General features: G+C 42.0%; 83 protein-coding genes, 1 tRNA gene and 1 pseudogene (2 of these 85 only partly in view). 51 read left to right on the forward strand and 34 right to left on the reverse strand.

Annotation, left to right across the window (positions count from 1 at the left end; all coding sequences use genetic code 11):
* The 12 genes from DW182_RS01730 to DW182_RS01785 form a co-directional block, all read right to left on the reverse strand.
* A protein-coding gene (locus DW182_RS01730) for a glycoside hydrolase family 28 protein (RefSeq protein ID WP_007663878.1) crosses the window boundary here: on the reverse strand, positions 1 to 1,202 show its 5' portion. The gene continues 202 nt to the left of window position 1, outside the view; 1,202 of the gene's 1,404 nt are visible here — the first part of the coding sequence; its start codon is at positions 1,200 to 1,202; its stop codon lies off the left edge, out of view.
* Positions 1,203 to 1,405: 203 nt separating this feature from the next.
* A complete protein-coding gene (gene rpiB, locus DW182_RS01735; protein WP_007663877.1) occupies positions 1,406 to 1,840 on the reverse strand; it encodes a ribose 5-phosphate isomerase B in 435 nt (144 codons plus the stop codon).
* A gap of 129 nt (positions 1,841 to 1,969) precedes the next feature.
* Positions 1,970 to 3,979 (reverse strand): transketolase, encoded by a 2,010-nt coding sequence (locus DW182_RS01740; protein ID WP_118294434.1) that lies wholly within the window; start codon positions 3,977 to 3,979, stop codon positions 1,970 to 1,972.
* A gap of 175 nt (positions 3,980 to 4,154) precedes the next feature.
* On the reverse strand, positions 4,155 to 5,699 hold the full coding sequence (locus DW182_RS01745) for an alpha-N-arabinofuranosidase (RefSeq protein ID WP_118294435.1): 1,545 nt from the start codon (positions 5,697 to 5,699) through the stop codon (positions 4,155 to 4,157).
* Positions 5,700 to 5,730: 31 nt separating this feature from the next.
* Positions 5,731 to 7,665, reverse strand: coding sequence for a glycoside hydrolase family 97 protein (locus tag DW182_RS01750; RefSeq protein WP_118294436.1), 1,935 nt, complete (start codon positions 7,663 to 7,665; stop codon positions 5,731 to 5,733).
* A 39-nt stretch (positions 7,666 to 7,704) separates the two neighbouring features.
* Positions 7,705 to 10,074, reverse strand: coding sequence for a glycoside hydrolase family 127 protein (locus tag DW182_RS01755; RefSeq protein WP_118294437.1), 2,370 nt, complete (start codon positions 10,072 to 10,074; stop codon positions 7,705 to 7,707).
* A 252-nt stretch (positions 10,075 to 10,326) separates the two neighbouring features.
* Entirely contained in the window at positions 10,327 to 11,925 is a 1,599-nt protein-coding gene (locus DW182_RS01760) for a xylulokinase (RefSeq protein ID WP_117707348.1), read from the reverse strand.
* Positions 11,926 to 11,927: 2 nt separating this feature from the next.
* The gene (gene araA / locus DW182_RS01765) at positions 11,928 to 13,436 is read right to left on the reverse strand and encodes an L-arabinose isomerase (RefSeq protein WP_007663865.1); all 1,509 of its coding nucleotides are present in this window, start codon (positions 13,434 to 13,436) and stop codon (positions 11,928 to 11,930) included.
* A 42-nt stretch (positions 13,437 to 13,478) separates the two neighbouring features.
* A complete protein-coding gene (locus tag DW182_RS01770; protein WP_118294438.1) occupies positions 13,479 to 14,162 on the reverse strand; it encodes an L-ribulose-5-phosphate 4-epimerase in 684 nt (227 codons plus the stop codon).
* A gap of 3 nt (positions 14,163 to 14,165) precedes the next feature.
* Positions 14,166 to 14,846, reverse strand: coding sequence for an NUDIX domain-containing protein (locus tag DW182_RS01775; RefSeq protein WP_007663861.1), 681 nt, complete (start codon positions 14,844 to 14,846; stop codon positions 14,166 to 14,168).
* A gap of 85 nt (positions 14,847 to 14,931) precedes the next feature.
* Complete coding sequence (locus DW182_RS01780) at positions 14,932 to 16,626, reverse strand: sodium:solute symporter (RefSeq protein WP_021967446.1); 1,695 nt, start codon at positions 16,624 to 16,626, stop codon at positions 14,932 to 14,934.
* A gap of 25 nt (positions 16,627 to 16,651) precedes the next feature.
* Complete coding sequence (locus tag DW182_RS01785) at positions 16,652 to 17,791, reverse strand: aldose epimerase family protein (protein ID WP_118294439.1); 1,140 nt, start codon at positions 17,789 to 17,791, stop codon at positions 16,652 to 16,654.
* 406 nt (positions 17,792 to 18,197) lie between these two features.
* On the opposite strand from DW182_RS01785, the pseudogene DW182_RS22750 reads away from it, so the two are divergent.
* Positions 18,198 to 18,296, forward strand: a pseudogene (locus tag DW182_RS22750) (transposase); the annotation flags it as partial.
* A 97-nt stretch (positions 18,297 to 18,393) separates the two neighbouring features.
* Here DW182_RS22750 and DW182_RS01795 read toward each other — a convergent pair.
* On the reverse strand, positions 18,394 to 22,662 hold the full coding sequence (locus DW182_RS01795) for a two-component regulator propeller domain-containing protein (protein WP_118294441.1): 4,269 nt from the start codon (positions 22,660 to 22,662) through the stop codon (positions 18,394 to 18,396).
* A gap of 169 nt (positions 22,663 to 22,831) precedes the next feature.
* On the opposite strand from DW182_RS01795, the gene DW182_RS01800 reads away from it, so the two are divergent.
* Positions 22,832 to 24,319: an arabinan endo-1,5-alpha-L-arabinosidase gene (locus DW182_RS01800; protein ID WP_118294442.1), complete on the forward strand. Its 1,488-nt coding sequence runs from the start codon at positions 22,832 to 22,834 to the stop codon at positions 24,317 to 24,319.
* 26 nt (positions 24,320 to 24,345) lie between these two features.
* Positions 24,346 to 26,328 carry an alpha-L-arabinofuranosidase C-terminal domain-containing protein gene (locus DW182_RS01805; protein ID WP_118294443.1) on the forward strand — a complete coding sequence of 661 codons (1,983 nt, stop codon included), beginning with the start codon at positions 24,346 to 24,348 and terminating at the stop codon, positions 26,326 to 26,328.
* Between the two features lie 115 nt (positions 26,329 to 26,443).
* Here DW182_RS01805 and galK read toward each other — a convergent pair whose 3' ends face one another.
* Genes galK through DW182_RS01820 form a run of 3 tightly spaced genes read right to left on the reverse strand, consistent with a single transcriptional unit; the run spans position 26,444 to position 30,138 of the window.
* Positions 26,444 to 27,598 carry a galactokinase gene (gene galK / locus DW182_RS01810; protein ID WP_021967453.1) on the reverse strand — a complete coding sequence of 385 codons (1,155 nt, stop codon included), beginning with the start codon at positions 27,596 to 27,598 and terminating at the stop codon, positions 26,444 to 26,446.
* Positions 27,599 to 27,652: 54 nt separating this feature from the next.
* Positions 27,653 to 28,996 carry an MFS transporter gene (locus DW182_RS01815; RefSeq protein ID WP_118294444.1) on the reverse strand — a complete coding sequence of 448 codons (1,344 nt, stop codon included), beginning with the start codon at positions 28,994 to 28,996 and terminating at the stop codon, positions 27,653 to 27,655.
* Positions 28,997 to 29,040: 44 nt separating this feature from the next.
* Positions 29,041 to 30,138 carry an aldose epimerase family protein gene (locus DW182_RS01820; RefSeq protein ID WP_044155238.1) on the reverse strand — a complete coding sequence of 366 codons (1,098 nt, stop codon included), beginning with the start codon at positions 30,136 to 30,138 and terminating at the stop codon, positions 29,041 to 29,043.
* 200 nt (positions 30,139 to 30,338) lie between these two features.
* Between DW182_RS01820 and DW182_RS01825 the strand changes: the two genes are divergently transcribed.
* The gene (locus DW182_RS01825) at positions 30,339 to 31,313 is read left to right on the forward strand and encodes a type I phosphomannose isomerase catalytic subunit (protein ID WP_118220602.1); all 975 of its coding nucleotides are present in this window, start codon (positions 30,339 to 30,341) and stop codon (positions 31,311 to 31,313) included.
* A gap of 68 nt (positions 31,314 to 31,381) precedes the next feature.
* Here the strand turns inward: DW182_RS01825 and DW182_RS01830 are convergent, their stop codons facing one another.
* Genes DW182_RS01830 through DW182_RS01840 form a run of 3 tightly spaced genes read right to left on the reverse strand, consistent with a single transcriptional unit; the run spans position 31,382 to position 32,257 of the window.
* A complete protein-coding gene (locus DW182_RS01830; RefSeq protein WP_233564059.1) occupies positions 31,382 to 31,666 on the reverse strand; it encodes a hypothetical protein in 285 nt (94 codons plus the stop codon).
* Positions 31,650 to 32,015: a phage holin family protein gene (locus DW182_RS01835; protein WP_118220601.1), complete on the reverse strand. Its 366-nt coding sequence runs from the start codon at positions 32,013 to 32,015 to the stop codon at positions 31,650 to 31,652. Before DW182_RS01835 ends, DW182_RS01830 begins: the two co-directional genes overlap by 17 nt.
* Before the next feature lie 32 nt (positions 32,016 to 32,047).
* Positions 32,048 to 32,257 carry a YtxH domain-containing protein gene (locus DW182_RS01840; RefSeq protein ID WP_022392514.1) on the reverse strand — a complete coding sequence of 70 codons (210 nt, stop codon included), beginning with the start codon at positions 32,255 to 32,257 and terminating at the stop codon, positions 32,048 to 32,050.
* 622 nt (positions 32,258 to 32,879) lie between these two features.
* Between DW182_RS01840 and DW182_RS01845 the strand changes: the two genes are divergently transcribed.
* The 20 genes from DW182_RS01845 to rplT all read left to right on the forward strand — a co-directional run bounded on the left by DW182_RS01845 (position 32,880) and on the right by rplT (position 52,956).
* Complete coding sequence (locus tag DW182_RS01845) at positions 32,880 to 33,290, forward strand: lipocalin-like domain-containing protein (protein WP_118294446.1); 411 nt, start codon at positions 32,880 to 32,882, stop codon at positions 33,288 to 33,290.
* Between the two features lie 50 nt (positions 33,291 to 33,340).
* On the forward strand, positions 33,341 to 33,847 hold the full coding sequence (locus DW182_RS01850) for an SPOR domain-containing protein (RefSeq protein ID WP_118294538.1): 507 nt from the start codon (positions 33,341 to 33,343) through the stop codon (positions 33,845 to 33,847).
* 218 nt (positions 33,848 to 34,065) lie between these two features.
* A complete protein-coding gene (cysQ, locus tag DW182_RS01855) occupies positions 34,066 to 34,887 on the forward strand; it encodes a 3'(2'),5'-bisphosphate nucleotidase CysQ (RefSeq protein ID WP_118294447.1) in 822 nt (273 codons plus the stop codon).
* An 18-nt stretch (positions 34,888 to 34,905) separates the two neighbouring features.
* Positions 34,906 to 36,459, forward strand: coding sequence for an SLC13 family permease (locus tag DW182_RS01860; protein WP_118294448.1), 1,554 nt, complete (start codon positions 34,906 to 34,908; stop codon positions 36,457 to 36,459).
* Positions 36,460 to 36,467: 8 nt separating this feature from the next.
* Complete coding sequence (gene cysC, locus DW182_RS01865; protein WP_022392498.1) at positions 36,468 to 37,073, forward strand: adenylyl-sulfate kinase; 606 nt, start codon at positions 36,468 to 36,470, stop codon at positions 37,071 to 37,073.
* Positions 37,074 to 37,083: 10 nt separating this feature from the next.
* On the forward strand, positions 37,084 to 37,992 hold the full coding sequence (gene cysD, locus DW182_RS01870; RefSeq protein ID WP_007663801.1) for a sulfate adenylyltransferase subunit CysD: 909 nt from the start codon (positions 37,084 to 37,086) through the stop codon (positions 37,990 to 37,992).
* A 117-nt stretch (positions 37,993 to 38,109) separates the two neighbouring features.
* Positions 38,110 to 39,573: a sulfate adenylyltransferase subunit CysN gene (cysN, locus tag DW182_RS01875; protein WP_007663798.1), complete on the forward strand. Its 1,464-nt coding sequence runs from the start codon at positions 38,110 to 38,112 to the stop codon at positions 39,571 to 39,573.
* Positions 39,574 to 39,612: 39 nt separating this feature from the next.
* Entirely contained in the window at positions 39,613 to 40,719 is a 1,107-nt protein-coding gene (locus DW182_RS01880; protein WP_118294449.1) for a sulfotransferase, read from the forward strand.
* A gap of 83 nt (positions 40,720 to 40,802) precedes the next feature.
* Positions 40,803 to 41,783 (forward strand): PCMD domain-containing protein, encoded by a 981-nt coding sequence (locus tag DW182_RS01885; RefSeq protein ID WP_118294450.1) that lies wholly within the window; start codon positions 40,803 to 40,805, stop codon positions 41,781 to 41,783.
* A gap of 212 nt (positions 41,784 to 41,995) precedes the next feature.
* Positions 41,996 to 43,240: a YjbH domain-containing protein gene (locus DW182_RS01890; RefSeq protein WP_118294539.1), complete on the forward strand. Its 1,245-nt coding sequence runs from the start codon at positions 41,996 to 41,998 to the stop codon at positions 43,238 to 43,240.
* 12 nt (positions 43,241 to 43,252) lie between these two features.
* The gene (locus DW182_RS01895) at positions 43,253 to 44,164 is read left to right on the forward strand and encodes a DUF3869 domain-containing protein (protein ID WP_118294451.1); all 912 of its coding nucleotides are present in this window, start codon (positions 43,253 to 43,255) and stop codon (positions 44,162 to 44,164) included.
* A 49-nt stretch (positions 44,165 to 44,213) separates the two neighbouring features.
* The gene (locus tag DW182_RS01900) at positions 44,214 to 45,371 is read left to right on the forward strand and encodes an OmpA family protein (RefSeq protein ID WP_118294452.1); all 1,158 of its coding nucleotides are present in this window, start codon (positions 44,214 to 44,216) and stop codon (positions 45,369 to 45,371) included.
* Positions 45,372 to 45,455: 84 nt separating this feature from the next.
* Entirely contained in the window at positions 45,456 to 46,202 is a 747-nt protein-coding gene (locus DW182_RS01905) for a YjbH domain-containing protein (protein ID WP_118294453.1), read from the forward strand.
* Positions 46,203 to 46,320: 118 nt separating this feature from the next.
* Positions 46,321 to 46,743, forward strand: coding sequence for a Holliday junction resolvase RuvX (gene ruvX, locus DW182_RS01910; RefSeq protein WP_118294454.1), 423 nt, complete (start codon positions 46,321 to 46,323; stop codon positions 46,741 to 46,743).
* A 55-nt stretch (positions 46,744 to 46,798) separates the two neighbouring features.
* The gene (gene def, locus DW182_RS01915) at positions 46,799 to 47,353 is read left to right on the forward strand and encodes a peptide deformylase (RefSeq protein ID WP_118294455.1); all 555 of its coding nucleotides are present in this window, start codon (positions 46,799 to 46,801) and stop codon (positions 47,351 to 47,353) included.
* A 116-nt stretch (positions 47,354 to 47,469) separates the two neighbouring features.
* The gene (locus DW182_RS01920) at positions 47,470 to 49,506 is read left to right on the forward strand and encodes a tetratricopeptide repeat protein (RefSeq protein WP_118294456.1); all 2,037 of its coding nucleotides are present in this window, start codon (positions 47,470 to 47,472) and stop codon (positions 49,504 to 49,506) included.
* Between the two features lie 78 nt (positions 49,507 to 49,584).
* Entirely contained in the window at positions 49,585 to 51,525 is a 1,941-nt protein-coding gene (gene thrS / locus DW182_RS01925; protein ID WP_007663740.1) for a threonine--tRNA ligase, read from the forward strand.
* 121 nt (positions 51,526 to 51,646) lie between these two features.
* Complete coding sequence (gene infC, locus DW182_RS01930) at positions 51,647 to 52,243, forward strand: translation initiation factor IF-3 (protein ID WP_007663738.1); 597 nt, start codon at positions 51,647 to 51,649, stop codon at positions 52,241 to 52,243.
* Positions 52,244 to 52,310: 67 nt separating this feature from the next.
* Complete coding sequence (gene rpmI, locus DW182_RS01935; RefSeq protein ID WP_007214084.1) at positions 52,311 to 52,508, forward strand: 50S ribosomal protein L35; 198 nt, start codon at positions 52,311 to 52,313, stop codon at positions 52,506 to 52,508.
* Between the two features lie 97 nt (positions 52,509 to 52,605).
* Positions 52,606 to 52,956, forward strand: a complete 351-nt coding sequence (gene rplT, locus DW182_RS01940; RefSeq protein ID WP_007214085.1) for a 50S ribosomal protein L20 — start codon at positions 52,606 to 52,608, stop codon at positions 52,954 to 52,956.
* 902 nt (positions 52,957 to 53,858) lie between these two features.
* Here rplT and DW182_RS01950 read toward each other — a convergent pair.
* From DW182_RS01950 to mltG, 4 genes are all read right to left on the reverse strand, one after another.
* Positions 53,859 to 55,166: a phenylacetate--CoA ligase gene (locus DW182_RS01950; RefSeq protein ID WP_118294457.1), complete on the reverse strand. Its 1,308-nt coding sequence runs from the start codon at positions 55,164 to 55,166 to the stop codon at positions 53,859 to 53,861.
* 22 nt (positions 55,167 to 55,188) lie between these two features.
* The gene (locus DW182_RS01955; protein ID WP_007663722.1) at positions 55,189 to 55,770 is read right to left on the reverse strand and encodes an indolepyruvate oxidoreductase subunit beta; all 582 of its coding nucleotides are present in this window, start codon (positions 55,768 to 55,770) and stop codon (positions 55,189 to 55,191) included.
* A gap of 4 nt (positions 55,771 to 55,774) precedes the next feature.
* A complete protein-coding gene (locus DW182_RS01960; RefSeq protein WP_118294458.1) occupies positions 55,775 to 57,367 on the reverse strand; it encodes a thiamine pyrophosphate-dependent enzyme in 1,593 nt (530 codons plus the stop codon).
* A 98-nt stretch (positions 57,368 to 57,465) separates the two neighbouring features.
* The gene (gene mltG / locus DW182_RS01965) at positions 57,466 to 58,503 is read right to left on the reverse strand and encodes an endolytic transglycosylase MltG (protein WP_118294459.1); all 1,038 of its coding nucleotides are present in this window, start codon (positions 58,501 to 58,503) and stop codon (positions 57,466 to 57,468) included.
* A 78-nt stretch (positions 58,504 to 58,581) separates the two neighbouring features.
* On the opposite strand from mltG, the gene DW182_RS01970 reads away from it, so the two are divergent.
* On the forward strand, positions 58,582 to 58,746 hold the full coding sequence (locus DW182_RS01970) for an HNH endonuclease (protein ID WP_118294460.1): 165 nt from the start codon (positions 58,582 to 58,584) through the stop codon (positions 58,744 to 58,746).
* Positions 58,747 to 59,028: 282 nt separating this feature from the next.
* Here the strand turns inward: DW182_RS01970 and DW182_RS01975 are convergent, their stop codons facing one another.
* From DW182_RS01975 to DW182_RS01985, 3 genes are all read right to left on the reverse strand, one after another.
* On the reverse strand, positions 59,029 to 59,475 hold the full coding sequence (locus DW182_RS01975) for a DUF5053 domain-containing protein (protein WP_118294461.1): 447 nt from the start codon (positions 59,473 to 59,475) through the stop codon (positions 59,029 to 59,031).
* A 330-nt stretch (positions 59,476 to 59,805) separates the two neighbouring features.
* Positions 59,806 to 60,996, reverse strand: a complete 1,191-nt coding sequence (locus DW182_RS01980; RefSeq protein ID WP_118294462.1) for a phage integrase SAM-like domain-containing protein — start codon at positions 60,994 to 60,996, stop codon at positions 59,806 to 59,808.
* Positions 60,997 to 61,180: 184 nt separating this feature from the next.
* Positions 61,181 to 61,253 (reverse strand) — tRNA-Thr (locus DW182_RS01985).
* 200 nt (positions 61,254 to 61,453) lie between these two features.
* Here DW182_RS01985 and DW182_RS01990 point away from each other — a divergent pair.
* The 5 genes from DW182_RS01990 to DW182_RS02010 all read left to right on the forward strand — a co-directional run bounded on the left by DW182_RS01990 (position 61,454) and on the right by DW182_RS02010 (position 67,632).
* Complete coding sequence (locus DW182_RS01990) at positions 61,454 to 63,130, forward strand: polysaccharide biosynthesis protein (RefSeq protein ID WP_118294463.1); 1,677 nt, start codon at positions 61,454 to 61,456, stop codon at positions 63,128 to 63,130.
* A 133-nt stretch (positions 63,131 to 63,263) separates the two neighbouring features.
* Positions 63,264 to 65,726: an SLBB domain-containing protein gene (locus DW182_RS01995; RefSeq protein WP_118294464.1), complete on the forward strand. Its 2,463-nt coding sequence runs from the start codon at positions 63,264 to 63,266 to the stop codon at positions 65,724 to 65,726.
* Positions 65,727 to 65,732: 6 nt separating this feature from the next.
* On the forward strand, positions 65,733 to 66,848 hold the full coding sequence (locus tag DW182_RS02000; RefSeq protein ID WP_118294465.1) for a GNVR domain-containing protein: 1,116 nt from the start codon (positions 65,733 to 65,735) through the stop codon (positions 66,846 to 66,848).
* Positions 66,824 to 67,171, forward strand: coding sequence for a UpxY family transcription antiterminator (locus DW182_RS02005; protein WP_118294466.1), 348 nt, complete (start codon positions 66,824 to 66,826; stop codon positions 67,169 to 67,171). The genes DW182_RS02000 and DW182_RS02005 overlap by 25 nt, the downstream gene beginning before the upstream one ends.
* Before the next feature lie 2 nt (positions 67,172 to 67,173).
* On the forward strand, positions 67,174 to 67,632 hold the full coding sequence (locus tag DW182_RS02010; protein WP_222706573.1) for a WbuC family cupin fold metalloprotein: 459 nt from the start codon (positions 67,174 to 67,176) through the stop codon (positions 67,630 to 67,632).
* Here the strand turns inward: DW182_RS02010 and DW182_RS02015 are convergent.
* Positions 67,629 to 68,840 (reverse strand): ROK family transcriptional regulator, encoded by a 1,212-nt coding sequence (locus tag DW182_RS02015; RefSeq protein WP_118294540.1) that lies wholly within the window; start codon positions 68,838 to 68,840, stop codon positions 67,629 to 67,631. The two genes, DW182_RS02010 and DW182_RS02015, sit on opposite strands and share 4 nt — an antisense overlap.
* A 379-nt stretch (positions 68,841 to 69,219) precedes the next feature.
* On the opposite strand from DW182_RS02015, the gene DW182_RS02020 reads away from it, so the two are divergent.
* From DW182_RS02020 to DW182_RS02100, 17 genes are all read left to right on the forward strand, one after another.
* Positions 69,220 to 70,314, forward strand: a complete 1,095-nt coding sequence (locus DW182_RS02020) for a DUF4434 domain-containing protein (protein WP_118294467.1) — start codon at positions 69,220 to 69,222, stop codon at positions 70,312 to 70,314.
* A gap of 1 nt (position 70,315) precedes the next feature.
* Positions 70,316 to 71,740 carry a calcineurin-like phosphoesterase family protein gene (locus tag DW182_RS02025; RefSeq protein WP_118294468.1) on the forward strand — a complete coding sequence of 475 codons (1,425 nt, stop codon included), beginning with the start codon at positions 70,316 to 70,318 and terminating at the stop codon, positions 71,738 to 71,740.
* Positions 71,741 to 71,747: 7 nt separating this feature from the next.
* Positions 71,748 to 73,151 (forward strand): sugar porter family MFS transporter, encoded by a 1,404-nt coding sequence (locus tag DW182_RS02030; RefSeq protein WP_118294469.1) that lies wholly within the window; start codon positions 71,748 to 71,750, stop codon positions 73,149 to 73,151.
* Between the two features lie 37 nt (positions 73,152 to 73,188).
* Positions 73,189 to 74,364, forward strand: coding sequence for an AGE family epimerase/isomerase (locus DW182_RS02035; RefSeq protein WP_118294470.1), 1,176 nt, complete (start codon positions 73,189 to 73,191; stop codon positions 74,362 to 74,364).
* 13 nt (positions 74,365 to 74,377) lie between these two features.
* A complete protein-coding gene (locus DW182_RS02040) occupies positions 74,378 to 75,442 on the forward strand; it encodes a DUF4434 domain-containing protein (protein ID WP_022393794.1) in 1,065 nt (354 codons plus the stop codon).
* Positions 75,443 to 75,450: 8 nt separating this feature from the next.
* Complete coding sequence (locus DW182_RS02045; RefSeq protein ID WP_118294471.1) at positions 75,451 to 76,857, forward strand: sialate O-acetylesterase; 1,407 nt, start codon at positions 75,451 to 75,453, stop codon at positions 76,855 to 76,857.
* Complete coding sequence (locus DW182_RS02050) at positions 76,854 to 79,040, forward strand: DUF4434 domain-containing protein (protein WP_118294472.1); 2,187 nt, start codon at positions 76,854 to 76,856, stop codon at positions 79,038 to 79,040. Before DW182_RS02045 ends, DW182_RS02050 begins: the two co-directional genes overlap by 4 nt.
* A 23-nt stretch (positions 79,041 to 79,063) precedes the next feature.
* Positions 79,064 to 80,611, forward strand: coding sequence for an ADP-ribosylglycohydrolase family protein (locus tag DW182_RS02055; RefSeq protein ID WP_118294473.1), 1,548 nt, complete (start codon positions 79,064 to 79,066; stop codon positions 80,609 to 80,611).
* A 14-nt stretch (positions 80,612 to 80,625) separates the two neighbouring features.
* Positions 80,626 to 82,176 (forward strand): DUF4434 domain-containing protein, encoded by a 1,551-nt coding sequence (locus tag DW182_RS02060; protein ID WP_118294474.1) that lies wholly within the window; start codon positions 80,626 to 80,628, stop codon positions 82,174 to 82,176.
* 52 nt (positions 82,177 to 82,228) lie between these two features.
* Positions 82,229 to 85,480 (forward strand): TonB-dependent receptor, encoded by a 3,252-nt coding sequence (locus tag DW182_RS02065; RefSeq protein WP_118294475.1) that lies wholly within the window; start codon positions 82,229 to 82,231, stop codon positions 85,478 to 85,480.
* Positions 85,481 to 85,492: 12 nt separating this feature from the next.
* A complete protein-coding gene (locus DW182_RS02070; protein ID WP_118294476.1) occupies positions 85,493 to 87,220 on the forward strand; it encodes a RagB/SusD family nutrient uptake outer membrane protein in 1,728 nt (575 codons plus the stop codon).
* A 31-nt stretch (positions 87,221 to 87,251) separates the two neighbouring features.
* The gene (locus tag DW182_RS02075) at positions 87,252 to 88,394 is read left to right on the forward strand and encodes a glycan-binding surface protein (protein WP_118294477.1); all 1,143 of its coding nucleotides are present in this window, start codon (positions 87,252 to 87,254) and stop codon (positions 88,392 to 88,394) included.
* A gap of 325 nt (positions 88,395 to 88,719) precedes the next feature.
* Entirely contained in the window at positions 88,720 to 90,714 is a 1,995-nt protein-coding gene (locus DW182_RS02080) for an NPCBM/NEW2 domain-containing protein (RefSeq protein ID WP_118294478.1), read from the forward strand.
* Positions 90,715 to 90,736: 22 nt separating this feature from the next.
* Complete coding sequence (locus tag DW182_RS02085) at positions 90,737 to 91,816, forward strand: PHP domain-containing protein (protein ID WP_118294479.1); 1,080 nt, start codon at positions 90,737 to 90,739, stop codon at positions 91,814 to 91,816.
* Between the two features lie 26 nt (positions 91,817 to 91,842).
* Entirely contained in the window at positions 91,843 to 93,051 is a 1,209-nt protein-coding gene (locus DW182_RS02090) for a glycoside hydrolase family 27 protein (RefSeq protein WP_118294480.1), read from the forward strand.
* A 45-nt stretch (positions 93,052 to 93,096) separates the two neighbouring features.
* Positions 93,097 to 95,250: a glycoside hydrolase family 97 protein gene (locus DW182_RS02095; protein WP_370449790.1), complete on the forward strand. Its 2,154-nt coding sequence runs from the start codon at positions 93,097 to 93,099 to the stop codon at positions 95,248 to 95,250.
* 71 nt (positions 95,251 to 95,321) lie between these two features.
* A complete protein-coding gene (locus DW182_RS02100) occupies positions 95,322 to 96,026 on the forward strand; it encodes an SGNH/GDSL hydrolase family protein (RefSeq protein WP_118294482.1) in 705 nt (234 codons plus the stop codon).
* A 93-nt stretch (positions 96,027 to 96,119) separates the two neighbouring features.
* On the opposite strand, the gene DW182_RS02105 is transcribed toward DW182_RS02100, so the two are convergent.
* The 5 genes from DW182_RS02105 to DW182_RS02125 all read right to left on the reverse strand — a co-directional run bounded on the left by DW182_RS02105 (position 96,120) and on the right by DW182_RS02125 (position 105,452).
* A complete protein-coding gene (locus DW182_RS02105; protein ID WP_118294483.1) occupies positions 96,120 to 97,448 on the reverse strand; it encodes a RagB/SusD family nutrient uptake outer membrane protein in 1,329 nt (442 codons plus the stop codon).
* 20 nt (positions 97,449 to 97,468) lie between these two features.
* On the reverse strand, positions 97,469 to 100,735 hold the full coding sequence (locus DW182_RS02110; RefSeq protein ID WP_118294484.1) for a SusC/RagA family TonB-linked outer membrane protein: 3,267 nt from the start codon (positions 100,733 to 100,735) through the stop codon (positions 97,469 to 97,471).
* A gap of 42 nt (positions 100,736 to 100,777) precedes the next feature.
* The gene (locus DW182_RS02115) at positions 100,778 to 103,405 is read right to left on the reverse strand and encodes a zinc-dependent metalloprotease (RefSeq protein ID WP_118294485.1); all 2,628 of its coding nucleotides are present in this window, start codon (positions 103,403 to 103,405) and stop codon (positions 100,778 to 100,780) included.
* Positions 103,406 to 103,627: 222 nt separating this feature from the next.
* Complete coding sequence (gene dnaJ / locus DW182_RS02120; protein ID WP_022393775.1) at positions 103,628 to 104,809, reverse strand: molecular chaperone DnaJ; 1,182 nt, start codon at positions 104,807 to 104,809, stop codon at positions 103,628 to 103,630.
* Positions 104,810 to 104,819: 10 nt separating this feature from the next.
* On the reverse strand, positions 104,820 to 105,452 hold the full coding sequence (locus DW182_RS02125) for a nucleotide exchange factor GrpE (protein ID WP_118294486.1): 633 nt from the start codon (positions 105,450 to 105,452) through the stop codon (positions 104,820 to 104,822).
* Between the two features lie 219 nt (positions 105,453 to 105,671).
* Between DW182_RS02125 and DW182_RS02130 the strand changes: the two genes are divergently transcribed.
* Positions 105,672 to 107,285, forward strand: a complete 1,614-nt coding sequence (locus DW182_RS02130; protein WP_007663656.1) for an ABC-F family ATP-binding cassette domain-containing protein — start codon at positions 105,672 to 105,674, stop codon at positions 107,283 to 107,285.
* 116 nt (positions 107,286 to 107,401) lie between these two features.
* On the opposite strand, the gene DW182_RS02135 is transcribed toward DW182_RS02130, so the two are convergent.
* On the reverse strand, positions 107,402 to 108,463 hold the full coding sequence (locus DW182_RS02135) for a leucine-rich repeat domain-containing protein (RefSeq protein WP_118294487.1): 1,062 nt from the start codon (positions 108,461 to 108,463) through the stop codon (positions 107,402 to 107,404).
* Positions 108,464 to 108,574: 111 nt separating this feature from the next.
* Between DW182_RS02135 and DW182_RS02140 the strand changes: the two genes are divergently transcribed.
* Positions 108,575 to 109,498 (forward strand): CPBP family intramembrane glutamic endopeptidase, encoded by a 924-nt coding sequence (locus tag DW182_RS02140; RefSeq protein WP_233564060.1) that lies wholly within the window; start codon positions 108,575 to 108,577, stop codon positions 109,496 to 109,498.
* Here the strand turns inward: DW182_RS02140 and DW182_RS02145 are convergent.
* Positions 109,416 to 111,542, reverse strand: coding sequence for a Tex family protein (locus DW182_RS02145; RefSeq protein WP_118294489.1), 2,127 nt, complete (start codon positions 111,540 to 111,542; stop codon positions 109,416 to 109,418). The genes DW182_RS02140 and DW182_RS02145 overlap by 83 nt on opposite strands.
* A gap of 503 nt (positions 111,543 to 112,045) precedes the next feature.
* Here DW182_RS02145 and DW182_RS02150 point away from each other — a divergent pair.
* Positions 112,046 to 113,980 (forward strand): HAMP domain-containing sensor histidine kinase, encoded by a 1,935-nt coding sequence (locus DW182_RS02150; protein ID WP_118294490.1) that lies wholly within the window; start codon positions 112,046 to 112,048, stop codon positions 113,978 to 113,980.
* Positions 113,981 to 113,985: 5 nt separating this feature from the next.
* Positions 113,986 to 115,343, forward strand: partial view of a bifunctional UDP-sugar hydrolase/5'-nucleotidase gene (locus DW182_RS02155; protein ID WP_118294491.1) — the 5' portion only. Its footprint extends 388 nt past the window's final position; 1,358 of the gene's 1,746 nt are visible here — the first part of the coding sequence; the start codon lies at positions 113,986 to 113,988; its stop codon lies off the right edge, out of view.

Here is a 115,343-nt window from a genome sequence, read left to right on the forward strand (position 1 = left end):
CGGACAGTAGGAGTGAAACCACGGTTACAGTTCTCACGATTCTCGTATTGAAGGTTGATGCGCAGCACGGCTTCGCGACACTGTCCTACGGTGACATTACGTACGAATACATTTTCAATCAGTCCGCCACGGCAGGTGCTGGTCTTGATGCGGATAACACGGTCGAGGTCTGGACTATCCATCTTGCAGTTTTCTACATACAAGTTGCGATATCCACCGGAGATTTCGCTACCGATGACTACACCTCCATGTCCTTTCTTCATATAACAGCCGCGTACAATGATGTTTTCGCTGGGGATACCCCATTTGCGTCCATCCTGGTTACGTCCGGACTTGATAGCAATACAGTCATCTCCGGTATCGAAAGTACAGTTCTCTATCAATACATTTTTGCAGGATTCAGGGTCGCAGCCATCGCCATTGGGACCGCGATTATAAACGTATACACCGCGTACAGTGAGACTTTCGCAGAATAACGGGTGAATAACCCAGAAAGGAGAATTCAATAAAGTTACATCTTCTATCAGCACTGTATTACATGAGTATAGGTTGATGAGTTGCGGACGTAATCCGTCTTCAGGTGTCATTACGCGTTTATAAATAGGAGTGGAGGTTTCACCGTACATCAACAGGCGTTCCCGCCCTCCGTTGCGTTGTGCCACCATGCCCTCTTTCCAGCCATAGCGGGGAGCGCCACACATAGGCCACCAGGTTTCGTTGGAGCCTTGTCCGTCGATAGTCCCTTTGCCGGTGATGGCGATATTTGTCTCACCGTATGCATAAATCAACGGGTGGGCATTATAGCAGTCTATTCCTTCCCAGCGGGTGATAACTCCGGGGAAGTAGAGGCTCTGATCGGTTGAAAATCTCAATACGGCTCCTTCTTCTACATGAAAGTTGACGTTACTTTTCAGTGTGATGGGACCTGTGTAGAATGTACCTTTGGGAACTACAACCGTGCCACCGCCATTCAGGCAACATGTTACGATAGCCTGGTTGATTGCCTCATGGCAGGGAGCATCCGGGGTGTCGGGTTTGGCACCGAAGTCCGTAATGAGATACGTCTGTTTTGGGAAAGATGTTTTCTTGATTTGTTTTTCAATCTTTGCACTCTCCTTGAAAGCCTTATCGAAATCTATCGAGTTGGCTGTTGCCAATGTGGTCGAGAGAAGCAGGGAAATAATTCCGAGTACTTTTTTCATGCGTTTCCAGTTTTACTTTTAATGGTTATTAGATATGTGGGCAAAAGTACGGAAAGTGACTCTATTAGAGGGAAGAGTTTTTGGCATAAAATGTGTAAAATTTGATGTGTTTATGCTTCTCAGCTCTGAAGAAGGTGTATAAACTAAAAACACTTGCAAGTATCGGTTCCCGCACCTGCAAGTGTAATTTCAAATTGGGATGATTATCTAACCGGTATCTTCTCAATACGTTTCTGATGACGTCCCCCCTCAAACTGTGTGCTGAAGAATTCTCTCATAATCATATCAGCTTCTTCGGTGCTGATGAAGCGTCCCGGCATGACGAGTACGTTGGCATCATTATGCTGGCGAGCCAGATGAGCTATTTCCGCTGTCCAGCAAAGTGCGGCACGGATGCCCTGATGTTTGTTCAGTGTCATGCTGATACCTTCACCACTTCCGCAGATAGCAATACCCGGGTAACACTCTCCGGCTTCAACGGCCAATGCCAGGGGATGAGCAAAATCTGCATAGTCGCAGCTCTCCGTTGTATAGGTTCCGAAGTCTTTGTATTCCCATCCTTTAGTTTCCAACCACCCCTTGACGTATTGTTTCAATTCAAATCCGGCGTGGTCGGAACAAATTCCAATTGTTTTCATTTTCTGTTGTAGTATGATTGATTTACAGGCTCTATAATGGGATATCAGGTGAAAAATATTTCGCCCCTACAAGCCTGTTACAACCTGTAGGGGCGAATAGTCATTCGCCCGGTATGCACCCAGAGCTTTTTATAACATTGCTTTTACTTGCTTATAAACATTCTCAGCAGTAAAACCTAACTTCTGATCCAGTACTTTGTAAGGAGCTGAGAAACCGAAAGATTCCAATCCCCAAACTTTACCGTGAGCACCTACCAAACCTTGCAGGTTTACAGGCAGACCGGCTGTCAGACCGAAGACTTTTGCGTCAGCAGGGATGACACCTTCCTGATATCCCGGAGCCTGGCTGCGGAACAGACCTTCGGAAGGAGCAGATACGATACGTACTTTTACACCGTCTTTGCGCAATAATTCGGTTCCTGCCACCAGTGTAGATACTTCTGAACCTGAAGCTACCAATACTACATCCGGGTTTTCATCAGAACCTGCTACGATGTAAGCACCCTTAGCAGCCTGAGAATAGTCGTTTCCAGCAGGCAACATAGCGATATCTTGGCGAGAGAAGATCAAGCCGGTCGGAGTAGTAGTATTCTCCATAGCCAGTTTCCATGCAATTGTTGTTTCTTCTGCATCTGCCGGACGGAGAACCAACATAGAATTGTGTCCTTTATGGTTTTTCAGTTTTTCCATCAGGCGGATCTGAGCTTCCTGTTCTACCGGTTCATGAGTAGGACCGTCTTCACCTACACGGAATGCATCGTGTGTCCAGATGAACTTCACGGGAACTTCCATCAGTGCAGCCATACGTACGGCAGGTTTCATGTAGTCAGAGAATACGAAGAACGTTCCACAAGCCGGAATCACACCACCATGCAGTGCCATACCGATACAACAGCAAGCCATTGTCAACTCGGCAACGCCAGCCTGGAAGAATGCACCGCTGAAATCACCTTTCTTGAAAGCATGGGTCTTTTTCAGAAAGCCGTCTGTCTTATCTGAGTTTGAAAGGTCAGCGGAAGCAACGATCATGTTTTCTACTTGAGTAGCAAGAGCACCCAATACGGTAGCTGATGCAGCACGTGTAGCAGCACCTGCTTTTTGCTCGATAGCTGCCCAGTTTACTTCAGGAGCCTTACCAGAGAAGAACAGGTCAAGTTTTGCAGCCTTTTCAGGATTAGCCTTTGCCCATTCTGATTTAGCAGCATATTTCTTAGCCATAATTTCCTTCAGTTCGGCAGCACGCTTTGCGTACAGTTCCTTCACTTCGGGGAAGATTACGAATGGATTCGTCGGATCACCACCCAGGTTCTTGATGGTATTTACATAAGCATCACCACCTAGAGGAGCACCGTGAGTCGCACAGTTAGCTTCGTAACTGCTACCATCTGCCTTGCGTGCACCCTTACCCATTACAGTATGACCGATAATCAGGGTCGGACGTTCGTTTTCTGCTTTCGCTTCGTTCAAAGCGCCACGGATAGCGTCGGGATCATTACCGTTGATCTTGATCACCTTCCAGCCCCAAGCTTCGTATTTCTTGGCAGTATCTTCGATGGTTACGTCTTTGGTTTCAGTAGAAAGCTGGATGTCGTTGGCATCATAGAACATGATGAGGTTATCCAGTCCCAGTGCACCTGCGATACGGCCTGCACCCTGAGAAATTTCTTCCTGTACACCACCGTCCGAAATATAAGCGTAGATGGTTTGCTGCATCACTTCTTCGAAACGGGCTTTCATGAATTTAGCTGCGATAGCTGCACCCACTGCAAAAGTATGACCTTGACCGAGCGGGCCGGAAGTGTTTTCAATACCACGCATGATGTCGCGTTCAGGGTGTCCCGGAGTGGGGCTGTCCCATTGGCGGAATTCCTTCAGTTCATCCAGTGTGAATTTGCCTGCCAATGCCAACTGAGAGTAGAGCATCGGTGACATGTGGCCCGGGTCCAGGAAGAAGCGGTCACGACCTTCCCATGCTGGATTTTCGGGATCATACACCAGAAACTCAGAGAAGAGTACATTCACAAAATCGGCACCACCCATGGCACCGCCTGGGTGACCGGAATTAGCTTTCTCAACCATAGAAGCAGCGAGGATACGGATATTATCCGCTGCACGGTTCATAAGTTTGTTGTCGTTCATATTGATATTTATTTGATTTGAATACTATAATAAAGCAGGTTGAAGTGTCACTTGTTAATTTTAACAGCGACAAAGATAACTCTTTATGCGTAATTCGCAACATAGAAAGAGCCTCTTTTTTTGCGGTACTTCCACCTGCTTCTTGTTTAAAATACAATAAGTCTTTTCGACTGATTTACTGTAACTCTATAGTAACAATAGACTTGGCTGGTAGTTTTATCTTCAGTACGCCTTTATTGATTTTTACCTCTTTGAACGGAGCTAATTTTATATTATTAGGGTTCTCAAAAGAGTTGTAATCCGTCAGGTTGGCAGAAGTTAAGATTTCACCAACGGCTTTCTTAGCCTTTACATCCGGCAGGTTGATAGTAACTTCCTGTGCATTGTCGGCATCAATATTAGACATTGAGATATGTATCTTGCCGTCCTTGTCTTTAGAAGCTGTGGCACTTACCATAGGTACTTTGCGATTATCGCGTACATCCATGATCTCGCAGTTCAGATCGAGTGGGAGGTAAGTGGCATCCTGGTGTACATTGTACATCTTGAATACATAATAAGTGGGAGTCAGCACCATATCTTTACCTTTTGTCAGGATCATGGATTGCAATACATTTACTATCTGGGCAATATTTGCCATTTTCAGACGGTCGGTGTATTTGTGGAAGATATCGAAGCTAAGAGAGGCGACGAAAGCGTCACGCAATGTATTTTGCTGGTAAAGATGTCCTGGGATAGTGCCGGGTTCTTCATCCCACCAGGTACCCCACTCATCGAGCATGAGGGCTACGCGCTTTTTAGGATCATATTCGTCCATGATGGCGCAGTGCTTTTTGATAACGTCTTCTATCTCACGGCACTTACCCATTGTCCAGTAATAGTCGTCTTTGTCGAACTTAGTGGCTGCTCCCTTACTTCCGCTCCAGCCGGTTACGGTGTAATAATGGAGAGAGAGTCCGTTCATACGTCCACCTACGCGGTCCATTAGAACTTTAGTCCAGTTATAATCGTAATCGCTGGCACCACTGGCAATCTTAAATAGATGGTTGCCGTCGTAGTTGCGGCAGTAAGTGGAGTAGCGGCGATATAAATCAGCATAATATTCAGGACGCATGCTTCCGCCGCAGCCCCAGCTTTCGTTACCTACACCGAGGTATTTCACTTTCCATGCTTTGTCACGACCGTTCTGGCGGCGAAGTCTTGCCATCGGAGAGTCTCCTTCGGAAGTCATGTATTCTACCCATTTTGCCAGTTCTTCTACAGTGCCACTACCCACGTTTCCACTGATATAAGGTTCAGTACCCAGCATTTCGCAGAGGTTGAGGAACTCATGTGTACCGAAACTGTTGTCTTCAATTGTGCCTCCCCAGTTATTGTTTACCATTTTGGGGCGGTTCTCTTTCGGACCGATACCGTCCATCCAGTGATATTCATCGGCAAAACAGCCACCCGGCCAGCGAAGTACGGGAATCTGGAGTTCTTTCAATGCATTGAATACATCGGTACGATAACCTTTGATATTGGGAATATCCGAATTTTCTCCTACCCAAAGTCCACCATAGATACAGGTACCCAGATGTTCGGCAAACTGGCCATAAATTTCTTTGGGAATAACTTGTGTGCCTTGGTCGGCATGAAGCGTGATCGTTGCATTTTTTTGTGCGGACAGCGATACGGATGCAGCTAAAAGAACGCTGCTGAATAATAGTTTGTTTCTCATAATGGTTATTAGTTATATGATGTTGGTAATGTTATTTAGTATAAATCATGGCTCCACCCATCGGTTGTATTTCGATGGTAAGGATACCTTTTTTGTTGATGGCGCCTTGTGAAAGACTGGCAGTGCGGGCTTCGTTATCATGGATGATGGATACTTGCTGATTCATCAACCACGGTAAAGACAAATTCAGTTTTATGGATTGCTCGGTGGCGTTGGTGGCGGCAATGTACCATTGATTACCGTATCGACGGGCTATAACGCAATATTTGCCGGGATAGCCGTCAATGAAGCGCGTTTCATCCCACACGGTAGGTACTTTCTTCATGAAATCGAGAATAAACTCCGGTTGCTCCGTCAGGTTATTGGGAGTGATGCCGAAGTGCTGGATACCTGACTGGTAGAGAACAGATGTAGCAATCTGGAAGGCATCGGTTGTTTTACGAAGTGTACCGCTGACTCCATCTTTGGAGAAATGTTTGTTGAAAAATACACCGCCGAAGTCCATAGCTGAAACTGCATTGCGGATGAAAGGGTACAATGTGCTTCGTTGAGCTTCTTTGTCGGCATGATATTGCCCGAATACCAGATTCTCAGATACTAATGCCGCTTCACTGCTCATATGATTCGGATACATGCGTTCCCAGCCGCGCGGCAAGGTACAACCGTGGAATACAACAGCGATTCCATATTGGTTGGCATCGGTCAGTATGTCTTCGTAGAGTTTCATGGTGGCTTGTTTATCACCGCCAAAGAAATCTACCTTAATGCCTTTTACACCCAGGGCTTTCATCCAGGCCATTTCTTTCTGGCGGGCTGGTGCACTGTCTAAACGATGTTTTGGACCTTGCGGAGCGTCATTACAGCTTCCGTTGGAGTTGTACCAGAGAAGAACATCCACTCCCTTTGACTGGGCGTAGGCAATGAGCGAGGGCATATTCTCATAACCGATTTGTTTGTCCCATAATGCATCAATAAGGATATATTCGTATCCCATGGCAGCTGCAAGATCAATAAAAGTCTGCTGATCCTTATAATTACAACTGGCATCTTGCCAGAGTATCCAGCTCCAGGTAGAACGACCGGGTTGATATACCTGTGTCGGTTCATAGAATGGGCGTACATTGTCGTAGGCAGAGGTAGTCTCAACAATCGGTTTCAAGGTCTCACCTACGGTAATGGTTTTCCAGGATGTCAGGGAGGGGATAGATGCTGCAATGGTTGCATCACCTACACCACCATTCTCCGCTTTTTCCGGAAAAGCAATGGTGTACAAGCCGTCTTGAGTCCCTTCACTGAGCTTTGTTCCTGCATAATGGCTGCTTACACCGGTCTCGGAAATTAACACCCATCCGTCATTACCTACATGAAAGAGAGCCGGAAATGTATAGCCCAGTTTGTAACGTGAAGGCGTACCAATAGCCTCATCCAGTGTATATTCTTCTTCATAGCTTGGTTTAGTACCCATCCATCCGTCTCCCGCAGGAGCTTGGGGAGTAATGAAAGTTGTGGTGTATGAAGGAAAATCGAATCCGGTTGTTTCTTTCTCAATGATGCAGTGTGTATGCTTGGGAGAGGAAATCCGATAGGCTTGTGCAATATCATTGTTGCTTACCCGGAAGATAACTTGTAAAGTATCCCCCTTTTCATTCAGATAGTTGCACACCAACTCATTGGCTTGGTAGTGTACACGGCTTACCTTTGCATGCGGCATTGTGTAAGTCTCATCAATCGTACGTACCTGATGCCCCAGCTGTTTCAGTCTTGCGGAGAAATCTCCGATGCTGGTTTTCAATCCCAACGGAGAAGGCTCCAGGAATATTTTATTGTTATAATGAACGGAATAAACGGGACTTCCGTCCTTTAACTCCACATTTACTTTTAATGCACCGTCCGGTCCTTGCACTTCCTGTGCTGTTAGGGCACTTGAAATAGCCAGGAGGGCGGAGAGTAAAACAATCTTCTTCATGTTCTTTTGCTTTATGATATGTTTCTGACTGAGCTTATTTTATTTGAGTAAGCGGACTTCATAAATAGCAGGTGTCCACTCTGTTCCGTCGGGGCTGAAGCGTATCGGATAGCTGCCTGCACTTAACTTTTGGGGTAAAGAATAGCAGAGCGTTATAAAACCCTCTTTATCAGGTTTGCTGATCGTAGGGCTAACGGTCAGTTTTTCATTGTTAAGAAGGATGGCTATCTTGTTATGATCCTCTTTCCGTACACTGATCATAAGCTGGGCGGCTTCCTCTTTTACTTTGAGGTTATAGCTAAACCAACCTTTGGCACGCCGGAAGTGACGGTCTTTATTGATTCCAGTTTCTGCCTGTTCATATAGAATACCATGATCCGATTCAGGCTGTTGTTCACCGGGGAAAATGAGATCTACAGTCTGGTTGGCAAGTTCCATTGCTTTACGCTCGCTCAATGCCACTTCTTTGCGGATACTTTCCACTTCAGCTTCGGTTACCTGATGGAAATAAACGGCATAACGGGAATCGTGAAGACGGAAGAAAGGAATTAATTTCAGCGCTTCTTTCTGTGCCGGATAGACGCTACCGGTATAGGTAAATGCAACCAAGTCATCGTTTATCCTGCGGAGTGATTGAGGCAGAGATGCGGCGGAACCTATCAGCATCGGTATTTCTTGCATGGAAATCTGTTTGCCATGGGCAATGTGTCCGCCACGGCTGTCATCTGCATAGAGCCCGTCCATATTCTCTGTCCCTGTGGGGCTGGCAAGTACGATGGGGCCATACATGAACGCATAGAAATTTTCCCGATCCGGTATTTGCTCCAAGGTAACCTGCAGGGGCATATTCAGTGTGATTTCATCTCCGGCTTTCCATTTGCGGTGAATGGTCAAGTACTCTCCCGGTTGGGCATTCGTTTCCTGTACTTTTCCATTAACGGAAACGCTGGCGTCTTTAGCCCAGGAGGGGTAACGGAGTTTGAGGCTGAATGCTTTCTTCTTGCTCTTTTCCACGCGGAAGCGGATTTGCTCTTCGTCGGGGAAACGGGTTTCCTGTACCAGGGTTATCTTTTTCTCTTTCCAGGTCAGACGGGAGGGGATGAAGAGGTTTACATACAGCGTATCCTTTGCATGGGCGTAAATAAACTCTCCGTATTTGGTGTGATTCTCCAATCCGGAACCGACGCAACACCACATGGATGTTTCCGGCTGCGAATAAACGCGGTAGTGTCCCGGACGCATAGGGGTGAAGTAAACAAATCCGCCCTTTTCGGGCTGTTGCGAGGCAAGAATATGGTTATATAAGGCACGTTCGTAATAATCGGCAAAACGAATGTCGGGAGAAGTTTGGTAAAGCATCTTCGTCAGGCGAAGCATGTTGTAAGTATTGCAGGTCTCCGGACCTTGCACATCATTGAGCATGGATGTGAAGTTGTCTGCCGGATGAAAGTGCTCGCGTACACTGTTGCCGCCGATGCAGACGGAACGATGGTTTACCACGGTGTTCCAGAAGAAGCGGGCGGCGTGATCCCATTCGGAAGCATGATTCCAGTCTTTATCATCTTGTGCGAGGTCGGCGATACGTTTGTAGCCGATAACCTTTGGTATCTGTGTGTTGGCATGCATGCCTGTCAGGCGGTCTTCATCCTTCATGAGAGGGTCCAGAATCACTTTATGGGAGAAACGGCGTGCCAGTTCCAGGTATTTCTTGTCACCTGTGATTGCGGCTACATCGGCAAATGTTTCGTTCAGTCCGCCATGTTCGCTGCGGAGCATGTCTTGCATTTGCTGGTCGGTGAGTCCGGCGGTGATGTCTATCATCCAGTCGGTGAGGGCAATTAGCATTTCACGGGCAAGGTCGCTTCCGGCGTAGAGGTAAGCGTCACGAAGTCCGGCATAAGTCTTGTGTATATTGTATAAGGGCACCCATTTGCTGTTGAGGTCAAAACCTCCGGCACGGATGTTCCCTTCTTTAATTTCTTTCCAAAGTTGTAGGCTTCCGGGCGTTCCTCCGATGAAGCCGGTGCCTACTGCTTGCTGTGCACGATGTAGTTCGGCGAGCATATAGTTCAGCCGATTGTATACGGCAGTGTCTCCGGTAGCAGCATACATCATGGAGAGTGCGGAAATGTAATGTCCGCCGATGTGTCCGTCCAGTCCGGTATTTTCCCAGTTGGTATAACTTGGCGCTTTGGGCGTCAGTCCGGCTTCGCGCAGGAAAGGGGCGAGCAGGCGGTCGGGCTCCATGGCCATGATGTAATGCAGGTCAGTCTGTTGAGCTTGCAGGAAGGGGCTTTCCAACAACTTAACGTCTTGCAAAGGGAAATAGGAAACTTTTTGTTGGGTTTGAGCTTTCCCGGTCAGGAGAAAACAAAAAAGGAACAGGTAAGTAATAAGGATCGATTTCATATTATATTATATTTGAGGTATAGGGATTATTTGCTTACTGACGACAATGTTTCGTCAGAGCTGACGATAATGCTTCGTTAGGGCGGGCGATGATGCCTTGCCTGAGCGGGCAACGGTACTTTGTCTGATTCAATGCATTGTCCGAGCTTGTAGAACGAATGTATGGGGAGTTGCTTCGGTGCCAACAGCACCCACGTGGCAGCCGAAGCTTCTCCCTCTACTATTACATTCGTTTATTCCTTGAAGTAGGAATTACTTTTTGAATTTCACTGCCGCTTCTTCGATGGGCAGTGCTGCCTTGTAGTTTTCGATGTATGCGTTAAAACCTGCTACATCCTCGGCTGTAGGCGTTATCTCAACACCTGCATCCCCACCAAACACCTGCTCGTCCAGGAAAGCGTCGAGAGGTTGCTTCTTTTCGTTGTTCACAAGGAATGAGCCCAGCAACGCAATACCCCAGGCACCACCTTCACCGGCCGTTTCCATTACGGAAATGGGTGAGTTCAGTGCTGCTGCAAGTACTCTCTGGCCCACATTTTTAGTCTTGAACAAACCTCCGTGTCCTGTGATTCTGTCAACTTTCACCTTTTCTTCTTTGAAAAGAATGTCATTACCAATCTTGAGGACACCGACAGAAGCGTACAAGTGCGTCCGCATGAAGTTCGCAAGGCTGAACTTGTCATTGGCCGAACGTACAAACATCGGTCTTCCATCTGCAAATCCTGTTACAGGTTCGCCTGAAATGTAATTGAATGAAATGAGACCGCCACAATCCGCATTGCCTGTCAGGGCATGGTTGTAGAGTTTTCCATATACTTCGTTCATATCTACAGGTATACCCAGCAGTTCCTGGTATTCCTTGAACAGGTTGATCCATGCATTGAGGTCGGACGTACAGTTGTTGCAATGTACCATGGCTACGGGACTTCCATCGGGAGTAGTAACCATATCGATCATTTCGTAGGGCTTTGACAGATCTTTCTCCAATACAATCATGGAGAACGAAGAGGTACCTGCCGATACGTTTCCTGTACGCTGCTTCACGGCATTGGTTGCCACCATACCGGTACCGGCATCTCCTTCGGGCGGGCAAACCGGTATTCCGGCTTTCAAATGACCAGACACGTCGAGCATCTTAGCGCCTTCCGGTGTCAGGAAACCTGCATTTTCACCGGCGGGCAATGCTTTGGGAAGAATATCCAGCAACTTCCAGTCGTATCCCTTCGGAGCGATTAACTCGTCGAACTTAGCCACCATTTCAGCGGAGTAGTTCTTGGTAACCGGATCTATAGGGAGCATACCCGATGCATCGCCGATGCCCAATACTTTTTGACCTGTTATCTGCCAATGGATAAAACCTGCAAGTGTTGTCAGATAATCGATATCTTTCACATGTTCTTCGTTGTCCAGAATAGCCTGATACAAGTGAGAAATGCTCCAACGCAGAGGAATATTATAAACGAACAGCTCTGATAAAGCAGCTGCAGCCGCACCCGTATTGGTGTTTCTCCAAGTACGGAAGGGTACGAGAATCTCTTCTTTATCATTGAATGCCATATAGCCATGCATCATGGCGCTGACACCGATTGCCGCCAAGGTTTCTATCTCTATATCATACAGGCTCTTCACGTTTGAACGAAGGTCGGCGTAACAATCTTGCAGTCCATACCAGATGGCCTCAACGCTATATGTCCAAAGTCCGTCCACCAACTGGTTCTCCCAGGTGTGACTTCCTTGAGCGATAGGCTTGTTTTCCTGGTCAATCAAAACAGCCTTGATTCGGGTGGAGCCGAATTCTATGCCAAGAATGGCTTTACCTGCTTCGATGGTTGATTTTGCGTCTGGTTTCATAATTAACAAAGCGCTTTGTTCAACATGTAATATACTTCATTCATGCGCAGTTCTTTCTTGAACTCGCTGATAGTTGTATTTTCATCGATAACTACCATTTCGATACCTGCCATTTCTGCATAATCTTCCCAATATTCTACTGTCAAGTCGTAAGAGAAGCTGGTGTGGTGAGTACCACCTGCCAGAATCCATGCAGCAGCACCTACTTCAAGGTTCGGCATCGGAATCCACAATGCGCTGGCAACGGGAAGTTTGGGCAGCGGTTTGCTCTTGATACATTCCACCTTGTTCACGATGAGGCGGAAACGGTTGCCCAAGTCAACGATAGTAGCGGCTACCCCTTCACCTTGCTTGCTGGTGAATACAAGACGTGCTGTTTCGCTATCGATACCAATGGCAAGACGGTGTACTTCCAGTTTCGGTTTTGCTTCGGCAATCAGCGGGCAAACTTCCAGCATGTGTGCCTGGAGGATAGCGCTCTTTTCACCGTCGAAGTGCAGTGTGTAATCTTCCAGGAAGGAGCAGCCTTTCGGCATACCTTGGCTCATAAACCAAGTGGTACGATACAAAGCGGCAGTTTTCCAGTCACCTTCCGCACCGAAACCATACCCTTCTTCCATCAGACGTTGAGAAGCCAATCCCGGAATCTGATCAAAGTCACCGAGGTCGTTGAAGTTGGTAGTAAATGCTTTTGCACCTGTGTCTTTCAGGATACGACGGAGAGCGATTTCTGCTTTTGCAGAGTTCCAAACTTTGGTATAAGCTTCAGTTCCGGTCTTTTCCAGTTCAGGAGCATGGTCGTATTCTTTGAAGTAAGTATCTACCATTGCCTGTACATCTTTGTCTTCCACTGCATTGTAGTACTTCATCAGATCGTTTACCGGACAGTAGTCTACGTGGTAACCCAAAACTTGTTCAGCGGATACCTTGTCACCATCAGTAACAGCAACGTTGTTCATCTGGTCACCGAAGCGGATAATCAGCATATCCTGAGCGTCAGCCCATCCGGCGCAAACACGCATCCATGTTGCAATCTGGCCTTGTGCTTTTTCATCTTGCCAATGGCCTACCACTACCTTACGGTTTTTACGCATACGGGTTACAATGTGGCCGAATTCACGGTCACCATGAGCAGACTGGTTCAAGTTCATAAAGTCCATATCCATGGTATCCCAAGGAATTTCTTTGTTGAACTGAGTATGGAAGTGCAGCAACGGCTTCTTCAGTTCCTGCAAACCGTGAATCCACATCTTGGCAGGAGAGAAAGTGTGCATCCAAGTGATAACACCGATACATTTCTCATCATTGTTAGCAGCTTTGAAAGCCTCAGTAACTTCTTTAGAAGAGTTTACCGTACCTTTATACACCACCTTTACCGGCAATTTGCCGCTGGCGTTCAATCCGGCTACCATTTCATTACTGTGTGCGTCTACTGCGATAACTGCGTCACCTCCGTACAGGAGCTGTGCTCCGGTTACGAACCATACTTCATATTGATCAAATGCGTTCATAATTCTTTAATTTTTAGTTGTTAATTTTTAATTGTCGATTGTTTACTGTCCATAGTAAGCGTTAGGCCCATGCTTGCGGTTGAAATGCTTTTCTACCAACAGCGGATTCATGGTCAGTTTCGGATTGACGGCATAAGCAATGCTTGCCATCTTGGCCACTTGTTCCATTACCACTGCGTTGTGTACAGCATCGTGCGCATCTTTTCCCCAAGAGAAGGGGCCGTGATTCTTTACCAGTACTCCCGGTGTGTGTACAGGGTTCAGCCCTTCAAAGCGCTTTACGATTACATTTCCGGTTTCCATTTCATACGCTCCTTCCACTTCTTCCTTTGTCATATCTGCCGTGCAAGGTATGGCATCGTGGAAGTAATCTGCGTGTGTCGTTCCGATATTCGGAATGTCACATCCGGCTTGCGCCCAGGCAGTAGCGTAAGTAGAGTGGGTGTGTACCACACCACCGATTTCAGGGAAAGCCTTGTAGAGTACCACGTGCGTCGGTGTGTCTGAAGACGGTTTCAATTGTCCTTCTACAACTTTGCCATCGAGGTCAACCACCACCATATCTTCCGCCTTCATGTCGTCATAATTTACACCACTGGGTTTGATGACTACCAGCCCCGTTTCACGGTCGATAGCCGATACATTTCCCCAGGTGAAGATAACCAGTCCATGCTTCACCAGTTCAAGGTTGGCATGGAATACCTTTTCTTTCAGTTCTTCCAGCATAATTTATAATTTAAAATTCGGTGCCTTGCGGTATGCCTTCTCATTGAATTTGTATAAGGCAGCTCCGCGTTTGGAACCTGTTTTATCAATCTTATCTGTTTTTTCAATGTAGTCCATTTCGGCTATCCGTTTACGGAAGTTACGCTTGTCTATCTGTTCACCGTAAATAGCTTCGTAGAGGCTTTGCAGTTGAGACAGCGTGAATAACTTCGGTAACAGGTTGAAGCCGATAGGCTCTGTGGATGCTTTCTGTTGCATCAATTCCCGTGCCTGTTTCACCATTTGCGGATGGTCGAAGATCAAAGGCGGTAATTCATTGATGTTTACCCAGTAGGCATTATGCTGGTGCACCAGTTCGCGGTCGTACTCGTTGATGTTGATCAGTGCATAGTAGGCAATGGAGATAACACGTTCTCCCGGGTCACGTTCAACTTCACCGAACGACCCAACTTGCTCCATATATACATTTTCCAAACCGGTGAGTTCCGCTAGTACACGTTTGGCAGCATCATCCACACTTTCACCTTGTTGTACGAATCCACCCATCAGAGACCATTCACCCATTGCCGGCTGAAAGTTTCGTTTCAGTAACAGCAGGTTCAGTTCTCCTTCGTTGAAACCGAAGATGATGCAGTCGATACCAACGTAAAAGGTCGGATTTGAACTATAATAGTTGTTTGTCATATATCTTTGAACTACGAGCTACAAGCTACAAGTGGGCTGCGCTATCATGCCGGATGGCACTCGTAGCCCGTAGCTTGTAACTATTTTACCAGAAATAGATATAGAAAGCGGCAGTGATACCCAGGATAATAACCGTATGGATAATATCCCAATGGTTCCAGCTGGCGCGTGTCTCTGCCAATTGTGCCGGAGTAGAGGTACCGAATACCAATCCCCGTATTTTTTCTTCAGTCGGTGCTTCTGTTGCCAAGCTTACTACAATCACTACAATGATGCAGAACAGGAACATCCATCCGCAGAAGAACAACCAGTTCATATCATAGAACAGATATTTGAATGTACCGCCAGCTACATCTCCTGCATTACTGTAATATACTTTTGCTCCCAGACGTGTCAAACCGATTACCATACCGGCGATCAATCCCCACATACCACCTTGTGCAGAAGTACGTTTCCAGCAGATACCCAACAGGAAGGCTGCGGCGATACCCGGTGCCAATACAGACTGTACGTCTTGCAAGTAAGTATAAAGCACATCACCTACGCTACGCATGATAGGTATCCACAAAATACCCAGAATTACAATCACTACAGTTGCCATCTGACCGATAACCACCAGTTTCTTTTCAGAAGTTTTCGGTTTGAAGCGTTTGTAGAAGTCAATTGTAAACAGCATGGCAGATGAGTTGAACAAAGATGCCAACGAACTCATCAAAGCTGCAAGGATACCGCAAACCACCAAACCTTTCACACCAGCCGGTAACAACTTGGCTACCAGTGTCGGGAAAGCTGCATCGGCATTGGCGCTACCATTGGCCAACATCGGCAAGAAACCTTCACCGCCTGCACCGAGGTACTTCTGATGAAGTGCAAAAGCAATCATACCCGGAATCAAGAACAAGAATACAGGTAACAATTTCAGATAAGCTCCGAAGATAGTACCGCGGCGTGCTTCTTTCTGGTTCTTACCTGAAAGCACACGTTGTACGATGAACTGGTCAGTACACCAGTACCAGAAACCGATGATAGCTGATCCGATTAGTGCTCCCAACCAAGGGAAGTTCGGGTCACTGTTACTACGGATTAATTCCGTCATGGTGTTGCCCTGATCATTAACTGTTACCGCACCACAAATTCTCATCATTTCGTCCCATCCACCCAGTTCTTTGAAACCGAGCACAAGGATAATCAGCGAACCTAACAATAAAATCGGTGTCTGCAATACAGAAGTATAAAGTACCGACTTCATACCACCGAAGATCGTATATAATGCAGTGATCAAAACCAGACCGATAGCTGCAATCCAGAAGAAGTCGATTCCCCAGAGTTCTTCAATGCCGAATACCTGTTGGAATACCAAACCACCGGCATATACTGTAACTGCTACCTTAGTCAATACATAACTGATTAAGGAGATTACGGATAATATAGTACGGGATTGCGGGTTATAACGACGTTCCAAGAATTCCGGCATCGTATATACCATACTTCTTGAATAGAAAGGTACGAATACCCATCCTAAAATAAGAATCATCCATCCCTGAATTTCCCAGTGTGCCATAGCCATACCACTGGATGCACCGGCGCCTGCCAGTCCGATCAAGTGTTCCGAACCGATGTTTGATGCAAAAATAGATGCACCAATCGCAATCCATGTAGCGTCACGTCCACCCAGAAAATAATCCGCTGAGTCATTTTGTTTCTGTTTGACAACCCAAACAATAATACCAATCAGAGCTAAAGCAAAGGCTCCAATTACGATCCAATCTAATGCTTCCACAATTCTAATATTTAAAAGTTAACTATTATTTCTCTACTGAGAATTTGAAAATACATTCGCTGTTGTAAGTTTGTCCTGGTTCCAATACCACGCTGGGCCATTCCGGCTTATTAGGACTGTCGGGATAGTGCTGTGTTTCCAGGCATACGGAAGCACGTTGATTATAAGTAATGCCTTTTTTGCCTATTACAGTTCCGTCCAGGAAGTTGCCGGTATAAACTTGTATACCCGGTTCGTTGGTATATACTTCCAGAGTGATGCCGCTTTCAGGTGAAGTCAGTTTTGCAGCTAATTGAGCAATGTCTCCATTCGTATTCAGTACCCAGTTGTGGTCATAGCCATTTCCGTTTTTCAACTGAACGAAATCGAAGTTTGTGATGTCTTGTCCTATTGTTTTAGGAGTAGTAAAGTCCATCGGGGTATCTTTCACAGTTACAATTTCTCCAGTGGTCATGAAAGTACTATCCACTGGAGTGTAGTTGTCTGCATTTACATATAAGATATGATCTGTTGCAGCTTTTGAAGGATTACCGGATAAGTTGAAGTAAGAGTGGTTGGTCATGTTGATGACTGTCTTCTTATCTGTAGTAGCGCTATACTTTATATCTATAGCGTTGTCATCAGTCAGTTTGAAAAGAACTTTAGCTGTTACGTTACCGGGGAAGTTTTCATCTCCGTCCGGTGAAATACGGGTCAGTTCCAGTGTAGTTTCGTCAATCGGGTTGGCTTCATATACTTGGTATTGCCAGCCTTTAGGACCGCCATGCAAGCAATGTCCGAAGTTGTTTTGCGGTAATTGGATAGTGTCTCCGTCCAGTACGATTCTTCCCTGGTTGATGCGGTTTGCATAACGACCGATGGAAGCGCCGAAGTCACTTGGGATATTTACATAATCGGCAATGCTGTCGAAGCCCAGAACAACGTCCTGCATATTCCCGTTTTTGTCGGGAACCATAATAGAAACGATACGTCCTCCGAAGTTAGTGATGCATACTTCCATGCCCGACTTGTTCTTCAAGGTGTAAAGATCTGTTTTGGCATTGTTCACTTCTGTTTGGAAATTCACCGGATTCAGACCGGACAAAGTCAACTCCTGAGCTGGCTTGTTATTGCACGCAGATAACATCAGTGCGGCAATTCCTGCAAGTAGAAAACTGTTTTTCATGGTTCTATTTTTAATGTAAATGAGATAATTATCTGATTTTGGGTGTAAAAGTAACACTTTATTTGAATGTACTTACTACACTTGTATATGTTTTGCAACATAAATGTAAAAAAGTGTGTCGGCAGAAAGGGAGTTGACAAAGGAATGAAGGAAAAGTTGAAGTGGAAACAAAGGTACAAGGTTATGCGGAATAGTTTTTATAGCCCCGTTAACGGAGTCAGAGGTTGTCCGGCTCCTGTTAGATACATATCACAGAGGGATCAACCCCTTAGTTGCTCCGTATCAGCCCCGCATAAAGGTACTTCTAACCGAATTTGGTACGGAGTTGGTACGGACCGGGTATTTTCCATCCTCGGCCTTGATATCTTTCATCCCTCTGTCAGTTTGTCTCTTGATCAACTCATTTGTTTCTCGATTTATTTGCGTGTTTGGGATTGACCCGTATCCACAGGTTATTGACAAACTTTTCAAAAAACTCATTTTATTTACAGCCAAAGCCGCTTAGGATTGGCTAATTTCTAACGAACTATTGATTAGCTTGACAATCAAGTTATTTATATTCTACACTTGTCAAAAGAGATAGAATTGCAGTGCGCAACTCTCTAACTGTTTTTTTCGTGATTCATCAATTCGCTGGGTTTCATGCTAAATTGTTTGCTGAAGCAGCGGGCGAAGTATTTCGGATCATTAAAACCTACTTCATAAGCTATTTCAGAAATACTCATTCGTTTGGTTTCCCTGTTTTTAAGCAGTAGCTCCCTTGCGGTATTCAATCGGTAATTGCGTATGAATTGTCCGGCGGATTGCCCGACGAGGCTTTGAAGTTTTTTATTCAGCAAACTTCTACTGACTCCGACAGCTTCACTGAAATCGTTTATTTCGAAATAGGGGTTTTTATAGTGTTCTTTTATAACCTCCATTACCTGATTGATGAATTTCTTGTCTCTGGAATCTTCTTCTATATTTAGTATCTCTATGTCCATGTCTGTTCTGAATTTCCGTTGATAACGTTTGCGATTCTCCAGAATGTTTGTGATGCGGGTTAGTAAAAGAGTTTCATCAAAGGGTTTTAGTAGGTATTCATCTACGCCTATGCGGTAACTTTCCAGCCGGGTTTCCGATGAGGTTTTTGCGGTTAGCATCAGGAAGGGAATATGTGAGATGGCAAATGTTTCCTTGACCCGGCGTGATAGTTCTATGCCATCCATGACGGGCATCATGAGGTCGCTGATAATAAAATCTACAGGTTGACTGTTTAATACATCAAGGGCTTCTGCGCCGTTTGTGGCTTCAAGCACCTGATAATAGTCACGGAGAATGGAGCGGATATATCCTCTCATGTCCGCGTTATCTTCCACAATGAGAATGGTCAGGCTGCTTTGTTCCTTGTGCGATTCATCCTTTTCTGTGGCAACGGTTGGGGAAATGTTATTTTCAATAACGAGTTGATGGTTTATACCTTCTTCTTTGGAAAGTGGAAGCAGGATTCGGAAAGAGCAACCGGTCGCACGGTTATTGCGAACGCAAATTTTTCCATCATGCATCATCACAATGCGTTTACAGAGATAGAGGCCGATTCCTGTGCCTGTCTGACCGTATACGGGATATTGGGCCTGTTTCCGGGATTGGTAGAAACGGTCGAATATTTGTGTGATATCTTGTTCGGGAATTCCCGTTCCGGTGTCGCTGACACAGAGATAGAGCGACTCTTCTTTATTGTTTTTAGCCGGAAGGGTGGCTATATATAGGGATATGCTTCCGTCATCCGGTGTGAACTTTATGGCATTGCTCAGCAGATTGGTAATGACCTTGTGCATGGCTTCTTTATCGAAAAATATTTCAGGATTTTTCATGTGAAAGTAGTGTCTTATTGTTATATTCCGCTCTTTGGCGAATACTTCAAAAGGAGTAAGTAATGAATATATGAAACTGAGGAAATCACCTTTTGCCTTGACGATATTCAGTTTACCCGATTCTACTTTCCGGAAGTCCATCAATTGGTTGACAAGGGATAGCAGGTACTTGGAATTGCGTTCTACAAAGTTTAATTGTTCTATCACTTGTGGATTATAACTTAACTTCAAGGCACGTTCGATAGGACCTATAATTAAAGTTATCGGTGTTCGGAATTCGTGGGTTATATTGGTGAAAAAGGCTATCTTGTCCAGTGTCAGTTCTTGTATTTTGCGTGCCATGTGGCTTAATTGTGTTTTCTGCCGGGTGATTTTTTCGTTTTGCTGTGTCAGCATCCTGTTTTGTCGGGAGAGTTCTTCTGTTTGATTTTCTAGTAATAGTTTTTGTTGTTCCAGTTGGTAGGTGCGCTCTTCTACAGTGCGGTGCAGTAATTCCCGTTGCTGTTTGAAGTTGCGTATGCGCCATTGGTATATCTGCCATGTGATGAGTACTGCAAAAACTACAAGCAGCAGGATGAATAAAGTGGTTTTATAGAAGTAGGGCAGGATAGTGATTCTTAACTCTGCCATATTTTCTGTTCCATCTTTTCTGTCAGGGGCATATTTTACTTGTAAGGTATAGGTGCCCGGACGTAAGTTGGTATAGCTTGCAAAACGCCTGTTCCCGGTCGTTTGCACCCATTTGTCTTCAAATCCAAGTAGACGGTAACTGTAGGTCGCTGTATTATCAGGTTCAAAATTTAAGGCGGAGAATTCCAGTGAGAAAGATTTCTCTTTCTCATGAATCTTTATTTCTTGGGTAACGGCAATGTCCTTAGGCAGGTATTTATTGCCTGGCAGTATATTTTCATTTCCGATTTTTAACTGTGTAAAACGTATGTTTGCGGGTTGCGCAGGGACGGCAGGCAAGTCTTTTTCGATGGCTGTCAGTCCTGCTACGTTGCCGAAGTAGAGTGTGCCATCTGAAGAACGGCATGAAGCATTCCAGTAGAATTGTGCATCCGGCAGACCGTCTTGTCTGGTGTAATTGATGAAGCGGTTCTCGCTTGGGTGAAAGCAGGAAAGTCCGTTATTGGTTCCGATCCAGATTTTTCCATAGGTGTCTTCTTCTAGGCTTCGTACATTGTTGTTGATTAAACCTTGCTCCATATTATAAGAAGTGAATTTTTCTTTGCCTTGTTCATCAACCGTTCGTTTATATATGCCATATCCGTTGCTGCCTAACCATAATGTTCCGTCTTTGGTTTCGCAGAAACAACTGATTTTCTCTATCAGACCGGATTGAGGATTATCTAGTTTGTAGTTTAAGTGGCGATATTGGAATTCTCCTTTCTCTGATTGGGGAGACCGGGAATTAAGATCTATGATGTATACACCCTCCGTAGAGCCTATCCATAGTTTGTTCTCTTTATCGATAAGGGCACCGAGGCATCCGCGGATGTTTTCCGCCTGTCGGTTGGCGAAGGGAGAGATGAACTTTTGGGTTGCCATGTCATAGAAAAAAAGTCCCCGATTGGCACCTGCCCACATACCGTTATTGACAGGATCATAAATAAGCACTGATATGAAGAACAATGGAAATCCTGTTTCCGGATGAGTGTTTATGACTTGAAGGGGGGAGTTTGCTACTTTAGGATTCACTATGTTGATTCCACCGCCCCAAGTACCTATCCATAATCGGTCTTGGTTGTCGTTGGTCAGACAACTGACTGAGTTGTGGCTTATTTCACCACGTTCATACCTGTAGTGGATAAACTTTCGGGTTCCTTTCTTTTTCAGATTTAGTCCTCCTTCTACGGTACCTACCCAAAGATTGCTTTCTTTGTCTTCATAAATGACATTAACCGGGTTTTCGGACAGGCTTGAAGGATTCTCTTTATCATGCCGGTAATTGTGTATAGTCAGGCGTTTCGGGGTCAATTGATTGATTCCTCCGCTTTCAGTACCGAACCAGATGTGCTGTCCGTATACTCTTATGCAGTTGATAAAGTTACTGTTCAGTGGGTTGCCTCCATTTGAACTATATATAAGGCGTTCGAAGCTGTCGGTGATGGGATTGTAAATATTTACTCCGCGTAAAGTTCCTGCAATCAGCTGTTTGCTGTCGGTTATGGCAAGAGCTGTAAGATAATTCTGCGATAATGAATGGGGGTCGTTTGGAATGTTTTCATACAGTTTTCTTGTGTCGTTGTTTTTGTTATAACGAAACAGGCCTATATGTGTGGCTATCCAAATTTCATTTTCCTTGGCCAACATGTCTTTAAAATATATATCAGGCCAGAAGGTCAATTGTTCTGATATAGTTTTTTTTTCTAACTTCCCTTGGTCAGTCGGGATGATTTTATAAATAGTGCCATTGATGCCCGCCCATATCTTGCCGTCTTCATCAATATCTTTTAATGTAAGGTCCGGTTCGGATAGTTCGGGCAAATCCAGGGTGGATAATGTGTCGATATCTCCCTTTGCATTAAAGGTTATCCGGTGGAGGGCATTGTTACATTGCAACCAGATGTAGCCTTGCGAATCGAGGATGACGGTATGGGCAGGTTGGTTTATCAATCGGGACAGAACTCCCCGGGGGGCAGCAGGCACGACTGATTGCAGGGTGGATAAGTCGATGATATCTGTACCTCCTTCGGATACAATCCAAAGTCGCTGAAAGCTGTCTTCATATACATTGCGGATAAAGTTGCTTTTGAGTTTGCTGTGAGGAGTATTGGTGTTGAAATTAATAAATTCATACCCATCATAGCGTGACAGACCGCCACCGGCAGTGGATATCCATAAAAAGCCATAGGTATCTTTATAGATATCATCTATGAAATTATGTGGTAATCCGTTGTCCATAGTGATGTAAGAGACATTGTACCGATCTGCAAAGTGTTCTTGAGCTTGCAGGGATACTGACATTATTAGACAACTATATATAATAAGGTGTATAAAAGGGTGATTTTTCATACTGTTTTGTGTTATTAGAGCAAAGTTAGAAGATTATCTGTTATTGCTAAAATATAGAATATACTTTTTGTTGAAACTAGTTTATTGTCCACCTGAAATATTCGTTTGTCCACCTTTTACTAGCAGGTAGGGCGTATATTTGCAATATAATTCTTAGTTATTGAATATTATGAAAAACTTGTTGCGAATAGCTGTATTGTTAGTGAACAGCCTGTTTGTTGGCTGCACTCCTCCTGTGTTTACCCCTGCCGCTTCGCCCAATCCGTGGGCAGATGATTACTCTTCACTATCTTCCATGGAGAATTACCGTTCGTGGGGAACTTACAATGTACATGATCCGTCTTGCCGTAAGATAGGCGATTATTATTACATGTATTCCACGGATGCCATTTTCCGTGAAAACCGTAAAGAAGCAAAAGAAAAGGGAGTTCCCTTGGGATTTATACAAATGCGACGTTCCAAAGACCTGGTGAATTGGGAGTTCCTTGGTTGGGCGTTTCCTGAAATTCCGCAGGAAGCGGTAGAGTGGGTGCGTGCCCATGCCGGAGGGCACGGGGCTACAAATATTTGGGCTCCCTATATTGTTCCTTATAATAATAGATATAGATTGTATTATTGCGTATCGGCTTTCGGGCGGAAAACATCCTATATCGGATTGGCTGAATCTGATTCTCCCGAAGGTCCCTGGAAGTTGGCAGGCTGTGTGGTTAAAACAGACGATACGACAGCCATGAATGCCATTGATCCCAGCATCACTGTAGACCCTTCAAGCGGTAAGTGGTGGATGCATTACGGCTCATACTTCGGTGGTCTGTATTGTGTGGAACTGAATCCGGAAACCGGTCTTCCTATGCTGGATGGTGACAGGGGGCATCTGGTAGCCCGTCGCGCCAATTATAAAAAGGATAATCTGGAAGCTCCGGAAATTATCTATAATCCGGATTTGAAAGAATACTATCTGTTTGTATCATACGATCCATTGATGACAACCTATAATGTACGTGTGGGACGTTCAGACAAAGCGGAAGGGCCGTTCATTGATTACTTCGGAAAAGAGCTGAAAGATACGACGAATAACTTTCCTATCCTGACAGCTCCTTACCGTTTCAAGAACCATCCGGGTTGGGCGGGCACAGCGCATTGTGCTGTATTCACTTCAGATGACGGACAATATTTCATGGCTCATCAGGGACGCTTGTCACCGCAAAACCAGATGATGGATCTCCATGTGCGACAAGTCTTTTTTACTAAAGACGGATGGCCTGTCGTATCGCCTGAACGTTATGCTGGTAGTAATCCCCGGGAGTTCTCTGCGGCAGATTTAGTGGGCGAGTGGGAAATTATCCGTGTACAGGAACCTCTGTATGAACGCAAACTGGAAGCCGGACAGATATTGTGGGGTGAAGGTGAACTACAAGATGAAGAATGGAACATGTCCCACCTCTTATATCTGGAGAAAGATGGAAAGTTAGGAGAAGATCAAGGAACCTGGGATTTTGCCAAAGAAGACCAATCCTTACAACTGACACTCAATGGAGAAGTGGTGAAGAACCTGATTGTGTTTGCAGGGCACGACTGGGAGAATGAAACGGAAACTGTCCTCTTTACCGGTCTGGATAGTCGTGGGCGCTCCGTATGGGGAAAAAGAACTAAATAACCAATTATAATTTTTATTTTGAAACCATGAAAAGATACACTGGATTATTAGCGGCGCTGACCCTTACCGCAGGTATGGCGCTTCAGGCACAAACCAATGAGTTTGTGATACAAACCAAGAAACTGGGCGCAGAGATTCAGCCTACTATGTATGGGTTGTTCTTTGAGGATATCAACTATGCCGCTGACGGCGGACTTTATGCCGAGTTAGTGAAGAACCGTTCGTTTGAGTTTCCACAACATCTGATGGGATGGAAAACCTTTGGTAATGTAACGCTTCAAGATGACGGTCCTTTTGAAAGGAATCCGCACTATGTCCGTTTGGCTGACCCGGGGCATCCGCATAAGCATACGGGATTGGATAATGAAGGTTTCTTCGGTATCGGTGTAAAAGCAGGAGAGGAGTACCGCTTCTCTGTATGGGCACGTTTGCCCCAAGGCAGAACATCCGAAAAAATCCGTATTGAACTTGTAGATACTAAATCTATGGGTGAACACCATGCTTTTGCTACTGAGACATTGACGATTGATTCAAAAGAATGGAAAAAGTATCAGGTTATCCTAAAACCGGGTGTAACTGATCCGAAGGCGACTCTTCGTATTTTCCTGGCATCAAAGGGTACGGTTGATTTGGAACATGTCTCTCTTTTCCCGGTCGATACCTGGAAAGGACATGAGAATGGTTTGCGTAAAGACCTTGCGCAAGCTTTGGCTGATATCAAGCCGGGTGTGTTCCGCTTCCCCGGTGGATGTATTGTAGAAGGAACAGATTTAGCTACACGCTATGACTGGAAGAAGTCTGTAGGTCCGGTAGAGAACCGTCCGTTGAATGAGAACCGTTGGGAATATACTTTCCCGCATCGTTTCTATCCCGATTATTTCCAAAGCTACGGATTGGGATTCTTTGAATTCTTCCAGCTTTCGGAGGAAATAGGAGCAGAGCCGCTTCCTGTGTTGAGTTGTGGTCTGTCTTGCCAGTTCCAGAATTCTGATGCAGAGGCACATGTGGCTGTTTGCGATTTGGATAGCTATGTGCAGGATGCTCTTGATCTGATTGAATTTGCCAATGGTGATGTGACAACAAAGTGGGGAAAACTTCGTGCAGATATGGGACACCCTGCACCGTTCAACCTGAAGTTCATTGGTATTGGTAACGAACAATGGGGACCGGAATATCCTGAACATCTCGAACCATTTATTAAAGCTATCCGTAAAGCTTATCCCGATATCAAGATTATCGGAAGTTCGGGGCCTGATTCTGAAGGAAAGCAGTTTGAATATTTGTGGCCGGAAATGAAGCGTTTGAAAGTGGATCTGGTGGATGAACATTTCTATCGTCCTGAGAACTGGTTCCTGAATCAGGGAACACGTTATGATAACTATGACCGTAAAGGTCCGAAAGTATTCGCCGGTGAATATGCTTGTCATGGTAAAGGTAAGAAGTGGAACCATTTCAATGCTGCCTTGCTTGAAGCTGCTTTTATGACGGGATTGGAACGTAATGCCGATATTGTACACATGGCTACTTATGCTCCTCTGTTTGCTCATGTAGAAGGATGGCAATGGCGTCCAGATATGATCTGGTTTGATAATCTGAACTCGGTACGTACTGTAAGTTACTATGTTCAGCAACTCTACGGGCACCATAAAGGCACCAACGTACTTTCCCTTACTATGGATAAAAAGCCTGTAGCAGGTACTGAGGGACAGAATGGCTTGTTTGCAAGTGCTGTTTATGATAAGGATAAAAAAGAGATTATAGTGAAAGTGGCCAATACTTCCGATAAAGCTCAGCCCTTATCATTGAAGTTTGAAGGATTGAAGAAGCAAGATGTATTGTTTGACGGTCGTTGTATAAAGCTTCGTTCAGCTGATCCCAATAAAGATAATACGATTGAACAGCCATCTGCTATTCAGCCCCAGGAAATTCCGGTTTCTATTGACGGACAGGTACTGGAGGTAGAGCTCGAACCCAATACATTTGCTGTCTACATTTTTAAGAAAGGATGAAATTAATGAATAAAGTTAGGTTAGGCTAGTTAATTAGCTTATTTGAAAAAGGCTGAAAAGAGAAGGGCGTCTCCCCGTAATGGGAAGACGCCCTTTTAAATTGAGTTGGATGTTTTTAAACTAATCTGCGAGCACCATCGCTGATGACTACATCATAAACTTTAGGGCTTCTGCCGAATTTTTCTTTAAACTTATCCTTGGCATTCTGGATGAATGTATCATACAACTCCTCTTTCACCAGGTTGATAGTACAACCACCGAAGCCACCGCCCATAACGCGTGAACCTGTTACACCACAGTCGAATGCAAGATCATTCAGGAAGTCGAGCTCTTCGCAGCTAACTTCGTAAAGTTTGCTCATACCATGATGTGTCTCATACATTTTCTGACCTACCGTTTCGTAATCACCTTTTTCCAAAGCATCACAAACATCGAGTACGCGTTGGATTTCTTCGATTACATACTCTGCACGCATGAAGTCTTCTTCGCTGATTTCAGCTTTTGACTCTTGCAACATCTCCATTGTACAGTCGCGCAGGAATTCTACGTGCGGATGTTTTTTCTGGATAGCAGCAACGGCAGCTTCGCAACTCTGACGACGCTTGTTGTATGCAGAAGAAGCCAATTCGTGTTTAACTACAGAGTCTACCAATACCAGACGATAGCCTTTCGGATCGAATGGGAAGTATTGATACTCCAGTGAACGGCAGTCCAGACGGATAAGGCTGCCTTGCTTGCCAAATACGGAAGCGAACTGGTCCATAATACCACAGTTTACACCGCAATAGTTATGCTCAGTTGCCTGACCTACTTTAGCCAGTTCAAACTTGTCTATCTTGTTGTCACCGAACAGATCGTTCAATGCATACGCATACGTACTCTCCAAAGCGGCAGAGGAAGACATACCTGCACCCAAAGGCACATCACCGGAGAAAGCTGTATTGAAGCCCTTTACATCAACGCCACGCTTAATCATCTCACGACATACACCGAAGATATATCTTGCCCAGCTTGCACGGGGAGCGTCTTCTTCTTTCAAACCGAATTCCACATAATCCTTCAGATCGATGGAATAAGCTTTTACAATGTCTGTGCCATTCGGTTTAATTTCAGCAATCATGCCTTTATCGATTGCTCCGGGGAATACAAAACCACCGTTATAGTCTGTATGCTCACCAATGAGGTTGATGCGTCCCGGAGAAGCATAAACTGCTCCTGTTGTTCCGTCAAAATGCTTGATGAAACGGCTTCTTACGTGTTCTATATCCATAATCTTTTCAAATTTATGAGTGAATAAATTAATTACCTATACCTTTTAATTGCGTTAATCCTCTACTGGGATATCTTTATTTACATTTTTGCAACCTACCAAGCCGTAGAACAGCAGATAAGCAAGAGCTGCGATAATCAACCAGTAGCTGGCCATATAACCTACAGAGTCAGAGATGCTTTGTTGGATCAAAGGCAATACACCACCGCCAACAACCATCATCATAAAGATACCGGATGCTTGTGCTGTATATTTTCCTAATCCTTCTACTGCAAGGTTGAAGATACCACCCCACATTACAGAAGTACAAAGACCACAAAGTACAAGGAACAATGCGCTGACAGGTACTTGTGCCATCATAAATCCTTCACCTACAGTGTAACCGGGCATTGAAACTGTTACATCTTTCGGAGTGAAGATAGCAATCAATACAAAAACAATAGCGGTAGCAGATACAACGATTAACTGTGTACGGCTGGAAACTTTACCACTGATGGCGCTACTTGCAGTACGTCCTACAAGCATTAACAACCAATAAATGGCAGCAATAGCACCACCGATAGCGGCACCGTTCGTCAGAATTCCGGCACCCTTATCACTTGCATCGGCAAGATAGAAGTTCAGTGTACCTGGGATACCGATTTCGATACCTACATAAATGAAGATACCAACTACACCCAGTACAGTGTGGCGGAAGCTCCATGGACTGTGAGAGAATTTTTCTTTCTTAGCTCCACCTTTCTGAAGGTGTGGTTCGGGGATAGCAACAAAAGAGATGATGATAAATGCAGCTACGAAAACACCCATGGCAACGAAGAGGAGAGGAGCAACATCGGACATGGCTGTCTTGGAAGTTACCGTACCAATCAAAGCACCAACGAAAAGAGGAGTCAATGTACCGGACAGAGAATTAAGAGCTCCGCCTGTTTGAATCAACTGGTTACCTTTGTTACCGCCACCACCAAGAAGGTTCAGCATCGGGTTCACCACTGTGTTAAGCATACAAACGCAGAAACCGCAGATGAATGCACCCAGCAGATAGATGACGAAGTTTAACTTGATGACATATTCACCGGAGGCGAATACTTCGACATTTGCTCCGAATAAACTGGAAAGGTATTGTGTGAACAAACCGAGGAATCCCACTGCCATTGCAATCAATGCAGTCTTTTTGTAACCGATCTTAACGAGCATGTTACCGGCAGGAATTCCCATAAACAGATATGCCAGGAAGTTCATCATATTTCCCATCATACCTAAAGTGTTAGAACCTGCATACTCATTTCTCCATATTGTACCGAATGGCGCAGCAAGGTTCGTAACAAAGGAAATCATCGCAAAAATAAAGAACATGGTAATGATAGCGACAAGATTACCGTTCTGTTTTTGTTGTGTCATGGTTTTTAATAAATTATTAGTTTATAAAATTAGGTTAGTTATATTCATTCTTGTACACCGAACTTGTAAATAGTTACTTGTTGGTATTCGTCGCCCGGAAGCAATACTGCCGACGGGAAATGTGGTTTGTTAGGAGTATCGGGGAAACATTGTGCTTCAAAGCAAACGGCACTTCGTGCAGGGAAAGTAGCTCCATGTGCGCCGGTAAAGCCGCCCAGCCAGTTTCCTGTGTAGAGTTGCACACCGTTTTCTGTGGTGTATACCTCCATGGTACGTCCGCTCTCCGGTTCTGTATAAGTAGCGGCAAGGCTCAATTCGCCACTCTCAGTTTTATTCAGTACATAGCAATGGTCATAACCTGCACCATTCACTAATTGCTGGAATTTGTCATCAATACGCTCACCTATTGTATGCGGTGTGCGGAAATCCATAGGAGTACCTTCTACCTTCAGGATTTCTCCTGTCGGAATGGACACTTCGTCAATGGGAATATAATGATCAGCGTTGATAGTTATGGTGTGGTTCAGAACCGTAGGGGTGGGATTGGCAATACCTGCCAGATTGAAGAAGCCGTGGTTGGTGAGGTTGACAACAGTTGCCTTGTCTGTGGTAGCTCGGTATTCAATAACCAGTGCATTGGTTTCATCTTCCAGACGATAGGTCATTTCTACTTCCAGATTACCGGGAAAACCCTCTTCGCCATCTGCGGATGTATAGTTGAATACAACAGTCGTCGGATCCGGTTGGACTGCATCCCACACTCTGGCGTGGAAACCTGTAGGTCCACCATGTAGAGAATTCGGTCCATTGTTGATTGTCAGATTGTGCTCTTCACCATAAAGAGTGAATTTTCCTTTGGCTATACGGTTTCCGTAGCGTCCAATAGTAGTGTTGAGGAAAGGTTCGGGGCTGTTGACTACATGGTCTATACTGTCATGTCCCAGAATTACGTTAGCATACTTCCCGTTTTTGTCGGGGACCATAATGGAAAGGATAGCGCATCCGTAGTTAGTTACTGCAACTTCCATTCCCTGAGCATTTTTAAGAATAAATAAATCAGTCTTCTTGTTATTTATATCTTTTTGAAAGTCTTCCTTGTTCAAACCAGACAAGTTACTTTCCGTTGACACGGTGTTTATCATATCCATGGTATAAAATTAAATTTCTTGCAAATAAAAAGAAATTCTTTCGTACTCCCAAGGGTTTATCTTGAAATGTGAAGAACATTTTAGGAAAGTTTAGCGTTTAACATTTACGAGGCGAATTGATATTTTTTGTAAGTTTGTCGCGTTAATCTAAAAAAATGTAACATTTTTATTTAAAGCTCTAACAAAAACTACGAATGTATCCTTTGAAATTTGAGCCTATTCTGAAGCAAACGCTTTGGGGAGGCGACAAGATTATTGCTTTTAAGCAATTGAATGAAACGCTATCCGGAGTAGGCGAAAGCTGGGAAATCTCAGCTGTAGAAGACAATGAGTCTGTTGTTGCCAATGGCCCTGACAAAGGCCTTACACTCCCGGAGATGGTAGGAAAATACCGTCATGAACTTGTCGGTGAAGTGAATTACTCTCGTTTTGGCACAAAGTTTCCCTTGTTAATAAAGTTCATAGATGCCAGATTGGACTTGTCTATTCAGGTACATCCGGGAGATGAACTGGCTAGAAAACGCCATAATTCTTTTGGTAAGAATGAAATGTGGTATGTGGTGTCTGCAGATAAGGGGGCAAAGTTGATTTCCGGTTTCTCTGAGCAGATTACTGCGAAAGAATACAAGGAAAGAGTTTATAACGGAACTTTTGCTGAAGTGCTGCAAACGTGTGATGTAAAACCAGGGGATGTATTCTATGTGCCTGCCGGTCGTGTACATGGTATTGGTGCCGGTGCTTTTGTGGCTGAAATTCAGCAGACTTCGGATATCACTTATCGTATTTTCGATTACAACCGGAAAGACGCAGAAGGTAAATCTCGTGAGTTACACACTACTCAGGCTATCGAAGCCATTAATTTTGCCGATGTGCAGGATGATTTCCGTACCGAATACGATCACTTGAAGAACGAACCGGTAGAATTGGTTGCCAGTCCTTACTTCACTACTTCCATCTATGATATGACGGAGGAAATTACGTGTGACTATTCTGAATTGGATTCATTTGTAATTTTCATTTGTGTAGAAGGTGCATGCCACATTACAGACGACAGTCAGAATGAAATTGCTGTCCGTGCAGGTGAAACGGTGTTGCTGCCTGCAGTTGTACAGGAAGTGACAATTGTTCCGGAAGAAGGTGGCGTGAAGTTGCTTGAAACGTATCTGTAATCTTAGAATTGAATTAAAACAAAAAAGCTGCACTTTGTAAAGTGCAGCTTTTTTGTTTTAATATCTGTTTATCTTTTGGCAGAGAACATCCTCCTGGCTTTTCTCATTAGTTTTACTCCTAGCATCAATCCGTCGAAAACAGCCATGCCTGTATTAAAGGCACGCATGATAGCATTACCTTTATCAGCGGCGGGTGCAAGCGGAGCAAATAATTCTCTTGCCGTATCCGTCATGATTTCTTTCTGTGCATGTAATTTCTTCCGTAATTCTTTTTTTCGTAGTGCAATACTTTCCAGAGTCATGGAAGAAGTATCAGGCATATTATTCATGATGGTATCATTTTTCATTATCATTATCAAAAAACAATCCGGCAATAAAATTCACCATCGGGTTGACGATGAGTTTTTTGCGGAAAGTAATTACTAATAGAACCAGCAGAAGGTGGAAACAGGCGATAATGCTGAAGCTTACCATGAGTCCGCCTACGAGTGGATCTAAAATATAAGCCAGCGCAAACGACAAATAAAACAGTGCCACCATGCCTAAAATAATAACCACTGATAATAATATCAGGGCAGAAAGCAGGATTGAGAGTTTCTCAGTTATTTCCAGTTTAGTATATTCTTTTTGTAGGTTCAGATATTTCTTGAACTCAATGAATAGCTGCTGGAGGTTGTCAATACTTCTATCGTCTGCAAACATCATAGTGGCTCTGTTTTTTTGTAGATTTTGTTTTATTCGGCTGCTTCGCCTTTAATTTCTGCTGCAATCTCGTCTACCAGATTTTCCATTTCGCTACGGTTCAGGCGAATTCCCTTTTTACGGAGGATTTCTGCAATTTTGTGACGAGTGTCTTCTCCTTTTTCGGGAGCAAATAAAATACCGACGGCTGCGCCTACTGCTGCACCGCCCAGAAAAGCTACAAGTACATTTAATCCTTTCATAATGTTCTCCTTTCTATTTTAAAGAGGTTAATACTACAAAACTAACACTTTTCTTTGAATAGTTGTTCACGTAACTTCTTTTTTTTCACCAATCATAAAAAAAACTCCGTCAATTCATATTGGTAGAGCTTTCATTTATTTTATTCCTCATTCTTTTTCCATTCACCCGATAATTCCGGGGTATATAGTTGACGCGAAAGCGGAAAGCGGATTGAAAATCCTGCTACTCGGGAGACGGCGGATGACACATCCGCGTTCGGTATTAAAGTTGAAGAAGGACGATGCGGATTAAACGGCAACCGCGTACTTTCTTGCAAACTTGCAAACTTGCAGGGGGCTCTCACACCCACACACACGTATATGCGTACTTATATAAATATGCGCGATTTTATTGTACGTGCGTACGTGTGTGGGTGTGAGAGCCCCTGCAAGTTTGCAAGTTTTGCAAGTTTTGAGAGCCCCTGTTTTTTTTCCCTATTGGGAAAAAATATTTTTCCAATAGGGAAGTTATTTTCTGTCTTCTGACGAGCGTTACCAGCGTTTAATCTAATTTAACTATAAGAGTAATGTTCGGATTGATTGTTCCGCGTACATTTGTCCTGTTATTCGGAATATTGGCTACATGAAGATACGGAAAAGAAAGATGTTTCTGGCTGTCGGGCTGGTGATGCTTGTACTGGCAGCTTGCAGTAACGTTGACGGTGATTTGGATGCTAAGTGGCAACTTAGGCAATATCAATATGCCGATGGTTCCATGAAACGGCAGGATAGCATTTTCTATAATTTTCAGAAAGGCAGCTTTTCTGCCATCTGTTTGTTGAAAAATGGTAGCTATCAAACGTTTTTTGGGAATTATTCTTTGAAAGGAGATAAAATTTCTATTATTTTGCTGCCTGAAAGTATGGATGACGAAAATTATGCGTTCTATATAGGGTGGGAAAATGGAGAACGGACGTTTACAATGGAAGAACTGACTTCTTCATCTCTGTGCTTGGAATGTGGGGGCACTCGTTATTTATTCCGTAAATATTGAATATAATTTAAGATATTGAGATGGAAATTATTAATAAAAACAATATGATTATGAAAAAATTAGCAATTTTAGGAATGGGATTGTGTATTGCATTGGCATTCTCTTCTTGTAAATCGAGTGAAAGCGCTTATAAAAAAGCATATGAAAAGGCAAAACAACAGGAACTGGCAGAAACCCAGACTACTGAACCTGTGGAAGTCGCTCCGACAGTTACTGCTCCGGTAGAAGCAAGAGTAGTGGAAAGTACTCCGGTTGCAACTGCAGGTGTACGTCAGGAAAAAGTAGAAGTAATATCCGGTGTAGGTGGTTTGAAAGATTACAGTGTGGTTTGTGGTAGTTTTGGTGTGAAAGCTAATGCTGAAAACCTGAAAAACTTCCTGGATAATGAAGGTTACAATGCTGTTGTTGCCTTTAATCCTGATGCAGCTATGTATCGTGTAATTGTCAGTACTTTTAATGACAGAGCTTCTGCTGCCGATGCACGTGATGCTTTCAAGGCTAAATACTCAAACCGTAAGGATTTCCAAAGTTCCTGGTTGTTGTATCGCCTTAAATAATTTGAATTCTTTTTGGTAATTAATAGAAAGGGAAACTCCTCTTTCGAAAACGGGGCAGCAACTGTGAAGTTACTGCCCCTGTTTATTCGTGTCGATTGTGAAAAGTGCTTATAAATATATCATGTAGTTTAAAAGAAGTTATAAAACAGTTAATGGAAACTTTTTAAGATGGAAAAGTTTTTAATTTTGCATCTTACATCTAAGTATAGATACCATATATGGAACAACGATATATTTTAAGTGCGATAGATGCAGCTTTGCAGGCCGGGGCGGACATACTTTCCATCTATAACGATCCGGCATCTGACTTTAAAATAGAGAGAAAAGCGGATAACTCTCCTTTAACAATAGCCGACCGTAAGGCGCATGAGACCATTATCGGTTTTCTATGTCATACTCCTTTTCCTGTTCTGAGTGAAGAAGGCAAACATTTGCCTTATGCGGAACGTTCCGCATGGGATGCTTTGTGGATTGTAGACCCGCTGGACGGTACTAAGGAGTTTATCAAGCGGAACGGGGAGTTTACTGTGAATATAGCATGGGTTCATCATTCTGTACCTGTAGCGGGGGTTATCTATCTCCCGGTGAAACAGGAACTTTATTTTGCGGAAGAACGGCTCGGTGCATATAAGTTGTCCGGTATAACTTCACGTGAAGGCGCTCCGTTGGATGAATTGATGTCAGCTGCCACCCGTCTGCCGGTGATGTCTGAAAGAGACCGGTTTGTGATGGTTGCTTCACGTTCTCATCTGACACCGGAAACAGAAGCTTACATTGAAGAAATGAAACGCTTGCATTCGGATGTGGAGCTCGTGTCCAGTGGCAGTTCCATCAAAATCTGCCTTGTAGCCGAGGGGAAAGCTGATGTGTATCCCCGGTTTGCGCCTACAATGGAATGGGATACGGCAGCAGGACATGCCATTGCACGTGCCGCCGGAATGGAAATTTATCAGGCAGGAAAAGAAGAACCGCTGCGTTACAATAAAGAAGATTTATTGAATCCTTGGTTTGTGGTTGAACCCGGACGAATGAAAATTTAATAAGATACAGTATAATATATGACATTTGAGATAATATTCGTACTTTTAGGACTTTTGGGTATGGTTGTTGCATTAGTTTTGGACAAAATGCGTCCAGGAATGGTGTTGTTTTCCGTTGTAGTCTTGTTCTTGTGTGCAGGTATTCTGAGCCCTAAAGAAATGCTGGAGGGGTTTAGTAATAAAGGAATGATTACCGTAGCCATGTTGTTTTTGGTTAGCGAAGGTATTCGTCAGTCCGGAGCATTGGGACAAGTAATCAAAAAGCTGCTTCCTGTGGGGAAAACAACTGTGTTTAAGGCCCAGTTGCGCATGCTGCCCACTATCTCTTTTATATCTGCTTTTCTTAATAATACTCCTGTTGTTGTAATCTTTGCCCCGATTATCAAACGTTGGGCAGAATCGGTAAAACTACCTGCTACCAAGTTTTTGATCCCTCTTTCGTATGTGACTATTTTGGGCGGTATCTGTACCCTAATAGGAACTTCTACTAATCTGGTAGTACATGGTATGATATTAGAGGCTGGTTATGAAGGCTTCACCATGTTTGAGTTGGGCAAAGTCGGTATCTTCATAGCTATTGCAGGTATTATTTATTTGTTTTTGTTCTCTTCCAAACTTTTGCCTGATGTTCGTACGGATGCGGTAAAATTGGATGACGACCAGGAGGAGGATAGTAGCTTGCATCGGGTTGAAGCAGTGCTTGGCCCCCGTTTTCCGGGTATCAACAAGAAATTGGGTGAATTTAATTTTAAACGTCACTATGGTGCTGCTGTTAAGGAAATCAAGCGAAGCGGGCAGAGCATTACGGAGAATCTGGATAATGAAGTCCTGCGCGATGGCGATACGCTGGTGGTGATGGCAGATGATTCTTTCGTTCAGACTTGGGGAGAATCCTCAGTGTTCGTTCTGTTGGCTAATGGCAAAGACAACGAGCCGGTTCCCGGAAAAGGGAAACGTTGGTTTGCTCTTATTTTGCTGATATTAATGATTGCCGGAGCTACAGTAGGAGAGTTGCCGGTTGTGAAAGAAGCATTTCCGGATATTAAGCTGGATATGTTCTTCTTTGTTTCTGTGACTACTATTATTATGGCATGGACAAAAATCTTCCCGGCGCGTAAATATACCAAATACATTTCTTGGGATATTCTGATAACCATTGCCTGTGCTTTTGCCATTAGTAAGGCGATGGTGAATTCCGGTGTGGCAGATGTGGTGGCAAGTTATATCATCGGCCTGACTGAACATTACGGACCGCAGGTGTTATTAGCTGCCGTGTTTATTATCACGAACTTATTTACTGAGTTAATCACAAATAATGCAGCAGCAGCATTGGCTTTCCCGTTGGCACTTTCCATTTCTTCGCAGATGGGCGTTAGCCCTATGCCTTTCTTTGTGGTAATTTGTATGGCTGCATCTGCCAGTTTCTCCACGCCGATCGGATACCAGACAAATCTGATCGTGCAAGGTATAGGAAACTATAAGTTTACCGATTTCGTTCGCATTGGTTTGCCGTTGAATATTATAGCATTCTTGATATCCATATTCCTGATACCATTAATTTGGCCCTTTTAATTTAGATTATGACAGATAATAATATATATCCGATTTTTGATCGGATGTTGTCGAGACAAGATAAAGAAGAGCTCCTTGGACAACATAGTATGATGATATGGTTTACCGGATTGAGTGGTTCCGGTAAGAGTACAATAGCTATTGCTTTGGAACGTGAATTGCACAAACGCGGATTGCTGTGCCGTATTCTGGACGGGGACAATATCCGTAGCGGCATTAATAATAATTTGGGCTTTACCGAAGCCGACCGTGTAGAGAATATCCGTCGTATAGCGGAAGTCTCTAAACTTTTTATTGATACAGGCATTATTACTATTGCTGCGTTTATAAGTCCTAACAATGATATTCGCGAAATGGCTGCCAATATCATTGGTCAGGAAAATTTTCTTGAAGTCTATGTTAGTACTCCTCTGGCCGAGTGTGAGCGCAGGGACGTGAAAGGCTTGTATGCCAAGGCACGCCGGGGAGAGATTCAAAATTTTACAGGTATTTCTGCTCCGTTTGAGGCTCCTGCCCATCCGGCTTTGACTTTAGACACTTCAGTGCTCAGCCTGGAAGAGTCAGTCAACAAGTTGCTTGACCTTGTTTTATCAAAGATACAGATTAAAAAGTGATTATATAAAAATGGAAGAATATAAATTAAGCCATCTGAAAGAGCTCGAAGCAGAGTCTATTCATATTATCCGTGAAGTGGCTGCGGAATTTGAAAACCCAGTGATGCTTTATAGTATCGGAAAAGACTCTTCGGTGATGGTTCGCCTTGCTGAAAAGGCTTTTTATCCTGGCAAAGTCCCTTTCCCGTTGATGCATATCGATTCAAAATGGAAATTTAAAGAGATGATTCAATTCCGTGACGAATATGCAAAGAAGTATGGGTGGAATTTGATTGTAGAGAGTAATATGGAAGCTTTCCATGCAGGAGTGGGACCATTTACGCATGGCAGTAAAGTACATACGGACCTGATGAAGACAAAAGCTCTGCTGAGTGCTTTGGACAAGTATAAGTTTGATGCAGCTTTTGGCGGTGCACGGCGTGATGAAGAGAAGTCACGTGCAAAGGAGCGTATCTTCTCTTTCCGTGATAAGTTCCACCAGTGGGACCCCAAAAATCAACGTCCTGAATTGTGGGATATTTATAACGCCCGGGTACATAAGGGAGAAAGTATTCGTGTGTTCCCTTTGAGCAATTGGACTGAGCTGGACATTTGGCAATATATCCGTTTGGAAAATATTCCTATTGTTCCGTTGTATTATGCGAAGGAACGTCCTTGTGTTACGATTGATGGTAATCTGATTATGGCGGATGATGATCGTTTGCCTGAAAAGTATCGGGATCAGATAGAAATGAAAATGGTCCGTTTCCGTACGTTAGGCTGTTGGCCGCTGACAGGTGCAGTGGAAAGCAATGCCGATACAATTGAAACGATTGTAGAAGAGATGATGACCACTACCAAGAGCGAGCGTACTACCCGTGTAATCGACTTCGATCAGGAGGCCAGCATGGAGCAGAAAAAACGCGAGGGATACTTTTAGGAATTAAAAATTAAGAATTAAAAATTAAAACCTGAGGATTGGAATCTTAAACCTGGCCTTTAGAACTTTAATGCTTAGGTTTACGAAGATAAAGGTGATAATTAAAAAATAGAAGTGATGGAGAATAACTCTAAACTAAATATCAAGGAGTTTCTGGATAAAGATGAACAGAAAGACTTGCTCCGTTTTCTGACTGCCGGTTCGGTAGATGATGGAAAATCAACGCTGATCGGACGTTTGTTGTTTGATAGTAAGAAATTGTACGAGGACCAGTTGGATGCATTGGAACGCGATAGCAAACGAATGGGAAATGCCGGCGATCATATTGACTATGCGCTGTTGTTGGATGGCCTGAAAGCAGAACGCGAACAGGGTATTACGATTGATGTGGCTTATCGTTATTTCTCTACCAACAACCGTAAATTTATCATTGCCGATACTCCGGGACATGAACAATATACACGTAATATGATTACGGGCGGTTCCACGGCTAATCTGGCTATTATTTTGGTAGATGCCCGTACAGGGGTGATTACACAAACACGTCGTCACTCTTTCCTGGTTTCTTTGTTAGGTATCAAGCATGTGGTGCTTGCTGTCAACAAGATGGACCTGGTAGATTTTTCAGAGGACCGCTTCAATGAAATAGTTAAGGAATATAAGGAATTTATTGCTCCGTTGAACATTCCGGATGTAACTTGTATTCCGCTATCAGCCTTGGATGGTGATAATGTAGTCGTTAAGTCTGAGCGTACTCCGTGGTATGCCGGTATATCCTTGCTCGATTTTCTTGAAACAGTCCATATTGATAATGATCATAATCTGGCAGACTTCCGCTTCCCGGTACAATATGTGTTGCGGCCTAACCTCGATTTTCGTGGCTTCTGTGGTAAAGTAGCTTCAGGAATTGTGCGTAAAGGTGATGAAGTAGTTGCATTGCCTTCCGGTAAGAAATCACGTATTAAGAGCATTGTTACTTATGATGGTGAACTGGATTATGCTTTTCCGCCTCAGTCTGTGACTTTAACGCTGGAAGATGAGATAGACGTATCAAGAGGAGAAATGCTGGTACATCCTGATAACTTGCCGGTTGTCGATCGTAATTTCGAGGCTATGTTGGTATGGATGGATGAAGAACCGATGGATCTTAATAAATCATTTTTTATTAAGCAAACCACTAATCTGAGCCGTTCACGTATCAGTAATATCAAGTATAAGGTAGATGTCAATACGATGGAACAACTGTCGGTCGAGAATGGACAATTAACTACTGATAGCTTGCCCATGCAGTTGAATCAGATAGCGCGTGTTGTGCTGACTACGGCAAAAGAATTATTCTTTGACCCTTATCAAAAGAATAAAGCAACAGGAGCCTTCATTCTGATTGATCCGATAACTAACAATACCAGTGCTGTCGGTATGATTATCGATAGGGTAGAGGATAAAGACATGCATATTTCGGAAGATCTTCCTGTCTTGAATTTACCGAAGCTTGGCATTGCCCCCGAACACTATGAAATCATAGAGAAAGTAGTGAAAGACTTGGAGCGTCAGGGTATTGAAGTGAAAATCATTAAATAATTTACCATTTGTATCGTAAATTGTAAAATTGTAAATGATATGGGTTTACTCGAATTTAATAAACTTCCTATAAATACATTGATTGGAGCCGATTGGAAGACATTTAATGCTATTACGAAAGGACGTGAGATAGATGCAGCATACAAAGGCAAGTATCGCTTGACTAAAGCCGTATGCCGCTTGCTTTCTACTCTGGCTCCTTTACAGAATGGACGTTATGAGAAGCGACTGGCATCTCAACCTTTGGAACATGATCCGGTATTCATCCTTGGCCATTGGCGTAGTGGAACGACCTTTGTGCATAATGTCTTTTCATGCGATAAACATTTTGGTTATAATACTACTTATCAGACCGTATTTCCACATCTGATGATGTGGGGACAGCCTTTCTTTAAAAAGAATATGAGTTGGCTGATGCCCGATAAGCGCCCTACGGATAATATGGAACTTGCTGTAGACCTGCCGCAGGAGGAAGAGTTTGCACTGGCCAATATGATGCCCTATACTTATTATAATTTCTGGTTCCTTCCTAAATATCAGCAGGAATATGCGGATAAATATCTGTTGTTTAATGATATAACAGAGGAGGAATTGAAAGTGTTTGAAGAGGTATTTGTCAAGTTGATTAAGATATCATTGTGGAATACACGTGGAACGCAGTTCTTGAGTAAGAATCCGCCGCATACAGGGCGTGTGAAGGAGCTTGTTAAGATGTTCCCCAATGCGAAGTTTGTTTATCTGATGCGTAATCCTTATACGGTATTTGAAAGTACCCGTAGTTTCTTTACGAATACGATTCAGCCGTTAAAGTTGCAAGACATCAGTAACGAGGAACTGGAAAATAATATCCTTTCTATTTATGCTAAGTTATACCATAAATACGAGGCGGATAAATCGTGCATCCCTGCCGGGAATCTGATTGAAGTTAAATTCGAAGATTTTGAGGCTGATGCTATGGGAATGACCGAAAAGATTTATCATGATTTGTCTATTCCCGGATTTGCAGAGGCACGCAGTGACATCGAGAAGTATGTAGGTGGAAAGAAAGGATATAAGAAGAATAAATATAAATACGATGATCGTACTGTGCAATTGGTACAGGATAACTGGAATTTTGCACTGGATCAGTGGAACTACGATATATAACAATTCACAATTGACAATTGACAATTAAATACCGGATAATCCGAATTGTCAATTGTTAATTGTCAATTATCAATTTTAAAAAGATGATGCAGAAGAAAATTCGTATGTATGGTATGCTATCCGCTTTTTTATATTGCGGGATGGTATCTGCACAGCAGCAACAACAACAGCATACTGTGGAGATGATTCCATTCGGCAATATGGACCAGTGGGTAGATCGCCAGATTAAAGAGTCGGGTATTATCGGTGGCGCATTGAAGAATGTGTATGCTATCGGGCCGACTGCAACTATTCGTGAGAATAAGGCTTATAAGAATATGGGTGGATCACCGTGGGCAACTTCCAATGTGATGGCACGTGTGGCCGGTATTACTAAGACAAATACCTCTGTGTTTCCTGAAAAACGTGATAAAGGTTACTGCGCACGTATGGATACCCGTATGGAGAGTGTAAAGGTATTAGGAATCGTAGATATTACGGTGCTGGCTGCAGGTTCTATGTTTTTGGGTGAAGTACACGAGCCGATTAAGGGAACGAAGAATCCGCAGAAGATGTTGAATTCCGGCATTCCTTTCACGAAGAAGCCGATCGCGGTTCAGTTTGACTATAAAGTTAAGATGTCTGACAGAGAGAAGCGTATCCGCGCTACAGGTTTCAGCCGTATTACGGATGTAGACGGCAAAGATTTTCCGGAAGTGAATTTATTCCTGCAGAAACGCTGGGAAGACAAGGATGGAAATATCTTTGCGAAGCGCATAGGTACAATGGTGGTACGTTATTATAATACCACCGATGACTGGCGTAATAATGTTACTTATTCAATCATGTATGGAGATATAACAGGTGATCCTGCATATAAACCTCATATGATGCGTTTGCAAGTAGAGGAGCGTTATGCTATCAACAGTAAGGGAGAGAGTGTTCCCATCAAGGAAGTAGCATGGGGAACGGAAGAAGATGTTCCGACTCACCTGTTACTACAATTCACTTCCAGTCACGGAGGTGCCTATATCGGTTCTCCTGGTAATTCACTTTGGATTGACAATGTAAAGCTAGTATATTGATACTACATGATGTAATAAATGCTAACAATATTTATTCTCTTGTCAAAGCCTTTTATGCACTTTGTATTAACAACTCTGGGCTCTTTTAAGGAGTTATGAAGGAAAAGCTGTATTATTTCGTATTTTCTAAAAAAAAACTTTGATATTATTAAAAATGTGTCTATTTTTGCAGCATATTTTGTATCGCATGGATACAAAAAAGGTTGAAAATGATGAGGTGTAAAAACTCTAACATGAGAAAGTGTCTAACTACTAAAACAATAGCACAATGTGCGGCGCTCTTTTTATTCTGTTTGATCCCTTTAAGGGGATTTTGTCAAACGGGGGAAAGTACTGTAAATGTTTTAGTGGAAATGGGATTTGAAAATGTGGGGTGGACGGAAGATGACAATGAGCGTGTTTATGTCTTGCAGAATTCTGCATATCGTTTGCAGGGTGTCGGTATAAGCAAAGCGGTGGATGTCATTCAAAAAGTAGGATTACCGGATCAAAAAACATGCCGGATAATCGTTTTAGATAATAATATACCTCAAATTTCTCTTTATTATCACTCTGTGAAGGGGGATACTGTGGCTCAGGCTGAACGCAAGGATTGGAAAGTTACCTATGAACTGGGTGAAGCGTGGCGGGAGGCACGGAAAATAAAGATGAAAAATAGCTCTTTGTTTAAGGTGGATGTGTTGGTATATCCTCAGTTGGCTTTCAGGAATTTGCTTCTTACGCAGATCTATCAGGTGTTGTTTGACCTTAGTCCGGCGGTGGAAGTATCGTTGTGGAAAGGAATGAAGCTGACAGGGCAGTTGAAGATTCCTGTTTATAACGATGGGTATGGAAGCTATGAGGATAAGATTCATCCGGGGCATTTGACAATATCCCAGCGCTTTCGCTTGCCGTATAATGTGTTCGGTAAAGTGACAATGGGATATTTTAATGCTGACCGATATGGCGTGGATGCTGAATTCTTTCATCCTTTTGCGGATGAAAGATTTTCTGTTATGGCGCGGATGGGATGTACAGCTATTGGCTATTGGGATGGCTTTAGATTTCATTATGATCCCAAAATGGGATTGACTTGGACGATAGGTGGAAATTTTTATTGGCCACAGTATAACACATCGTTCAACTTAAAGGTTGAGCAATACTTGAAAGAGGACCGGGGAGTTAAGTTTGAAATGATCCGTCATTTCCGATATTGTTCCATCGGCTTTTATGCAATGAAAGCAAAATGGGCGAAAGCCAACGGGGGATTCCGGTTTCAAGTGGCATTGCCGCCTTATAAGTATAAACGTTATAAAAAATGGCCAAGGATAAATACTTCTGCTAATATGGGACTTGTTTATAATGCTGGTAATGAACGGTATTATTATAAGGAATATAAAGCGGAAGCCAGTGACAATATAATGGAAAAAAATAGTTTTAACCCATATTTTATTAAGTCAGAATTGTTAAATTTTTAATTTATTATTGAGATGAAAAAGATTAAATTCTTAAACGGCATTGGTAGTATGTTTGCTTTTGCCGTAGTCGCTTTAGTAGGCTCTCTTCTTTTTACGTCGTGTGAAAAGGAAGATTTGAACGCGACATTTACAACAGAACCAGCAAAAGCTACCATTAATGTGAATGTAGTAGAATTTCCAAGTGGAGCAGCTGTGTCTGGTGTAACTATCAGTGCAGATAAAGGAGAGGTAAGTGGAATGGTAGTTACATTGAAAGCCGGTGCTGATGGTAGCATTCCTGCTCAGGATGTGGTTATTAGTGCTACTGCTCCTGCCGGTTATGAGGCTATTCAGTCTGTTAAAGTTCACGTGAATGCGTTGAATGCTGGTGGCGTGGCTACATACAATGCTACATTGGTAGCTGTGAAGACTGCTACACCGGAGGAACCTGATCAAATTGTGATTGAAGGTGTGAGAGAAGTAGGTGCTCCTCGCGTAAGCGAATTGCTTAATGCTACCCACAACCATGCTGGTAAGTCTTGGTGGGAAAATGCAAACGATTATATTTTGATTACTAAGATAAGCTATAAGTTGTATAATGAGCAGAAAGCTGCAGCTGCAGGTGAAGTGAAAGATGTTGTTGATGTTACAGAATTCATCAAGAGCTTGAACTATAACGATACAAAAGATTCTGTACTTGAAATGAAGATTTCTGCATGGAGTATCTATCGTGCGTGGTTTGAGGTTTATCCGGTTACCACTACTTATACGATTTCTTATAAAAACAGCAAAGAAGTTTTAGGTACAATCAAGGCTGATGCTCTGAATGGTACTGCTGCACAGTATGAAGAAATGGCTCATCCCAGCCATGCACACGCTTATCAGCATGGTCACGGACATGGCGCAAGTGAAAATGCCGGTGGTGGTATTGTTTTGCCCGATTAATAGAGTGTGTAGGTACGTTTAAATAAGAACAATAAAAAAATATATAAAAATGAAAGCTAAATTCTTAACCTTGTCCATCTTATTGGCTGGTTCTTGTGTATTGGCTAATGCACAAGAAAAGAAAAATTATTATACGAAGAAGGCTTCAGACAACATCTTTGTGGGTGTTGGTATTGGAGGCATGTCTGTTCTGAATGGCGGCTTGAATACTCCGACCATGAACTTCAATCTCCAGATTGGTAAATATATTACTCCGACTTGGGGTGTACGTGGTGAAGTGAGCGGTTTGTGGCAGAGTCTTGACGATCAGGATAATACTTACTTCGATAAGAGTGCAAACAGCGAGTATCACAAATATTGTAAAAAGTTTGGTGAAATCAACTTGGATGCTATGCTCAACCTGACAACTCTGTTCGGTGGTTATAACCCCAATCGTGTGGTAGATTTCTATTTGTTTGCCGGTCCTACAATGAACCTTGCTTCCAAAGGTACGGAATTTACAGGCGGTATGGTAGGTGATGCTTATCAGCTGGCTGAAAATGATGATATTAAGGCTCGCTTTGGCGCAACTGCTGGTTTGGGTTTGGGCTTCAACCTGAACAAAAAACTGGCTTTGAACGTGGAAGGCCGTTTTGGCGTAACTCCATCTATCTTTGGCGATGCAAGCGACTGTCGTAAGGCTGAAGCTACTGCCCGCGTAAATGTAGGTTTGACTTATACATTTGGTGGTAAGAAGTTTGTGAAGGTTTCTGATATTGACGAAGATGCTATCAATGCTGAAATCAACCGCTACAGAAGCGAGTTGGCTCAAGCTCAGGCTGATTTGGCTAATTGCAAGAATTCATTGGCTAACATGAAGCCGGAAGTTAAGGAAGTTGTCAAGGAGATCCAGACAGCCGGTCCTCGTGCTATCTTCTTCAAAATCGGTAGTGCCCGTTTGGATGATTATGGTAAGGTTAATATTCAGTTGGCTGCTAAGATTCTGAAGGCTAATCCTGATAAGAAATACAAAGTTGCAGGTTACTGTGATAAGGCTACAGGTAGTGCAGCATACAACCAGAAACTCTCTGAAAAACGTGCTCAGGTTGTTTACGATGCTTTGATTGCCGAAGGTGTAGACAAAGATCAACTTGAATTCGTCGGATTTGGTGGTACTGAAAATATGTTCAGTAAGAACTATTTGAACCGCGTAGTGATCCTTGAATAATATACTTTGTTAAAACGAGATTCTGAAGAAGGCGCCTGATTTTCCAGACGCCTTCTTTTTAATCTCTGATTGAATTTATCTGCAATGGTGAAGTTTAAGTTGTGCTTTGTTGCTCTGCTTTGTTGTATGTCCTTTTCTGTTTCTGCCCAACTTACGTATGGCACGACGGGATTGTTGCACGCACCTTCTGCTGAAATGCAGCGTGACAAGACGCTTATGATCGGCGGTAATTTCTTGAACAAAGAATTAACTCCCCCCACTTGGTATTATCATACGTACAATTACTTTCTTAATGTAACGATATTTCCCTGGATGGAAGTGGCATATACATGTACGCTTTTCAAAGCGGAAGCATTGGGATTAGGGCCTTATGGTTATAGCGGATTCACCAATCAAGACAGATATTTCTCGCTTCGGCTGAGGGTTTTAAAGGAGGGATGGCTTTGGAAATACATGCCTGCTGTGGTGGTGGGTACTTCTGATCCTTTTACTTCGACAAACAGCGAAATGGCTCCCACGGAAGGCAATGGCTATTACAGCCGTTTCTACGTTGCAGCTACTAAACATATTCCTTTGGGAAAGGAAGAAATAGGAGTGCATCTTTCTTACCTTTACAACAAACGTAAGGATTATAAGTTGAACGGAGTGGCGGCGGGTATCACCTACAATCCCTCTTTTCATCCCCAATTGCGGTTGATTGCGGAGTACGATTCCAAAGATTTTGCTTTTGGCGCCACTTATCAATTGTTCAATTGCCTGCACTTTCAGGTGGAAATGCAGAAGATGCGATACTTCAGTGGCGGAGTGACCGTTAATATTCATCTGAAGTGAACGGAGTATAAAAAAGTATGAAAGGGATGTTTGATGTTATCAAGCCTCCCTTTTTCTGTATTATATATGCAAGATTAACGGTGGATTTCAAATTTTAATCGTAATTTTGTAGCCCATTATGAGTAGAATATTAGCTATTGATTACGGTAGAAAGCGTACGGGAATAGCTGTCAGCGATACATTGCAAATGATTGCTAACGGGCTGACCACTGTGCCTACGCATGAGTTGCTGGCATTCATCCTTGATTATGTAGGAAAAGAACCGGTGGAACGTATTCTTGTAGGCTTGCCTAAACAAATGAATAATGAGGCTTCGGAAAATATGAAACGTATAGAACCTTTCGTTCGTTTGTTGAAGAAAAAGTTACCGGAAATGCCTGTTGAGTATGTTGACGAGCGCTTTACATCCGTTTTGGCACATCGCACTATGCGGGAAGCCGGGCTGAAGAAGAAAGACCGCCAGAATAAAGCTTTGGTGGACGAGATCAGTGCGACTATTATTCTGCAAAGCTATTTGGAAAATAAACGTTTTATATTATAATTAAGGTATATATACTTATATATATTGATTTAGTAATTTGTAACTTAGAGAAAGAATGATTTTACCCATTTATGTATACGGTCAGCCCGTACTGAGGAAAGTGGCGGAAGATGTTGCTCCCGACTATCCAGATTTGAGAGAGTTGATTGCAAATATGTTTGAAACGATGGATAATGCCGAAGGGGTAGGGCTTGCGGCGCCGCAAGTAGGATTGCCCGTTCGCGTTGTAGTAATTGATCTGGATGTATTATCAGAAGACTATCCTGAGTATAAAGGTTTCCGGAAAGCATATATCAACCCCCATATCCTGGAGGTATCTGGTGAAGAGGTATCTATGGAAGAAGGATGCCTGAGCCTTCCGGGCATTCATGAAGCAGTGAAACGTGGTAATAAAATCCATGTAACGTATATGGATGAGGATATGGTGGAGCATGATGAAATTGTCGAGGGCTACCTGGCGCGTGTGATGCAACATGAATTTGACCATTTGGAAGGAAAGATGTTCATTGATCATTTGTCTCCCTTGCGCAAGCAAATGATTAAGGGGAAACTGAATGCGATGCTGAAAGGAAAGGCTCATTGTACGTATAAAGTCAGGACTGTGAAATAAGCTAATCTTATAATAAGGTATAAAAGGCTCAAAAAATATAAAAAGTCTTCCGTTAATCCCGCCAAGTAAATGAAAAGCATTAAATTTGTTTCGTTTACAAGCATTTATAAGACAAGATGATAAAAAAGATACTGACGGCTTTCCTGTTGCTTCCTACGTTGCTGTGTGCGCAGATCAATACGGAGCGAGTGATGACAATCGCACGCAACGCGTTGTATTTTGAAGACTATGTGCTTTCTATCCAGTATTTTAACCAGGTAATTAACGCTAAGCCTTATTTATATGAGCCTTACTTCTTTCGCGGTTTGGCAAAAATCAATTTGGATGATTTTCAAGGTGCGGAAGCGGATTGCGATGCGGCTATCGATCGTAATCCTTTTGTAGTGGGTGCCTATCAGATACGTGGATTGGCCCGTATCCGGCAGAATAATTATAACGGTGCTATTGAAGATTATCAGACAGCTCTGAAATATGATCCGGAGAATCTTGTTCTGTGGCATAATCTTTCTCTTTGCCATATGCAGAAAGAGGATTATGATGCGGCCAAAGAAGATTTGGGGAAACTATTGAAGATAGCTCCCAGGTACACGCGTGCTTATCTGATGCGTGGCGAAGTGTCGTTGAAGCAAAAGGATACAATACAGGCTCTGAATGACTTTGAAACGGCAATCGATATGGACCGTTATGATCCCGATGGATGGAGCGCACGTGCTATTGTTCGTTTGCAACAGGGCAAGTATACAGATGCCGAAAGTGACTTGGATCAGGCCATTCATCTGAGTGCGAAGAATGCCGGTAATTATATCAATCGTGCATTGGCGCGTTTCCATCAGAATAATCTGAGAGGTGCCATGAGTGATTATGACCTGGCATTGGACATCGATCCCAATAACTTCCTGGGGCATTATAACCGTGGTTTGCTTCGTGCACAGGTAGGTGACGATAACCGGGCACTTGAAGACTTTGATTTTGTCCTGAAGGTGGAACCGGATAATATGATGGCAACTTTCAACCGTGGCTTGCTGCGTGCACAGACGGGTGATTATCGTGGTGCTATCAGTGACTATTCGAAGGTGATTGGCGAATATCCTAATTTTATGGCCGGATACTATCAGCGTGCCGAAGCCCGTAAGAAGATCGGTGACCGTAAGGGTGCCGAAGAGGATGAATTCAAAATCATGAAGATGCAGATAGACAAACGTAACGGGGTTACGACAAGTGATAAGGACGTTGCAGACAATAATCAGGATAACGAGGATACGAGCAAGACGCGTAAGAAATCCGATAAGAATATGGAGAATTACCGGAAAATCGTGATTGCTGATGACTCGGAAGAAGACCAGAAATATAAGAGCGACTACCGCGGTCGTGTTCAAGACCGGAACGTAGCCGTTAAGATGGAACCGATGTATGCATTGACATATTATGAGAAATCGAGTGAAGTGAAGCGCATTGTTCATTTCCATAAATATATTGAGGAGTTGAATCATGAGAAACTGTTCCCGAAACCATTGCGTATTACTAATATGGAAGCTCCGTTGACGGAAGAACAGGTGAAATTCCATTTTGCTCTGATCGATACCCATACTTCGGATATCGTATCCAATGATAGGGATGCAAAGAAACGTTTCCTGCGCGGACTTGATTTCTATCTGGTTCAGGACTTCGCCAGTTCTATAGATGACTTTACGCAGTCTATTTTGCTGGATGATAAATTCTTCCCGGCTTACTTCATGCGTTCGTTGGTGCGTTATAAGCAATTGGAATATAAGAAGGCGGAAGCCGGTCTGACCGAAGGTGTTCCCGGAGCTGCTGTTGATAGTAAGAATCAAGCGGAAGTAACTGCCTTGGATTATGATATTGTGAGAAAAGATTTGGATCATGTCATCCAATTGGCACCTGATTTTGTTTATGGGTATTATAATCGTGCCAATGTGCTGTCTCTGTTGAAAGATTACCGTGGAGCATTGGTAGATTATGACAAGGCAATCGAACTGAATAAAGACTTTGCCGAAGCTTATTTCAACCGTGGGCTGACTCATATCTTCCTGGGCAATAACAAGCAGGGTATTACAGACCTGAGTAAAGCAGGAGAATTGGGTATTGTTTCTGCTTACAATATTATTAAGCGGTTTACCAATACTCGTGAATAACATTTTTTTGCTAAAAAATAAAATATCAAAAAGAATTAGCTATTTTTGCGTTCTGAAAATTGAAATATACACAACATTATGATAAAGATTACATTTCCAGACGGCTCCGTACGCGAATATAATGATGGAGTAACGGGACTGCAAATTGCAGAAAGTATCAGCTCTCGCCTGGCACAGGAAGTGCTGGCATGTGGCGTGAACGGTGAGATTTATGATTTGGGGCGTCCTATCAACGAGGATGCTGAGTTTGTTCTCTATAAATGGGAAGACGAGCAAGGTAAGCATGCATTCTGGCATACCAGTGCTCACTTGCTGGCGGAAGCCTTACAGGAATTATATCCGGGCATTCAGTTCGGTATTGGTCCTGCCATTGAAAACGGTTTCTACTATGATGTGGATCCGGGTGAGGCCACTATTAAAGAATCTGACCTTCCGGCTATTGAGGCTAAAATGGCAGAACTGGTAGCAAAGAAAGAAGCTGTTGTGAGAGAAAGTATTTCAAAAGCGGATGCATTGACAAAATTCGGTGATCGTGGAGAAACTTATAAATGTGAATTGATCTCTGAATTGGAGGATGGTCACATTACTACTTATACGCAAGGTGCTTTTACGGATTTGTGCCGTGGCCCGCACTTGATGACTACTGCGCCGATTAAGGCTATCAAATTGATGTCGGTAGCCGGTGCTTACTGGCGTGGACATGAAGACCGCAAGATGATGACGCGTATTTACGGTATCACTTTCCCAAAGAAAAAGATGCTGGATGAATATCTGGTTGTTCTGGAAGAAGCCAAGAAACGTGACCATCGCAAGATCGGTAGGGAAATGGATTTGTTCATGTTCTCTGATACGGTAGGTAAAGGTTTGCCTATGTGGTTGCCGAAAGGTACTGCATTGCGTCTGCGTTTGCAAGAATTCCTGCGCCGTATTCAGGCACGTTACGATTATCAGGAGGTTATTACTCCGCCGATTGGTAACAAGCTGCTGTATATAACTTCCGGTCACTATGCTAAATATGGTAAGGATTCATTCCAGCCTATTCATACACCCGAAGAAGGAGAGGAGTACTTCCTGAAACCGATGAACTGTCCTCACCACTGTATGATTTATAAAAATTCTCCGCGTTCATATAAGGATCTGCCTTTGCGCTTGGCTGAATTCGGTACGGTTTGCCGTTATGAGCAAAGTGGTGAATTGCACGGATTGACACGTGTACGTAGCTTTACACAGGATGATGCACATATTTTCTGCCGTCCCGACCAGGTGAAAGATGAATTCCTGCGCGTGATGGACATTATTTCTATTGTGTTCCGTTCTATGGAATTTGCCAATGTGGAAGCTCAGATTTCCTTGCGTGACAAAGTGAACCGTGAGAAGTACATCGGTAGCGATGAAAACTGGGAAAGAGCTGAGCAGGCTATCATCGAGGCTTGTGAGGAAAAAGGCTTGACTGCCAGAATTGAATATGGTGAGGCTGCTTTCTATGGTCCGAAGTTGGACTTCATGGTAAAAGATGCTATCGGTCGCCGTTGGCAGTTGGGTACCATTCAGGTGGATTATAACTTGCCGGAACGATTTGATCTGGAATATACCGGTGCTGATAACCAAAAACATCGTCCGGTGATGATACACCGTGCACCATTCGGTTCAATGGAGCGTTTCGTAGCTGTGCTTATCGAGCATACGGCAGGTAAGTTCCCATTGTGGCTGACACCTGAGCAGGTGGCTATTTTGCCTATCAGTGAGAAGTTTAATGATTATGCACAGGAAGTGAAAAAGTTCCTGAAGCAATATGATATCCGTGCAATTGTGGATGAACGCAATGAGAAGATAGGACGCAAGATTCGTGATAATGAATTGAAGCGTATTCCTTACATGCTGATTGTGGGTGAAAAAGAAGCAGAAAACAGAGAAGTTTCTGTCCGCAAGCAAGGGGAAGGCGATAAAGGCACTATGAAATTTGAAGAATTTGCTAAAATATTGAACGAAGAAGTTCAGAATATGATAAATAAATGGTAACTTTGCGCCCACTTGTGAAAGCATAGCATAAATAATGTTCTAAAGATAGCTTTTACCTAATATAAAAAATAATAATTTGGGAGTAGTAAATAAGAAACAAACTGGAAATAGAGGTTATTTAATGAAAAATGACAGCTTAAAAGGGCAATACCGGATTAATGAACAAATCCGCGCCAAAGAAGTCCGCATAGTGGGCGATGAAGTAGAACCTAACGTATATCCGATAGCCCAGGCATTGAAGCTTGCCGAAGAGCGTGAGGTGGATCTCGTGGAAATCTCTCCAAACGCACAACCCCCTGTTTGTCGTGTCATCGATTACTCTAAATTTCTTTATCAGTTAAAGAAGCGTCAGAAAGAACAGAAGGCGAAACAGGTGAAGGTAAATGTGAAGGAGATTCGTTTCGGTCCTCAGACTGATGATCACGATTACAACTTCAAGTTGAAGCATGCTAAAGGTTTTTTGGAAGAAGGTGATAAGGTAAAGGCTTATGTGTTCTTTAAAGGTCGTTCCATCTTGTTTAAGGAGCAAGGAGAAGTGTTGCTGCTTCGTTTTGCCAATGACTTGGAAGACTATGCAAAAGTAGATCAGATGCCAGTACTGGAAGGAAAGAGAATGACTATTCAGCTTTCCCCGAAGAAGAAAGAGACGCCAAAGAAGCCTGCTGCACCGAAATCTGCAGATGCTCCGAAAGCAGCTCCGGCTGAATCAGAAGAATAAAAGAAATGAGTAACGCCACAGGTATAGTGCGTTGCCATATAATTTAAATAATTTAAAAATAAGTAAGATGCCAAAGATGAAGACTAACTCCGGTTCTAAAAAGAGATTTACTCTTACCGGAACAGGTAAAATCAAAAGAAAGCACGCTTTTCACAGTCACATTTTGACTAAGAAAACTAAGAAGCAAAAAAGAAACTTGTGCCATTCAACTACAGTTGACGTGACGAACGTAAGCCAAGTTAAGGAACTCTTAGCAATGAAGTAAAAAAGCGTACAAAGTATTTTAAAGTATTAACCGAATGCATTAGCTTTAAGTCCGTTGCGTGAAGTAATGGCGCTAACATTCAAAAATTAGTAAAACTATGCCAAGATCAGTAAATCACGTTGCTTCAAGAGCAAGAAGAAAGAAAATTTTGAAATTAACCAGAGGTTACTTTGGTGCAAGAAAGAACGTATGGACCGTTGCCAAGAATACTTGGGAGAAAGGTTTGACTTATGCGTTCCGCGACCGTAAGAACAAGAAAAGAAACTTCCGCGCTTTGTGGATTCAGCGTATCAACGCTGCAGCTCGTTTGGAAGGTATGTCTTATTCTAAGCTGATGGGTGCTTTGCACAAAGCAGGTATCGAAATCAACCGTAAAGTTTTGGCTGATTTAGCGATGAACCATCCGGAAGCTTTCAAGGCTATCGTAGCTAAAGCAAAGGCTGCTTAAGTTTATTTAGCAAATAGTTTACAAAGTGCTGATTACGAACGAGTAATCGGCACTTTTTGCTTATAGCGAGGAGGATATAATATAAAATGTCCTGTATGGAGGAAACAAAATCATGTTTTTCCTTGTTTCTTTGACAGAAACTTACTACATTTGTTGTAGAAAATATAGCCGCATTGATTGGATCGGGAAACTCATCAAACTATTATGAAATACCGAGACAAGCTTCGCTTCTCGATGGCGGGCCACGCCCTTCGGGGTAACTTTGAGTCGGTGGATTACAAAGAGGACGAGCGCTCAAATCATGTCATTCGGAGTTTCATCACATCATCGGTGCGGCTTTTTTATAAAGGGGAACGGTAATCTTGGTTGGTTACCGTTCCTTTTTCTTTGTACTTTCTACAATCCAAAGATTTCCACTTAGCCTCTATAAAGTGGTGTCGTAACTCAAATATTGTCAATAGCAAATTTATATATTATTAATGAAAGTCGGTTAGGAGACTGCTTTGGGGTAATGATATGCAATAAAAGAACTTTCGTTTCTTTTGCCAGTGTTTGTTGAGTCAAATGCTACATCTCAGTGCTCCCAATGCTACAGCTTAACAGGACAAATGCCACAGGTTGCAGGCTGCGAAGTGTGGAGTTAGAGATGGCGGACTGTGGCATTACGCTTGTATAAGTGTGGGCTTACGGTTGTGCAAGTGTAAGCTGACGGTTATATAAGCGTAAGCTTTTGGAGCCTGCTGCATGAGGGGCTAAAAAACGGAGAAGCAAAAGCTTCCCCGTTTCTATATGGTGCGAAATATAATTCAGTGAAATAGTATCTATAAATGGATAGTACAAAGATACTGTATCAAAAAGGCGATGTCAAGTATTCCACTGATTATTTTGAAAAAAGGCTATTTTTATTGGTTTTGCCGCAGATCTTTCACTCTGACGGCTTTTCCTTCGCTTTGAGGTAATGAACCTTTCTTCACGAGTTTCAATCTGGGAGTAACAAGTATTTCGTCTTTCAGTTGACGGGTAATATCTTTACGTACCTTCTCCAGTTCAATGTAATTATCAGTAGAAAGATCGCTGAGTTCTACCTCTACAATCATTTCGTCCTGGTTGTTTACGGTCTTTAAGGTAATAAGATAGTTGCTACCTAATTGTGGGAACTGTACCAATACTTTTTCAACTTGCATTGGGAAGATATTTACTCCCTTAATGATAAACATATCATCGCTGCGTCCCTTGATACGGTCGATGCGGAGGTGTGTACGGCCGCAAGGACATTTTCCGGGAAGAATACGGGTAAGGTCGCGGGTACGATAACGTATAAGCGGCATCATTTCGCGATCAAGAGTGGTCAATACCAACTCGCCGATTTCTCCATCCGGAACGGGTTCTCCTGTTTCAGGATCAATTATTTCGACAAGGTAGCAATCTTCCCAGAAATGCATGCCGTTTTGTTCCTGACATTCAAAAGCAACGCCGGGGCCATTCATTTCTGTCATACCGAAGCTGTTATAGGCTTTAACACCTAACATGCGTTCGATTTTCTTGCGCTGTTCGTCTGTATGGGGTTCTGCTCCGATAACAAGTGTTTTTAAACTGGTACTTGTCGGATCGATTCCTTCTTCCTGAATAACTTCTGCCAGGCGAATGGCATAACTTGGGATGGCATGGAGTGCGGTAGTCTTGAAATCTGTGATAAACTTGATCTGGCGCTTACTGTTTCCGGCTGCTGCAGGAACAGTCAGCGCGCCCAAGCGTTCAGCACCGTATTGGAAGCCTAATCCTCCGGTAAACATGCCATAGCCCGAACTGTTCTGGAAAACATCTGTTTTGCGTATACCTACAGTGTACAAGCAGCGTGCTACCAGATTGGCCCAAGAATCCAAGTCGTGTTGCGAGTGGACGATGACGGTAGGAGTACCGGTGGTTCCGCTTGATGAATGAATACGCACACCATCTTCTTGCATATTACCTGATACCATGCCGAATGGATAGCAGGCACGCATATCGGATTTCGTGGTAAAAGGTATTTTCCGTATATCATCCAGATTTTGGATGTCGTCAGCTGTGATGTTATGTTCTTGAAATACTTTTTTATAGTACGGTGAGTTAGCCGCAATCTTTATCGTTTTTTTGAGTCGTTGAAGTTGCAATTCTTGCAACTTCTCACGACTCATGGTTTCTATTTCTTCTTCCCAGTATTTGTTATTCATGGCGGTGTATTTTTGAGGGATCTTACATTAATTTCTCAGCAATTTCCTTTCCGGCTGCGAGTGCTTTAAGATTCATTTCCACTATAGCTTCACCTTTACGTTCGAAGATTTCGCAGATACTGGTCTGTATTTTCTCATAATCGATGCCGAGGAATGGAGTGGTGGCTCCCAGTAAAACAATATTTGCTACACGGATGGAACCTATTTCTTTGGCTACTTTGTCTACATTAAGAATGATCTTGTGAGGTAGTTTATCTAATTCCGCTCTTACGTCAGCTTCTGCCGGATAGTTGGGGATATTAATAAACGGTGTTTCGTTGGTCACCAGCCAGCCCTCAGGACTTAAGAAAGGAAGATAACGTAATCCTTCCATCGGTTCAAGTGAAATAATCAGATCGCATTTACCGGAAGGAATAAGATCGGAAGCGATAGGCTGATCGCTTATGCGCAAATTGGATTGTACATCGCCGCCACGTTGGCTCATGCCATGTACTTCCGCCTGTTTCATATATAGTCCGTCTTTAAGGGCGGCTTTACCGATTACAGTGGCGATAGAGAGGATACCTTGTCCGCCTACGCCGGAAAGTATAATATCTTTTTTCATGGTTTTACTTGTTTCGTTTTTTACGTGCTAAGGTTTGAATACATTCTCTGCGTGGAATGATAACGGATACACCGTGATATTCGATTTCTTCACGGATAATCTGCTTCATCTCTTCATAATTCTTTTTCAAGGGAACTACTACACGGATATGTTCGGGGGCTACGCCAATGCCGGCACAGATAGCCTCAATACGTCCTGTTCCGGCCGAATCCTGGCCGCCTGTCATTGCAGTCGTTTCATTGTCTGAAATGACAATGGTAACATTTGCATTCTCATTGACGCAATCCAAAAGTCCTGTCATGCCGGAATGTGTGAAGGTGGAGTCGCCAATCACTGCTACTGCCGGATGAAGTCCGCCATCCGAGGCTCCTTTAGCCATGGTAATAGATGCACCCATATCTACACATGAATTGATAGCATTAAATGGTGCATTGGCTCCTAAAGTATAACAGCCGATATCGCTGAATACTTTATGTGTCGGATATTCTTCTTTCAGAACCTGGGTGAGTGTAGTGTACATATCACGATGGCCACAACCTTCACATAGTGCGGGTGGACGCATTTCTACGAGCGAAGGAATACCAAACTCTGACTTGTTCTCTTTTCCTACAGCACGTGCCACCTTATCCGGATTTAATTCACCGTCTTGTGACAATGTGCCGTCTAAGCGTCCTTTTACTTTTATGCCGATACCAAGATAGCCTTTAAGTTGTTTTTCTACGAAAGGTTGTCCGTCTTCCAATACCAGAATTTCATCACAGGTCTCTACCAATTGCAGGAGCTGTTTCTTAGGCAATGGGTATTGGCCAATTTTCAATACGGGGTATTCGCAACCATCAGGATAGTTTTCCATCAGATAGTTGTAACCGATTCCACATGCTATGATACCTAACTTTTTATTAGGACCATCAGTATACTTATTATAAGAAGAGTTCTCAGATGCTTCAATAAATTCGGCTTGACGTTCTAATAAAAACTTATAGCGCTTGCGGGCGTTACCTGGCAACAAGATGAACTGGCGAGGGTCTTCACTGAATGACATTTGGTTTTGGGGCTGTTGCGTTTTTTGTTCTACACCGGAACGGGAGTGTGCCAGACGGGTGACCATACGCATCAATACCGGTTCGCCAATCTTTTCAGAAAATGCGAATCCATTATAAACCATATCATATGCTTCCTGCTGATTGCTTGGTTCGTACATGGGTATCAATGAGAAATCACCATAAAAACGGCTATCTTGTTCATTCTGTGAGGAATGCATGCTGGGGTCATCCGCAGCTACTACAATTAATCCACCTTTTATACCTGTAACAGCTGAATTGATAAAACAGTCGGCAGCTACGTTCATACCTACATGTTTCATGCAGACTAATGCCCGTTTACCGACAAATGACATACCTAATGCAGCTTCCATGGCTGTCTTCTCATTGGAGGCCCAACGGCTATGGATATTCTGTTCAGCCGTAATAGGCGCCATTTGAATGTATTCTGTAATTTCTGTGGAAGGAGTACCGGGATAGGCGTAAACACCTGAGAGTCCGGCATCTAATGCAGCTTGTGCAATGGCTTCATCGCCAAGTAAGAGTTGCTTGCTCATATCTGATTATTTTAATGTTAGTCATGATTATTAAAAAAGGAAATAATTTGCGTCTTTCACTCGCAAATATAGGCTTTTGCTTTTATTTTATCATGATTTTACTTGAAAATCTTTCTTTCGTTTAAAGCATTCCAATATTTTCTGGCATTTTTCATGTGATCAGCATAATTGGAAGCAAAATTGTGAGTACCTGAGAAATCTTCTTTAGCACACATGTAAATGTAGTCGTGTTTGGCATAGTTCAGTACTGCATCGATACCTATAGGTGAAGGTATACGTATGGGACCCGGAGGCAGGCCTGCATTTAAGTATGTATTGTAGGGTGAGCTGACATTCAAATGTTCATTGGTTATTCTTCTTAAACCAAAGTTTTGGAGGGCAAACTTTATTGTTGGATCTGCCTGTAATGGCATACCTTTGTGTAAACGGTTAATATAGAGTCCGGCAACCATTGGTTTTTCCTCGTTGTTATTGGTTTCCTCTTCAACAATAGAGGCCAGGGTAGAAACTTCTTCCGGCGTCATTCCGATAGATTCAGCTTTAGCCAATCGTTGCTGATTCCAGAATTTCTCATGCTCTTTCTGCATACGCTTGAAAAATTCGTCTACACTCATATCCCAGTAAACTTGGTATGTTTCCGGAATGAATAGGCTGGACATTGTTTCTTTTTTATATCCCATCCGCTTCTGGAATATAGTGTCATTCATTACAGTAGCAATTTCTGTAGAATCGATCATTAACTGCTTGCCAATACTGCGGGCAAGTCTGTCTAAAGTGCGTACGTTGCTAATAGTTAGATTGATAGGTTCCTGATATCCCCGGTATAAACGACTGAAGACATGATACACATTTTCTCCCGGGCGAATGGCATATCGTCCGGTGTGGATAGCCGAATCATAATTGCGCCATCGGGTCATCCAGAGAAAACCTGTGAAACTTTTCGGGTGTCCTTGTATTTTTACTTTATTATATATGGAGTCTATTGTATCGTCTTTGTCGATATAAATATAAGTAGTCTTTTGGGGATGAAATTGTGGGTAGAATATATAATAATAGAATGTTCCGGCACAAGCTACGCCCATAAGGAACAGGATTACCAAGCCTCCTATGAGAATTTTTTTTGTCTTCTTTTTCATCTGTTTCTGAAGTTATTTTAGTCTGGCAAAGGTAAGAAGAATCTATGAAATAAAAAAAGAGATGCATAAGCATCTCTCTTGAAAGAAAATAAAACAGTACCGGCTGAAGACATTCATCATATCATTTCATTTATGAGTAGGGATGACCCGCAGCAACGGTTATTCCTTGCCTATGATTATGACAACCTGATGAGCCTTTGTAAGCAATGCCATCAAGCAGTACATAATAAAAAAGGGGAATAGATAACTATTCCCCAAACCTTTGTACGGTTCAAGACAAAGGCGGTGTCAGATAACATTCAGTATTAACTTACTGAAAGAGAACCGATTTTAGGGACTATCCGTGTGGAATGTATGCGGGTATTGGATTTACCTACAACCTTTTCCAGTTTTAGTTGTTATATAGCATGTAGAAGTAATACTTATTTTTGATAAGTTTGTGCCTCGACTCGTAAGGGTCGGGGCTTTTTCTTTAAATGAAAACCCCGTAGCGGCTCAACTACGGGGCGGTGTCAAACAAAGTCCTTAACTGAGTTTAAGCGATGTTTGGTTAATCATTACGCTAATGTCTTTCAAAGCGTTTTGAAACGTTTGAAATTCGTTCTCAGTAAAGCGAGCCTTTTTCCCGTTAACGGTATAACCGTTTATTCGCTGATACAACCAATTACGGCTTTTACCGAAATACTTTTTTGCAATATAGCTGAAAGAAATAACTTCCGGCAATTCTCCAAGCCTTTCTCGCAAAAGAATTTCATCAACGCGGTCACACCATTTGTTTGTTTCTGTAATAGTGTTATCTATTCCGTTTTTTATTTGGCTGATATACTTCTCCTGTTCGCTTGGAGACATACCGTCTATTCGCTTCTGGCGTTCTTCTTGAAATTGCTTTCTTTCATTTGGCGACATCTTTTTAAAGCGCTCAAATTCTTCTTTCATTTCCGAAGTTGGTAAACAAGCATCAAAATCTATCATATATCTTTTTTTTAAGTCCTCCCCGTAGGGAGGGCGGTTAATTACTCTTTTTCCAGTCTCTTTTTGATTTCATTAACTCTATCGAGTATTTCATTGACATGTTCGTCGTACTCTTTAGAGTTTTGAATCACTTTTAAACCTGTATGGAACTCAAATAACAGTTTGAGATTTTCTAGTTCCTTATTCTAACTCTTCTCTTTCTTCATTTTCCATCATTTAAACATTAAAATTAAGAACTCTTGTTTGACACTATAAATATAATATGCTTTTGCTTATTATGCAAGATTTGGGGGATTACTTTTTCTTTTAGACCTTAATTATATATGCAATTTACATCATCATCATTTGCATTTGATTTCGCAGATTTATAAAGTCTTCAAATATTTTCGGCTGTTTAGTGTATTCTATGACTCGTTGTATAGCTGCATCTGCTTGCGATTGTTTAACTTTCACATAAGAGTTAATAGTTATGTTTGTCTTAATTGAATGCCCTAGACAATACTCTATAATGGGGTAGGGTATTGCGATTTCAGATGCAAACTGTGCAAATGTCTTGCGAGCAGAGTAGAATGTGAGATTACTTTTAATATTTAACTCTTTAGCCAACAGCTTTAGGCAGCTATTGATATAACAACACATGTTTGTATAGGTATAATTATAGCCTAAATCTAAACGTCCGTTTTTCCCTATATACTTATCTATAATATATCTTGCTTCTGGCTGAATGGTTATTCTGGTTATACGGTCTTTTCTCTTATGTGCACCGCTTTTCTGTCTGATATAGTTTATTTCTTTTTGACTAAAGTCTATCTGTACGATGTCGGCAAGGTTAATCCCTCCCAAATAGAATGACAGCAAAAACATATCTTTCGCAAGGGTTAGCCGTTTGCTTTGGCTTGTATCGGCTTTGATTATTTTGCCGAAGTCTGTGATATTCACATCTAAATCTTTAGGTTCGCTGGTGGATAATTTGGTGTATGCGAATGGGTGCTTTTCGCATTTGATAAGACCGTATTTTATTGCTTCGTTCACCCTTGCTTTGATATGGCATAACCGTATCTGTCTATTCCCGTCGCTATATCCTTTTCTTTTCATATATGTGTCAAAGTGTTCTACCGTGATGTTATTCATTATAACGAAGGGAACTTCACCCTCTGCAAGTAGAAAGATGCGCAATGTTTCCTTGTGCATCTTAGCATAGTTTATTCTACCTTCTTTTTCAAACTCTGATATGCGTTTTCTGAAAAATGCAGTAAATGTCGTCGCATCCTGCGTTATCTTATCTTGTTGCGTTAGTATCTGCTTTAATTGCGTTGCTGTGTAGACATCGTAGTTATCTATCTCTCGCATACGTTCATTATACTTTTTGAGTTCAAATAATATGCGTTTGTTCATCATTACCGTATCGCTACGAGCTACGATTTTACCGTCATACCATTGGCATAGGTCGGGTATCTCATAACCTGTTTTGATATACGCCTTTTCTTTCTTTGCTGCAATGCGCACAAAGATAGGGTACATTCCATTTGCAGTTTTTTTGCTGCCAGTACTGTTAATGATAAACTATTAAGTTTTGCGACACCCTTTTAGGACACCCTTTTTGCTTCATGGGTGAAAACAGTGTCGTTTTTTTTTAATAGCATGAGACTATTTGAAGAGAAGAAAAAAGACTGATATTCAGTAAGTTAAATATCAGTCTTCTGAGAGCCGCTAGCCAGACTTGAACTGGCGACCTACGCGTTACGAATGCGTTGCTCTACCAACTGAGCTATAGCGGCAACGGCTTTTTGTTTTACGGGGTGCAAATTTACAGCTTTCTTCGAAACTATGAAATGAAAAGAAGATTTTTTTGAGAAAATTTTTCCTGAAGTTGCTTTCGGGGGTTGTTCTGCCATTTTCCTTTTAAAAAAATTGTTTTATCAATATAAAAAATCCATCTTTGCAGAAACGTATACCAACTTAAGATCTGACAATAATTATGAACCTAAAAATATATTATAGAAATCTTTCATCCCATATTGCATCTAAATGGACGATTCTGGCTGTTGATACCTGTTTGGTTGTGATTTCTATGCTTTTAGCATGCATACTTCAATTGGGAATTTCTTCCATAATATATAAGGTATCATTATATATATGGATGATTCTATTTTCCCTCTTTTGTAATCTGTGTTTTTTTTCTGTTTTCCATACCTATGTTGGAGTTATTCGTTTTTCCTCGTTTGTGGATATTTATAGGGTGTTTATATCTCTTACAATAAGCTATGGCTTATTAGGTATTGGTAATTTTTGTTGGTCGGCTTTTGAATTTGGAGAAACATTACCGAATGGGGTTGTCTTTATAGCATATATTCTCAATTTTACTTTTATGGTATGTCTGCGCATTTTGGTTAAAATGCTGCATGAGGCTTTGTCTTTCGATGATCGGCACTGCGTGAATGTATTTATTTACGGTTTTCGTGGAACGGGAGTTAATATAGCTAAATCTATGCGGGTAAGTAGAAACAATCATTATCGTATATGCGGTTTTATTTCAGATGAACCTTGGATGATAGGTAAGCATACGATGGGATGCAGGGTTTATGCCAATGATAATAGATTGTTTGAGCATTTGAAAAGAAAGAATGTGCAAACGGTTGTTGTGACACCGGATAAGCTGGCGGATTTAGAATCATCCGGTGTAATGGAGCGAATGTTGGCTCAAAATATTCATGTAATGACAGTGCCGCCTTTGAGTAATTGCCTGAATGATGGGGTTATAAAAGATATTCAGATAGAGGACTGGCTTCGTCGTGAACCTATTCAGGCTGATATTCGCAAGATCGCTGCCTATATTGAAGGACATCGGATATTGGTGACAGGGGCTGCCGGTGCAGTAGGACGTGAGATAATTCGCCAGTTAGCAGCATTGAATCCCTACCAGTTGATATTGGTTGATCAGGCTGAATCTCCTTTATATGATGTTCAATTAGAATTATCAGATCACTGGAAAAATCTTGAAGTGAAGGTGCTGGTGGCAGATGTAGCGAATTATAGTCGGATGGAAGCTATATTCAAACAGTATATGCCACAGTTAGTATTCCATACTGCTGCTTATAAAAATATTTCTATGCTAGAAGATTATGTTACCGAGGCGCTGCAGGTTAATGTTTTGGGAACTAAGAATATAGCGGATTTATCGGTTAAATACAAAGCATATAAATGTATGTTAATTTCTACGGATTATGCTCTATCTCCGGTACATGTAATGGGATATAGCAAACGTTTAGCTGAAATTTATATGCAAGGACTTTCACAAAGAATCAGGAGGAAGAAACTTCCTGCTAAATTATGTATTGTTCGTTTTGCAGATGTATATCCGGAGGCTCCCCGTAGCCTGATGACTTTGTCGGAAGCTTGCATGCTGATATTGGAGGTTGGAAATCTCGGAGAGAATGGAGGAATATATGTATTTGAAAAAGAATCGGCATGCGAAACCGAAGCTACATGTTATGAAAGAGTGAGAAAGAGTAAGGAGGATATTGTAGGGGCTGATATGGCATGTAAACAGATTAATTCTTTAGTTGAAAAATGTGAATCATATGAACCACTGACAATAATTAACGAAATGAAAAAAATAATTTCATGTATTGTTGAACATTCGGTAGATGCCTGAACCATTGATAGTAACCGTTTTAATTTCTTTTTCCAAAATTTAGATGTAAAATAAATGAGCGTTATGAAATAATATGCTACCTTTGTGCCCGATTATATTAATTATAGAAATTCTAAAGATTAATCAAATATTTATGCGCAGATTAATAACACTATTCTTTTTAATTTTTATCCTTTCTGGGGTGGCTATGGCACAGCAGATGTCGGATGATCAGGTTATTCAGTACGTAAAGGAAGCACATAAAAGTGGAAGAAGCCAGAAGCAGATAACTACTGATTTGTTGCGTAGAGGAGTGACCAAAGAGCAAGTCAGCAGGATACAACAGAAAATTTCAGAAGATGACGGTGTAAGTAATAAATCCAATGAAATACATTCTCAAACTCGTCAACGCGCTTTAGCCGATGATAAGAGAAGACCGGCTGATGATGATAAGGGAGAGTTGAGGAGAACTACCGATTATTTGGAAGCGGGAATCTCTGATAGAACTTTAGATACGAGGATGGATGGTAATTCTCCTGTAGACAAAACTTCTCAGATATTTGGTCATGATGTATTTACGAATCGAAATTTAACGTTTGAACCGAGCATAAATCTAGCTACTCCGATAGACTATCGTTTAGGACCCGGTGATGAGGTCATTATTGATGTTTGGGGGGCTTCAGAGAATACGATTCGCCAAAGCATTTCACCTGAAGGTACTATTCAGGTGAGTGGTTTGGGGCCTGTTCAGTTAAGTGGAATGACAGTGAAAGGTGCTAATGAATATTTACAACGTGAATTCTCAAAAATATATTCAGGAATATCAGGGAATGAACCTACTTCCCAAATAAAATTGACTTTGGGAGATATCCGGACTATCCAGATTAATATAATGGGTGAAGTTGCCGTTCCGGGCACTTATACGCTATCTTCTTTCTCTTCTGTTTTCCATGCTTTATATCGTGCCGGTGGTATCAATAATATTGGTAGTCTTCGTGGCATTAAGGTGGTACGAAATGGTAAAACTATTGCTGATCTGGATGTTTATGATTACCTTATGAAAGGTAAGATGAAGGACGATATTCGTCTTCAGGAAGGAGATGTGATTATTGTTAATCCTTATGAATCTCTGGTAAAGATAGCAGGTAAGGTAAAACGTCCGATGTTTTATGAAATGAAGCCGACTGAAACAGTGGCTACTATTTTGAGTTATGCCGGTGGCTTTACCGGAGATGCTTACAAGAAAGCGGTACGTATTATTCGTAAAAGTGGTCGGGAACATCAGGTCTATAATGTAGATGAGATGGACTATTCTGTTTTTCGATTGGACGATGGGGATTCTATTTCTATAGATGCGGTTCTGAATCGTTTTGAAAATCGTGTGGAGATTCGTGGGGCTGTTTATCGTTCTGGTTTGTATGAATTGAACGGAACTGTAAATACTGTAAAACAGTTGATAAAGAAGGCTGAAGGTTTAAGAGGCGATGCTTTTTTGAATCGTGTGCTTTTGGATCGTGAGAATGAAGATTTGTCTCATGAAGTAATTGCAATTGATTTAAGTGGTTTACTAAAAGGAACAGCAGCAGATATTCCTTTGCAGAAAAATGATGTTCTATATGTGCCAAGTATTCATGATTTGAAAGAAGAAGAAACTATATCTATTCATGGTGAAGTTGCAAATCCGGGTACATTTCTTTTCTCGAATAAGATGACTATAGAAGATTTATTGATTCAGGCTGGTGGTTTATTGGAAGCTGCTGCAACGATAAAGGTGGATGTTACTCGCCGTATTAAAGATCCTAAGAGCACTTCTTTTAGTAGTGTTTTGGGAAAAACCTATTCATTTGATGTTAAAGATGGTTTAGTTGTAGGTGGGGAAGATAATTTCTATTTGGAACCCTTTGATGAAGTATATGTCCGTAAAAGCCCTGCATATCGTAAGCAACAGAATGTAGTTGTTGCTGGTGAAGTGCTTTTTGGCGGTAATTATGCCTTGGTGAAAAAGAATGAACGTTTATCTGACTTGGTTTCAAAAGCGGGTGGAATAACTCCTGATGCTTATGTAAAAGGAGCACGCCTAATTCGTAAAATGACGGAAGAAGAACGGCGTCGTCAGGCTGACGCTGTTAAGATGGCTCAAATGGGAGAAGGAAAGGACTCTATTTCTGTTGAAAAATTGAATATTTCGGATACTTATACTGTTGGTATCGATTTAGAAAAAGCTATATCTAATCCCGGTAGTGATTTTGATTTGGTTTTGCGTGAGGGAGATGTTCTGTTTATTCCTGAATATATTAATACGGTAAAAATAAGTGGGGCAGTTATGTATCCCAATACTATATTATATAAGCGTGGTGAGAATTTGCGTTATTACATCAACCAGGCAGGTGGTTATGGTAATCTGGCTAAGAAGAAAAAGGCCTATGTTGTATATATGAATGGTACAGTATCTCGTCTGAAGTCTCGCGATAAGAAGGCTATAGAACCGGGGTGTGAGATTATTGTTCCCAGTAGGGAAGAGAGGAAGCGGATGAGTGCTGCTGAAATTTTGGGTATGGGTAGCACGACAGCTTCTATCGCTGCTATGATTGCAACTATGGTTAACCTCTTTAAGTAATAAGCTATGAGCGAAGAAAATAAACTGAATGCCCCCAAAATACAGCCGGAAGAACAGGAAATAGATTTGATTGAGCTTGCTGGAAAGGTGTGGGCAAGTAGAAAATTGGTTTTTAAAGCATGTGGGTGTGCTGTGCTGGTGGGGCTGATTGTGGCATTCAGTATTCCGAAAGAATACTCTACAAGTGTGACACTGGCACCGGAAACAGGTGGTAAATCCGGTGGAAGCAGTATGGGAGCATTGGCAGCTATGGCAGGTATCAATTTGGGGGCTTCTAGTGGTGAAGATGCTCTTTCACCGGAACTTTATCCTGATATTGTAAATTCCACCCCCTTTCTGATTGAACTTTTTGATGTAAAGGTGAAGGATCAGGAAGGCAAGATTGATACGACGCTTTATGCCTACTTGGAAAAGCATCAGCGTGGACCTTGGTGGGGAGCTATTACTTCGGCCCCTTTTAGAGCATTAGGTTGGGTGGTGTCCTTATTTAAAGATAAAGAAGAGGAAAGAGGCGAAACAGCTAAAACCGATCCTTTCAGACTGACTAGGGGAGAAGCTGCAATTGCAGGTGCGTTAAGCGGACGTATTGCAGTATCTGTGGAAAAGAAAACGGGTGTTACGACTTTGTCGGTTACCATGCAAGACCCTTTGATTTCAGCTTCATTGACAGATACGGTAATGCGTTGTCTGCAGAACTATATTACAGATTATCGAACCAATAAGGCACGTCATGATTTGGCTTTTACCGAGAAACTATATAAAGAGGCTAAAGATAATTATACGTCTGCACAATCAAAGTATGCATCTTTTGTTGATGCCAATCAGAATATAATTCTATTAAGTTTTCGTGCTGAGCAGGAGCGTTTGCAGAATGAAATGAATTTGGCATATAATATATATACTCAGGTTGCTCAACAATTACAGATGGCTAAGGCTAAGGTGCAAGAAATTACTCCGGTATATACAGTTGTACAGCCGGCAACGGTGCCTTTACGGCCGGCTAAACCCAATAAAATGATGATTCTCATAGGCTTTGTGTTCTTAGCAGGAGTAGGCAGTGTAGGTTGGATCTTATTTGTGAAGGATTTATTAAAAGGATGGAAAAAGCAAACAACAATATGATGATGGATGAAAATGCGCGTTGCTGGTATATCTTGTATACAGCCCCAAGATTGGAGCGTAAATTGATGCAGCTTTTAACTGTTGCAGGGTTTAAGACTTATTGTCCTATGCAAACAATATATATTAACTGGAATGGGAAAATGAAGGAATTTGTAGTTCCTTTTTTCTCAGGTTGTGTTTTTGTAGAAGGAGATTTGAAGGATATAGCTCCTGTTGTAGCATCTCAGAAAGCCGCTTTTTTAGTGGATACTGATGGCAAAGAACTTTCTATTGTATCAAATAAAGCAAACCTTTTAAGTAAGTTTGCTCAATTGTTGAAGTAATGATGAAGCTGATTTCAGAAGAATTATTGGACGGGGTAACTCATGATGCTCAGGAGAATTCTCGTTTACGAATGAATTATAATTTTCATGAGTCTTTAGATGCACCTATTCACCGTCTTCTTAATGCCATGGAGCCGGGAACTTATCTCCCTCCTCACCGTCATGTAGATAAGGAAGAAACTTATATTGTTCTGCGCGGAAGTCTGATAGCGTTTTTCTATGATGATATGGGCAATGTGACGGAAAAAGTTAATCTGAATCCATCAGCTGGAATGTATGGAGTGGAAATTCCTTCCGGTACCTGGCATAGTATTGTAGTTTTAGAGTCTGGTACTGTTATCTTTGAAATAAAAAGTGGCCCTTATAAGCCACTTCCACCAGAAGATGTTGCGCCATGGGCACCTGCACCTTCCGATGTGGAAGGCGCGGCTATATTTATGAAACGAATGTTGGAGGTCTAGTTTGTACCTTCAAACATTCGACTTCGTGCCAACATGCATGCCCCAACAATACCCGCCTTGTCTTTTAACTTAGAGGCTGTAATGACTGAGTCTTTATTGACGAGGTTTAGAGAATACTTTCGTACTGCTGTTCTGATGGGTTGGGTAATGTAATCTTCAGTCAGAGATAATGTTCCTCCGATTATTACTAATTCGGGATTGAAGATATTTATAAGTCCTGCTATTTGTTTACCTAATTTTTGCCCTATCTCTTCTACAATTTCAATACATAAGAGGTCTTCTTTATTCACCGCAGCTATAATTTCATCCAGTGTTATTGGAGTTTCCATATTTACCCGGTTGGATAAAATAGAATTTTCTCCTTTTAGTATCCGTTCCAGCAGAGTACGATGTAATGCAGATCCGGAAGCTTCTGTTTCCAAACAACCTTTTTTGCCACAATGGCAAATAATCTCATTGTCAAATGTATTCACATGTCCAAACTCTCCGGAAAATCCTGACTTTCCTTTATAAATTTTTCCGTCTATAATGATTCCGATTCCTAATCCCCAGCTGATATTAACAAAAATAATATCTTTCTCTCCTTTTACACATCCTTGCATATATTCTCCGTATGTCATGGCTCGTGTATCATTATCAATCGTTACAGGATAACCGAGTCTTTCACTTAATACATCTGCGAGGGGACGTTCTTCAAAATTAAATTGGCTGAAGCTATATCCTGATTCGGGATTTACTCTTCCCGATACGTTTACATTAATATTCAATATCTTTTCCGTATCTATCGGGAGTTTTTTTATGAAATTGAGAATCAGATTGCAAAGTTCGTTCATTCCCTCTAAGGAGTTTTCAAAATTATAAGGTATATCCATTTTAAGTTCTACCATATCGCCTTTGAAATTTATTAATCCGATATTGATAGAGAATTTCTTTATGTCTACTCCTATGAAATAGCCTGATTTGGGGTTTAGTCCATATAAATTAGGATGTCTTCCTCCGCTTGTTTCCAGTTTGCCATAATCGTTTATGTATCCTTCGTCATACATTTCTCCAATTAGCTTAGTAACTGTAGGAACACTTAAATCTAGTTCTTTTGAAAGATCAGGAATTGTCGAACTACCATTATATATATAATAGGTAATAATCCTTTTTTTAATAAGGGCATTCTTAGACCCTATTTCTATTTCTTTTAAAAACTGCTGATACATATATCTTGTTAATTTCATTATTTACCACAAAGATAATTAATATTTTTATTAACCTCAATCTTTTATAATGGAAAAGAAAGCATTTGTTCTTTTATGATTCAATTCATGCTTAGTATATTAAGCTTTATTCCACCTCATTTTTTATATTTAGTTCGTATTCATTTCTCTTTTTTCTTTATTAAGAGTTAAAAATAAGGCCTTATTTAATTAAATACTAATGAAAATGAGATTTTAATAATAAAATAATTTATTATCTATTGTTTATTTAATAAATATATCTATATTTGCATCGTATTATAAAGAAGAAACGTTTTATAATAATAAAGCTTAAACACAGGATTCAATAGGTTAACATATATAATATACAGAAAGGAATACTATGAAAACAAGTAACCGCAGAGAATTTTTAAAGAAAGTCGCCTTAACAGGAGCTTCCGCTTGGGTAGCTCCTGGACTGCTGGCCACTGAAGCAATGGAGAGCACTTCATTTGCTTCAATACAGAAAAGCGATGTTGATCAGCTTATTATTCCTAAAGAGAATGGTTTAAAGATTACCGGGACTTTTTTGGATGAAATATCACATGATATTCCTCATCAAAATTGGGGCGAAAAAGAATGGAATCAAGATTTCCAGCACATGAGAAATATAGGAATTGATACTGTTATCATGATCCGTTCCGGCTATCGTAAGTTTGTCACCTATCCTTCTAAATATTTATTGGGTAGAGGATGTTATATGCCCTCTGTTGATTTAGTAGACATGTACCTTCGCTTAGCGGAGAAATATCAGATGAAGTTTTATTTGGGTCTGTATGATTCCGGAAAATACTGGGATACGGGTGATTTGTCATGGGAGATTGAAGATAACAAGTATGTGATCGATGAAGTCTGGAAGCAATATGGTGAAAAATATAAGAGTTTTGGTGGCTGGTATATAAGTGGCGAGATCAGTCGTAAAACCAAAGGGGCTATTGATGCTTTTCGTGCAATGGGAAAACAATGTAAGGATGTGTCTGGTGGTTTACCTACTTTTATTTCTCCTTGGATTGATGGAAAGAAGGCTGTGATGGGGACTGATAAGTTAACTAAGGAAGATGCTGTTTCAGTTCAGGAACACGAAAGAGAATGGAATGAAATATTTGATGGAATCCATGAAGTGGTTGATGCATGTGCTTTTCAAGATGGGCACATTGATTATGATGAATTAGATGCTTTCTTTACAGTAAATAAAAAGCTGGCAGATAAATATGGAATGAAATGCTGGACAAATGCGGAGACGTTCGATCGTGATATGCCTATAAATTTCTTGCCGATCAAGTTTGATAAGCTTAGAATGAAATTAGAAGCTGCAAAGAGAGCCGGCTATGATAAAGCCATTACGTTTGAGTTCTCACATTTCATGAGTCCTCAGTCTGCTTATTTACAAGCTGGACATTTATATGATAGGTATAAGGAATACTTTAATATCAAATAATATGAAACGTTTATTGAAATATCTATTTGTTTGTTGCATCTGTATCCTGAATATGAGTGCCATGGCTCAATCTGCTTCTGGCATTAAGGGAAAGGTTATGTGCCAAGGTAAAGGAATATCCAATGTTGTGGTGACGAATGGTTTCGACTGTGTGTTGACAGACACGAAAGGAATGTATAGTTTACCATATCATCGGGATGCACGTTTTGTTTATGTGACGACTCCGGCCGGATATCTACCTCAAAGAGAAGCGAGTCTTCCTCACTATTACAAAAGAATAGACAGTGAAGTGGAAAACTATGATTTTACCTTGATTAAGAATCCTAGGAATGACGATAAACATATCTGTCTGGTACAGTCTGATGTACAAGCTGCCAAAACTAGTGACATTGAGGGGTATATGAAATATTTGAAAGATGTTCGTCAATTTGTAGGTGAACGGCGAAACAGCGATATTTTTGTTTTGGATTGTGGTGATATTGTGGGTAATGCACCGGCTATATTTCCTTCTTATATCCAAGCTTCTAATCTCCTGGAACTTCCTTTCTATCGTGCTGTAGGCAATCATGATATGGAATATGGAGTACGCTCTTATGAACATTCTTACAAGACTTTTGAAGAATATTTCGGACCGATCTATTACTCTTTCAATCGAGGTAAGGCACATTATATTGTATTGAATAACTGCTTCTATATTAATCGTCATTATCGCTATATAGGTTATATTGATGAGCGAACGCTGCAATGGATAGAGAAGGATTTATCTTTCGTACCGAAAGACCATCTGGTTTTTGTTACAATGCATATTCCAAGCAGCTCTACAAAAGAGCTACAGTTTAATGCATTACTTCCTGATGAAACCAGCAATGCCTCCAGCTTATATAATCTTTTAGCCGGATATGATGCGCACATATTCTCCGGACACTCCCATTACAATTGGAACGTTGTGTTTAATGATAAACTCATGGAACATAATACAGCGGCTGTTTGCGGTACTTTCTGGAAAGCCGATATCTGTACAGATGGTACCCCCAGCGGTTACGGAATTTATGAAGTAAATGGTAATAAGGTTACTTGGGGCTATAAGAGTGCGGGATTTCCTATTGATCACCAATTCAGAGGGTATCCGGTCGGTTCTTCAGAAGAATACCCCCAGGATATTATTGCCAATGTTTGGAATTGGGATGAGTTGTGGAAAGTTGAGTGGTATGAGAATGGCAAGTGCATGGGTGAGATGCAACGTTTCGAAGGGTATGATCCTGAAGCAAAGATTATCTGTTCGGATAAAGAACGGGTAGAATATGATTGGATTATGCCTATAAAAACAGAGCATTTATTTAAAGCGACTCCTCATAATAAGAATGCAGTTATCGAGATAGTAGTAACGGATCGTTTCGGACATATATATAAGCAAAATATTAAATAACAATTCTATGAAATCTACAATTAATATAGGGTACCTTGTTTTCCTGTCGATTGTTGCTGCCTTAGGTGGTTTCCTCTTTGGATATGATACAGCTGTCATTTCCGGAACTATTGCTCAGGTGACAGAGTTGTTTAAACTTGATGCCTTACAGCAGGGATGGTATGTAGGATGTGCATTGATAGGCTCCATAGTCGGAGTACTTTTTGCCGGAGTCCTGAGTGATAAATTCGGTCGTAAACTGACTATGGTTATCTCAGCGGTTTTATTTTCTACATCAGCCATTGGATGCGCTTTATGTGCTGATTTTAACCAGTTGGTTGTTTACCGTATAATTGGTGGCATTGGTATTGGTGTTGTTTCTATAATATCTCCACTTTATATTTCAGAGCTTTCTGTTGCCCAGTACAGAGGACGATTGGTTTCTTTATATCAATTGGCCGTGACTGTTGGTTTTTTAGGTGCATATTTAGTGAATTACCAACTACTGGCTTATGCTGAAAGTTGTACTAATCCGGGAACTGGCTGGTTTGATTTAATTTTTGTAACTGAGGTGTGGAGAGGAATGTTAGGAATGGAGACTCTTCCAGCTATACTGTTCTTTATCATCATTTTCTTTATACCGGAAAGTCCCCGCTGGTTGATTTTGAAAGGACAGGATGCCAAGGCTACAAATATTTTGAAGAGAATTTATGTTTCTGCTAAAGATGTAGCATTTCAGGTGAATGAAACGAAATCGGTTTTATCTTCCGAATTAAAATCTGAATGGTCTTTATTGTTGCAACCAGGAATTCTGAAAGCTGTCATCATTGGTGTTTGTATTGCTATATTAGGCCAGTTTATGGGAGTAAATGCTGTTTTGTATTACGGCCCTTCTATCTTCGAGAATGCAGGTTTGTCAGGTGGTGATTCTCTTTTCTATCAGGTTTTGGTAGGATTGGTTAATACTTTAACTACGGTTCTGGCATTAGTCATTATTGATAAAGTCGGCCGTAAAAAGTTAGTTTATTATGGAGTTTCGGGTATGGTCGTTACTTTGTTACTAATAGGATTCTATTTCTTGTTTGGTGAATCCTTAGGTATTTCAAGCATATTCCTGCTTATATTCTTTTTGTCTTATGTATTTTGCTGTGCTGTCTCCATATGTGCAGTGGTATTTGTCCTTCTTTCTGAAATGTATCCTACCAAAGTTCGCGGATTAGCTATGTCTATCGCAGGATTTTCTTTATGGATCGGAACGTATCTTATCGGCCAATTAACCCCCTGGATGCTCCAGAATCTTACCCCCGCCGGAACATTCTTTTTATTTGCCGTCATGTGCGTTCCTTATATGCTTATTGTTTGGAAACTCGTTCCTGAGACTACCGGCAAGTCGCTGGAAGAGATTGAGCGTTACTGGACCAGTTCCAAATAGAAATCGACCTTAATATACATATATAATATAGAGAATTATGGATTTTAAAAAATTAGCTGCTCTTTATAAGGACGAACTGATGGATAATGTTCTTCCTTTCTGGCTAGAACATTCTCAGGATCACGAGTTCGGCGGGTACTTCACTTGCCTGGACCGTCAAGGTAATGTTTTCGATACAGATAAGTTTGTTTGGTTGCAAGGCCGTGAGGTATGGTTGTTTTCAATGCTCTACAATAAGGTAGAGAAACGTCAGGAATGGTTGGATTGTGCCATTCAAGGCGGGGAGTTCTTGAAAAAGTACGGCCACGATGGAAATTACAATTGGTATTTCTCTCTTGACCGTACGGGACGCCCGCTGGTGGATCCTTATAACATTTTCTCATACACTTTTGCAACCATGGCTTTCGGACAACTCAGTCTTGCTACCGGAAATCAGGAATATGCTGATATTGCTAAGAAGACTTTTGAGATCATCCTGTCTAAAGTGGATAATCCGAAGGGTAAGTGGAATAAACTGCATCCCGGTACGCGAGATTTGAAAAACTTCGCTCTCCCGATGATTCTATGTAATCTGGCTTTGGAAATCGAACATTTACTTGATGCTGATTATTTAGAGAAAACCATGGAGGTATGCATCCGTGAAGTTATGGAGGTTTTCTATCGTCCAGAACTGGGAGGTATCATCATTGAAAATGTACAGATTAACGGTGAGCTTTCTGATTCTTTTGAGGGACGCCAGGTGACTCCGGGACATGATATTGAAGCTATGTGGTTTATTATGGATCTTGGAAAACGTCTGCATCGTCCTGAACTGATAGAAAAAGCTAAGAATGTTACCTTGACAATGTTGGAGTATGGCTGGGATAAAGAGTTCGGTGGTATATATTACTTTATGGACCGTAAAGGATATCCTCCTCAACAATTGGAATGGGACCAAAAACTTTGGTGGGTACATATTGAAACATTGATTTCTTTATTGAAAGCTTATCAGCTTACAGGCGATAAGAAATGTTTGGAATGGTTCGAGAAAGTGCATGATTATACCTGGAATCATTTTAAAGATCCGGAATATGCTGAATGGTACGGCTATCTGAATAGGAGAGGAGAAGTGCTGCTACCATTAAAAGGCGGGAAATGGAAAGGATGTTTCCATGTGCCCAGGGGACTGTATCAATGCTGGACAGTTCTGGAAGAAATTATAAAATCAGAATGAAAAATCTAATACTATGAATCGACGAAATTTTCTAACTACTTTAGGCTTGGGGGCTGCTGGTATCATTTTACCGGGAGTCTCGCAAGCAAAGGTTCTACAGGAAGCCATTCAAAATCCAAATATCAAGCCGATATCCGGTTCCTGGTTTGAATTCCAACACCCAGGCGGAAAAGAAGGTGTGTATTGGGATAAAGATTTGAGAAACTTTACTGCAACCCAGTGGCGGGAAAAGATACGTGAAATCCGTGAAACAGGCATGGAATACTTAGTCATGATGAATGTAGCTTCTCATGGTTTTGCATTTTATGATACGGACTTGGCTCCTAAGTTTAAAATGGGATGTGAAGATCCCATAGAAACAGTGCTTTCGGCAGCAGATGAGTTTGGTGTTAAGTTCTTTGTAAGCAATGACTATTGGGCATTGGATCTGGATGCTGTAAAGATGATGACCGACAAAGAGTTGGGCAGGAAGAGAGCCAAATGCATGGAAGAAATTTATGCAAGATATGGACATCATAAAAGTTTCTATGGTTGGTATTTCCCCAATGAATCATGGTTGGATCCTTATTTTGGTGAGTATGTAATTCCATATGTGAATGAATGTGCGCAGATAGCCAAGTCTCTGAATGCGAATTGTGTAAATATCATTGCGCCTTATAATATTAAGGCCGAAAAGTGTGATGACACATTCATTAAACAATTAGAGCAACTCAATGTAGAGATCGTAGCTTATCAAGATGGCGTGGGAGTGGGTGTCACTACATTTAGTCAATCAGCTCGTGCTTTTGAAAATTTAGCTAAAGCGCATCAAAAAGCCGGTCGTTCAAGAATATGGGCCGACATGGAGCTTTTCTACTTTGAACAGACTACTCATGGTAGTTTAATCTCGGCTGATTTTGATAAGAGAATTATTCATCAGATGGAGGCTATATCTCCATTTGTAGATAAGATTCTGGTATATCAATATCTTGGTATAATGAATAAACCCGGTTCGCTGGCTCATGCCGGACTACGTGATGAGTCAGTCAGACTATACAATCAGTACATGGATTGGTATAGAAAGCAGAACTTTAAATAATAACTACTATGAAACGATTAGTTACTATAATAACATTTATACTGGTATTTGCCAATATCTCAGCACAGAACCCGGAATTTGCTCTTCCATCTATCATTAGTGATCATGCGGTGATGCAACGGAATTCTGAAGTGAAGCTTTGGGGATGGTGTCCCAGTGTATGGGACCTGAAGATTGTATGCAGTTGGGCTCCCACAGATACGGTACATGTAAAGTCGGATATGCATTGCGCTTGGGAAGCTTATATACGTACTCCGGAAGCTGCAGGACCTCATAGTATTCGTTTTTACGGTTGGGAGAACAAACTGGAGAGAGAAATAAAAGATATCCTGATGGGTGAAACATGGTTGTGTTCCGGCCAGTCCAATATGGAATATATTATGAGCTATCCGGTTCGTGATGCCGGGGATATCACAAAAGCTTTGGAAAATAAGCAAGTTCGTTTTTTCAAGATATCTAAAGCAACGTCTAAGTATCCGGTAGAACGTATTCAGGGACAATGGGAAATTTGTTCTCCGGAAACTTACAAAGATTTCAGCGCTGTGGCCTTCTTCTTTGGTCAACATTTGAATGAAGCACTGAATGTGCCAGTCGGACTGATTGGATCTTATTGGGGAGGAACAGCAGTAGAACCTTGGATCGATGAATTTACTTTCAGCCATGAAAAGGAGTTGTTTGAGTTATCACAAAAACAACAAGTAGCAGGTTGGTCTCCTACTGCCAACTCATCCATTTACAATGCAATGATTCATCCTATCAAGAATTATACTATTGCAGGCGTCATCTGGTACCAGGGAGAAGCTAATAATGAACGGGCTGCTGACTATGGTCCTCTGTTTGATGGAATGATAAGAGGTTGGAGAAATGAATTTCACCGTTTTTTGCCCTTTTATTTTGTGCAGATTGCTCCATGGAATGGATATGCAGACAGAAATGCTGCTTATTTACGGGAACAGCAGGCAGATGTTGCTGCAACATTACATAACACCGGAATGGTCGTAATCAGCGATCTGGTGAATGATATCTCTGATATCCATCCGGGTCTGAAAAAACAGGTAGGTGTCCGTTTGGCCAATATGGCATTGAAGAAAACTTACCATAGGGAAGAAGTGGAGCCTTGTTCTCCAATGTTAAAGTCTATCCGTATAGAAGGACGCAAAGTTATGGTGGCTACTACTGCTATTAAATTAACGTGTAATGACAAGACCATCCAAAACTTTGAGATAGTGGACCAGGCAGGAAATGTATATCCGGCAGATGCCAAACTAATGAAGAATGGTGAGATTAGCGTTTCTTCCGTAAAAGTAAAAACTCCGGTTGCAGTACGCTATTGTTTTACCAATGATGCGGTTCCCAATTTATTTGATAGTAACGGGTTGCCTTTGGCGCCATTTAGAACAGATAGAAAGAAATGAAAAAATATTTATTGATCCTATTTAGTTCACTATTGTGTCTTTCCTGTTTAGCCCAGACTTCTGATTTGAAGTTTCGTGATGGAAAGTTCAAGATTGTGCAGTTCACTGATCTGCACTGGGTGGAAAGCGATTCTTATAAACAAAAGAATGACAGTACTTATAACTTGATGCGTGAAATTATTCGCTCAGAACGTCCTGATCTTGTGATCCTGACAGGTGATATAGTGGTTTCCTGGAATGCTCTTCGTGGTTGGAAAAGATTGGCTGGCTTGTTCGAGGAAGAAAAAATGCCATTTGCTGTTACGTTCGGGAATCATGATGAAGAAACAGATATGAATAATGCCCAGATTCTTGAATTTTTGCGTACGGTACCCTATAACCTGACTTATGATGCCGAAAATGGAAAATTGTCCGGTTCCGGTAATTGTGTACTTCCTATCCTTTCATCTGATGGAAATTCTGAAAAATGGGTTTTGTATTTGTTCGATTCGCATAATCTTACCCAAGATCGTTCTTTCGGATATTATGACTGGATTAAGCATGATCAGATAGATTGGTATCGTAAGGCAAGTGATCAGTTTACAGTACGTAATAAACACAGATTGCCATCGATGGCGTTTTTCCATATTCCTCTACCCGAACATGAAACGGCCAGATGGGCTTGTCGTGAATTCGGTGAGAAGCAGGAAGGTGTTTGTGCGTCCAACATAAATTCAGGCTTATTGTCCTCTTTTATAGAGAAAAAAGATGTAATAGGAGTATTTGTCGGGCATGATCATAACAATGACTATATGGTTGACTGGAACGGTAATATAGCATTAGCTTATGGACGTAAAACAGGCTATCCGTCTGCTTATAATGAAGTTCTGAGCCGAGGTGCCCGTATCATTAATCTGCATGAAGATGAGGCCAGCTTTGATTCATATATTATTGACCTGAAAGGTACATATTTCCATTACATGTTCGAACAGAAAAATCAAGGAACCAATGTCCCTCGTTTCAGTGGTTCTTTTATACAAGAATATTTAGTTGCTAATTGGGATGATGCACGTTGGGATCGGGAAATGGAAATGTTTAAAGAGGCAGGTATGAAGTATCTGATTTATGCACCTGCACTTCTGACAGATGAGAAAGGAAGAACAACTACTAACTATCCCTCTTCGCTGACAAAGAAAAAACAGCAGAACAAGACACTTGAAAAGTGTTTGCGCAGTGCTCAGAAGAATGGAATAAAAATCTTTATTGGACTGAATTTTAACGATAGATGGTGGAAAGTAGATTATGATGCAGATTGGTTGGTTGGCCAAATGGAAATCGGCAATAAAGTGGCAGATGAACTGGTTGCCTTGTACAAGGAAAAATATCCGAATGCAATGTACGGATGGTATTGGGTTTGGGAAGTTGACAATCTGAACTGTATGACAGCTGAACGGCAGGCTATTCTGGCGAGAGCCTTAAATACAAATTTGGATCATCTTTCAAAGCTCACTCCAGGAATGCCGTTCATGCTTTCTCCATTTATGAATCATAAAGTAGGTGGAAATGCAGAAGAATATGGAAAAATGTGGGAGAATGTTTTTGCACAAACTCACTTCCGATTTGGAGATATTTTTGCTCCGCAAGACTGTGTTGGTGCCGGTGGATTGAATTTAGATAATTTATCGGACTGGTTCTCTAAATTGAAACAAGCTGTCAATACTAAACCGGGATTGAAATTCTGGGGAAATGTTGAAACGTTCGATCAACAATTCTGGGTGAGTGCTCCTCTGACAAGGATAAAGAAGCAGCTGGATATAGTTAATGGTTATGTAAGTAATCTTATCTGTTTTGCTTATAGTCATTATAATAGTCCGTTTGTAGTGAATAAGGGCTATCATCAAGCCTACCTGCAATACTGTAAAGAAGGTAAACTTCCTCAAATAGCTACTCCGCAGGAAGTTATAAGTGCCAGTATGGTAAAGGTAGCTAATGGCATAGAAATTAAGTGGATTCCGGGTAGTCTGGAGTCGGTTGCCGGTTTCAATATTTACAAGAATGGCACGCTCTTAAAGAAACTTCAGATACATGGAAATGACTTCCTGACTTCCTTCATTGATAAGGAAGGTAATGAAGATAATGTATATGAGATATCTACCTATAATGCTATGGATAAAGAATCAGCTAAGCTGAAAGTTGCAAAGTAAAATATAGTTTAATGTAAAGAACCATGAAGAATATAGCCTTTATTGTTTATGTTTTTATAGTTGTTGTGTGGTGTGTAGGATGTACTTCCTCTTCCTTCCAAACAACAGTTCCGTCTGAGGTAACGATGACGCAGGATGAATTGGCTGATAAAATAAGAGGTGGCTGGGCGGCTAAGACCATTGGTTGTACCTATGGTGGACCCGTGGAGTTTCTGCACAACGGTACAATGATTCAAGACTATACCCCTATAAAATGGTCCAAGGACAGAGTCAAGTTCTACTTTGATACTTTTCCCGGTTTATATGATGATTTGTATGTAGACATCATCTTCGTTAATGTGTTCGAACGTTTAGGTCTGGAAGCTCCGGCTGATTCGTTTGCAATCAGCTTTGCTAATGCAGGTTTTCCATTATGGCATGCCAACCAGGTTGCCAAGTATAATATCAAACAAGGTATTATGCCGCCTATGTCCGGTCATTGGTTGAATAATCCCCATGCTGACGATATAGATTATCAGATTGAAGCAGATTTCGCAGGTTTGATGGCACCGGGTATGCCCAATACTGCTTCTGAAATATCTGATAGAGTAGGACATATCTTCACTTACGGTGATGGTTGGTACGGAGGCGTATATGTTGGTGCGTTGTATTCTATGGCTTTTGTTTCCGATGATGTGGAAGTTGTTGTTTCGGAGGCGCTGAAAACAATTCCCGAACAGAGTGATTTCTACCGTTGCATGAAAGATGTGATAGACTGGTATAAGCAGTATCCGAATGACTGGAAACAAACCTGGTTCGAGTGCCAGAAAAGGTGGACATCAGAGGTCGGTTGCCCTGACGGTGTTTTTGCTCCGTTTGATATTGATGCAAAGATTAACAGTGCCTATGTCATAATGGGATTATTGTATGGACAGAAAGATTTCTTTTCCACAATTGACATAGCTGCCCGTTGCGGACAGGATTCGGATTGCAATGCAGCTACAGCTGCCGGTATTTTGGGTACGATGATAGGATATTCTAATATTCCGGAGAATTGGAAAGAGAGTCTTTGTGAAATAGAAGACATACCTTTTGCCTATACAGATGTATCTCTTAATAAACTATCGGAACTGGGCTTGAAACATGCTTTGCAGGTAATAGAAAGAGAAGGTGGTAAAGTAGATAATGGGCAGGTGACTATTAAAGTTCAAAAACCTGTTGCTGTAAAATATGAAAAAGCATTTGAAGGCCATTATCCGGTGGATAAATTGGCTGTCAATACTACTTTACAGGATAATACCGGCTTTGTTTTTGATGGTATAGGTTTCGTTTTGAAAGGATATGTGAAATGTACAGATGAAAACTATGTGGCTCAGGTTGAAATGTGTATTGACGGTAATATGATTGAAACGGCAAATCTGCCGGTTGCCAAAGCATCTTCCATTGATGATAGAAGGGTAGATCTTTTCCATAGATATCAGCTGCAAAATGCAAAACATGAGATCAGTTTTAAATGGTTGAATCCTCATAAAGATGCACACATTTATTTAGGTGAAGCAGTAATCTATTCAGATAAGCAGAATTTTAATTAATAAATATAGAAACAATGAGACAGAACATTCGAGTAATACTATTTGGCCTATTGGCAATGCTGGTTGCGATGCCGGCAGTAACTGCATGTGCTGCTAATGACACTTCCGGTAAGCAAGAAAAAACTGGAAAACCAGTCACAGGTGTAAAGCCTATTACCGGCACATGGATCAATCTGGCATATAAAGATGTGCGTAATAAATATACCAATCCTCAAAACTTTGATAATACAGACCCGAAGTTGTGGGCGGCTAAGGTTCGTGAATTAGCGGCTATGGACATTGAATATTTGGTATTCATGGAGGTAGCTAATGAAGGTAAGGCATATTATCCTTCTAAAATCATGCCTTGGCTGTATGATAAGGGCATGAAAAGTCCTGTAGATGCTATCCTTGATGAAGCAGCAAAACATAACGTAAAAGTATTTATGAGTACCGGTTGGGCAAAAGATCAGGATGATAATCTGCTGGATCCGGCAATCAAAGAACGTCAGTTACAGATTATGGAAGAATTGACCTCTCTTTACAAAAATCATAAGGCTTTTTATGGTTGGTATTTGCCAGTAGAAGATTGTATCTGTCCGATTTTTGCCGAACATGCCGTACAATCGGTTAATACATTGGCTGAAAAGGCACAAACTCTGACGCCAGGCAAGAAAACTTTGATATCTCCTTATGGAATTGGTTTGTCGGAGTTTGATAATCCGGATTTTGAGAAACAGATGGCAAAATTGAAGGTCGATATTATAGCTTATCAGGACGAAGTGGGTTGCGTGCGTGATAAGTTCACACTTCCCCGTTTGAAAAAGAACTGGCAAAGAATGCGTGATATTCACAATCGATTGAATATTGAGATGTGGGCAAATTGCGAAACATTTACGTGGGAAGAAGGTACGAATGACCGTCAGTCCGCTTTGATTCCGGCTGCCTATTCTCGTTTACTGTCTCAGCAGGTAGCTGCATCTGCAGCAGGGGTAGACCGCATTATTTCGTTCATGTTTGGTGGCATCATTGAAGATCCGAAATCTCCTTATCAGTTGGGGCAACCGGTTTGGTCTAATGATATATGCAACAAATATATAGCGTGGAGAAACGGCGATGCTTACTGGAAAATGTTTGAAGCAACTCTATTGGAAAAACTGATGAATACAGCTACTCCTGACATGATTAGTAAATCGGATATGCAAGCCCTGCTGGATGGCAAAGTAGCTGAAGAGAACAGTGAGGACAACCGTTGGGTGAAGTTTGACCAGGGACACCATGAAATAGTGGTGGATTTGCAAAAGAAAACTCCGGTCAAGAATATCATGGTGCGTACATTGAACTATAATCCGGAAGGAATCAATACCCCGCTGAAAGTCTATGTATATACTTCGGAAGATGGAGAAACTTATAGTCTGGCTTCTATCAAAGATGCCCCATATTTTCCGAATAATAAGCATGATGCTTGGATAGACGGGATATTATTTGAAAAGTTGAATGAAAATGCAAGGTATATAAAGGTTGCTTTTGATGCTTCTCAGAAAGTATATATGGATGAATTATTTATTAATCCTACTATCAAATAACAACTAAACAGAGAGTGATAAAGTTTAATTTAATTAATCCAAAAATGAGTCTATGAAAAGATTGCACAAATCGATGAATGGAATTATTGGTGTGCTTTTAATGGCACTAATGTTAGTTCCGAATGGTTTGAAGGCTGAAACTACAGAAATGCTTCAAACGTCTAAAATTACGGGCATTGTAACCGATGATTCGGGTGAACCTGTGATTGGGGTTACAGTTCGTGTGAAAAATGCAACGACGGGAGCTATTACAGATGTAAACGGACGTTACTCGGTAAATGCTTCCAGTAATGCTACTTTAGTTTTTTCTTTTGTGGGTTACAAAACTCAGGAAGTAGCAGTGAAAGGTAAAGCTACTGTAAATGTTACATTACAGGAAGATAGCCACATGTTGGAAGAAACAGTGGTTATCGGTTACGGTAGTGTGCCTAAAAAGGATCTTACGGGATCAATCTCTTCTTTGAAAAGTGATGATTTACTGAAAACGAATCCGACGAGTATTAATCAAGGTTTGCAGGGTAAAATGGCAGGTGTACAAGTTTCACAAGCTGATGGTGCTCCTGGTGCGGGTGTAACTATCCAGATACGTGGTGCCAATTCATTTACTACCAATACAGAACCATTGTATATTTTGGACGGCGTGCCTTTCACGGCAGGTGAAGCTCCCTCGACTGACTTCGGAACGAAATCCAATAATAACCCTCTGAGCTTAATTAGCCCGCAGGATATAGAGTCTATTCAGGTATTGAAGGATGCTTCTGCCACAGCTATCTATGGTTCGCGTGCTGCTAATGGTGTGGTTATTATTACGACTAAGAGTGGTGCTCAGGGTAAGGCAAGAGTTCAGTTCAGTGCTAATTTCAGCATGTCCAAACCTGTAAAACTGATTGATGTTTTAAGTGCGGGCGATTATGCACAGTTCAAGAACGAATGTACTATTTTCGGTTATATGTATGATGGCAAGAATTATGTTGCCGATGAAAGCCTTCCTTATCCTATACCCGGCCATTGGTCAATTAAGAAGGGTACCGATCCTGTGACTGGTGAAGAGATCATTCTTGAGAGAAAATATCTGCCTAGTCCTGATGATTTCCGTAATGGTTTTGACTTGCGTGAAGATGGGAATTTGTTCTATGGCACTAACTGGCAGAAGGAAATTTTCCGTGATGCGTTTAGTCAGGAGTATAGTTTGAATATTTCCGGTGGTGACCAGAAAGGATCTTATATGTATTCTGGCGGTTATCTTGATCAGCAGGGTGTTATTGTGAACTCTTATTATAAGCGCTACAATGTCCGTGCAAATAATAATCGTAAAATCAATGATTATGTGGAGATAGGCAGTAACCTGACTTTCACGAAATCTGAGAATCGTCTGGCACGTACCAATACGGAAAACTATGGTGTGATTGAGTCCGCAATCGCATTTAATCCGACTCGTCCGGTGTTTGACCCGGATGCAGACTCTAAATTCTCAGAAGACTTTGCTTCTGGTTTGGCAAATCCATATCTGAGTGCTCATACAGAGAAGAATGTGCTTGACACTTATGGTATTTATGCTTCTGGTTTTGGCGAAATAACATTTGTGGATTGGCTGAAGTTCCGTCAGAACGTCGGTTATGGTTATACCTATAACGAACGTAGCCAATATTACAATCGCTACACCGGTTCAGGACAAAATCCTACCAATGGTTATGGAAGAAAAGATGATAATGCATACGAAGGTTTTACTTTAGAGTCTTTGCTTACTTTTGAAAAGAAGTTTGGTGTACATGCTTTCAATGTTGTTGCCGGTATGACTTATGAAAAGTCGATGGGAAGAAGCAAATACATGCTTGCCAAGAACTTCCCGAATGACATAACGGAGGATAACGACATGAATGCGGCAGTGGGTGAGAAAGAAATCGGAAGCGGCAGATGGCGTTCACAGTTGATGTCTTATCTGGCTCGTGCCAATTACAATTTGCTGGACCGTTATTTATTCACGGCATCGTTCCGTCGTGATGGTTCCAGCCGTTTCAATCCTCTGAATCGCTGGTCTAACTTCTATTCCGGTGCTATTGCATGGCGTATGTCTGATGAGGCATTTATTAAGAATCTTAATTTCTTTGATAACCTGAAATTGCGTTTCAGTGCCGGTCAGACTGGTAACCAGGGTATTAGTGCCTATGCAACCCGTTCTCGCTTCGAAGCCCAGAATTATCCGTTCGATGGAACGATGAATCCTGGTGCCGGTGAAGATCGTTGGGGAGGACCTGCTGCCGCTAATTTGAAGTGGGAGACAACGAATCAGTTTAACCTTGGTTTGGATGCAGCTTTCTTCAATAATCGTGTAAATCTGGTTGTTGATTTGTATTACAAGAAAACAACGGACTTATTACAGTATCGTTATATTGATATGAGTTCTGGTTTCAATCAAATAGCTTGTAATTATGGCAATGTAACCAATAAAGGTCTTGAAATAACAGCACATGTCATTCCGGTGAAAACCCGCGACTGGATGTGGACATTAGATGCCAATATCTCTTTCAACCGTAATGAAATTGGTGGTTTGAATGCCGATCAGTTCTCTGATGTAGCTTGGGGTATTGAAAGTATGTTCCTGAGAAGAAATGGTCATCCTATTGGTACTTTGTACGGATATGTGGAAGATGGATTCTATGATAATGAGGCTGAAGTACGTGCTGATCCGTATTACAGAGATGCAACTCCTTCTAAAGTAAAATCTATGGTTGGGCAGGTGAAGTATAAGAATCTGGATGACGATCCGGTAATCGATGATCGTGATAAGACGATTATTGGTGATACGAATCCCGATTATCAATATGGTATTACCAGTACATTGAACTGGAAGAAATGGACATTCAGCTTCTTCCTGCAAGGTACACAAGGAAATGATATTTTGAATGTGAACTTGAAGCAGTTTGATGTAGCGGTAGGTTCGGGTAATATGCCTTATTTCGTATTCAATAACCGTTGGACACCGGAAAACAGAGCTGCAGCTAAATGGCCGCGTGCCGATGGCACCTTTACCCGTGCTATGAAAGCTTCCGACCGTTATATTGTAGATGGTTCTTATCTGCGCTGTAAGAATATTAGTTTAAGCTATAATTGGGCTCATCCGGTGAAATTTGTAGAGTCCATTAACATCGTAGCAAGTATAACTAACCTGTTTACTATTTCCGGTTATGAATGGTATGACCCGGATGTAAACGCGTTCGGTAGTGACCCGACTCGTAGAGGTGTGGATATGTCATCATATCCGAGTGCCCGTACATTTAACTTAGGTATTCAATTAGCATTCTAAAAAAGTAAGAATATGAAACTGTTAAAAATATTAAGTTTATGCGCTGCAGGTTTGTTTCTGACCACTTCATGTGACTTGGAAGAGGAAACATTTACCTTTGTTGCAGGTGAAGATGTTGCTGCCGAAGGTTCGTATGATCAGTTGGTGGCAGGTGCTTATCATACTTTGCATTGGCCTTTCACATGGGGTAATTATCATAGTGTGGTGAACTTCGATTGTGATTATCAAACAGGGCCGAGCTGGGCTTTTGGTGATGAAGGTGCCGGTAACTTTTATGATAAAAACTCGACAAAAAACTTCTATCAATATTATTGTACTACTATCCACAGAGCCAATTATCACTATTACTTAGTACAGAAGATAACAGGCGTTACTGAAAAAGAAAAGAATAATGCATTAGGTGAGCTCCGTTTCCTGAAGGCATGGTCTCAGTTCCAGTTAGTTCAGTTCTTTGGTCCTATACCTTTGTATACATATTCCATTGCAGAGGGTAATTCTACCGAATTGCCGCGGTCTTCTGTAAAAGAAGTGTATGAGCATATTATTGAAACACTGAAAGAAGCCGAAGCATTGCTGCTTCCGCGCACCGATGAGGCATTTAAGAAAGGTCACGTATGCCGTGCCACTGCCAAGGCTTTGTTGGCTAAGGTGTATGCTACTATTGGTTCAGCTTCTATGAAGAGCGGACAAGTTACAGTAAAAGGTGGTCCGGGAAGTAAAGTAAATCCTGATGGAACAACCTCCCGTTTGATGCCTGTAGCCATTACTCACAGCAAGAATGTAGTAGCCGGGTATGAAGAGTTTGATTCTCAGGAATATTATCGTCTGGCAAAAGAAAAGGCCGGAGAAGTAATTAATAGTGGCGAGGTTTCATTGGCAAGTAGCCAGAAAGAATTGTGGAGTCCGGCTTATAAGAATGGACCTGAGTTGCTTTTTTGCTTGCAGACAATGGTTGGACAGGGCGACGATTATTACAACTATGTTAGTAAGGATTATTACGGATGGCCCGATCCGGCATACAATGGCGAATGGACTTCCGGTTACTACGTTCAAAGAGACCATTGGTTGCAGACTTTTGACGACTGGGATGATGAGCGTATCACTTGGGGAGTAAAACACCGTGTTCCGTATAACTGGAATAAAACTTATGAAAAAATGGAGTGGTATTTCTACCCCGAACGCGATAGTGTAAAAGTACGTCAGGGCTTACCTCCATACGAAGGATGTCCATATAAGTACGAAACTACGGATGTTGTACGAAACGGTGCCCATGAGTATGGTGCCAAACTTGAAAAATTTACAGCTATAACTGCTGATAATAATGGTAACCGTACAGACTGGAACTGGCCGTATTTGCGTTACGCCGATCTCATTCTCATTTATTGTGAAGCAGAAAATGAGTTGAATGGTCCTACAACGGATGCTTTTGCTAAAATGGAAATGCTGAACAAGCGTAATAACAGTACATTGGTAAGCAAACGTCATGAGAAGAATCCGTTTACAAAAGAGTCGTTCCGTTCATTCGTTCTTGAAGAACGTGCCAAAGAGTTTGCAGCCGAAGGTATCCGCCGCTATGATTTGCTTCGTTGGGGTATTTATCTGCAAGTAATGAATGCCATCGGTACTGTGGATGAAAATGAGATTGTAAAACGTCGTGAAGAGAAGCATTTGTTATTACCGTTCCCGCCCGATGTTGTCAATACGAATCCTTATATCGACAGGAATAATCCAGGGTGGTAATTTTATTTATTAATAACTAATAGATAATGCAATGAAAAATATAATGAACTTCAGAAATATATGTTTGGGTGGAGCGCTGTTATTGGGTTTGTCATTTACGGCTTGTTCGGATGATGACTATAATCCAATGCCTATACAGCTTACCAATGTGACCACCCTTGATGATATGAATACTCCGATTACGGAGGCAGCTATGGGCGATTTTATTGCAATACATGGCACAGGGCTCGATGTACGCAATATTGATTCGATTTTGATTAATGATGTAGCATTGGATATGCTGGAAGTATATACGGAAAGTGATATTCTGTTCCTGAAAATTCCAGTGAAATTACCTAAAGAAGAGACCAACAATATTTATATTTATAATTCTACAGGTCGTCAGGAAATCCCCTTTAAGGCCAATGCGCCAAAACTCCGTCTGGACCGTATGTTTAATGAATATACCAGCCCGGGTGATACCATTATGATTTATGGCGACTTCTTTGAACTCTATGAGATAGATTCTCTCAATGCAGTAGTCGATTTTAATGGTAAAATTTCGAAGGTAATCAGCAGTGGTAATAACTACCTGACTGCCCAAGTGCCTAAGACAGTTGATAAAAACATCAAGGTAAAGGTGAAAGGTACAAAATGGGATGTGGAAGCTACATGTCCGGGACGTTACTATGACCGTGAATTTATAATAATGGACTTTGATGAATTCCTACCCACCAGTATGGCCAATGTGGTTACTGATGAGAAAGATCCTCAACGTTTGAGCGGTAACTTCTTGCGCATTGATGATAAATCTGAATATTCCGGTTGGTGGTATATTGCAGAGAGAGGCGGCATTGCTTATACTGCTGATATGCTGGGGCTTGAAAGCAGCAAAAACTATGTAGTGAAATGTGAGTTCCGTACAGCTAATCAGTTTGTACAGGATAAGATTAAGTTCTGTAATTATCTTTATTGGGCAGCTCCAACCTGCGATTGGGTTGCAACGGATTTCAATGTCCAGAACTTTAATCGTTGGGAAACTATTACATTGCCGTTTACTGTTATTCAGTCCACCGATTATCCGGATAATTACCCGGGATCTTATACCAGCTTCAATATGCGTCTTGAGATAGATCAGAATATTGCCCGCAATTTTGCTTTTGACAATATCCGTATCTATAAAAAAGGTGATTGATGCCGACTGAATGCTATAATCTTCCCAGGAGTATAGTATATCCAGAAGTGAAAATCGTTTTAGGTTCATCCGGTTTAGGTGGTTTTGATATTCTGTTTACCCTACACGGTAACTCCATTTACATGCCGAAGTAAAGGCCGTTACATACTGAGGTAAAGAGCGTTACAATAAGGGGTAAAGGCCGTTACATGCGGCAGTAAATGCTTTTACATCGATATGAAAATGTCGGTAAATGCAATGTCTTGATAAATAGAATCATAGATAAACTACATCTTTGTCGGATGAACCATATTTTGAAATGTAATTTATTAGAATTGAGAAAAACATGAAGATGAAAAAGTGCGCGGCATTCTTAGCCGTGATGTTGATAGGAGCCTGGAGTTTACAGTCTTGTGACAACGGACCTACTAAAGAAGTCTGGTTAGACGAATTCGGACAAGACTCTTGCTATGTTCAGGATTGGGGAATGGTAGAAATTAATCGTTCTGTAGTGCATACACCGCTTACGGTGAATGGAGTGGTTTATGAACGTGGACTTGGTTCCCATTCCATTAGTCGTTTGCTATACGATCTTGGTGGTAAAGCAGTATCAATTTCCGGTTTGGCTGGTGCTGACGACAAGAACTTGTTTGCCGGTAAACTTCAATTCAAGATTCTCGGTGACAAGAAAGAACTCTGGAAGAGTGGTGTCATGAAGAAAGGAGATCCTGTAAAGGAATTCAATGTGAATCTGAAAGGGATCGACAAAGTTTTGCTATTGGTAGAAGAGTGTGGAGATGGTATCATGTACGACCATGCAGACTGGTTGAACGTGAAGATCATTACCCGTGGAGATGTAAAACCGATTCCTGCATGGGCTAAACCGGTTGACAAGGAAAAGTATATCCTGACACCGCCGGCTCCTGAGACACCGGTCATTAATAACCCGTTAGTTTTTGGTGCACGTCCGGGAAATCCGTTCTTGTGGTCGATAATGGCTACTGGTAATCGTCCGATGACGTTTGAAGCTACGGGACTTCCCGAAGGTGTGAAATTGAATCCGGCTAATGGACATATCACAGGTAAAGCTACAACGAAAGGTGAATACAAGGTACAATTGAAGGCTACCAATGATAAAGGTACAGCAGTGAAAGAAGTGACAATCAAAATCGGTGATGAGATTGCTTTAACCCCTTCAATGGGTTGGAATAGCTGGAATTGCTGGGGACTTTCTGTAAACGATAAAAAAGTACGTGATGCTGCCCGTATGATGAATGAAAAACTGCACTCTTACGGTTGGGAATACGTGAATATTGATGATGGATGGGAAGCTGCGGAACGCACTAAACAAGGTGAACTTCTTCCTAATGAAAAATTCCCCAGCTTTAAAGAATTGACAGACTATATTCATGGCTTGGGTCTGAAATTCGGTATTTATTCCTCTCCGGGTGCTACTACTTGTGGTGGTCACTTAGGTAGTTATCAGCATGAAGAAATTGATGCTAAAACCTGGGCCGGTTGGGGTGTAGATTACCTGAAATATGACTATTGCGGTTATTTGGAAATAGAAAAGGATTCTGAAGAAAAAACAATTCAGGAACCGTATATCGTAATGCGTAAAGCATTGGATAAAGTAAATCGTGACATCGTTTATTGTGTAGGTTACGGAGCTCCCAACGTATGGAATTGGGCTGTGGAAGCCGGTGGTAATCAATGGCGTACTACTCGTGATATTACGGATGAATGGAATGTGGTAACAGCTATCGGTACTTTTCAGGATGTGTGTGCTGAATCTACAGCTCCGGGACGGAATAGTGATCCTGATATGTTGGTAGTTGGCAGATTGGGACAAGCCTGGGGTACTAAAGTGCATGATTCTTACCTGACCGCAGATGAACAATATTCTCATATTTCTTTATGGTGTCTTCTTTCTGCTCCTTTGCTGATAGGTTGTGATATGGCGAATATTGATGATTTTACGCTGAATCTGCTCACTAATAATGAAGTGATCTCTGTTAGCCAGGACCCGATGGTGGCTCCTGCTAAGAAAAGGATAGTAGAGAATGGACAAATCTGGTCTAAGAAGTTGCATGATGGTTCCTATGCAGTAGGTTTCTTTCATGTAGATCCTTACTTTATCCTTTGGGATCAGGATGATGCTGAAGCTATGCAAATGCGTGAGTATGACTTTAATTTTGATTTGAAACAGCTCGGTATTGATGGTAAAGCAATGGTTCGCGATTTGTGGAGACAGAAAGATCTGGGAGAAGTTAATGGTAGTTTCCAGACAAAAGTACCTTATCATGGGGTTACTTTCGTGAAGATTACTCCGGCGAAGTAAAAATCTGCAAAATAACAAAAGCATGAAAAAGTTATATCTATCCTTAGCTTTTTTATCGGCTTTCACTTTCCAGGTCTCTGCACAACTGCAGGGCCTGGATGTAGTGAAGGTTCCGGAGGCACAACAGCCTTATTCGGGAGAATATGTCTATATCCCTGATGTAGACGGTTATAAAGCTTTGAAGTGTGATTTTCATACTCATACCATTTTTTCAGATGGAGATGTGAAGCCGGAAAATCGGGTATGGGAGGGCGCTATTCGTGGACTGGATGTGATTGCTATAACGGATCACATTGAATATCGTCCGAACAAATTCATTACGGCTGACCATAATGAGTCTTATAGACGGGCGAAGACAGTAGAGGAGAGTTCTAATCTGGTCGTGATATCGGGTGCTGAAATAACCCGTTCCAAGCCATTGGGACATATCAATGCTCTTTTTTTGAAGGATGCAAATGCTTTGGATGTAGAAGATCCGTTGGTAGCAATTGATAATGCTTTGGAACAAGGTGCTTTCATCATGTGGAATCATCCCGGATGGCCGAATGACACGAGTACTATTTATAAGGTTCATAAAGACCTGATTAAGCAGAAGAAAATACATGGTGTGGAGTTGGTGAATGGCTTTGAGTATTATCCGAAAGCTTTCAACTATTGTAAGGAATATAACCTGACGTATATGGGTAATACTGATATTCATGGTGTATATAAACAGACCTATCGTACTGATAAGCAATATGGTCCGATGACTATAATCTTCGCCAAGGAACGTTCCCATGAAGGGGTGAAAGAAGCATTATTTGCCGGACGCTCTGTGGTGAAATTTGGGGATATTCTGATTGGAGCTGAAAAGAATCTGACTGCTTTGGTAAAGGCTTGCCTGGCATATGAGGTGAAGGAAGTGAATGGTAATCAGGCATTAGTTAAAGTAGTGAATAAATCGACACTGAACTTTGAAATCTTACTGGATAATAAAGCGGGTACTATTTTAGGAAATGCTACAGTTGAATTTAAGGTTCGTTTAAACGACAAAATAAAGTTTACTAATACTTATATTACGGATAATAGTCAGTTGGTGATTAATGTGGCATCTTTGAAATAGTGTATTTTAATGAAAATCGGAATATTATGAAGAAAAGGATTTTGTGTTTTTTGTTTCTTGTGTGTACGTTCATTATTGTTTGTGCTGATGGTGCCGATTCACTGGCCTTGACTCCTCCTATGGGATGGAATAGCTGGAACTGTTTTAGTTGCGATGTCAATGAACAGCAGATACGGGATATGGCAGATCTGATTGTTGCGAATGGTATGAGAGATGCAGGCTATACCTATGTAAACGTTGATGACTGCTGGCAAGTGGGTCGCGATGCGGATGGGAATATTGTGGTTGATTCAGTACGTTTTCCTTCCGGCATAAAGGCATTGGCAGATTATATACATTCCAAAGGATTGAAGTTTGGTATTTATTCTTGTGCAGGATCATTGACTTGTGCCGGACGTCCTGGAAGTCGTGGCTATCAGTTTCAGGATGCCCGTACCTATGCTGAGTGGGGAGTGGATTTCCTGAAGTATGACTGGTGTTTTGATGAGGCTCAAAGTCCTCAGGGAGCTTATCGTACTATGCGTGATGCTTTGAAAGCCAGCGGCCGTCCCATCGTATTCTCTATTTGTGAGTGGGGAAGTAGCAAACCGTGGACATGGGCAAAAGGAGTAGGACATTTGTGGAGAACTACGGGGGATATTATCAATGCTTTTAAAGGTACGGTACACTGGGGAGGATGTAGTGTAGTGGATATTATTGATAAGAATGCAGACTTATATCCTTATGCCGGTCCGGGACATTGGAATGATCCTGATATGCTGCAAGTAGGTAATGGAGTACTCACCCCCGAAGAGAATCGTTCACATTTTACCATGTGGTGTATGTTGGCGGCTCCACTGTTGGCTGGGAATGATTTGCGGACCATGGATAAAGAAACACAGGCTATTCTGATGAATAAAGACGTGATAGCTGTGAATCAGGATAAGTTGGGTATACAAGGACGTCGTTACATGAAAATAGAACAACATGAAATCTGGGTAAAACAGTTGTCTAATGGAGAAGCTGCTGTATGCTTTTTCAATCGTGATGAGCAACCATGGACATTTGAGTATAAGTTTGGAAAAGACAAATCTCACCTTCACTTTGCAGATATCAGACTCTGGGAATTGGAATATGATGTATACGATATCTGGAACAAGAATAAATATCTTGGAACTTCCAGCGATAATTTAAGCTTCAAGGTTCCTGCACATGGCGTTGTATTGGTAAAGTTGGCTCCTAAAAATGAAAAATGAATATAGATATAAATTGATTGATTTTACTTTAAATCTATGAATAGCATGAGTTTTGTATCAAAAAGTTTTTTTAGTTTCTTATTGTTTGTATGGGTGTGTGGAGCAATGATGGCTGAAAGTATTACTTCACCGAATGGAAATCTTCATTTAGATTTTACTGTAAATGCGCAGGGAGAACCGGTATATCAGCTTTTCTATAAAGGCAAGGCTGTAGTGAAACCTTCAAAATTGGGCTTGGAATTGAAAGATGATCCCGGACTGATGAGTAATTTTACATTAACCGGCACTGAGACTTCAACTTTTGATGAAACCTGGAAACCGGTGTGGGGAGAAGTTGCGCAGATTCGTAATCACTATAATGAACTGGCTGTGACTCTGGAACAGAAAGCTCAGAATCGTAATATGATTATTCGTTTCCGGCTTTACAATGATGGTTTAGGATTCCGGTATGAATTTCCATTGCAAAAGAATCTGAACTATTTTATAGTGAAAGAAGAACATACCCAGTTTGCCATGACTGGCGATCATCTTGTCTTTTGGATACCGGGTGACTATGATACACAGGAGTATGACTATACTGAGTCTAAATTATCGGAAATACGTGGTTTAATGGAAAGTGCCGTAACGGTAAATGCTTCACAATTCGTATTTTCTCCTACAGGGGTTCAAACCTCCTTACAGATGAAGACGGATGATGGCATCTATATCAATTTGCATGAAGCTGCTTTGGTCGATTACTCCTGTATGCACCTAAACTTGGACGATAATAATCTGATATTTGAGTCATGGTTGACACCTGATGTCTTGGGTAACAAAGCTTATATGCAAGCTCCTTCTAAAACTCCTTGGCGTACTATTATAGTCAGTGATGATGCACGGGATATTCTGGCTTCAAAACTGACTTTGAATCTAAATGAACCTTGTGCTTATAAGGATGTCTCTTGGATTAAGCCGGTGAAGTATATCGGTGTCTGGTGGGAGATGATTACAGGCATGAAGTCATGGAGCTATACAGATGAGTTGCTTGCTATGAGATTCGGTGAAAACGATTATACAAAGATCAAGCCAAACGGTCGTCATGCTGCCAATAATGAGAATGTGAAAAGATATATCGATTTTGCAGCCGAACATGACATGGATCAGGTCTTGGTGGAAGGTTGGAATGAAGGTTGGGAAAGTTGGGGAGGAAGTTCCAGAGATTTTGTCTTTGACTTTGTTACTCCGTATCCTGATTTTGATGTAAAAATGTTGAATGATTATGCCCGGAGTAAAGGAGTAAGATTGATGATGCATCATGAAACATCGGCTTCCGTTCGTAACTATGAACGTCATTTGGATAAAGCTTATCAATTTATGGCAGATCATGGCTATAATTCCGTGAAAAGTGGATATGTTGGTGATATCATTCCTCGTGGTGAGCATCATTACGGGCAATGGATGAATAATCATTATCTATATGCAGTGAAGAAAGCTGCTGAGTATAAAATCTGTGTAAATGCCCATGAGGCAGTACGTCCTACCGGCTTGTGCCGTACTTATCCGAATCTGATAGGTAATGAATCTGCTCGTGGTACTGAGTTTGAACCTTACGATGGGAATAAACCCTTTCATACTACATTGCTTCCTTTTACCCGTTTAATAGGTGGCCCGATGGATTATACTCCCGGTATTTTTGATATCTGCCTGACATTCCTGAATCGTGAGAATCATGGTCAGATTCATACGACTCTGGCTAAGCAACTGGCTTTGTATGTCACTCTTTACAGTCCGTTGCAGATGGCGGCTGACCTGCCGGAAAGTTACGAACGTCATTTGGATGCTTTCCAATTCATTAAAGATGTTGCTGTTGATTGGGATGACAGTAAATATCTTGAAGCTGAACCGGGCGATTATATAACCGTAGCTCGTAAAGCTAAGGGTACAGGCAATTGGTTTGTGGGTGGCATTACAGATGAAAATGCCCGTGTCTCTACTTTTACCCTTGACTTTCTGGAACCGGGAAAAGAGTATGTAGCAACGCTGTATACTGATGCTAAAGATGCTGATTATGAAAAGAATCCTACTGCCTATCAGATAAAGAAAGGTATTGTAACCAATAAAACTAAAATATCTGTAAAGATGGCACGTAGTGGTGGATTTGCTTTGAGCTTGATTGAGGCTATGGCAGTAGATAAAAAGGCTGTGAAGAAATGGAAGTAAAGTGATGAAAGAAACAATTTCTTTGCAGGAATCTTTTTATCTTTGCATATCCTAATAATTAATATCTAAGTATGAAAATGAAAAGATTAAAACAATGTTTGTTGCTAATTACTATTCTGGGAGGATTATCAATCAGTGAGGCATGTGCTCAAAAGAACAATTTTGCCAATTTAGCTCGTTATGCAAAAGAAAACGCTGCACTTCCCAAGCCCGTAAAGAAAGAGAAAAGAGTTGTCTTCATGGGGAATTCCATTACGGAAGGGTGGGTGAGAACTCATCCGGATTTCTTTAAAACAAATGGCTATATAGGCCGCGGTATCAGTGGACAAACCTCTTACCAATTCTTATTGCGTTTCCGTGAGGATGTTATTAATCTTTCTCCGGCTTTAGTAGTCATAAATGCCGGAACTAATGATGTTGCTGAAAATGTAGGTCCCTACAATGAAGAGTATACATTTGGAAATATTGTTTCTATGGTAGAGTTGGCTAAAGCAAATAAGATAAAAGTGATTTTAACTTCTGTGCTACCGGCAGCAACCTTTAAATGGAGACCGGAAATAAAAGACGTTCCTCAGAAAATTCAATCATTAAATGCCCGTGTAGCAGCGTATGCAAAAGCAAACAAGATTCCTTACGTGAATTATTACCAGGCGATGGTGTTGGATGAAAATGGAGCATTAAATCCTCAATATACGAAAGATGGAGTACATCCGACAAGTGAAGGGTATGATATAATGGAACCAATTATCAAAAAGGCTATCGAAGATATGCTTTAAAAGGATAGATAACTCACAATAAAAACCTCCTTTCTCAATTACCATAACAGGATGAGAAAGGAGGTTTTCTTATTTATCAATTCTACTTATTTATCAGTTCGACAACTCCGGATTAGCAGCTATCGCTTCTCTTGGAATTTGAATTGTATAACGCGAATCATCCTGTTCCAATACATAGGTTCCTCCCTTGAGCACTTTTTCAATACGAGGGCGGGTGGTACGGCGTAAGTCGAACCAGCGATGTCCTTCAAAAGCTAATTCACGTGCACGTTCATCCAGAATCTCCTGTATCAGGGCTTCTTTGGTCATTGCGTTCACGGCAGTTGCTTTTACTGTATATGCTTCCGGCGTATAGCGCTTCTGCATTAACTCCAGCAATCGGGTGCGTGCTTGGGGCAATTTATCCGATTGTGCGGCTGCTTCTGCCGAATTCAGGTACATTTCTCCCACCCGGAAAGAACAACGGAAATCATCTTTTCCGCTCTTTTGGCTGAAGCGATAACCATTCTTGTCGGCAGCTTTAAAATAAGCGTCCAGACGTAAATCGCCTTCTTTGTATAAAGAAGCTAAAGCTTCTGATAGAACAGCAGCCTGTGTGTAGTTAGAAGACATACCGCGTTCTAAGGCAGTAATATTTTCTACAGACTGATAGTTGTTGGGCAGGGTATAAGTTTCTGCATTGAAATCTTCCAATGTATTCTTTTCAGCAAGTATCGCTTCGGCTGCCTGATATGCATTGTCCCATTGTCCCATATATAAATATACACGGGCACGGAGGGCTTTTACAGATAAGGTTGTGAAACGATAAGAAAATTTCTGTTCCCAAGATTCTTTATTAATCAGTTTTTCAGCCTCGTTGATATCTGCAATAACCGCTTCATAAATTTGTGCAACGGTATTCTTCTTCAGAATTTCATTGATATCGCTATTCAGCTTAAGCGGCACGGCTGTCGTCTCTAATGCTCCCGGACGGGTATAGGGCTGACCGTAAAGATTTACCAACAGGAAATGCATGTAAGCACGGAGCAGATAACATTCACCAATCAATTGGTCGATGTCCTCTTCGCTCCCTTCGTTGATGGATTCCCACTCTTCTATGGTATAGTTGACAGTGAACATGATGCTATAGAAGTTCTTCCACTCAAAAGCAGTGGTTTGTCCCGGTGCGCTGAAGTCATCCCAACACTCGATTTTTCCGTAACGATCCTGTTCCCAACTATCGTCTTTCACATACAGTTCATCCGAACGAAAACAGGCGAGTCCTCTGGCATCGGGAACGGTCTTATAAGCTGTGGCAATCAGCGCTCTGTACTCAGCTAAAGTCTGGGGGATCACCTTTCCCGTAGGTTGAATGTCAAGCATATCACAAGCAGTCAGTAATACTACGCTGCTCATCAATAACATTATATATATCTTTCTCATTGTTTTAACTCTCTATAAAATTAAAAATTCAGGTTCAGGCTTAGGGTAACAGACTTCGGAGCCGGGGTTGCATACGCGTTGGACATCGTTTCCGGATCAAGATAATTCTTGTAACTTGAACCGAATACTAATAAGTTACGTCCTTCGATGGCAATTGTAGCGGAAGTCATACCCAATTTGCGGCTAAAATTAGCGGGCAATGTATACCCTAAACGGATGTTTTGCAGTCGCACGTAGTTTAGGTCTCTGATCCAGATATCCAGGTTACGGTATATTTCATTCTGGTTTGAATACCACATGTATTCGTCCAGACGTTCATTCTGGCTCAGCAGAACAGGAAAGATTGTTTCCGTGTTTTCCGGAGTCCATCGGTTCAGGATATCGCGGTTCGTATTACGTCCTTTATCAAAGTCAACGATAGAGTAGGTGGGTTGGCTGCGCACCTTTCCACCGAAGTCGAAACTGAAGTTGACACCCAGTTCAAATGCCTTGTATGTGAAGGTATTATTGAAACCACCGGTATAAGGGCAGTCGGCTGTACCTACATAAGTGTAAAGTTCACGGCGTTCGCGGGCTGTCAGGTCAGTTGCTCCGAATCCCCATTCCTGCAATTTGAAGAATTCCATAGCCGATACGGCTTTTCCGTCTTTATCCTCAAACATCGGATAACCTTCTTCATCCAATCCGGCTGTTTTCAGGGCAAACAAGGCTCCTACAGGATATCCTTCGCGTCCCGGTTCCAAGGCATCTTCGCGCAGTGCTTCTTTCAGTATTTTATTGTTGTTGTATGCGAAGTTGAAGTTGGTGGTCCACATGAAATTCTTGGTGTGGATATTGCGTGTGCTAAGAGCAACCTCAACACCCTGGTTCTGCATACTGGCCCAGTTGACGGTCAACATTTCAAAACCTGTTTCCAGTGGGAGCATTTGGGTTCCAATTAAGTCTACGCCCTTACGATAGTAATAGTCTACGCTCAGATTGATAGCCTGATTCAATACTGCAAAGTCGAATCCGGCGTTTACTGAGTGGGTTTTCTCCCAACGCAGTTTCTTGTTTGGTGCACCGGAAACGTCAATCATATCTTCCGACCCTCCCGGCAGGATATTTTCAATTCTGTAGTTACCCAGCAGGAAAGGAGAGGTGTTTTTGTCAATGTTTCCCTGCAAACCGTAGGATGCACGGACTACCAGATTGTCTATCCATTTGGCATTTGCCATAAAAGGTTCTTGAGAGATACGCCACAAACCACTGACTGAATATAATGGCAGATAACGGTATTTCTTGTCTACACCGAACAGGTCGGAACCGTCAAAACGGATACTTCCGCCCAATGTATAGCGGTTTAGCAAAGAATAAGACAGGGTTGAGAAAGCGGATACGTATGCATTCTCCACATGAGCTTTCTCGTGTAACTTGAAAGCCTGGCTTTCTTCCGGGAAGATAATTGGCTTTGTAGTCAGTGTCTTCCGGTCAAATCCATAACCGGCGCTATACAGCTTTTCCTCCCATGTCTTGCGGATTTCTGTTCCCACCATTACTTCAAATTCATGGATGTCATTGTAGGTATCGCGATATTCTCCCATCGCTTTCCAGGTGAGCTGGGACAGTGAGTTTTCGTTAGCCTTATGGAATCCTCCTTCCGGCAGGTAAGTTACGCCATTATTACGATGATTCTTCTTCTCTGTACGCATCACATAACTTTCTTCTTCAGCGATTTTTTCGATAGAAGTTTTATCCAGTTGCAAACCGAGTTGAGTGGTAATCTTAAAACGGTCGTCAAATCGCAGTTCAGCGTCGAAGATGGATGAAAGGCCGTTAATGCTAGTTTCGTTACTCGTATTTTTCCGTTCTTCGAAGAGGTTAAGACCAAAATCCATATCCGTATCATCTTCTACATCCACATCGTAATTATAGTTGCCATTGGCGTCATAAGGAGTGAAATAAGGATTTGCCAGACGTGAATAATAGATCGGGTTCGTCAGTCCCCGGTCATCCGGCAAATAAGTAGAGTTCTTACGGCGGTTGGCAAACATGGAAGCACCGACTTTCAATATGCTGTTCACCTTATAGCTGGTCTTCATCACTAAATTCAAACGTTCGGCAGAGACATTGGGAATATTACCGTTTTCCTTCATATATCCGAAAGAAGTGTAATAAGTTGCCTTTTCGCTACCACCGGAAAGAGACAAGTTATACTCCTGTGTAAATGCATCACGGAAGAGGATATCACTCCAGTCTGTGTTAGTTGCCTTGAGTCTATTGATTGCACCTTGAGCATTGGAGGACAAAGCGTTCCAACCTCCGTCTTTGAAGTTCTGTAGTTCTCCCAATCCGGAGATAATGCGATATACCTCACCTTTGGTTTCTCTGTAAGGATAGCCGGATTCCAGCAAGTCAAGTTCCAGACCCACTTTTTCTTCCGAATTCAATAGATTCAAGCGGTCTATATTCAACTTAGGAGAATATGTCAGCTTGGAAGAGAAGTTAATAACCGGTTTTCCGACTTTACCTTTCTTTGTGGTAATCACAATCACACCGTTAGCTGCGCGGGCACCATAGATGGCAGTTGCGGCAGCATCTTTCAAAACGGTGATATTATCGATATCGGCAGGATTCAGACCGGCAATGGCGGTTTGTCCTACGTTATCGATATCTTTCAGTACTTCCATACTGGGGATGTTCGTTCCTTCCAATGGAATACCGTCCAATACCCACAAAGGGTCTTGGGTACCGTTCAGCGAAGAGGTACCGCGGATACGGATTTTAGCAGGAGCGCCCGGGGCACCGGATATATTGCTTACGGAAAGTCCGGCAATTTGTCCGGTCAATGCCTGGTCTATGCTCTTGGCTGCACCTACCATCTGGTCCGAGATATCGATTTTTGACACGGCAGCCGTCAGTTTACGGCGTTCCACAGTCTGGTATCCCGTTACAACTACCGCATCAAGCATATGAGCAGAAGGTTGAAGAGTGATATCATATTGTTTTTTGCCCGGAATGAGTTTTATTTCCACTACATCATAGCCAACGTAGCTACAATAAAACCGGGTAATGCCATCCGGAATTGAAATAGAGAATTTACCGTCGATATCCGTAATGACACCAATAGTCGATTGATTGTTCCCGTTTTTCTTCAGATCCTCAGCCGTCACATAGACAGAAGCACCTATGAGAGGCAATTTATCCTCAGAAGAAATTACTACACCCTCTACTTGTCGCTCTGCGGCAAGGGCGTAAGTGAGTGTTCCTATCAGGAATAGGAACACGACAGATAAGCGTCTTTTCATCCGTTAAAATAATAAAATTAATACTTAAATTGAAAACTGGTTTTAAAGTCCCAATGCTGTGTTGATACGAAGAATCATATCTTTATAATGATATTTGGTTGCCACATCCGATGTTCCTAAGCGACTCTGGAGTAAATCCTTGATACGAAGCAATTCTCCTCGTTTCACGGAGATGGCATCTGAGATGCGATTTAGCTGGGAACCGTAAAAATTCAATTCACGGCGGGCACCCATACGATCTGAATCCAGTGTACGATGAGCATGCTCGTCACAACTGCAAAGGGGGATTTGGTTATCCAGCAGGAAGTGGTTATCCATTAATTTTTTGTTGATTTTGACTCCTTCGCTTTCGGCAGCAGCTGTAATCAAGGCATCTACAAAGTTTTTCTGTAAGGCACGTGTCATGACATCAGGTAGTGCGCCTCGCTCCGTGGTTGCGAAGATACTGCGGTGTAAACCGTCCATCAACTCTACGGCTGTGAAAGCCTTTTTGCCATTCACTGCTTCGTTTTCGAGCATACGTACCAAGCGGTTATTGGATAAGAGGTCCCAAAGAATATAAGATTGGGCATTCTTCAATACTTGTGTCGGTGCATTTTCTACTATGCCCAGCGGAGTGTTGCGAAGCAAATAGGTATATTCACCCACTTCTGCGTCGAATAACCACTTCGGGTAAGTCAATACTTCATCAAGTAAGAATTTCAAAGCGGCCTGCTGCTTCTCCTTCTCTACAAAAGTGTAAGTTTTCTGACCGTCACCTACCACTGTATTTTCCATATATATACCCCCTATGTTGGCAAGTACATGGTACAGATAATTATTCCATTGGTTGATCACTGCATAATATAGACGTGAAGCTTCTTCATACGTTTGTCCCTTCTCCCCAGTAGTTGTCCATTTGATAATTTCGGGAACAATCCGTTTCAGGTTTGCAATGCCATATTGGGAAGAACGTACGGCATCATCGCCCAGGTCTTCATTCTGTGCACGGGGATCTACGGCATCACGTACATCCTGCGCCTCACTGTATTTATAAAGACGGTCTGTATGGCGGCTCAGGAAATCATAAAGCAAATCCTTTTCTTCCTCCGGAGTTTCCTTACCATACCAGCGATAACCGTATTCGATGGCAAAAAGATCGTAAGGACCGATATGCGGTGAGAGTGCAGTTATTCCGTCACCGGGTTGTGCCACATAGTTGAAACGGGCATAATCCATGATGGAAGAAGAGGTAGAGTTCATCCGGTCGGTAAATGACTTGGAACGGAGTGAATCCGTGGGAAATGCCCATGACCCCATCATGTTATGACGCAATCCTAAAGAGTGGCCTACTTCATGACAGGCTACAAAACGCATGGCGTCACCCATCAGTTCATCGGATAACTTAATGCCGCGTGCTTCCGGGCGTACAGTACCTGTCTGTACGGTAATCCATTCCTGAAGCATATTCAGTACATTGTGCCACCACATGATGTCCGCTTCCAGAATTTCTCCTGAACGGGGATCCAGAATAGAAGGACCCATAGCATTTGCCTTGGTTGAGGCTGCATAAGTCAGTACGGAATAGTTCACGTCGTCCATGTCTACCGTCATGCTGTCCGTAATATCTTTGGCGATGATGGCGTTCTTGAAACCAGCACGTTCAAAAGCAACCTGCCAGTCTTCGATACCTTGTTTGATATATTTGCGCCAACGATATGGGGTGGAATTCTCTATGTAGAATACAATCGGTTTAGCAGGTTCCACCAACTCACCACGCAGATAGCGCTCGCGATCTTCCGGTTTCGGTTCCAGGCGCCAGCGAGTGATGAACTGTTGTTTGCTAACCCGTTGTTGTCCGTCGCTATAACTAAGCAAAGGATTGGTGAAGTAGCCTACGCGGGCATTATCCAGGCGACCGGTCATCGGGGTTTCCGGCAGTAACATCAGTGACGAACTTACTTCGACAGTTACATAGATGGAAGTCGTTCCTTCAGTCACTTTCGTGGTCAGTTCGGACGTAGCCACCACATTATTCTCGAATGACTTGATTGAGAGGATGCGTGACAAATTCTTGATGGAAGAGGTTCCCAGATTTATATTGGTAAATACATTATTGATGCTTGTCTCTGTACCATCATAAATATCATTCACTTTGATAACCATGGTGGTAGAGTCATTGTTGAATGCCTCGATCTTGAAGCCGGCTATCAATGGAGAAATATAATTATCACGTACCGACTGGCTGATGGCATCTTCGGCAGGAGCGAGAGGAAGAGGGCGGCTTTGACGAATCAGCAATTTGTTTGTTGCCTTATCCAGTTCGAAGCGCACCATCTGGTTTTCATAATTGGTACCGCGGTTCACTCCGGCCTCATTCAGTTCGGAAGGGACACGTTGGAGCTTGTTCACTACCAGCATGTCTCTGCCCAGCAGATTCGTCGGTACCTCAAAATAGTAATCGTTCTTTTTCTGGTACACATTGAACATACCACGGCGAATGGTGCTACCGTCTCCGGTCAGTTTCTCGTACTCGTTTTTTGATTTAACACTGTCGTTAGGTTCACTTTTCTTTTTCTTTCGGAACCATCCCATAGAATTGGGCGTAGAATTTACAGCATGCACTATGACAGGCTCACACATGAAAGCGCCTGTAGCCACTGTAGTCAGCAAAATTGTTTTAAGTTTCATCAGTTATTATCAATTATCATCATGCTCCCCTTTCTACTCATAGAATAGGGGACGGCAAAGATAGTAAAACTATCTATATGAACAGATAGCTGCAATTAGTTTTGACGTTTTTTCTTTTATAACTCAAAGAGTCTTTCAATTATAAAAAAACAGTATCAGTTAGAGTTTATGCTCATTCTTTAACTGATACTGCTAAAAATCTATTTTCAGTTTAAAGTCGGCTTAGTCAAATAAACTCTTGAACTTCTTGAAAATCTTTTCTTTAATAGAAGTATTCGGTTTAAAATTGTCTGAGCCTTCCATTTCTTCAAGTGCTTTTTTCTCATCTTTGTTAAGAGCTTCCGGTACATATACGCTAACATTTACTAATAAATCTCCCGTACCGTATCCGTTCACACTTGGCAGTCCTTTTCCGCGAAGCCGGAGTACTTTACCCGGTTGGGTGCCCGACTCAATCTTTACTTTCACCTTGCCGTCGATGGTGGGTATTTCTACCGCGCCACCTAAAGCAGCTGTCGGGAAGCTGAGAAGCAGGTTGTAAATCAAGTCGTTTTCGTCGCGGATCAGTTCTTTATCCTGTTCTTCCTCTACAAGAATCAACAGGTCACCCGGAACACCATTATGCTTACCGGCATTTCCTTTACCGTTCATAGAAAGCTGCATACCCTCCATTACACCTTTAGGTATATTCACACTTACTACTTCTTCACCGTAAACGATACCTTCTCCGGCACATACCTTACATTTGTTCTTGATGATTTTTCCTTCGCCACCACAAGTAGGGCAGGTAGTACGAGTCTGCATCGTACCGAGGATTGTCTGCTGGTTGCGAATCACCGATCCGCTACCTTTACAGGTCGGACAAGTTTCCGAACCACCGTCACCTTCAGCACCCGAACCATGACAATGGTCGCATGGAACATATTTTTTCAGTTTGAATTTCTTTTCTACACCAGTGGAAATTTCTTTCAGATTCAGTTTCACCTTTACACGTAAGTCCGAACCGCGAAAACGCGCACGTTGCGAACTTCCTCCTCCGAATCCTCCTCCGAAACCGCTGAAACCTCCTCCGAAGCCACCGCTATGTCCACCAAAGATATCTCCGAACATAGAGAAGATATCATCCATAGACATGCCGCCACTGAAGCCACCGAACGGACCACCGTTTCCGGCAGCACCACTCATTCCTGCATGACCGAATTGATCATAACGGGCACGCTTGTCCGCATTGCTTAGTACGTCGTATGCTTCTGCCGCTTCTTTGAATTTTTCTTCCGCCACTTTGTCACCCGGATTCTTGTCAGGATGATATTGAATGGCTTTTTTGCGATAGGCTTTCTTTATTTCCTCTACCGTTGCTGTCTTTTCGACTTCCAGTACTTCGTAGTAATCTCTTTTTTCCATATATATTATGTTATTCTCCTACCACCACTTTGGCATGGCGGATTACTTTGTCGTTTAGCATGTATCCGGTCTGTACACAGTCTAGAATCTTGCCCTTCAAAGCTTTATCCGGTGCGGGAATGACGGCGACTGCTTCGTGGTAATCAGTGTCGAGAGGTTGTTCTTTAGTCTCGATTACTTTTACGCCGTCCTGTGCCAATACAGACATGAACTTGTTATAAATCAATTCCACTCCTTCCTTCACGGCTGCTACGTCTGTGGCAGTTTCCATGTTTTTCAGAGCGCGTTCAAAGTCATCCACGATTGGAAGTATACTGCTGATGGTCTTTTTGCCACCGTTCAGGATCAGCTCAGCTTTTTCTTTCATCGTGCGTTTACGGTAGTTGTCAAACTCGGCAGAAAGGCGCAGATACTTATCTTTCTGGTCCTCTATCACTTTGTTTGCTTCTTCCAGCTCTTTGGCAAGCTTTTCCTCTTCTGTCAGGACAGTTTCGTCCTGTACATCTTCCGTTTGGGATTCTTCATTTTCCGCAGCTTCCTTCTGGGCAGCTTCGGACATTAACTCTTCTTCGTTGATGTTTTCTTTTTCTTTCGGGTCCATATTTCTATTCTTATTATTCTTGTAAAAAGGATTTGTTTTCATTGCTGTCAAGGGTTTAAGTTAGTATAATCGCTGTACCAACAAAAACTTTGCCAAATAGGCAGCTTTGGTCTAAAACGCCGCAAAGGTAATACTTTTATGTCAGATTGACAGCGCATTTCTACGAGTATTCATAGAAAAATGTCTATCTTTGCACCCGCAAAATACAGAGTAATAGGTATTAGGTAGTAAATTGTAAATCGATAAATAGTAAATAAATCAATGATTACAGTCTCGAACGTTTCCGTACAGTTTGGAAAAAGGGTGTTGTTTAATGATGTAAACCTGAAGTTTACAAGTGGTAACTGTTATGGTATTATCGGTGCTAACGGTGCCGGAAAATCTACTTTCCTGCGTGCCATATCCGGTGACTTGGATCCTACAACCGGTTCTATTATGTTGGGTCCGGGCGAACGCCTCTCCGTTTTAAGTCAGGACCACTTCAAGTGGGATGCGCTTACGGTAATGGATACCGTAATGATGGGGCATACCGTTTTGTGGGATATCATGAAGCAACGTGAAGTGCTTTATGCTAAAGAAGATTTCACGGATGAAGATGGCTTGAAAGTTTCTGAATTGGAAGAGAAATTTGCGGAACTGGATGGTTGGAATGCGGAAAGTGATGCTGCCGCTTTGCTGAGTGGGCTGGGCATTAAGGAAGATAAGCATTATTTGTTGATGGGTGATTTGAGTGGTAAGGAGAAAGTACGTGTCATGCTGGCACAGGCACTTTTCGGTAATCCGGATAACTTGTTGCTGGATGAGCCTACCAATGACCTCGATATGGAGACAGTGATGTGGCTGGAAGATTATTTGGCTAACTTTGAACATACGGTGTTGGTTGTAAGTCACGACCGTCACTTCCTCGATTCTGTTTGTACGCATACGGTCGATATCGATTATGGTAAGATCAATCTCTTTGCCGGTAACTATAGTTTCTGGTATGAATCAAGTCAGTTGGCTTTGCGTCAGCAACAGAACCAGAAGGCTAAGGCAGAGGAGAAGAAGAAAGAACTGGAAGAGTTTATCCGCCGCTTTAGTGCCAATGTGGCAAAGAGCAAGCAGACTACCAGCCGTAAGAAGATGTTGGAAAAACTGAATGTAGAAGAAATCAAACCTTCTTCACGTAAATATCCGGGTATTATCTTTACTCCCGAGCGTGAACCGGGTAATCAGATACTGGAGGTTTCCGGACTGACCAAGACACTGGAAGATGGTACAATACTTTTCCGTGATGTTAATTTCAACGTTGAGAAGGGAGACAAGATTGTATTCCTTTCCCGTGATCCCCGTGCCATGACTTCATTCTTCGAAATTATCAATGAAGAAGCGAAACCGGATGCCGGAACTTTCAACTGGGGCGTCACTATTACTACTGCATACCTGCCGTTGGATAATACTAAATATTTCAATACGGACCTGAACTTGGTGGACTGGTTGAGCCAGTTTGGCGAGGGTAATGAAGTGTATATGAAGAGCTTCCTGGGACGTATGCTGTTCTCCGGTGAAGAGGTGCTGAAAAAAGCAAGTGTATTATCGGGAGGTGAAAAGATGCGTTGTATGATTGCCCGTATGCAGTTGCGCAATGCCAACTGTCTGATTCTGGATACTCCTACCAATCACCTTGACTTGGAATCTATCCAGGCATTCAATAATAACCTGAAAACTTATAGAGGTAATATCCTGTTCTCCTCACATGACCATGAGTTTATCCAAACGGTTGCCAACCGTATCATCGAACTGACTCCGAACGGTATTATTGATAAGATGATGGAATATGATGAATATATTACTTCGGATCATATCAAGGAGCTGAGAGCAAAAATGTATAGCTAAGCGAATGAGCAACAAGCTACAAAAAGCTACAAGCGACGAGTGGCGGTGCTATATATCACCCAGAAGGTCTCGTCGCTTGTAGCTTTTTGTAACTTGTTGCTTGTTATATATTGTAACTACTTATAAATCAATTTGTTCTTTCCTTCTCCAAACAGGTTGTCTCCTAAAGTCGTAATCTTGTTCCCTGTAGCTACTACATAACGTAGGTTATCACATCCCATAAATGCGCCGTATTCAATAGCCGTCACTCCGGCAGGTAATTCCAATGTACCACATAAACGTCCGCAGCCGCTGAAAGCACGTTGACCGATACTTTTCAAACCTTTGGGAAGCTGAATACGCAGTAAGTATTTCTTCTGGGTGAATGTATATTCGGGAATAGCTGTGGCGCTACATTTACTAAGATCTGCAGTAACGAGATTAGGCATATAATCCCGGATCAGGATAAAATCAGCTTCATCCAGTTTGCCTTCCACAGTCAGGAAGTTTACATCCTTAGGCTGCAAACCGGCTTCTACCAATTCACTGGCAAGGCTTCCCATCAACCCTATCTGTACAGATACTTCTACAGGCTCACCTTCTATCACGGCAAAGGTGTCCCAATGTTTCTTGCCACGGTAAGAGTCACTGCTACCCAGAGGTACAAAAATAGCCGTAATACTATCTGCCAAGGCTTCAGACATCAGATTGGGAGCAGTCTTTTTTCGTAATTGGCATACTTGCAGATTCGTACACCCCTTGAATGCAGCATCTTCTATATTCTTGATTTTCTCTGAAAGAATAATTTTCCGGAGCGTTGATTTTCCGGTAAAGGTACTGTCATTGGTTTGCTGGCAGAATGCATAAGCAGGTACACAATTTGGTGGATATATATAGAAACGGTCAGGAAAAGTGCCGCTTTTCCCGGCATAAGTATTGATTGACGCATTGGAGATATCCAGTACCTGCAAATTTTTGAATTCATCCCGCAGGTGTTTGAAATCAATAGCGTTCAGTTTTCCGGTCAATGTAAGATGAGTGATGCTGTTGGCTTCATCTTCTGTGAGCATGGATACTAAAGTACCGGGCTTGGCAACGAAAAATGTTTTGTTATTGGCTGGGTTGCCTGTATTTTGTGCAACTGCTACATAAGTACATGCAGCCAGCATTATAGTGGCGAATATTCGTTTTATCTTCATGGCTGTTACATATATGTTTAGACAAATATACGGTTTTTACAGCAAATAGCTTTCTATTTTTAATTTTATAGGTATTTTTGCCGGGGTATTAACATAAAGAAACGAGAGGATATGGAATCAATGAATGAAGATGCAAATACTGTAAAGGAACCGTCAAAACTCGTCACTTATCTGGTTGTTGCAGCAAAGATTATCGTTTATATACTTTTGATGCTGGGATTTACCGGAATGTTGGCAGCTGTTTGCATAAAACCGATCTCTTTTTTTAAGATAAGTGGAATTTTGGAAGAAGTTGTGATGCAGAGTACTTTTCTGGCCGGGAGTTTTTTGGCGGCTTGGACTCTGCTGAAGAATTGGGATCACCTTCCGATTGCGGATTTGGGATTATCCCTGAAAGGGCGTGCTAAAGACATCTTCTGGGGTACATTCGTTGCCCTGGCAATCTATGCTGTCGGATTTGGAATATTATATGCGATGGGAGAAGTTGAAATTGCTGCCGTGCACTTTAGCGCGTACGAATTGCTGCTGTCCTGGATATTAATGTTGCTGGTTGCCCTTACAGAAGAGATTGCATTTCGCGGTTTTGTTCTGAGGCATTTACTGATTGCAGGTGCCAATCGCTTTGTGGCATTGTTTCTTTCTTCTGCATTATTTTCCCTGATGCATATTTTTAATCCCAACTTTTCCCTGATCGCTTTTCTGAATATATTGTTGGCGGGAATTTTAATAGGTTCTACCTATATATATACGCGTAATTTATGGTTTGCCATCGCTCTTCATCTTTTCTGGAATTGGCTGCAAGGTCCGATTCTCGGTTTCGAAGTAAGTGGAGGAAGATTGGGCGGTACTTTATTGTCTTTAGAATTACCGGAAGAGAATATCATCAACGGCGGTACATTCGGTTTCGAAGGCTCCATCCTGTGCACCGCGTTGATGATTATTGCTATTGTGATTACTCTGAGATCAGCTTCAAAGCGATCCGTTTGCGATCCGTGTCCACACTCAATACCCGAACCCGGACATGCTGGTGAATAGATACAATCTCATTCGGATCAGAAACAAAACGGTCGGCAAGTTGTGAAAGATGAACCAAGCCGTTTTCTTTAATGCCTATATCCACGAAAGCGCCGAAGTTGGTTATATTACCTACAATGCCGGGAAGCTCCATACCCTCACGCAAGTCATTGATTGTACGCACATTCTTGTCAAATTCAAAAATCTTGATCGGACCTCGCGGGTCACGTCCCGGTTTGTCCAATTCTTGTAGAATATCCTTCAAAGTAGGCATGCCCACGGTAGGGGTAAGGTACTTTTCAGGTTGGATTTTCAGGCGCAGTTCCTTGCTGGTAATAAGCTCTGCCACGCTGCATCCCAAGTCTTTGGCCATTTGTTCTACTATACAATAGCTCTCCGGGTGGACGGCTGTGTTATCCAAAGGATTTTTGGCTTGCGGGATACGAAGGAAACCGGCACATTGCTCAAAAGCTTTGGCTCCCATACGCGGCACTTTCATCAGTTGTTTACGCGAAGTGAATGCACCATTTTCAGCACGGTAATTTACTATGTTCTGTGCCAGTTGAGGCCCTAAACCCGAAATGTAAGTCAGCAGGTGACTGCTTGCCGTATTTAGGTTTACTCCCACTAGGTTTACACAACTTTCTACGGTCAGGTCCAGTGATTTCTTTAATTTCGTCTGGTCTACATCATGCTGGTATTGACCTACACCGATGGATTTCGGATCGATTTTAACTAATTCAGCCAATGGGTCCATCAGTCGGCGGGCGATGGATACAGCCCCGCGCACTGTGACGTCGTATTCCGGAAATTCATCACGGGCAATCTTGGATGCAGAGTAAATGGAAGCCCCTTGCTCGCTTACAACAAATACCTGAATTTCCTGCCTGAAGGTCTGGTGTTTCAGAAACTCTTCTGTTTCACGACTTGCCGTTCCGTTTCCTACCGCTATGGCTTCTATCTGGTAAGCTTCTACCATCTTTTGTATTTTAGACACAGCCTCTGCGGTTTTGTGTACCGGAGCATGCGGGTAGATGTTCTCATTGTGCAGCAAATTGCCTTGCGCATCCAGACATACCACCTTGCAACCTGTACGGAATCCCGGATCGATGCCCATTACCCGCTTTTGTCCCAATGGAGAAGCAAGTAATAATTGGCGCAGGTTCTGAACGAATACCCGGATGGCTTCTTCATCCGCCTGCTCTTTACTTTGTGCGGCAAATTCCGTTTCGATAGAAGATTTCAGTAAACGCTTATAGGCATCCTGTACGGCTTCCGCTACTTGTTCTCCGCAAGCATTGTTGCTGCGGACGAAACGACGTTCCAGACGTTCCACACACTCTTCATCATCAGGGCTTATGCTGACTTTCAATAGCCCTTCGGCTTCGGCACGGCGAATAGCCAGCAATTGGTGTGAGGTGCATTTTTTCAGGGGTTTACTGAATTCAAAGTAATCCCGGTATTTATCAGCTTCACTCTCTTTTCCTTTCACCACTTTAGCCGTGATGACAGCTTGCCGGGAGAAGGCGAAGCGTACGGTGTTACGTGCCTGTTCGTCTTCACTGACCTGTTCTGCAATGATATCCCGTGCTCCTTTCAATGCATCTTCCGCATCTTTCACTTCTCCTTTGACGTATGCTTCTGCACGCTTCTCCGGATTCGGTTCCCGCTGTAACATCAGTAGAGTTGCCAAGGGTTCCAGACCTTTCTGGCGGGCTACTTCTGCACGCGTACGACGCTTGGGTTTGTAGGGTAGGTAGATATCTTCAAGAATGGTGCTGTCCCATGTTTCATCAATGCGCTTTTGTAGTTCAGGATTCATTTTCCCCTGTTCGTTGATAGTGCTGACGATGGTTTCTTTTCGTTTAGCCAGTTCATTCAGCTTCTCATATTGGGTTTTGATTGCTTCAATTTGCACTTCATCCAATCCTCCGGTAGCTTCTTTACGGTAGCGGCTGATGAAAGGAATAGTAGCTCCGTCTGCCAATAAATCGAGCGTATGGCCGATTTGTTTCTCAGAAATATTGAGGGCGGCAGAGATCATCCGGTGAAATAACTGTATCATGTTGAATCGTTTTTTTGAATAATGGGCGTCAAAGGTACGAAAGAATTATGCTTTTGCAAAGCATTGATCTGGTGTTTCTGCAATAAATATTTTTCTTTTGAAACAAAAAGTCAAGAGATCGTAAGCAAGAAGTTAATGCCTTGTTCCTTGGTGGAATCGATGTTCTCTTCTTTGTTCCCAAAAGGGACCAAGTCCGGGTTTCGGAAGTACCTCGGCCGTACCAACTCCGTATCAAATTCGGTTAGAGGTATCTCTATATGGGGATGATACGGAGCAAATATGGGCTTGAACCCTTTTTACTACGTCTCAGACAGAGTTCTGCTACCAACGAGATTCCTTGTAATTTCCAGATATCTTTGTGTTTCCGTGTCTCTGTGTCCGGAAAGATGAATTTTAAATTGATTTTTACTGCCCGCTGTATTATTATAGTTTAAATTCTGCAACTATTTTTCTGTTCTTATAACTTTATTGTATATTTGCCGAAACAATTCTATATTCACTGAATGGGCTTATTTAGGAAAATAATATATAGCTTTCTGCTTTTCTTACTGATATCCCACATTGGGTTTTCATCAGCCTTTGCGGTGACTGGAGAACACCCGGTATTGATTATCAGTTCATATAATCCGGACGCACGACAAACTTCTGGAAATATTTACGATTTTATGGAAGAATTTGAGCGGCTGGGAGGGGAGGCTCCGATATCTCTGGAAAATATGAACTGCAAAAGTTTCTCCGAAGCTCCTTTATGGAAAAGTAAAATGGAGGAACTTCTTGCTAAATACCAGGGAAAACGTTCGCCTGTACTACTTGTGCTGATTGGTCAGGAGGCTTGGACAGCTTATTTATCACAAGAAGATTCCATACGTGGAAATGTGCCGGTGCTGGCTGCACTGGCAAGCCGTAATGCCATTATTCTTCCGAATGATTCAGTCGATCTGAAAACATGGATGCCTGATGCAGTGGATTTCTTTAATGACTTTCCTAATTCTTTAGTGAAAGCCGGATTCGTTTATGAATATGATGTAGAAGCCAATATTAATCTGATAAAGAAGCTGTATCCGGAAACCAGGAATATTGCTTTTGTTTCCGATAATAGTTATGGTGGTGTTTCTTTGCAAGCACATGTGGTGGAAGAGATGAAAAAACACCCGGAACTGAACCTTATTCTGCTGGACGGACGAACGAATACGATTTATACCATAAGCGATAAATTACATGAATTGCCTCCCAACACAGCATTGTTACTGGGTACCTGGCGCGTAGATATGTATGACGGATACTTTATGCGCAATGCGACTTATACGATGATGGAGGCTGCTGGTGATGTTCCTACTTTTTCTATAACTTCTGTAGGTATAGGCTATTGGGCGGTAGGTGGAGTGATCCCCTCTTACCGGGCATTGGGTAAGGATATGGCGCATCAGGCAGTTCGTTTGTTGCAGGGACCGGACAGCAACCGGGTAGAAGTAGAGGTAATTCCGAATAAGATACAGATGGATAGCAAGATTGTGAAAGATAAGCGTTTGGATCTGTCTTCCATTCATCAGCCTATAGAAATGGTCAATGAAACTCCATCATTTTACGAACAATATAAATATCATATCTGGACTGTTGGTACGGTCTTGGTCGTATTGCTGAGTGGATTGTTTGTTTCTCTGTACTTCTACTATCATACCAAGAAACTGAAAGATGAACTGGAAGAGTCGGAGAGTGCTTTGAGAGAAGCGAAGGACCGTGCTGAAGAATCCAGTCGTTTGAAGAGTGCTTTCCTTGCTAATATGAGCCATGAAATCCGTACTCCGTTGAATGCGATTGTAGGATTCTCCGATGTGTTGGCTTCAGGAGGTATTTCGGTGGATGAACAGCAGGGATATGTCGATATTATTAAAACAAATTCGGACTTGTTGCTTCGCCTGATCAATGATATCCTGGATGTTTCGCGTCTGGAGGCAGATAGGGTTACGTTTACAATTGAGAAGTGTGATGTAGTACCACTGTGTCAGCAGGTATTAGCTTCCGTCAGTCAGGCTCGTAAATCGGAAAATGAGTTTATCTTTGAGTGTGACCGTGAGAGTGTGGATTTGCGGACGGATACCCAGCGTTTGCAACAGGTTATTATAAACTTACTCTCCAATGCCGATAAGTTCACCAGAAATGGTAAGATTACATTGAAGCTGGAAGTAGATGATGAGAAGAGAGTCGCTACTTTCTCTGTATCAGATACCGGTACAGGTATTCCGTTAGAAAAACAGAAACTGGTATTTGAGCGGTTTGAGAAACTGAATGAATATGTGCAAGGTACAGGATTGGGTTTATCTATCTGTAAACTGACTGTAGAGAAGTGGGGAGGAGAGATCTGGGTAGATTCCGGATATACAGATGGAGCAAGATTCGTATTTACACATCCATTTGAGATAGAACAACCAAATAAATAATTACTATGAAGAGATTTTACTTTTTTTTAGGGTGGATATTCTTCCTGACAGGAGCCGTGTTGGCTCAGGATAAAATAGTAAAGCTGAAAATTGTAGAAACCAGCGATATACATGGTAACTATTATCCTTATGACTTTATACTTCGACATGAGGCAGCGGGAAGTCTGGCGCGTGTGTATGAGTTTGTTCAGAAGGAACGTGAGACTTATAAGGATAACCTGCTGTTGTTGGATAATGGAGATATTCTGCAAGGTCAGCCTTGCGCTTACTATTATAATTATATTGATACCATTTCTCCGCATCTGGCTGCCGAAGTGTTGAATTACATGAAGTATAATGCTGGTAACATGGGAAATCATGATGTGGAAACCGGGCGTGCTGTGTTTGATCGTTGGGCAGGTGATTGTAATTTTCCCATTTTAGGCGCCAATATCATTGATACGGTTACAGGGAAAACGCACTTTAAGCCTTATGAAGTATTGGAACGGGATGGTGTTAAGATTGTAGTGCTGGGAATGATTACTCCTGCTATTCCTGTGTGGTTATCGGAAAACTTGTGGAAAGGTCTGCGCTTTGATGATATGGAAGAGACAGCTCGCAAATGGATGAAGATTATCCGTGAAAAAGAGAATCCGGATTTAGTAATCGGAACTTTCCATGCCGGACAAGATGCTTTATTAATGGGAGGTAAATATCGTGAGAATGCTTCACTGGAAGTGGCTCGTAACGTTCCTGGTTTTGATATTGTTTTGATGGGACACGATCATACCCGTGAATTGAAGAAGATTAAAAATGTTGAGGGAGACTCTGTGTTGATTATGGACCCGGCAAGTAAGGGAGGGGTTGTGGCGAATGCAGATGTTACTTTGAAATTGCGTAAGGGAAAAGTAGTCGAGAAACATATCAGCGGAGTGCTGACTGAGATGAAGAACTATACTGCAAACAAGGATTTTATGGCTCGTTTTGCTCCCCAGTTTAGTGATGTTCGGGATTTTGTGTCCAAGAAGATAGGAAGTTTCACTGAAACGATTTCTACACGCCCTGCTTATTTCGGTTCTTCTGCTTTTATTGATTTAATCCATATGTTACAACTTGAAATCACGAATGCAGAAATTTCTTTAGCTGCTCCTCTGTCGTATGATACCGAGATCAGCAAGGGTGATGTGTTTGTAAGCGATATGTTCAATCTGTATAAGTATGAAAATATGCTTTATACTATGAAGTTGTCTGGTAAGGAGATAAAAGATGCATTGGAGATGTCGTATGATTTGTGGACAAACCAGATGAAATCTCCTGATGACCATTTGTTGCTGCTTCGTGAGAAGCGTCGTGAAGGGGCAACGGATCGTGCTTCATTCAAAAA

The sequence above is a fragment of the Bacteroides sp. AM16-24 genome, from assembly GCF_003471885.1.
In the GTDB taxonomy this organism is placed as follows: domain Bacteria; phylum Bacteroidota; class Bacteroidia; order Bacteroidales; family Bacteroidaceae; genus Bacteroides.

What these genes read in the sequence shown, in the direction of transcription:
- rpmI (WP_007214084.1), top strand. Translation starts at nt 52,311, where the DNA reads ATGCCAAAGATGAAGACTAACTCCGGTTCTAAAAAGAGATTTACTCTT.
- cysD (WP_007663801.1), top strand. Translation starts at nt 37,084, where the DNA reads ATGGAAGAATATAAATTAAGCCATCTGAAAGAGCTCGAAGCAGAGTCT.
- DW182_RS01990 (WP_118294463.1), top strand. Translation starts at nt 61,454, where the DNA reads ATGAACCTAAAAATATATTATAGAAATCTTTCATCCCATATTGCATCT.
- DW182_RS02115 (WP_118294485.1), bottom strand. Translation starts at nt 103,405, where the DNA reads ATGAAACTTAAAACAATTTTGCTGACTACAGTGGCTACAGGCGCTTTC.
- DW182_RS02045 (WP_118294471.1), top strand. Translation starts at nt 75,451, where the DNA reads ATGAAACGATTAGTTACTATAATAACATTTATACTGGTATTTGCCAAT.
- def (WP_118294455.1), top strand. Translation starts at nt 46,799, where the DNA reads ATGATTTTACCCATTTATGTATACGGTCAGCCCGTACTGAGGAAAGTG.
- DW182_RS01755 (WP_118294437.1), bottom strand. Translation starts at nt 10,074, where the DNA reads ATGAAATCGATCCTTATTACTTACCTGTTCCTTTTTTGTTTTCTCCTG.
- DW182_RS02060 (WP_118294474.1), top strand. Translation starts at nt 80,626, where the DNA reads ATGAGACAGAACATTCGAGTAATACTATTTGGCCTATTGGCAATGCTG.
- thrS (WP_007663740.1), top strand. Translation starts at nt 49,585, where the DNA reads ATGATAAAGATTACATTTCCAGACGGCTCCGTACGCGAATATAATGAT.
- DW182_RS01845 (WP_118294446.1), top strand. Translation starts at nt 32,880, where the DNA reads ATGAAGATACGGAAAAGAAAGATGTTTCTGGCTGTCGGGCTGGTGATG.
- DW182_RS02090 (WP_118294480.1), top strand. Translation starts at nt 91,843, where the DNA reads ATGAAGAAAAGGATTTTGTGTTTTTTGTTTCTTGTGTGTACGTTCATT.
- dnaJ (WP_022393775.1), bottom strand. Translation starts at nt 104,809, where the DNA reads ATGGAAAAAAGAGATTACTACGAAGTACTGGAAGTCGAAAAGACAGCA.
- DW182_RS01975 (WP_118294461.1), bottom strand. Translation starts at nt 59,475, where the DNA reads ATGATAGATTTTGATGCTTGTTTACCAACTTCGGAAATGAAAGAAGAA.
- rpiB (WP_007663877.1), bottom strand. Translation starts at nt 1,840, where the DNA reads ATGAAAACAATTGGAATTTGTTCCGACCACGCCGGATTTGAATTGAAA.
- DW182_RS02025 (WP_118294468.1), top strand. Translation starts at nt 70,316, where the DNA reads ATGAAACGTTTATTGAAATATCTATTTGTTTGTTGCATCTGTATCCTG.
- DW182_RS01860 (WP_118294448.1), top strand. Translation starts at nt 34,906, where the DNA reads ATGACATTTGAGATAATATTCGTACTTTTAGGACTTTTGGGTATGGTT.
- DW182_RS02100 (WP_118294482.1), top strand. Translation starts at nt 95,322, where the DNA reads ATGAAAATGAAAAGATTAAAACAATGTTTGTTGCTAATTACTATTCTG.
- DW182_RS01950 (WP_118294457.1), bottom strand. Translation starts at nt 55,166, where the DNA reads ATGAATAACAAATACTGGGAAGAAGAAATAGAAACCATGAGTCGTGAG.
- DW182_RS01805 (WP_118294443.1), top strand. Translation starts at nt 24,346, where the DNA reads ATGAAAAGATACACTGGATTATTAGCGGCGCTGACCCTTACCGCAGGT.
- DW182_RS02070 (WP_118294476.1), top strand. Translation starts at nt 85,493, where the DNA reads ATGAAACTGTTAAAAATATTAAGTTTATGCGCTGCAGGTTTGTTTCTG.
- DW182_RS02000 (WP_118294465.1), top strand. Translation starts at nt 65,733, where the DNA reads ATGAGCGAAGAAAATAAACTGAATGCCCCCAAAATACAGCCGGAAGAA.
- mltG (WP_118294459.1), bottom strand. Translation starts at nt 58,503, where the DNA reads ATGAAAAAGAAGACAAAAAAAATTCTCATAGGAGGCTTGGTAATCCTG.
- cysN (WP_007663798.1), top strand. Translation starts at nt 38,110, where the DNA reads ATGGAGAATAACTCTAAACTAAATATCAAGGAGTTTCTGGATAAAGAT.
- DW182_RS02085 (WP_118294479.1), top strand. Translation starts at nt 90,737, where the DNA reads ATGAAAAAGTTATATCTATCCTTAGCTTTTTTATCGGCTTTCACTTTC.
- DW182_RS01800 (WP_118294442.1), top strand. Translation starts at nt 22,832, where the DNA reads ATGAAAAACTTGTTGCGAATAGCTGTATTGTTAGTGAACAGCCTGTTT.
- DW182_RS01795 (WP_118294441.1), bottom strand. Translation starts at nt 22,662, where the DNA reads ATGAAAAATCACCCTTTTATACACCTTATTATATATAGTTGTCTAATA.
- DW182_RS01775 (WP_007663861.1), bottom strand. Translation starts at nt 14,846, where the DNA reads ATGACAAACAACTATTATAGTTCAAATCCGACCTTTTACGTTGGTATC.
- DW182_RS02055 (WP_118294473.1), top strand. Translation starts at nt 79,064, where the DNA reads ATGAAGAATATAGCCTTTATTGTTTATGTTTTTATAGTTGTTGTGTGG.
- cysC (WP_022392498.1), top strand. Translation starts at nt 36,468, where the DNA reads ATGACAGATAATAATATATATCCGATTTTTGATCGGATGTTGTCGAGA.
- DW182_RS02145 (WP_118294489.1), bottom strand. Translation starts at nt 111,542, where the DNA reads ATGATACAGTTATTTCACCGGATGATCTCTGCCGCCCTCAATATTTCT.
- DW182_RS02040 (WP_022393794.1), top strand. Translation starts at nt 74,378, where the DNA reads ATGAATCGACGAAATTTTCTAACTACTTTAGGCTTGGGGGCTGCTGGT.
- DW182_RS01885 (WP_118294450.1), top strand. Translation starts at nt 40,803, where the DNA reads ATGATGCAGAAGAAAATTCGTATGTATGGTATGCTATCCGCTTTTTTA.
- DW182_RS02030 (WP_118294469.1), top strand. Translation starts at nt 71,748, where the DNA reads ATGAAATCTACAATTAATATAGGGTACCTTGTTTTCCTGTCGATTGTT.
- DW182_RS01905 (WP_118294453.1), top strand. Translation starts at nt 45,456, where the DNA reads ATGGTGAAGTTTAAGTTGTGCTTTGTTGCTCTGCTTTGTTGTATGTCC.
- DW182_RS01955 (WP_007663722.1), bottom strand. Translation starts at nt 55,770, where the DNA reads ATGAAAAAAGATATTATACTTTCCGGCGTAGGCGGACAAGGTATCCTC.
- DW182_RS02095 (WP_370449790.1), top strand. Translation starts at nt 93,097, where the DNA reads ATGAGTTTTGTATCAAAAAGTTTTTTTAGTTTCTTATTGTTTGTATGG.
- DW182_RS01770 (WP_118294438.1), bottom strand. Translation starts at nt 14,162, where the DNA reads ATGCTGGAAGAACTGAAAGAAAAGGTATTCCATGCCAACCTTGAACTG.
- DW182_RS01920 (WP_118294456.1), top strand. Translation starts at nt 47,470, where the DNA reads ATGATAAAAAAGATACTGACGGCTTTCCTGTTGCTTCCTACGTTGCTG.
- cysQ (WP_118294447.1), top strand. Translation starts at nt 34,066, where the DNA reads ATGGAACAACGATATATTTTAAGTGCGATAGATGCAGCTTTGCAGGCC.
- DW182_RS01820 (WP_044155238.1), bottom strand. Translation starts at nt 30,138, where the DNA reads ATGATAAACACCGTGTCAACGGAAAGTAACTTGTCTGGTTTGAACAAG.
- DW182_RS01850 (WP_118294538.1), top strand. Translation starts at nt 33,341, where the DNA reads ATGAAAAAATTAGCAATTTTAGGAATGGGATTGTGTATTGCATTGGCA.
- DW182_RS02050 (WP_118294472.1), top strand. Translation starts at nt 76,854, where the DNA reads ATGAAAAAATATTTATTGATCCTATTTAGTTCACTATTGTGTCTTTCC.
- DW182_RS02075 (WP_118294477.1), top strand. Translation starts at nt 87,252, where the DNA reads ATGAAAAATATAATGAACTTCAGAAATATATGTTTGGGTGGAGCGCTG.
- DW182_RS01760 (WP_117707348.1), bottom strand. Translation starts at nt 11,925, where the DNA reads ATGAAACCAGACGCAAAATCAACCATCGAAGCAGGTAAAGCCATTCTT.
- DW182_RS02065 (WP_118294475.1), top strand. Translation starts at nt 82,229, where the DNA reads ATGAAAAGATTGCACAAATCGATGAATGGAATTATTGGTGTGCTTTTA.
- ruvX (WP_118294454.1), top strand. Translation starts at nt 46,321, where the DNA reads ATGAGTAGAATATTAGCTATTGATTACGGTAGAAAGCGTACGGGAATA.
- DW182_RS02020 (WP_118294467.1), top strand. Translation starts at nt 69,220, where the DNA reads ATGAAAACAAGTAACCGCAGAGAATTTTTAAAGAAAGTCGCCTTAACA.
- DW182_RS02015 (WP_118294540.1), bottom strand. Translation starts at nt 68,840, where the DNA reads ATGTATCAGCAGTTTTTAAAAGAAATAGAAATAGGGTCTAAGAATGCC.
- rplT (WP_007214085.1), top strand. Translation starts at nt 52,606, where the DNA reads ATGCCAAGATCAGTAAATCACGTTGCTTCAAGAGCAAGAAGAAAGAAA.
- DW182_RS01840 (WP_022392514.1), bottom strand. Translation starts at nt 32,257, where the DNA reads ATGAAAGGATTAAATGTACTTGTAGCTTTTCTGGGCGGTGCAGCAGTA.
- DW182_RS02080 (WP_118294478.1), top strand. Translation starts at nt 88,720, where the DNA reads ATGAAGATGAAAAAGTGCGCGGCATTCTTAGCCGTGATGTTGATAGGA.
- DW182_RS01995 (WP_118294464.1), top strand. Translation starts at nt 63,264, where the DNA reads ATGCGCAGATTAATAACACTATTCTTTTTAATTTTTATCCTTTCTGGG.
- DW182_RS01890 (WP_118294539.1), top strand. Translation starts at nt 41,996, where the DNA reads ATGAGGTGTAAAAACTCTAACATGAGAAAGTGTCTAACTACTAAAACA.
- DW182_RS01880 (WP_118294449.1), top strand. Translation starts at nt 39,613, where the DNA reads ATGGGTTTACTCGAATTTAATAAACTTCCTATAAATACATTGATTGGA.
- DW182_RS01900 (WP_118294452.1), top strand. Translation starts at nt 44,214, where the DNA reads ATGAAAGCTAAATTCTTAACCTTGTCCATCTTATTGGCTGGTTCTTGT.
- DW182_RS01835 (WP_118220601.1), bottom strand. Translation starts at nt 32,015, where the DNA reads ATGTTTGCAGACGATAGAAGTATTGACAACCTCCAGCAGCTATTCATT.
- DW182_RS02110 (WP_118294484.1), bottom strand. Translation starts at nt 100,735, where the DNA reads ATGAAAAGACGCTTATCTGTCGTGTTCCTATTCCTGATAGGAACACTC.
- DW182_RS01830 (WP_233564059.1), bottom strand. Translation starts at nt 31,666, where the DNA reads ATGATAATGAAAAATGATACCATCATGAATAATATGCCTGATACTTCT.
- infC (WP_007663738.1), top strand. Translation starts at nt 51,647, where the DNA reads ATGAAAAATGACAGCTTAAAAGGGCAATACCGGATTAATGAACAAATC.
- araA (WP_007663865.1), bottom strand. Translation starts at nt 13,436, where the DNA reads ATGAACGCATTTGATCAATATGAAGTATGGTTCGTAACCGGAGCACAG.
- DW182_RS02035 (WP_118294470.1), top strand. Translation starts at nt 73,189, where the DNA reads ATGGATTTTAAAAAATTAGCTGCTCTTTATAAGGACGAACTGATGGAT.
- DW182_RS02005 (WP_118294466.1), top strand. Translation starts at nt 66,824, where the DNA reads ATGGAAAAAGCAAACAACAATATGATGATGGATGAAAATGCGCGTTGC.
- DW182_RS02135 (WP_118294487.1), bottom strand. Translation starts at nt 108,463, where the DNA reads ATGAAGATAAAACGAATATTCGCCACTATAATGCTGGCTGCATGTACT.
- DW182_RS01895 (WP_118294451.1), top strand. Translation starts at nt 43,253, where the DNA reads ATGAAAAAGATTAAATTCTTAAACGGCATTGGTAGTATGTTTGCTTTT.
- DW182_RS01745 (WP_118294435.1), bottom strand. Translation starts at nt 5,699, where the DNA reads ATGAGAAACAAACTATTATTCAGCAGCGTTCTTTTAGCTGCATCCGTA.
- DW182_RS01785 (WP_118294439.1), bottom strand. Translation starts at nt 17,791, where the DNA reads ATGAAAAACAGTTTTCTACTTGCAGGAATTGCCGCACTGATGTTATCT.
- DW182_RS01980 (WP_118294462.1), bottom strand. Translation starts at nt 60,996, where the DNA reads ATGTACCCTATCTTTGTGCGCATTGCAGCAAAGAAAGAAAAGGCGTAT.
- DW182_RS01740 (WP_118294434.1), bottom strand. Translation starts at nt 3,979, where the DNA reads ATGAACGACAACAAACTTATGAACCGTGCAGCGGATAATATCCGTATC.
- DW182_RS02150 (WP_118294490.1), top strand. Translation starts at nt 112,046, where the DNA reads ATGGGCTTATTTAGGAAAATAATATATAGCTTTCTGCTTTTCTTACTG.
- DW182_RS02125 (WP_118294486.1), bottom strand. Translation starts at nt 105,452, where the DNA reads ATGAAAACAAATCCTTTTTACAAGAATAATAAGAATAGAAATATGGAC.
- DW182_RS02140 (WP_233564060.1), top strand. Translation starts at nt 108,575, where the DNA reads ATGGAATCAATGAATGAAGATGCAAATACTGTAAAGGAACCGTCAAAA.
- DW182_RS01750 (WP_118294436.1), bottom strand. Translation starts at nt 7,665, where the DNA reads ATGAAGAAGATTGTTTTACTCTCCGCCCTCCTGGCTATTTCAAGTGCC.
- DW182_RS01960 (WP_118294458.1), bottom strand. Translation starts at nt 57,367, where the DNA reads ATGAGCAAGCAACTCTTACTTGGCGATGAAGCCATTGCACAAGCTGCA.
- DW182_RS01815 (WP_118294444.1), bottom strand. Translation starts at nt 28,996, where the DNA reads ATGACACAACAAAAACAGAACGGTAATCTTGTCGCTATCATTACCATG.
- DW182_RS02010 (WP_222706573.1), top strand. Translation starts at nt 67,174, where the DNA reads ATGAAGCTGATTTCAGAAGAATTATTGGACGGGGTAACTCATGATGCT.
- DW182_RS02130 (WP_007663656.1), top strand. Translation starts at nt 105,672, where the DNA reads ATGATTACAGTCTCGAACGTTTCCGTACAGTTTGGAAAAAGGGTGTTG.
- galK (WP_021967453.1), bottom strand. Translation starts at nt 27,598, where the DNA reads ATGGATATAGAACACGTAAGAAGCCGTTTCATCAAGCATTTTGACGGA.
- DW182_RS02105 (WP_118294483.1), bottom strand. Translation starts at nt 97,448, where the DNA reads ATGAGAAAGATATATATAATGTTATTGATGAGCAGCGTAGTATTACTG.
- DW182_RS01825 (WP_118220602.1), top strand. Translation starts at nt 30,339, where the DNA reads ATGTATCCTTTGAAATTTGAGCCTATTCTGAAGCAAACGCTTTGGGGA.